The organism is Pseudactinotalea sp. Z1739 (assembly GCF_049725055.1).
Classification (GTDB): Bacteria; Actinomycetota; Actinomycetes; order Actinomycetales; family Beutenbergiaceae; genus CALKWS01.
The window spans coordinates 56,266-171,043 of the sequence record NZ_JBMPQA010000009.1; the positions used below are offsets into that span (position 1 = coordinate 56,266).

A 114,778-nucleotide genomic window follows, 5' to 3' on the forward strand; every position below is an offset into this window, starting at 1 on the left:
CTCCCGCACACCCTCGCTCATCAGCACCATCCCCTCATGCTAGACCGCCGCCGGCCCGCGGCGGCGCGACCGGTTCACCCGGCACGAAGTATCTATCCGCCGCCGCGTGCCGGTGCTCGACGCCCCGAGCGTCATCGGGCGATCCCTGCGACGATGGGGACATGACGAACCTGTTGATCGGCCTGCTCGGTCTCGCACTCGGGGCGCTGCTGTGCTTCCGCGGTGGCTCCCTGGCTCGAATCCTGCTGGCGCTGTGGGGGGCGTTCGTCGGATTCAGCCTCGGGGCATCCCTGGCCGCCGGCCTCACCGACCAGCCGCTACTCGGGGACGCCTGGGGGTGGATCGCGGCGATCGCGGCGGCGGTTCTGCTGGCGCTGGCGGCGTACTGGTTCTACGTGCTGGCCGTGCTGATCTGGCTGGGCTCGCTCGGGTTCGCACTCGGGACCGCGCTGGCGAACTCCCTGGGTGCCTCCGAGGTGGTGGCCATGGTGGTGGGCCTGATCGCCGGCCTGGTGCTGGCGCTGGTGGCGCTGGCCCTGCGCCTGCCCGCGATACTGCTGATCGTGCTGACGGCGCTGGCCGGCGCCGCACTCATCCTCGCCTCGGTGCTGATCCTGATCGGCGAGGCGCCCCCGGGACCGGAGCTGGCGGAGATCGCCTGGCCGGATCGCTGGTGGTGGACGGTGCTCTACATCGTGGTCGCCGTCGCCGGCATCGTGGTTCAGGGCCGCAGCCGCGTCCGGCGCGGTGGCCGCGCCCAGTGGCAGCACTCGGCACCGGCCGGCGGGGCCTGAGCCGGCGCCGTCTCACCCAGGGCAGTTCAGGCCGCGCCCCAGTGCCTCCAGATTCGCCCGCATCACCTCGACGTAGTCCGCGCCGGTACCGCGCTCCATCGGGTCCAGCACATCGACCTGCACACCCATCTCCTCCGCGAGTACCTCCACCACCCGGGGGCTGGCCCTCGCCTCGAAGAAGATGGTCAGCACGTCGGTGTCCGCGATCACGCCGGCGACCTCGCGCATCCGGGCCGGGGAGGGCTCCACCTCGGGATCCACCCCGGCGATGCCGACCTGCTCCAGGCCATAGCGGTCGGCCAAGTACCCGAACGCTTCGTGAGAGGTGACCAGCGTCGCTCCGGTGCACCCGGCCAGCACGGCGCCGAACTCCCCGTCCAGGTCCATCAGGTCTGCCTCCAGGGCCTGCGCCCGGGCCCGATAGCCTGCGGCACCCTTCGGGTCCAGGGCGGCGAGTTCGGTGGCCACTTCATGGCCCGCCGCGGCGAAGCGAAGCGGGTCCAACCAGAAGTGTGGGTCGTCCGGATCAACGTCTGGCGGTCCGGCGTCGGCGGGCAATTGCGCTCGCGCGACGGCTTCGACGTCGACAACATGCGCGGGATCGACCATGTCCACCGCCTCATCCGTCGCCGGCTGCAGCCCGGAGAGGTAGATCACCAGGTCAGCCGACTCCATCTCGCCGACCTGCACCGGTGACAACTCCAGGCTGTGCGGGTCGGCCCCATCGGCAGTCAGCGACGTCACGGTAACCTCCGGCCCCCCTATCTCGGTGCCGAGGAACTCCAACGGGGAGAATCCGGCCACGACGTGCATGCCCTCCGGTTCATCCGGCGGGGTGCAGCCTGCCAGGGCCAGCAGACCCGTTGCCGAAACGACGGCGAGCCCGCAGCCGGAGCGGGGCCGCGCCCGGGCGCCGGGGCGGCGCGCCCGGGCCGCAGACGCCGGCCGCGTGCCCTTGAAGGCGGCCACCGGACTCAATGGTCATGGTCCTCATCGTCGTGGGCGTGTTCGTGGTCGTGGTCGTCCTCATCGTGGGCGTGATCGTCCTGGTCGTGGTCGTTGTCGTGGTCGTCCTCATCGTGGGCGTGATCGTCCTCGGACACCTCGGCCATCAGATCGCCAGTGACGCCAATCAGGTCGTTCGGCGTCACGTCCAACTCTGCGGTGTTCCACACCTCGGCGGTGGGGATGTCCACGGCGTGAATCGTGTCCGTGCCCGGGTCGGTGACGAAGACCGAGCCGTCGAGTGCGGTCAAGCCCGGGCGCGGCTCCTGCCAGTCCTCGGGCACGCTCCACTCCTCGATCACCGGGATGGCGGTCACCACCTCACGCGTCTCGGGGTCGATCACGTGGATCTGACCGTCGGTGCCGAGCACCAGCGCCTCGCCGTCATCGCCGCGGGCCAGCGAGGTCCCGGAGTACGCCGCAGGAATGTCCACCAGGTGCACCTGGCCGGAGGCGGTGTCGATCAACGAGACCTGGGTGGGTTCGCTGTAGTTACCGAGCACTACCGCGGAATTCGGCGCACCGGACAACGTCCCGATCGAGCCGTCCTCATCCGGGCTGGTCGCTTTGGCGATCCGGCCGTCGGCATAGATCAGGGCGCCGTCGGCGCATCCGACCACGACGGTCTCGGCGGCGCTGACCGCCGAGCCGTGCAGGCCCGGGCACTCGTCGGAGGCGGCTATCTCGGCGTCGGCCGCGTCCAGCACCCGGATGCCGGTCCGGGCCTCGGTGTCGCCGCGGGAGACCACCAAGGTGCCATCACTCAGTTCCAGTGCGAGCCCGTGGTGCGGATCCTCGGCGGTGTAGTCCCGCACGTCACGGCTTTCGTCCCGCAGGTCGCCGGAATCGAAGACAGTCACCTGACCATCGGCGTCGTCGAACAGGGTGGTCCGGCCCTCGTTGACCACCACGTGCCCGGGTGCCTGAGCGGGGAAGATGGTCTCGGTCAGGACCGCATCGGAGGTGTAGTAGTGGGCGTGGTCGCCGTGCGGCTCGGCCCAGGTACCCAGGTCCAACACCTGGAAGCCGCCGCTGGTGGACACTAGTGCGTGCCGTCCGTCACCGGCGTCGGCGAGCCTGTTGAACCCGGCGAGCTCGATGTCGGAGACCACCTCCAGGGTGGCGGCGTCCAGCACCTGCACCCCGCCGTCGTAGGTGATCGCCAGCCGCGGAGTACGCGCAGCCACCTCGGCAACCTCCCGTTCCGTCGCTTCCTCGGTGTCCGTATCGACTGGCCGATCGGTCGCGGCGTGGCCTGGATCAGGGTCACTCTGACCACAGGCCGCAAGCAGTACCAGGGGTAGGGCCAACCCGAGCGCGGTCACCACCCCGGGGCGGGTACGGGCGCCCCCGTCGTCGGTGGAGGCGCGTGCGGCCAGGACCGGGGGGTGAGTGCTCCCGACGCGCAGCGGGCTCTTGCGGGGTTCCCGGACTCGTTCGTCCATGGAGTTCTCAGTTCTCATGCCGTGATGAGCGCGGGGCGCTCGTTCCTTCCGCTCGGAGATGAAGTGCGCCACTAAACATAATGGGACCCGTTCTCATTATCAATATGAATCGGCCGGGCAATTCGGCGGATCCCACTACTGCGCAGCGTCGTACTAGATGGCGTCGTACGTGCGCCGCGTAGTACCCTGGGACGATGGCGATGGGTGAGTTGGAGAGCGCGATCATGACGCAGTTGTGGGCCGCCGACGGCCCCTGCACCGTGCGCGAGGTACACGAGGCCCTGACCCCGGACCGACCACTCGCCTACACCACGGTGATGACCGTGCTGGACCGGCTCGCCAAGAAGGGCCTCCTCACCCAGGAGCGCCAGGGCCGGGCTTTCCGCTACTCCCCCAGCCGCACCCGGGAGCAGTTGACCGCAGACCTGATGCTGGACGCCCTCGGGGGCACGACCGAGCCGTCCCAGCGGGTCGCCGCCCTGCAGCAGTTCGTCGGGCGGGTCAGCCCACGCGAAGCCGAGGCGATCCGCGCGGCTCTGGACACCCAGCACTGAGGGCGGGCGCCGCTCCGCCGTCCAGGACCCCCTCGTGACCGGTATCGCCCTGCTGGTGCTGGCGCTCGTGCTGTCCTGGGTGCTCCCACCGATCCTGGTTCGCGCCCGATGGTTGCAGCAGGCGCCCCGGGCCGGGGTGACGCTGTGGCAGGCGGTGGCCCTGGCCGCGGTACTCGCCGCCGTAGGGGCGGTACTGGCGATCCCGGAGGAGGCCTGGCGCTCCTATCAGAACGCCGGCGGCACGCTCGGCCGCCCGGCGCTGTTCGTCGCCCTCGCGGTGGCGGGCGCCGGGGCAGGCGTCATCGTGGTGCGATTGGGCCTCACCTCGCTGCGGCTGGGGCTGGACACCCGTCGTCGCCGGGCCCGGCACCGCGAACTGCTGGATCTGCTGGCCACCCCGGACCCGCGCCGGGTACACGTGCTGGCCGGTGGTGTCCCGATGGCGTACTGCGTCCCCGGGCAGGACGCGAGGGTCGTGCTGACCGATGCCGCCATCGATCTGCTCGGCCCGGGCGAGGTGGAGGCGGTGATCGAGCACGAACGCGCCCACTTGCGCGCACGGCACGACCTGGTCCGGGAAGCCTTCACCGCCTTGCATGTGGCGTTCCCCACGGTGGTGCGCTCGGAGGTGGCCCGCCACGCCGTCGACCATCTGCTGGAGTTGCTCGCCGACGATGCCGCACTGGCCCGCGCGCCCCGGGCGCACCTGCGCGGTGCCCTGGAGACCCTGGCCGACACCACCGATGACCCCCGGATACAGGCGCGGTTGCAACGCCTTGCCGAGCCCGAGCCGAGCCTGTTCAGGCGCCGCGGGGCGGCCGCGCTCGCCTACCTGGCGGCCGTGGCCGTGCTGGTGGTACCCACCGCCGTGCTGGCTGGGCCGTGGTTGCTGCAGGCGGGCCGAGCATTGTCCAGTTTTTGACACAGCGGCGACCGCCACATTGCGATACCTGTAGCATCCTCTGCGGACGTCGCCGCCGCCTGAACGTGGCGCGCCCTGACGAAGAGGAGTTGTCGCCATGCCCGGACTGGACGAGAAGTTGCAGGACATCTACGCCGAGGTGCTCGCCCGCAACCCTGGTGAGACCGAGTTCCACCAAGCGGTCCGTGAGGTGCTGGGCAGCCTGGGTCCCGTGGTGAGCAAGCACCCCGAGTACGCCAACGGCACCACCGCGGTGCTGCGCCGCATGTGTGAGCCGGAGCGGCAGATAATCTTCCGGGTTCCCTGGGTGGACGACTCAGGCACCGTGCAGATCGACCGTGGCTACCGGGTGGAGTTCAGTTCCGCGCTGGGCCCCTACAAGGGCGGCCTGCGGTTCCACCCCAGCGTGAACGTGGGGATCGTGAAGTTCCTGGGCTTCGAGCAGATCTTCAAGAACTCCCTGACCGGGCTGCCGATCGGTGGTGGCAAAGGCGGGTCCAACTTCGACCCGAAAGGCCGCTCCGACGCCGAGGTGATGCGGTTCTGTCAGTCCTTCATGACCGAGCTCTATCGCCACATCGGTGAGTACACCGATGTGCCCGCAGGTGACGCCGGGGTCGGTAAGCGCGAACTCGGCTACCTGTTCGGCCAGTACAAGCGCATCACGAACCGGTACGAGTCCGGCACGCTCACCGGTAAGGGCATGACCTGGGGTGGGTCGCAGGTCCGCACCGAGGCGACCGGATACGGCACCGTCTTCTTCGTCAACGAGATGCTGCGCGCCGGCGGGGAGACCTTCGAGGGCAAGAAGGTGGTCGTCTCCGGCTCCGGCAATGTGGCGCTGTACGCGATCGAGAAGGTGCATCAGCTCGGTGGCACCGTCGTGGCCTGCTCGGACTCCTCCGGCTACGTGGTGGACGAGGACGGCATCGACTTCGAGTTGCTCCGCGAGATCAAGGACGTCCGTCGCGGGCGGGTCTCCGACTACGTCGAGGCCAAGGGTGGTCGAGCCCGCTTCGTCCCGGGCCGCTCGGTCTGGGAGGTGCCCTGCCAGATCGCCCTGCCCAGCGCGACGCAGAACGAACTGAACGGCCAGGACGCCGCCGCCCTGATCAAGGCCGGTGTGCAGATCGTCGCCGAGGGTGCGAACATGCCGTGCACCCCCGAAGCGGTGCGCGCGCTGCGCGATGCCGGGGTGAAGTTCGGGCCCGGTAAGGCAGCCAACGCCGGTGGGGTGGCCACCAGCGCGCTGGAGATGCAGCAGAACGCTTCCCGGGACTCCTGGTCCTTCGAGCACACCGAGGCCCGGCTGGAGGACATCATGCGCGGCATCCACGACCGCTGCGTGGCCACCGCCGAGGAATACGGCACCCCGGGCGATTACGTCGCCGGGGCGAACGTGGCCGGATTCATCCCGCTGGCCGACGCGATGCTCTCCCTCGGGGTCATCTGACCCGCCCCGCCCCCGCCGTCACCCCGCCGCCCCCGCCGCGGCCCACCACCCCCGTCGGGGGCGGCCCGCTACCGGCGTGCGGGGCCCGGGTCGGCGTCAGGTGCCGCCCCGCCATCGGAACCGGGCGTACCGGGGGCGTCCGCCGCGTCGGCAACGGCAGCACGACGCGCCTGCTCAGCGGCCCATTCACGGGCGGCCGGGCCCGTGCTGGAGACCAACGGGGCCGAGCCGGTGCGGCGCGCCAGCGGCCCTGTGGCGACCGGGCGCAGGGGCTCATAGGGCTCGCGCATGCGCGGTACGGAGGTGATGGCCTCGGGTTCGATCACCTCATCCTCGAGCTCCCCGGCCTCCCTGCGCCGCTCGTGCTCCTCCGGGGGGAGAACCTGGCGCCAACTACGGGTACGCATCGGCGGCAACTCCCCGGCGTCCTCACGCATCGCTCGATAGACGCTGTACATCTGGAACAACGCGAGGATGAAGAACGGGAAGCCGACCACGATCGTGGTGGTTTCCAATGCCTCCAGTCCGGCCCCGCCGGCGGTGACGGTGAGCAGGATGACCGCGATCATGGCGATCGAGATTCCCCAGAAGACACGCTGGCGCAGCGGTGCGTCCTCCTCGTGACCATTGGCCATCGTGTCGGTGATCAGCGCCGCGGAGTCCACCGAGGTGGTGAAGAAGATGACCACCAGGACGATCGAGATCGCCGAGGTCACCATCGCGAAGGGGAAATTCTCCAGGAACGCGAACAGCGCACCGGGGATGTCGCCATCGCCCACGACCCGGTCTACCAGACCGCCATCGCCGTTCATCTCGATGTCGATGGAACCGCTGCCGAAGATGCCGAACCAGATCACGCTGAAGGTCGCCGGTATCGCCAGCACCCCGAGGACGAATTCCCGCACCGTGCGGCCCCGGGAGATCCGGGCGATGAACAGGCCCACGAACGGGGCCCAGGTGATCGTCCAGGCCCAGTAGAACACCGTCCAACTGGACTGCCATCCGGTGTCGCCGAAGGTGTCGTTCCACAGCGCCAGCTCCGGCAGCATCGCGAGATAACTCCCGAACGCCTCGATCGTGCCCTTGGTCATGAACACCGTGGCGCCGGTGACGAACACGAAGAGCATCAGCCCGATGGCGGCGACGATGTTGATGTTGGAGAGGCGCTTGATGCCCTTCTCCAGCCCGGCGGCCAGCGAGACCAACGCGATGAGTGAGACCACCACGATCACGATGATCAGGGTCAGATCCGACTCGGGAATTCCGAACAGCTGGTTCAGGCCACCGTTGATCTGCAGGGTGCCCAGACCCACCGAGACGGCCAGACCGAAGACGGTGCCGACGATGGCCAGCACGTCGACCGCCTGGCCGATGCGGCCGTGGATCCGCTCCCCCAGGATCGGCTGCAGGATCGAGGACACCCGCGGGGGCAGGTTGCGCTTGTACAGGAAGTAGCAGAACGCCAGACCGGGCAGCGCGAAGATCGCCCAGGTGTGGTACGTGAAGTGGTAGAAGGTGAACGCGAGCGCTTCCTCGGCGGCCTGCACACTCCCGGGCTCGACACCCTGGCGGGGCGGATCGCCGAAGTGGGACACCGGTTCGGCCACACCCCAGAACATCAGGATGGTGCCGATCCCGGCGGCAAACAGCATCGCGAACCAGGATCGCCCGGAGTGCTCGGCGGGTTCGTCGTCGGGCCCCAACTTGATCCGCCCGAACCTGCTCATCGCGATGTAGATGAGGAAGACCAGGAAGCTGGTGACGCCCAGGACGTAGAACCAGCCCATGTTGTCCATCAACCACGTCGAGGCGGCCTCGGTGCCGCGTGCGACCGCATCGGTAAAGGCCAAGGTGCCGACAACGAACAGGATCACGATCGCGGCGGCGCCGAAGAAGATTCTCGGACTGGTGCGCAGACCGAGCAGTTCAGCAAACTTGTTCACGGAGTCCCACTTTCTCCTTGGATCTACGGTGATCAGCTCAGTAGGTGCCTCGGATCCCCCTTCTCCGCCCGGCCTCGGTGCCCTTGGCGGTGCGGCTCAGCCTGTCTCTTCGCGTGAGAACGTTAGCGTTTCTCCCCGGGCTCCGCCCATCCAGACGTCCTGACAGGCCGCCGCAAACTCCTCCAGACCGGACACGATCGTGCCGAACACATTGCCCGGAACCCACCCCTGATCACCGTTGATCAGCAGATTGTTCCGCCCGTAGAACACCGCCAGGTCCACGATGGACCCCGTCTCGCGGTGCTGCTCGGCGCCTTCATAGCCGTAGGCAGGATTGCCCAGGTCGTCTCCGGTGAAGGTGAACCAGCACAGGTCCCCGGGTATCGGGGTGATGGTGGTGTTCTCCGCCCCGGGCTCCGATCCCGGGTGCGGGATCAAGGTGTAGATCTCGTTGCGGGCGTACTTGCCGTGGTACACCTGCCCACCGGCCGGCAGCGCCTGCAAGACCGCCGCGCACGTGCGGGGTGCGGCTTCGGTGAGCAACCGGGCCCGGGCGCTGACCCCCCGGGAGGTCAGGGTGATGCGCAGGTGCTGGGTCATCGTTCCTCCATGGCCATCGGTGGCCGGCGGGTGTGCCAGTCAGTGTGGTCCGTGAAGGCCTGTCCCGCGCGCAGGACCAACCCGTCGGCGTGGCGCGGCCCCACGATCTGCAACCCGATCGGGCGACCGTCGCCGGTGAACCCGCACGGCAGGCTCAGCGCCGGCTGACCGGTCATGTTGAACGGGTAGGTGTAGGGGGTCCAGGAGGTCCACCACCGCCGGCCCCAACCGCGGGGCACCTCCAGACCCGCCTCGAAGGCAGCGATCGGCATCGTGGGGGTGAGCAGCAGGTCATAGGTGGTGTGGAAGGCTCCCATCCTGCGGCCCAGATCCATCCGCACCGCGGTGGCATCGAGGTAGGCCGAGGCGTCCACCTGCCCGAACTGGGAGATGCCCGCGCACAATTCGGGGTCCACCCGCTCCCAGTCGCCCTCGCCGGTCCAGAACGTCTCGACCACTTTGGCCGCCCCGGGGAACCACAGCGTGTGGAAGGCGGAGACCGGGTCGTGAAAGATCGGCGCTACCTCCTCCACGTTCGCTCCCGCCGCAGCGAAGACCTCCACCGCCGTGCGCACCGCCGCCTCCACCTGCGGGTCGTTCTCGCCGTACCCCAGATCAGGTGAGAAGGCGATACGCAGGTTCACTACGCCGTCGTGCAGTCCGGCGGTGAAGGACGACGACGGAGCCTCCAGGGAGAACCAGTCCCGGTGGTCCGGGGCTGATACCAGGTCGAGCAGGACGGCCGCATCGGCCACGGTGCGCGTCATCGGGCCTGGGTGGGCCAGGGTGCCGTAGGGACTGGCTGGGTAGGCCGGGATGCGGCCGTAGGTGGGTTTGAGGGCCACCGTCCCGGTGAAGGAGGCGGGGATGCGCACAGATCCGCCGGCATCGGTGCCGATCGACCACGCGCCCATCCCCAGGCCCACCGCGGCCGCGGCACCGCCGGAGGAGCCACCGGCGGTCAACCCGGGGTTCCAGGGGTTGGTGGTCGGGACATAGGAGGGGGAATGGGTCACCCCCTTCCACCCGAACTCCGGGGTGGTGTTCTTGCCCAGGAACACCGCCCCACCCTCGCGCAGCCGCTGCACGGCCGGCGAGTCTTGATCGGCCGGGGGCAGGTGGGCGCACAGCGCCGAGCCCCGCCGGGTCGGCCAGCCCCGGACCAGCAGGATGTCCTTGATCGTGGTGGGGACGCCATCGGCAGGTCCCCTGGGCTCCCCCGCGTCCCACCGCTGGGTGGAGGCGGTGGCGGCGGCCAGTGCCCCCTCGGCATCGGTGAGCACCATCGCGTGCACGTGGGGGTCGAGGCGTTCGATCTGGGCCAGTGCCGCCTCAGTGGCCTGCACCGGGGTGAAGTCCCCGGAGCGGTAGCCGGCCACGAGCGTGGCGGCGTCCGCCATCGCCAACTCGCTGCTCATTGCCCGGCTCCTTCGCCCTCGTTCACGCTTCTGCGGCCCTGCCCGGACCCCGGCTACCGGACGAATCCGGCGGACTTGTCCACCACGTTGACCGGGTCCTGACCAGCCAACCAGCGCTCGGCGTTGTCGAGGAACTGGGCGGCGAGTTCATCGCGCCAGCCCACCACGTCCCCGGACATGTGCGCCGAGATCCGCACCCCCGGTGCGTCCCAGAGCGGGTGCTCGGCCGGGAGCGGCTCGGTGCCGAACACATCCAGGCTGGCACCGTCCAGGGGCCCCTGACACACCACGGTCAGCAGATCGTCCTCCACCACGCTCGCTCCGCGCCCGATGTTGATGAAGTGGGCGCCGGGGCGCATGGCGGCGAAGACCGGTGCGTCGAACAGCCCGGTCGTGGCGCGGGTCAGGGGGGCGGCATTGATCACGTAGTCGGCCCAGCCCACATAGGCGGGCAGGTCCGCGCTGGCGTGGATTCCGGCGAAGTCGGCGTCACCGGCCCTGGCGGTGCGGCCCGCCCCGTGCACGGTCATGCCGACAGCACCGAGCAACCGGGCGCAGGCGCGGCCGATCGCCCCGGTCCCCACCACCAGCGCGTTCTTGCCCGCCACCCGGGTCGTCTCGCGGTGCACCCAGGTGCGCTCGGCCTGGAACTGCGCACTCTCGTGCAGGAGTTTGGCGTGGGCCAGCACGCTGGCCAGGACGAACTCGGCGATCGGCTGGTCGAACACCCCCCGAGCATTGGTGACCATCACGTCGGACTCGCGCAGCTCGTCGAACAGCAGGGTGTCGACGCCGGCTGCGGCCACGTGGATCCAGTCCAGGTCACCGCACCGGTCCCACACGTCGCGCACCGCGGTGGAGAAGAAGTCCCACAGGAACAGCGCCTGAGCTCCCTGAACCGCCTCACCGAGGGAGTCCGCGTCGGCGTAGCGCACCTGCGCGCGCCCCTCCAGAGCCTTCAAACCCGGCGGGCGCGAGCCTTCGGAATCGAGCAGCACGGCGATCGCCGGGACGGAACCAGACACACCGGGACGTTATAAGCCTTCCTGTCTGATTGTCAACAATCTAGGGTGCAACTATGGAACTGGTGCAGGATCAACCGGCGGCGGCCCTGACGCCGCTGGATCAGCGCGGCGTGGGGGTGATCGCGCCCTACGACTTCGCCCTCGACCGCGAGTTGTGGGAGTGGATTCCGCCGCAGGTCAGCCTGCACCTGACGCGCACCCCCTACCAGCGGGTGCAGGTGAACCTGACCCAGGCCGAGTTGATCGGGGCCCCGGAGGTGATCGCGCGCTGCGCGCAGGACCTGCACACGATCAATCCCGAGGTGATGGCCTACGCCTGCACCTCGGGCAGTTTCGTCGGCGGACTGGCCGGGGAGGCAGGAATCGTCTCGGCGCTGCGGGGCGGCGGTTTCGACCACGCGGTCACCACCTCCGGGGCGCTGCTGCAGGCGCTGGCGGTGCTCGATGCCCAGGTGGTGGCGGTGGCCACACCGTACGATGAGCCGATCGCCGCCCGCCTTGCGGCCTTCCTGCACCAGGCCGGCATCGCCGTCAGCGGGCTGCACAGCCTGGGCCTGAGCGGGCGGATCTGGACCGTGCCGTACCAACGCACCGCCGATTTGATCCGCCGTGCCGCCCGCGCACCCCACGCCGTGCTGGCTCCGCCGCAGGCGGTGGTGGTCTCGTGCACCAATCTGCCCACCCGCCCGCTGATCGCCCCGTTGGAGGCCGAGTTGGGTATCCCGGTGATCACCGCCAACCAGGCGACGATCTGGGCCGCGCTACGCGCGATCGGGGTGAGCGCGGTCGGGGCGGGCCAGCACCTACTGAGCCATCGGCCCACCACCCCGGCTGTGCCGTCATGGCCCGCTACCCCGGCTGTGCCGGCGCCGACCCATGCGGAGGTGAGGAATGACTGACCTGGAAGTTCCCGGCTACACCCTGCCCGACACCCCCGAGCCATACGACGCCCGGCCCTTCGCCGTCAGCGAGTACATCAACCGGCTGGAGCGGGTCCAGCACGCGATGTCATCCCGAGGGCTGAACGCCCTGATGGTGGCCGACCCGGCGAACCTGTACTACCTCACCGGATACAACGCCTGGTCCTTCTACACCCCCCAATGCCTGGTGGTGCCCGCCGAGGGCAGCCCGCACCTGTTCGCCCGGGCCATGGACGCCCAAGGGGCACACTGGACGGCCTACCTGGAACGCACCCATATCCACGGCTACCCCGAGCACTACGTGCAGCGGGCCGACATCCACCCCATGGACTGGATCACCGAGCAGGCCCGCAACCTCGGCCTGTTCGAGGACGTCCCCGGGGCCGTGATCGCGGTGGAGATGGATGCCCACTACTTCTCCCCCCGAGGTTTCTTCGCCCTGCACTCCCGCCTGGTGCACGCCGCCATCGTCGACAGCGTCGAACTGGTCAACTGGGTGCGGGCCGTCAAGTCGCCGGCCGAGCAGGAGAAGATGCGCGTGGCGGGCCAGATCGCCAGCACGGTGATGCAGGTGGCCATGGACGCCATCGAGGTGGGCCGGCGGCAATGTGATGTGGTGGCCGAGATCCAGCACGCGCAGGCCCTCGGCTCCCACCACCTGGGCGGGGATTACCCCGCGATCGTGCCGATGCTGCCCACCGGGCAGTCGGCCGGGACGCCGCACCTGACGTGGTCGGACGCCCCGCTGGTGCGCGGTGAGCCGACCACGATCGAGATCGCCGGGGTGCACCGCCGGTACCACGCCCCGCTGGCCCGCACCGTGGCGCTGGGCAGGCCCCATGCCGAACTCGCACGCTGCGCCGATGCGGTCACCGAGGGACTGCACGCCGCCCTGGAGGTGATGGGTCCGGGCGCCACCGGCCGGGAGGTGCACGCCGCATTCGCCGACTCCATCGCGCGGCGCGGGTTCTACAAGGAATCTCGGATCGGCTACTCCATCGGCGTGGGTTACCCGCCGGACTGGGGCGAGCGGACCATCAGCCTGCGCGCCGAGGAACAGACCGTGCTGGCCCCCGGGATGTGCTTCCACATCATCATGGGGATGTGGATGGAGGGGTGGGGCTATGAGATGAGCGAGTCGGTGATGGTCACCGCCGATGGAGCCGAGCAATTGACCGACTTCCCCCAAGGGCTGACGGTCAAGACATGAATGTCGTCACGAAGGAGTAGCACAGGCATGAACACCGCGAACCGCACCCTGCCCCTGGCCGCACGCGCCGATTCTCTGGTGGGTTCGGTGATCGACTCCTCCACATCGCTGCTGGCCGCCCAGACCCATGACGTGGTCCGTTTCGCGATGGGCAGCCCGGCTGCCGAGGCGATCCCGACCGAAGCCCTGGCCGCGATCGGGGTGGAGGCGATCGGGGCGGGACGGGCCGACGCCTTCGACTACGCCGCCACCGAGGGCGACCCGGCGTTGCGCGAGGCGCTGCTGGCGATGCTGCAGGGCACCTCCGATGCCACGACCAGCGACCGGCTGACCATCACCGCGGGAGGGATGCAGGGTCTGGACCTGGCCTGCAAGATCTTCGTCGACCCCGGTGACCTGGTGGTGGTGGAGTCCCCGACCTACACCAACGGCTCCGCGACCGCGCTGTCCTACCAGGCCGAACTGCTGGAGGCGCCGGTCGACACCGAGGGCCTGATCGTCTCCCGGATGGCGGAGATGGTCGAAGCCACCGGGCGCACCCCGAAGGCGATCTATACCGTGCCCACCTTCCAGAACCCCTCGGGTACCACGATGACCTTGGAGCGGCGCCACGAACTGCTGGAACTGGCACGCTCCTGGGGTTCGATGATCATCGACGACGACCCCTACGGACTGCTGCGCTTCTCCGGTGCCGCCGTACCCACCCTGCACGAACTGGCCGACGGTGATCCGCTGGTGTTCTCGGTGCGCACCTTCTCCAAGATGGTCGCCCCTGGGCTGCGTGTGGGCTGGGTGGACGCCGCCCCCTCGCTGCAGCAACTGATCATCAACGCCAAGCAGGCGATGGACACCTGCACCAACCTGCCTGCGCAACGTCTGCTCGCCGGGTTCCTCACCAGCGGCGGACTGGAGGAGCACCTGCAGACCCAACGAGCGGAGTACCGGCGCCGAAAGCAGGCGATGCAAGAGGCACTGCAGGAGCACTTCGGCGACAGCGCCCGGTGGACCGACCCCGACGGCGGCTTCTTCCTGTGGGTCACCTTCGATGAGTCGGTGGACACCGAGGCCCTGTTCGAGATCGCCTTGGCGGAGGGGGTTGCCTACATCCCCGGCAACGCCTTCTCCCCCTCCAAACGGTTCCCGAACGCGCTGCGGCTGTGCTTCGCCTCCACCAACCCAGACCGTACCCGCGAGGGCGTGGCCCGCCTGGCCGCTGCGGTGCGGCTCCTGCAGGGCCGGTCCTGATGGCCGACGACGACGCAGCGGCGGTGCTGGAAGCGATCGCACCGGAGGCGGTGGCCGACCTGGCAGCGGAGTTGATCACCGCCGCCGGGCAGGGCGAGATGGGCACCGAGGAAGTGACCGCTCGGGTCCTGTCCGAACACGCGCGCGACCTGGGCCTGGATGCCAGCAGCACGGTGGTGGCACCACAGCGGCCGAACGTGCGGATCATCACCCCCGACGCCGGTGCTGAACCCGGACTGTTGCTGCTCGGGCACACCGACGTGGTCCCGGCCGGCACCGGATGGCGCACCGACCCGTATCAACCGGTGGTCCGGGATGGGCGTCTGTACGGGCGCGGAGCGGCGGACATGCTCGGCGGGCTGGCCGCGGCCCTGGTGGCGATGGGCGCCCTGGCCCGATCCGGTGTGCGCCTGCGCGGGCCGGTGGAACTGGCCGCGGTGGTCGATGAGGAGGAGCTCGGGATCGGGATCCGGGACTTCATCACCGACCCGGCACACCTGACCCACGCCGGGTGCGTGGTGGCCGAGCCCACCGATCTGCAGACCATCGTGGCCGCCCGTGGCGCCAGTTATATCGAGATCGACGTGCACGGCCAGGCGGCTCACGCCGGAAACCCAGCCGACGGACGCAACGCGATCTACGGGGCGGCTGCGATCATCGCCGACCTGGAGGCCTGGCACGCCGAACTGGCTGCCGACGCGCACCCGTTGGCGGGGGCGGCCACCTGGAACGTGGGCGTGGTCACCGGCGGTGTGGGCGGGTCGATGGTGCCCGACCACTGCCGGATCAGCGCCGACCGGCGCCTGCTGCCCGATGAGGATCCCGAGCAGGTGCTCGCCGAGGTGCGCGAGCGGATCGCGGGCCTGGGTCTGGACCGGCGTGGGCTGGCAGTGGATGTGCTGATGCCGATGAACATGCCCGGATTCGAGACCGACCCGGCGAGCGCGCTGGTGCGGGCCGCCACCGCCGCGGTACCCGCCGCCGGTGGGCCGGACCTGCCGGTGGGTGGCTGGACGGCGGCGTGCGACGGCGGGTTCCTGGCACGCGATGCCGGTATACCGGTGGTGGTGCTCGGGCCCGGCTCGGTCACCGAGCAGGCGCATCGGCCGAACGAGTCCGTGGCGCTGGAGGACCTGACCACCGCCGCCGGGGCCTATGCGCTGATGGCCCTGAACCTGCTCACCTAACCGCCCCCTCCCCAGCCAGCGCCCCCACCCGGCTCGCTCCCTCTCCAGCCAGCGCCCCCACCCGGCTCGCTCCCTCCCGCTCCACCGCTCCAATCAACCAATTGGACGATGACGGCGAGCCCGGGACCCGACCCACCGCTGCAAGCGACCGATTGGACGGTTGCGGCGGGGAGGATGGCCGGTCGCGGCGGGGAGGATGGCCGGTCGCGGCGGGGAGGATGGCCGGTCGCGGCGGGGAGGATGGCCGGTCGCGGCGGGGAGGATGGTGGGCCAGGGCCCGAGCAGCGGTAGGATTGTTGACAATCGACAGACGTGGAGGGTCTGATGCTCACGATCGGACTGCTGTACCCCGGCGACAGCGCCGCCGACGATTACACCCACTTGACCGAACCACTGGACGCCCATGGGGTCCAGTTGCTGGTGGAGGAAACCTCGGTGGGCGTCGACGCTCACGAGGTCGAGGCGCTCCTGGACCTGGGCTCGAGTGAACGCCTCCTGGAGGGCGCCGCCCGGATCCGGGGCCGCGTCGATGCGCTGATGTGGGCCTGCACGTCGGGAAGTTTCGTGTTCGGTTGGGACGGCGCCCACGCCCAAGTCGCCGAGATCGCCGAGCGCACCGGCCGGCCGGCCTCGTCGACGTCGCTGGCTTTCGTGCGCGCCTGTCGGGCCCTCTCCCTGCAGCGGGTGGCGGTGGCGGCCTCCTACCCCCAGGATGTGGCGCAGCACTTCACCGACTTCCTCCGCGCCGGCGGGATCGAGGTGGTCGGGATGTCCAGCCACGGTATTCATACCGCTGCGCAAGTCGGCACCCTCGGGCGCGACGACGTCGGTGCGATCGTCGCCGGAGCCGGCGTTACCGGTGCGGAGGCCATCCTGGTTCCGGACACCGCGATGCACTCCCTGGGCTGGTTGCCGGACCTGGAGCACGTGGCCGGTATCCCGGTTCTGACCGCGAACCAGGTGACCGTCTTCGACGGTCTCGGTCTACTCGGCCTGCGCCCACGATTGGAGGGCTTCGGTGCCCTGTTCGAACGGGCCACCGGCACCGGCACCGGCACCGGCACACATGCCACCACTGGCACCCAGGGGGCGTCCTGATGGCCACGGTCCAGGGAATCCGTCCACTGGATCCGGTGGTGCAGCAATCCACACCCAGCCTGATCGCCTCCCGGGTGCGCGAGGCGATCGCGGAGGGCCAGATCCCCCCGGGCAGTCAACTGCACGAGTCGGCGCTGGCCGCCCAGTTGGGAGTCAGCCGTGGCCCGCTCCGCGAAGGGCTGCAGCGCCTGACCCAGGAGGGACTGCTGGTGTCCCATCGCAACCGCGGGCTGTTCCTGATCGAGTTGTCCCCGGAGAACATCCGGGACATGTACCTGGCCCGGGAGGGGATCGAACGCACCGCCGCGGCACACGTGCACCGGTTGGATCCGGACCCGGTGCGCTCCGAACTGCTGGTGGCGGTGGAACAGATGCGCCGCGCCGCCGGCAGTGGTGACGTCGTCGCCGTCTCCGACGCCGATGTGCGATTCCACGAGGCGATGGTGGCCGGCGCCCGGAGTCCGCGGCTGCAGCGCGCGCACGAGACCGTGCTCACCGAGACCCGCATGTGCATCCGGGCCCTGGAGCCGACCTACGCCGACCCGCGAACGAGGGTAGAGGAGCACCGGTCGATCGCGGAGTCATTCGTGCCCGGCGGCGCCGATCACACCGATGAACTCATCGTGGCGCACATGGCCGACGCGCTGGAGCGCCTCATCGCCCAGCAGCACTGACCACCCGGGCACTCCCGGCGCCCACCTCGTGAACCTCCCGGTGACCTCGTCACCCGAACTGACGATGTCGGCGGCCAGTCGACGGCGTCAGCGGGGTACGAGCCGGGGACGAGGGTGGGTGGGATCAGATGCCACGGCCGGGGGTAAGGATGCCGTTGGGGTCGAACACGGCTTTGATGCCGGCCTGCATCTCACGCGAGACCGGCTCGACCTGCCAGGCCAGCGCGTGCCGCTTGAGCGAACCGATCCCGTGCTCCCCGCTGACGGTGCCACCCAGTTCCAACGCGAAGCGGGTGATGTCATCGATGACGGCCTGGGCGGCGGCGTACTCGTCCTCCCCCGCCCCGGCCTCGACGGTGGGGTGCAGGTTGCCGTCCCCGGCGTGCGCCACGATCGAGACGCGCCGGCCGTGCTCGGCCCCGATCCGCTTGACCCCGGTGACCATCTGCGCCAGCGCCGCTACCGGCACGCCGACGTCGGAGGAGACCCGCATCCCGCGGGCTACCAGCGCCGGGTGCGAGCGCCGCCTGGCCTCCAGCAACTCCTCGTCGGCGAAGATCCCGCCCTCGGTTCCGCCATGCTCGGTGCAGATCCTCAGGATCGTCTCGGCCTGCTCCTGGGCGTCGATGCCCACGGTCTGCCCGATCAGCAACGCCGCCTCCGGCCGCGGCAGGCCACTGGGCTGATAGTCCTCGATAATCTCCACGCCGAGCGCATCGATCATCTCCAGCACCTCCGGGCGAGCCGGGCTGGACACGATCGCCATCACCGCCCGGCCGGCGTCGGTGATGTCATCGAAACTGATCCGGAACATCCGCGGTTGCCCCGGCGGCACCGCCTTGAGTCGCACGGTGGCCGCCGTGATCACGCCCAGCGTGCCCTCCGATCCGACGAACAGGCTGGTCAGGTCATATCCGGTGGCGTCCTTGGTGGTTCGCCGCCCGGTCCGCAGCACCCGGCCATCAGCCAACACCACCTCCAGTGCCGCGACAGAGTCACCCAGCACCCCGTGGGCCACCCCGCGCAGACCCCCGGCGTTGCTGGCGATGTTGCCGGCCACGGTGGAGGTGCGCGAACTCGCCGGGTCCGGCGGGAAGAACAGACCCCGCTCCCGGGCGGCCGCATCCAGGTCCGCGGTAATCACGCCGGCCTGCACATCGGCCAGCCGGTTGCCCATGTCGATATCGACGATCTTGTTCATCGCCTCCAAGGACACGACCAGCCCGCCGGGGTAGGCCACCGCTCCCCCGGACAACCCGGTTCCGCCTCCGCGCACCGAGACCCGCACCGAGTGCTCATTCGCCCAGGCCAGCGCGGCGCTCACGTCGGCGGTGTCAGCGGCCAGGACGACGGCGTGTGCCGGCCCTTCCGGGGCGGCCCGGGAGGCGTCACGACAGTACGGCGCGATCTGCTCAGGATCGGTGAGCAGGCGGTCACCCAACTGGTGACGCAACGCCGCCAGATCCGGTGAGGCCACGGGGGGCAGTGGCTCGGGGGACGTCGACATCAGGAGTGCTCCAGGGCGGTGGTGGTGCCCGGTTACTCTGCGGGCGGTGACCATTCTGTCATCGGGCATGCCTGCGACCTACCGTCCGCCGGCCGCCCGGACGCAATGGGCGAAGAACTGGTCAGTCCGACAGTGCGATACCGACGTACTTGGTCTCCAGGAACTCCTCGATCCCGATGGTGCCACCCTCGCGGCCCAGACCGGACTCCTTGATCCCGCCGAAGGGCGCCGCCGGGTTGGACACCACGCCCTGGTTCAGGCCCACCATGCCCGACTCCAGTCTCTCGGCCATCCGCAGCCCGCGGTTCAGGTTCGTGGTGTAGACGTAGGAGACCAGGCCGTACTGGGTGTCGTTCGCCGCGGCCAGCGCCTCCTCTTCGGTGTCGAAGGGCGTCAGCGGGGCCACCGGCCCGAAGATCTCCTCAGTTCCCATGCGTGCGTCCATGGGCACGTCGGACAGCACCGTCGGGGGATAGAAGTAGCCCTCACCCTCGGCCTGCTGCCCGCCGGTGAGCACCGTGGCTCCCCGGTCGACGGCGTCGGTCACCAACTCGGTGACCTTGTCCCGGGCGGCCTGGTCGATCAGCGGGCCCACGTTCACCCCGTCCTGGGTTCCGGGCCCGACGGTCAAGGAGGCCATCTTCTCGGTCAGCCTGGCCGAGAAGTCCGCCATGATGCCGCGCTGGACGTAGATCCGGTTGGCAGCGGTGCAGGCCTCGCCCATGTTGCGCATCTTGGCCAGGAAGGCGCCCTCGACGGCGGCGTCCAGGTCGGCGTCGTCGAACACGATGAACGGAGCGTTGCCGCCCAGTTCCATCGAGGTACGCAGCACCTTGTCCGCGCTCTGCTCCAGCAACTTCTTGCCCACCCCGGTGGATCCGGTGAAGGAGAGCTTACGGGCCAGGCCCGAGCGGATTAGCGGCTCCATCACTCCCCCGGAATCGCTGGTGGTGATGGTGTTCACCACGCCGTCGGGCAGGCCGACCTCGCGCAGGATGTCGACCAGCGCGAGCATCGACAACGGCGTCTGGGCGGCCGGTTTGATCACCGAGGTACAGCCGGCCGCGATCGCCGGGGCGAGCTTGCGGGTGCCCATCGCCATCGGGAAGTTCCACGGGGTGATGAGGATGCACGGGCCCACCGGCTGCTTCATGATCATGAACCGGGCTCCGCCGGCCGGGGCGGTCTGGTAGCCCCCGGAGATCCGCAGCGCATCGCCGGCGGAGTGCCGGAGGAACTCTGCGGCGTAGGTGATCTCGCCCTTGGCCTCGGCCAGTGGCTTGCCCATCTCCAGGGTCATCAGCAGCGCCAGGTCATCGATGCGCTCGTGCAGCAGGGTGAAGGCGTCCATGAGGATCTCGTGGCGGCGCTTGGGCGGCAGGGCGGCGAAGGCCGGCTGGGCCGCGACGGCGGCGTCGAGAGCGCGGCGGCCGTCGGCCGGGTCGGCGTCGGCTACCTGGGTCAGCACCTGACCGGTGGCGGGGTCCACCACATCGAACTGGGCCTGGTTCGTAGCCGGACCCCACTGCCCGTTGATGAACAGACCGGTGGGGGTCCCCGCGGGGAGTTGGTGAGTCATGCTGGATCCCTTTCGCAGGTGGGGGTACGGGCAATCTATCTCGGCAATCCATCCGCGACTACCGCAAGCGGCCGCTCAACACCTATCCCGCCACGACCCGCGGGAGTGCGAAGGCGTGCTGCTCCGGTTCGTGGGACGATGCGGTAGCACTGAACTGCCACACCGTGGTAGCAATGGACCAACAGATTGTCGACAATCCTACACGGGAGCTGACCATGGCTGAACTGTCCCCCCACCTGAAGCAAGCCACCGGCGTCGTCGCCGCCCGGGGACAGGGTGCGCTGCTCTGGGATGAGGATGACCGGCGCTACCTGGACTTCACCGCCGGCATCGGCGTGACCGGCACCGGTCACAGCCACTCCAAGGTGGTGGCCGCCGCACAGGAACAGGTCGCCAAGATCATCCACGCCCAGTACACAACCGTGATGCACCGCCCGCTGCTGGACCTGACCGAGCGGCTCTCGGAGGTGCTACCCAGCGGTCTGGACTCGCTGTTCTTCGCCAACTCCGGCTCCGAGGCGGTCGAGGCGGCGCTGCGCCTGGTGCGCCAGGCCACCGGGCGCCCGAACATCATCGCCTTCCACGGGGGTTTCCACGGACGTACCGTCGCGGCGGCCTCGTTGACCACTTCCGGCACCCGGTTCCGCTCCGGGTTCGCCCCGTTGATGGCCGGGGTGCACATCTCCCCCTTCCCCGACCCCACGCACTACGGCTGGAGCGAGGCCGAGGCCACCACGTTCGCCCTGAACCAGCTCGATTACACGCTGCAGACCATGAGCGCCCCGGCTGACACCGCCGCGTTCATCGTCGAGCCGGTGCTGGGCGAGGGCGGGTACGTGCCCGGCAACGCCGAGTTCTTCGCGGGCCTGCGTGAGCGCGCCGATCGGCACGGGATCCTGCTGATCGTCGACGAGATCCAGACCGGCTGGGGCCGCACCGGGGAGTTCTGGGGTGCAGACCACTTCGGCCTGCGTCCCGATGTCATCACCACCGCCAAGGGCATTGCCTCCGGTTTCCCGCTCTCGGCGATCGCCGCCTCGGAGGAGTTGATGGGCAAGGCCTGGGCCGGCTCGCAGGGCGGCACCTACGGCGCCAACGCCGTGGCCTGCGCCGCAGCGCTGGCGACGCTGGACGTCATCACCGAGGAGAACCTGGTGGCCAACGCCCGCGAGCGGGGCGCGCAACTGCGGGGCGCGCTGGAGCAGGTAGCGGCCGAACACAGCGCGATCACCGACGTGCGCGGTCTCGGCCTGATGCTGGGCAATGAGTTCCGGGACGCCGACGGCCGCCCGGACGGGGCCACCGCCGCCAGGGCCCAGCAAGCGGCCGCCGAACGTGGGCTGCTGCTGCTGACCTGCGGTCCCTGGGGCCAGGTGGTGCGCTTCATCCCGGCGCTCGTCGTCACCGAGGATCAGGTCGAGGAAGCCGGGCAGATCTGGGCCGAGGTGGTGCAGGCAGTACTCTGAGGGGCGGTGACAGCACAGAGCAGACCGTCCAGAGCGAGGTTCGATGGCTAGGGCCCGTTTCCCCCGGCACGTCTATGCCTCCGGCGACGAGCCAGACCCGCGCTTCTCCCTGGCCAACGAACGCACGTTCCTGGCCTGGGTCCGCACCGCCCTGGCCTTCCTGGCCGGCGCGGTAGCCCTGGAGGCCCTGGCCACCCCGCTCAACTCCACCGTGCGTGCCATCGCCGCCCTGGCGCTGGTGGCCACCGCCCTGATCGTGGTGCTGCAGGCCTGGATCGGGTGGGTGCGCATCGAGCGCGCGCTGCGGCAGGACCGCCCGCTGCCCTCACCGTTGACCACCCTGCCGGTCACCATCGGGTTGGTCGCGGTCACGGTGCTGGTGGGTGCGGGCCTGCTACTCGGCGGGTCGGGATGACCTGGGACCGGGGCCTGCAGTTCGAACGTACCGATCTGGCCTGGCGCCGCACCGTCCTCGCCGTGACAGCCGGGCTGGCCCTGGCCGGCCGATACCTGGCCGCCGGCAACGCGGTGCTGGGGATCGCGCTGCCGGCGGCGGCCCTGGTCTGCGGCGTCGGGATGCTGTGGCTCTTCACTGCGCGGATCCGGCAGGCCGAGCGGGTGGTGCGAGCCATCACGATCGGCGCACCCACCATCGAGCGGATGCCCGGTGGTGGACTGATCGCGGCGGTGGCACTGATGACGGGGGCGGCGATCCTGGCCGGCGTCGTCTTCGTGTCCACCGCGGCGCTAGGCACCTGACCACCCCTGCCGGAACCCGTGCCGGCGATCCGGGCACCGCCCGCCGATCGCACGAACGGCTGCGGGCCCGGAACACGACCAACCGACCTCACCCGGTGGGCAGGGCCTCCTGTGCGTAGGCCTGCGCGAACTGTGCCGTAGGCGGAATCGGCTGGATCACATCCACGAGCACCCCGCCGGGGGCCTCGACGATGAAGTGTCGCTGCCCGAAGCCCTCATCCCGCAGCGCGAGGACCGGCGTCAGCCCATGTTCCACCGTCAGGGCGTGGTGGAGCGGGTGGACATCCTCCACCTCGATGTTGAGGATGAGGCCGCGTACGGGTGCACCGAACCCGGCCGGCACCGTGGGATGGTCGCACTGCAGGATCGCCAGCTCGTACTCCCCCAGGCGCAGGCTGACGTACCAGTCCGCCTCGAAGGTGCTCTCGAATCCGAGCACCTCGCGGTAGAACCGCGCGGCCGCGGCCACGTCGTCGGACATCAGGACCGGGTAGACGCTGGTGACAGACATCGCACTCTCCTTTACGTACACTGTGTTTGTAAGCATGACCAGGATACATACACCGAGTAGGTAAAGGAAGAGCGATGGCACGTGCTTCTGCCGCGGTAGCCGCGGAGACCGCCCGGACCCTCCTGCGGGTCGCTACCGAGTCATTCGCCTCCGAGGGCTACGCCGCGGTATCCCTGGAGGACGTGGCCCGATCGGCAGGGGTCACCCGAGGCGCGGTGTACCACCACTACCGGAGCAAGGCGGGGCTCTTCGGCGCGGTGGCCGCTGCCCTGCAGGCCGATGTCGCCGCGGCGGTGGTCGCCGCCGCCGAGCAGTCCGGAACCGAGCCCGGCGCTCAGCTGCGCGCCGGCAGCCACGCCTTCCTGGACGCGATCACCGCAGCCCCCGTGGGGCAGATCCTGCTCATCGACGCTCCCGCCGTAATGGGCTGGGCCCAATGGCGCGCCCTGGATGCCGAGCACTCCGGCGCCCATCTGCGCGAGGTGCTGCACAGCGTCGGTGTGGCTCCGGAACTCCTGGATGCCACAGCGGCACAACTGTCCGGGGCGATGAACGAGGCCGCGCTCTGGCTCGCCCAGCACCCCGGCGACGATGCTGCCCGCGCGGCGGCCGGGCGGGTGCTGGACCGGCTCCTGGAGGCGGCAACGCCCTGAGCGCCGCTCACCCGCCGGGGGCATCCCGGCCGGCCGGTTCCTCGGAGATCTCACCGCTGGGCTTGTCATCGCCCGAACTCATCACCGCTCCGGAGCCCACGTCCACCGCGACGTCCGTGCTGCCACTTTCGAACTCGGGCAGCACGGTCTGCCCGGGATCGTCATAGGGCGCACTGAGCAGGGTGGCCGTGGCCCAGCCTCGGGTGAGCAGGTCGTGGTCGGAGCCGGGCTCCTCCCGGGCGCTGACACCGGAGTAGGTCAGCATCACGTAACCCTTGCCCTTCTCCCGCACACTGGCCTGCACGGCACCGAAACTGGCCAGGGGCGCGGGTTTGAGTCCGCGCAACTGGCCGGCCGGGATATCGGGCACGTTGACGTTGAGCACCCGCTCATCGGCCGGCTGACGGAGCAACCAGTCGAACGCGTGCTCACTCACCAGCCGCGCCGTGTCCCAGTGCTGTGGGTCCCCGGAGGCGATCGAGACGGCCAGTGCTCCGATCCCCTGCGTCGCCGCCGACAGTGCGGCACCCACGGTGCCGGAGTGCAGGGTGGCCCGCCCGGTGTTCGCGCCGAGGTTGACGCCGGAGAGCACCAGATCGGGGCGCTCACCGAACGCGCCATAGGCGGCCACGAACGTGATCAGCGCGGGCGCGGCCTTGACCCCGAATGCGGTGACCTCCTCCGGTAGTCCGGGCGGGCGCCCCTCAACCAGCACCAGCGCGCCGTCGACCTCCTGTGCGGTCAGGGCCGCGCTGGCACCGGAGTACTGCCGGTGCGGGGCAGCCACGACGACGTCGCACCCAGCCGCGAGGGCGACCTCGGCCAGCACGGTCAGGCCGGGAGAGGCGATGCCGTCGTCGTTGGTGATGAGGACCCGCATCAGCCGCTGCTCCCGCCGTCGTTCCCGCGCTCACTGCCGCCGGCATCGGTGCCGTCCGCACTCCGGCCGCCCGCGCCGGCGACCTCCTCGATGCCGATGTGGTCGGCGAACCGCTCGACCTGTTCGCGCCTGCCGGTGCCCAGCCCCCGACGGGTCACGTTCAGGGCCCCCGCCGCGGCACCAAGCCGGGCGGCTTCAGCCACCCCGGCTCCGCGCCCGAGCGCCACCGCAACCCCGGCCGTCATGGAGTCGCCCCCGCCGTGGTGGTCCAGTGGGGTGACGACCGGTCCCACGAGTAGTCGCGCGGAGTCGGCGGTGACCAGCAGCGGCGGCTCCCCGGCCCGGGAGATCAACATCGCCTCCACCCCGCCGGAGACCAGTTCCCGGCCGGCCTCCTCCAGGGTGGCCAGATCGTCATGGTCAGCCAGGCCTGCGGCCTGGATCTCCTCGTGGCTCATCTTCAGCAGCGTGGGACACTCCGCCGCGGCCGCCTTCGCCGTGTTCCCGGACAGGTCGGCCACCACCGGGATCCCCGCGCTGCGCACGTCCCGCACGATCCGGGCGAAGAACTCCGCCGGCAGGACCCGCTCCGGTTCGGCCCCGGTCACCACCAACGCGTCACACTCCAGCGCCTCGACCAGCACGGTGCCGTACAAGTCGTCCATCTCGTGCCGGGTGAGCGGTCCGGGAACCATGTGCGCCAGGGTCACCCGCTGCCCTGCCCGCCGGTCGTGCACATAGGCGCCGTTGCCCGCGTTGTACGGCACCGCCCGGATCCGCAGATTCTCCTCCGCGAGCATCGGGCTCAGCACCGCCCCGACCTCGCCACCGAAGGGGCCGCACACGGTCACCCCGGCGCCCAGCGATGAAGCCATACGGGCCACCCACAAACCCTGTCCGCCCGGATGTAGATGCACATTCCCTGCCGCCTCGGTGTCCTCGTCGGAGGACTCGATCTCCACCATCAGGAGCGGGGTGGCCGCCAGCACGCACAGGCGGGGGCTCCGGTGGGGTTGGTCCGGGTCTGCCATAGCGCGAGCCTAGAACCGGACAGGACAGCCCGCAGCATGGCGGTGCACACTAGGTGGATGGTGCCCCCGACGAGCCCCGAGCACCGCCCGCCCGCGCCGGTGCGGATCCTGGGTGGGCGGGCCGGCAGTGTTGCGGCAGCACGGGCCATGCAGCACTACCTCAGCGAACTCAGCGAGCGCTTGGGCACCGACGAGGACCCCGACCTCACCCATGCCGACGATCCAGCCGATGTGACGCCGCCGCGAGGGGACTTCGTGCTGGTCCGCGAGGTCGGCACCGCCACCGTGGTGGGTTTCGGGGCGGTCTACGTGCTCGAGCCCGGGGTGGTGGAGATCAAGCGGATGTGGCTCAAACCCGACGTGCGCGGGCGCGGCCTGGGCACGTTCCTCCTCAAGGAACTGGAGAACCGGGCGCGCGCGCTCGGAGCGCGGCGGGTGCTGCTTGCCGTGAACGAGTCACTGGTGGAGGCGTGCGGCCTGTACACCTCCACCGGCTACGAGCCCGTGGATCCGTTCGAGGACAATCCCTACGCCACGCACTTCTTCGGCAAGCAGTTGGTGCGTACCTGAGCGCAACGCCGCCTCACCAGTCGTGCACGGTGCCGTCAGCGAGCCGGTTGTAGGGCAGGTAGGCCTGCTCGTAGGGGTATTTGCCCGCCTCATCGGCGTCCAGTTCGACGCCCAGGCCCACAGCGTCCCCGGGGTGCAGCAGCCCGTCGGTGAAGGTGAAGGACTGGTCGAACACCTCGTTCGTGCGGGCCCCGTGCTGCATGTACTCCTGGATTCCGAAGTTGTGGATCGCCAGGCCCAGGTGCAGTGCCGCGGCCATTCCCACCGGAGAGACGTCGGTGGGCCCGTGCATCCCTGACTTGATCTGGTACTGCGCGGCGTAATCCAGCACCTTTCTCAGGTGGGAGATCCCGCCGGTGTGGGTGACCGAACTGCGTACGTAATCGATGAGTTGTTCCCGCACGATCTGCTGGTAGTCCCAGACGGTGTTGAAGATCTCCCCGATCGCCAGGGGTGTGGTGGTGTGCCGGCGCACCAGCCGCAACGCCTCTTGGTTCTCCGCCGGGGTGACGTCCTCGAGCCAGAACAGGTCATAGGGCTCCAGGGACTTGCCCAGGCGCGCCGCCTGGATCGGGCTGAGCCGGTGGTGAGCATCGTGCAGCAGCGGGAGCTCGGGGCCGAACTCGTTGCGGACGGCCTCGAAAACCGTCGGGATGTGGCGCAGGTAGCTGCCGGTGTCCCAGTCCTCCTCATGGGGCAGCGCACCGCGCTGGGCCGGTTCGTACTCGTGCGTCCCACCCTCGGAGTAGGTGGCGTCCGAGGCAATGCCGTAGATCGACTTCAAGCCCGGCACCCCGCTCTGCACCCGGATGGCCTTGAAGCCCTGCTCCTGGTGCTCGCGGATGCTGTCGAAGAGCGCCTCGAGCGTGCCGCCCGAGGCATGTCCGTAGGCGAGCAGCCCGCGCCGGGAGGTCCCGCCGAGCAGTTCGTACAGCGGCATCGAGGCAGCCTTGGCCTTGATGTCCCAGAGCGCGACGTCGACCGCGGCGATCGCGGCCATAGTCACCGGACCGCGGCGCCAGTAGGCGCTGCGGTAGAGGAACTGCCAGGTGTCCTCGATCGCCCCGGCATCGCGGCCGATCAGCAGCGGCACCACGTGGTCGCGCAGGTAGGACACCACCGAGAGCTCGCGGCCGTTCAGCGTGGCATCACCCAGGCCGGTGAGCCCTTCGTCGGTGGTGATCTTCAAGGTGACGAAGTTGCGGTCCGGGCTGGTGACGATGACGTCGGCCTGTTCGATGATCATGAGCCCAGACAAACACCGCGTAACCAGGACAGACAACCGGTTGCCGAAGGTTGTTCCCGCCGGCCTCGCCGCGACTGGACCACCCGACCGGCGAGGTGCGGTCGCGTCACCGGCCTTCCCTGTACCTGTGCCCCTTAGGCTGAGGTCATCGGCGTCCAGCCTGCGAGGCTGGGTCGCTGGAGACCTGTGCGTCACCTGTCAGGAGGAGTAGAGATGCCCGAGGCCGGCCCATGAGCATCACGTCATGGCTGGCGATCGATGGTGGGCAGTCCCAGATCCGGTTGCGCCTCTCCGGTGGCGCCCAGGCGCACGCCGACGGCGTGCAGCACCGTCCCGGCGGCAATGTTCCGGGGATGCTCGCCTCGATCCGGCAGGGGCTGGCGCGGCTGGGCAGCCCGCGCGTCCAGGTGGCCGCGCTGGGGATGAGTGGGCTCTTCCAGGAGGATCAGTCGCTCCGGGAGCTGGCCCGCGGTGTGGCTGCGGCCAGCGGCGCCACCCGGGTGCTGCTGGTCGGGGATGACGTCACCGGGCACGCCGGTGCCCTGCGGGGAGCGCCCGGTGTGGTCGCCGCGATCGGCACCGGAACCGCCGTCATCGGGTTGACCCCGGGCGGTGAGTTCAACGTGGTGGACGGTCGTGGCTACCTGCTCGGCGATGAGGGGTCGGGTTTCCAACTCGGCCGGCGCGGGCTGCGGGCCGTGCTGGAGCACGCCGAGGGCCTGCACCCGCCCACGACCCTGACGAAGGCGGCCATCGCCCGGTACGGCCCGGTGGACCAGATCGCACACCGCATCTATCGCTCCGAGGCACCGGTCGCCGCTGTGGCCGCCTTCGCCGCTGACGTCATCTCCGCTGCCGATGCCGGCGAGCCGACCGCGACAGGGCTGGTGCGGACCTCGATGACCTCGCTGGCCCGCTCCATCGCCGCGGCGGCTGCCGGGTTCGGTACCGGTCCGGTCCCGGTCGTGGTGGTCGGTGGCCTGATGCGTTCACGCCAGGTGCTCACCCCTGTGCTGGCCAACGCTCTGGCCCAGGTGCTGCCGGACGCGCACCTGCAGGATCCGGCCGGCACCGCGCTCGACGGGGCGGCCTGGCTGGCCGGCGGCGATGCCGGGCCCTATGCACCGAGGGTGCACGCCTACGGTACGACGAGCCGGCCGACGACGACGCCTCCTGCCGTCGAGCCGCACGACGATCTCTCCTCACAACCCTTCCCGGGAGGCCGGCGTGAGTAGCCGCGCGATACCCGTTCCGGCCGGCGGCCTGGTGGTCTCCTGCCAGGCTCCCGAGGCCAGTCCGATCGGGCAGGCACCGGTGATGGCCGCGATGGCCCGGGCCGCCGAGGCCGGCGGAGCCGTGGGGCTCCGCGCGAACGGGGCCGCTGATGTGGCCGCGATCGCCGCCGTCACCGACCTGCCCATCATCGGCATCACCAAGGCCGGGCGGCGGACAGGGGTCTACATCACCCCGACCTTCACCGGTGCCGAGCAGGTGGTGCGCGCCGGGGCCGCGATGGTGGCGGTGGACGGCACCGCACGCGCGCGCCCTGCGGGACCGACCCTGGCGGAGTTGATCGAGGCGATCCATGCCCGGTTGGGCGTGCCCGTGATGGCCGACTGTGACTCGATGCCGAGCGCCGAGCACGCCGCCGGGGCCGGGGCCGACCTGCTGGCCACCACGCTGGCCGGATATACCGGCGCTCGTGCGGCCACCGCGACCGCAACGGCACGGCCCGAGCCCGCCGGCCCCGACCTCGACCTGCTCGCCGCCATGTGCGCCGGGTTCGACCTGCCCGTCGTCGCCGAAGGGCGCTACCGCACCCCCGCCCATGTGAACGCGGCCTTCGATGCCGGCGCCCACGCCGTCGTCGTCGGGACCGCGATCACCGACCCGTTCACCCTGACCCGTTCCTTCGCCGCCGCCACCCCGCGCGGCGGTGCCGCCTAACCCCGGGAGACCTTCCGTGACCGTGATCAACCAGACCATCGCCGCCTCCGCCATCATGTCCGCCGTGACCCGGGTGCTGACCACCCAGACCGCCAACATCCGCGCGGCCGCGGAGGTGTACGTGCGGGCGCTCGACGCCGGCGGCATCATCCAGGCGTTCGGCACCGGGCACTCCCGGGGATTCGCGATGGAGGTGGCCGGCCGGGCCGGTGGGTTGGTCCCGGCCAATCAACTCAACGTCAAGGACGTGGTGATGTACGGCGATACCGACCCGGCCGACATCATGACCCCCGATGCCGAGCGCAGGCCCGAGACCGCCCACGCAGTGCTGGACCTGGCCGAACTGCACCAGGCCGACGCCTTCATCATCGCCTCGAACTCCGGCGGCAACGGGGCGACGGTGGAGATGGCGGTGGAGGCCCGCCGGCGCGGGCACCAGGTGATTGCGGTGACCAGCATGGACCACACCACCCAGATCACCTCCCGGCACCCCTCGGGCCGGCGGCTGTTCGAGGTGGCCGATGTGGTGATCGACAACGGGTCGGTGTTCGGCGATGCCGAGGTGGAGATCCCGGGTGTCGGGGCGGCCGTCCCCTCCAGCGCCGTCACCGCCAACATGATCGCGGAGATGATCGCCGCCGAGGTCTGCGGCATCATGCTCGATCGCGGCGACACGCCGCCGATCCTGGTGTCGGCGAACGTACCCGGCGGGGATGAGCACAACGACGCCATCCGCGCCCGCTACGGCACCCGGCTGCGCGTCGGCGAGCCCTGAGCCGGCCTCGCCACCATCCCGGGCGGTTCGCGGGGCGGGAGCGGGCTAGGGCCGGGCGGCCGCGTCGATCCGCTGGATGTGGGAACGGGCGTGCTCCACCGCGGGCTCGAGATCATCGAACAGGTGGCTGCGGTGCCGCAACGCGCTGAACACCTGCAGCCGGCGCATCAGGTTCAGGTGCTCCGGGCGCACACCCTTGATCAACACCGTGACGCCGCGCTTCTCCAACTCCGAGACCACCGCGGCCAGGGAGTGCGCACCGGTGGCATCGACCAGATGCAACTGGGACAGCCGCAGGATCACCACGTCGATCCCCTCGTGCTCGCCGACCCGTTCCATGATCCGTTCCACCGCTCCGAAGAACAGGGCACCGTCGATGCGGAACACCGCGATCCGCTCATCGCCGGGTCGGACCTTCCCGGCGATCGTCTCCCGGTGCACCCCGCTGGCCCGGCTCAGGCCCCGGAGCACGAAGAACGCCGCCACCGCCAGCCCGATCAGGATCGCCACCACCAGGTCGAAGGACACCGTGATGAGGGCGGTGATGGTGAACACCAACGCGTCGGAGCGGGTGGTGGCGAACATGGTGCGCACCACCCGCACCGAGATCATCCGCGCGGCGGTCACCATCAGCACACCGGAGAGCGCGGCCAGTGGCACCTGGGACACCACCCGGGAGGCCAGGTACACCACGGCCAGCAGCGCCAGGGCGTGCACCACCGCGGAGACCCGGGTTCGGGCTCCTGAGCGCACATTCACCGCGGTGCGCGCGATCGCCGCGGTAGCGGGCATGCCCCCGAACAAGCCCGAGGCCACCGAGGCCAGGCCCTGCCCCACCAGTTCCCGGTCGGCATCGAACGGGCCGACCTCGGACATCGAGTGGGCAACCCGGCCCGAGAGCAACGACTCGATCGCTGCCAGCGCGGCCACCGCCAGGGCAGGCCCGGCCAGCGTCTGCAGGATGTCCAGGTTCACCGCCGGCAGCGTGGGTGCGGTCAGGCCGTCGGGCAGGGCGCCGATGGTCTCCAGCGGCACCGCGGCGACGACGGCGATCACGGTCACCAGCACGATCCCCAGGAAGGAGCCGGGCACCTGCGGCAGCCACCGACCGGTGGCGACCATGATGGCCGCCACGGTGACCACCGCACCCAGGGTCAGGAAGGTGCTGGGCCAGGTGGCCGCGCCGAACGCCTGGGCAGCCGCGACCACGGCGTTGGTGGAGCCGACCGCATCGGCGGCCCGACGGCGGCAGGGATCTGCTGGGCGAAGATGATGACGCCGATCCCCATGGTGAACCCCTCCACCACGGGCCAGGGGATGTAACTGATGGTGCGGCCCAGCCGTAGGAATCCGGCGAGGAGCACCACGAGGCCGGCCATCACGCTGGTGACCACCAGGGCACCGGGTCCGTGGTCGACCACGATCGGCAGCAGCACCACCACCATCGCCCCTGTGGGGCCCGAGACCTGGATGTGGGAGCCACCGAAGATCGCGGCCACCAGTCCGGCCACGATCGCGGTGATCAGTCCGGCCTCCGCGCCCGCACCGGAACTCACCCCGAAGGCCAGGGCCAGGGGCAGCGCGACGATGCCGACCGTCAGCCCCGCCATCACGTCGCGTTTCCACGTCCTGCCCAGTCCGGTGTAGTCCTGACGGCTCGGGAACAAGGAGCGCCAGGTGCTCACTCAGCCTCCACCGCATCGGTCGGCCAGACCTGGGCCGTCCCTGCCGGCTTCCGGGGCGGAGCCTGGGGCCGCGGCGCCGGTGGCGCCGGTGCGGTGGCCTGTTCGAGTTGGGCGGCGTTGGTCTGCAGGACGTCGGCGAGCAGCAACCGGGCCACCGTGAGCAGTTCGGCGGCTCGCGCGGAGGCGAGCCGGTAGTAGACGTGTGAGCCCCGCCGCTGGGAGGTCACCAAGCGGTGCCGACGCAGCACGGACAGGTGCTGGGACAGGTGCGAGGCCTCCAGGTCCATGTCGGTGAGCATCTGCGCCACCGACACCTCGGGGTCGGCGGAGAGGAGTTCGAGGATCCGGATCCGGAACGGGTGCGCCAAGCCCTTGAACAGGTCGGCTTTGATCTCATACAGCGGCTGATCCCGTACCGCGAACCCCACACGTGCCTCCAGGATGATGACTTGACTATTCCATCATATCGGTCCTGTCAAACGGATCGAGGGGCTCGCGTTACGGCTCCAGGCGGTCCCCGTTGACCTACAGTCGACCGCGTGCCGACTCCCACCCTCCGCGAGCGACTGGAGCGCGGGCAGGTGTGGATCTATCTCGGCTTCGCCCTGCTCGGTCTCGGAACTGGCAGCCGGTGGCCCCAGGCCGGCCTCGCGCTGGAGATCGCGGTCTGGCCGGCGCTGGCCCTGCTGCTCTATGCCACCTTCACCCAGGTGCCGCTGCGCTCCATGGCAGCGGCATTCGCCGATGGTCGATTTCTCGGTTCTGCGCTGGCCGGCAACTTCCTGATCATGCCGGCCCTGGTATGGCTCGTGCTGCAGTTCACCCCCGCCGACGACGCGCTGCGGCTGGGACTGCTCCTGGTACTGCTGGTGCCGTGCACCGACTGGTTCATCACGTTCACGCAGTTGGGTCGCGGTGACACTCCGGCCGCGATCGCGCTGACGCCGGTGAATCTCCTTCTGCAGTTCCTCCTCCTACCTGCCTACCTGTGGCTGATGGCCGGTACCCGGATCAGCGCCGCACTGGACATCGCCGACCTGTGGCCGGCGCTGCTCGTGGTGCTCGGACCGCTGCTGGCTGCGGTGCTGACCGAGCCGGCGCTGCGCCGGCGCCGTGATGGTGAGCAGATCCGGAACATCCTGGGACACATCCCGGTGCCCCTGCTGGGATCGGTCATCTTCGCCGTCGCCGCGGCCCACACCGATGCCGCGCTCGGGGCCGCCCACCTGGTGCCGGTCGTCGTCACCGTCGCCGCGGTCTTCCTCGCCGGCGCACTGGTGGTGGCCAGGATCAACACCCTTCTCGTCGGTCTGGCTCCGGCGAGGGGTCGCACGTTGGCCTTCACCCTGGCCACCCGGAACTCGTTCCTGGTGCTACCGGTGGCGCTGGCGCTTCCGCCCGGGTGGGAGGTGGTGGCGCTGGTGATCGTGATCCAGGCGCTGGTGGAACTGTTCGGCATGATCGCCTGCCTGTGGCTGGTGCCCCGGCTGTTCCCCGACCGCTGACCCGGTCCGCTACCCGAACACCGCCACGCCGAGTCGATCCCGCAGGGCCACCACGGCTTCACGCAGTTCGGCCCCGCCCTCCACCCGGTAGGACAGCGGGATGCGGGCCAGCCACTCCGCGGCGTACATGTACGGGTCGCTGGTGGTCCCGCTCAGCAGGCACCCCTCGGCATGGTCATCGAGTCGGCCCATCGCCGGATGCGCCCACTGCTTCACTTCGTCCTGCGTATGGTGGAAGACCACCCGCGTCTCGAACGGCCAGCCCAGGCCGAGATTCTCTTCCAGTTCGGCCACGGGGTCCAGGTCCTGGCGCGGTTCGAACGTGAACGTGCCGGGCTGCACCTTCAAGATCCGGTCCACCCGGTAGGTGCGCACCGCGCGCACGTGGTGGGCGAAGCAGAGCAGGTACCAGCGCCCGAAGCGCACCACCACCGACCAGGGGTCCACGTCGGCGTCCCACTCCCGGTCCGGGTTGCTGCGGTAGGTGATCCGGGTGCGCTGGTGCGCTGCAGCAGCGGCGATCAGCGCACTGGCGATGGCCGGGTCAGCCTGGGCCTGATAGGGATCCGGTGCAGCCGCGGCATGGGCACGCATCTCCCCGGCCTGGCGGCCGATCGCCGGGGGTAGCGCCCGGATCACCTTGCCCAGCGCCTGGCCCACCGCGTCGTCGTCATCGGTGGCGGTGGGGTGGCTGTCCAGCACCGCCATCACCAGCGCGAGCGCCTCGAGTTCGGTGAACGTCACCGGCGGCAGCCGGGTGCCGCGGCCCAGCCGGTAGCCGCCGTAGCGGCCGCGGGTCGCTTCCACCGGGATCCCGGCCTCGCGCAGGATGCCGATGTAGCGCCGGGCGGCGCGTTCGCTGACATCCAGCCGCTGGGCCAACTCCTCGGCGGTCACCCCCGGGCGGGCGTGCAGGATTTCCAACGCGCGCAACGCACGGGCGGTGGGGCTCAGGTCGGTCATCGGACCACGGTAGTACCGCATCTAAGGAAGGCGGAAGTAGATCGTCCGGAATGGCTTCTACGGTGGTAAGCAACGAAGGAGGAGTCATGGAACAACTCACCAATGCCGCACTCGGCTTGCACGTGGTGCGCACCCCGACCGACCCACCGGAGTGGGACCTGATCCGGCCGCAGAGCGCGTCGGCCCGCCATTCCGGACGTCGCCGCAGGCGCGGCACCCGCTCGGCATGAGCGGGGCCCGGTTGTGACCGATCTCACCGACCGGGACCTGGCCGGCGCCAACCTGGAGCGGGTGAATCTGCGCGAGGCCCACCTGACCAGGGTCCGGTTCACCGACGCCCGGATGCGCTCGGTCGACTTCTCCGGCGCGGACATCCGCGGGTCGCTATTCGCCGGGACCCGGGTGCGCGGTGCCGAGCTGGTCGACGTCACGATCGATGGTGAACTGCGCAACGTCGTGATCAACGGCGTCGACGTCGGCCCCCTCATCGAGGCGGAACTCGACCGGCGCGAGCCCGAGCGCTCCCTCCTGCGGGCCAGCACTCCGGAGGAGTTCGGCCGGGCCTGGACCACCCTGGAGCGCCTGTGGCAGGGCACCATCGAACGCGCACGCACCTTCGATGAGGAGATCCTGCATCGCAGCGTCAATGAGGAGTGGTCCTTCATCCAGACCCTGCGCCACCTGAACTTCGCCAACGCCGCCTGGGTGGATCGGATGATCCTGGGCGAGCTCTCCCCCTGGCACCCGCTTGACCTGCCCTGGGACGAAGCGCCCGGCTGGGACGGAATCCCGTGGGACCGCCAGGCCCGTCCGACCCTGGACGAGGTGCTGGCGGTCCGGGACCAGCGCACCGCCTCGGTGCGCCGGGTGATCGAGGACCTGACCCCGGAGCAGTTGGAGGCGACGGTGACCCGCACCGAACCGGGCTGGCCGCAGGCGGAGGACTTCCCGGTCAGGACCTGCCTGTGGATCGTGCTGGTCGAGCAGTGGGAGCACCGGCGGTACGCCGAACGTGACCTGGATATTCTGGCGAACGAGGAGGGATGAGCATGGACATCGTGTTGATCGCCGGGCTGTGGCTGGACGCGAGGGCGTGGGACGAGGTGGCCGGCGAACTTCGACGACTCGGCCACCGCCCGCACCCGGTGGCGCTCCCGGGGCAGACCAGCGGCTCCGCCGGGCAGCAGGCCACGCTCGCCGACCAGGTCGAGGCAGTGCTGCAGGCGGTGGACGCCGCATCCGGTCAGGTGCTGGTGGTGGGGCACTCGGCCGCGTGCACCCTGGCCTGGATCGCGGCCGATGCCAGGCCGGAGAAGGTCGCCACGGTCGCGTTGATCGGCGGCTTCCCGGCCGCTGACGGCGGCACCTACGCCGACTTCTTCGAACCCACCAACGGGCAGGTTCCCTTCCCCGGCTGGGAAGCCTTCGAGGGCCCCGACTCCGCCGACCTGGACCAGGCTGCCAAGGACCGCTTCAGCGCAGCGGCGATCCCGGTTCCGGGCACGGTGACCAAGGGGGTGGTGCACCTGCGCGATGAGCGCCGCTATGCCGTGCCGGTGGTGCTGGTGTGCCCGGAGTACAGCGCCGAGGACGCCGAGGCGTGGCTGAAGGCCGGTGAGATGCCCGAACTGACCAAGGCCGAGCAGGTCGCCTTCGTCGACATCGACTCCGGGCACTGGCCGATGCTGACCCGGCCCGGAGAACTCGCGCAGATCCTCTCGACCCTGGCCGGGTAGGTCCCTAGGCGCGCGGTAGCGTGATCGCGTTGGCCACCGCGCGCCGCCGGAGGCGTTCCAGTAGCAGTATCCCTGCCGCGACCAGGGCACCTCCGGCGGGAATCGCCACCGCGGGGGCCAGATCCAGCCTCGGACCGGGTACGAGCGCCGTGAGGACGCCGATTCCGGCGATGAGTGCCGCCAGCACCACCCCGCTGACCACCGGCCGGGTCACCATCACCCGGAGCAGGTCACACCGGACGACCGCCCACGCCACGGCCACGAGAACCAGGAGCACGATCCCCATCGGGGCCAGCGGCAGCTCACCTCCACCGAAGGCCTGCACCACGGCGCCCAGGAGCATGCTGACCCCGGCGTACAACAGGAGGGACGGTAGCCAGACGCCCACCCACTGGGACCCACGCAGCCCGTCGGTGTCGGGCAGGTCGAGTGCGGCCGCATAGGTCGCGGGATCACCGAATACCTCATGGATGTCACCGCCGTGCTCAGCCATGTGGGAGTCGACCTCGGCCATGGCGGCACCGATGTCCGCGCCGCTGACATCGCGGAGCCGCAGCTCGGTCATCGCCCGGGCCGCCCAGTCGCGGTCGACGTGGGGAATCCGGTCATACAGTTCATCGATCGAGGTGCTCATGCCGGCGCCCCTTCCTCGGCGAGCAACGTGGTGGTGATCTCGGCGAACCGGTGCCAGCGCTCGGCATCGGTCTGCAGTCGCTGCGCGCCGGTCTCGGTCAGGACATAGACCTTCCGAGCCGGGCCGTTCGCGCCGGCAACCCAGTCGGTGCTGACCAGCCCGTCCCGTTCGAACCGGCCGAGCAGCGGGTAGAGCGTGCCTCCCCCGATGCTGCCCAGGCCGGCTTCCTCCAAGTGCTGGGTGATCGCGTAGCCGTGCAGTGGTGCGTGCCGCGCGATCACCTCTAGCGCGCACAGCGGTAGCGGGCCGCGAAGCCACTGCGCGGGCCACTCCTGGGTCGACGGGGTCGCCATTCCGCTAACGTAAAGCAACCTAGGTCGCTATGCAAGTTAGATGGCGTTGCTCATCACCTTGCCGGCGTCCGCGATCGAACCCTCAGTCCTCGATCGTTGACGGCGGCAGGCCGAGCGCCTCGATCGCGGGCCCGATCTGCGCGGGCACCTCCGTGGCCAGCAACCGATCCAGTTCGACCAGCCGCTGCGGTGAACGCACGCCCACCACCGTGGAGGCGATGTGGGGGTTGCGGGCCGAGAACGCCAGCGCGGCCGCCGCGCTGGGCACCCCGTGCGCGGTGCAGACCTGCTGGAGCCTCTCCAGCCAGGCCAACAGGGCCGACGGCGCAGCCTGGTAGGCGTAGGTCGCCCCCTCCCGCGGGCCACCGGCGAGCAGCCCGCCCCCGTAGGGAGCGGCGTTCAGGACCGTCATGCCCGCGGTGGCCGCCTCGCTGATCAGGTCCGCTGCCGAGCGGTCCACGAGGGTGTAGCGGTTATGGGTGAGCAGCACGTCGAAGGCGCCGGTACGCACGAACTCGGTGAGCATCGAGGTGGGTCCGGCGGCCACGCCGATCGCACCGATCGCGCCCTGCTCACGCAGTTCCACCAGACCCTGTACCGCACCCCCGGTGCCCATCGCCTCGGCGAAGGTGATCGTGTACGGGTCGTGCAACTGATACAGCGGCAGGGTGTCCAGCCCGAGCCTGGTGGTGGACTCCTCGAAGGAGCGCATCACCCGATCCCGGTCGAAGACGCCGGTACCGGGCTCTGCGTCAGCCTTGGAGACGATCTGCTTGCCCGCCGGCACGCCACCGGCCTCGGCGATCGCCTTCCCCAGGATGAGTTCGCTGCGGCCCCCGCCGTAGGCGTTGGAGGTGTCGATGAGCGTGTGCTCACTGCCCAGCAACGCCACGGCAGCACGCACCTGCGCGGCCTCGGATTCGGCGTCGTCCGGTTGCCCCAGCCCGGAGGTGCCCAGCGTGATGGCGGACGGAGTGGCCAGGGTCGGAATGTCGGGGGGCACCGGTGCAGACCTTTCGTCGTGGGAGTACGGGCACCGGCCAGTCTGCCAGCCCGACCCCGAACGCTGCCGTCATCAGACGGGCGCGACAAAATAGTACAGTCACTGCTGTATAGTCATCGGGTGCTGACTATTGCCGACCATCTCGACGTCATGAACCGGGTGGGCCGGGCCATGGCGGACCCGACCCGGTCCCGGATCCTCATGACGCTTCTGGACGCGCCGAGCTACCCGGCCGCGCTGGCCCGAGATCTCCGGCTGACCCGCTCGAACGTGTCCAACCACCTCACCTGCCTGCGCGACTGCGGCATCGTCGTCGCCGAACCGGAGGGCCGCCGGACACGGTATGAGATCGCCGATCCACACCTGGCCCGCGCCCTGACCGTCCTGATCGAGGTGACGCTGGCCGTCGATGAGGACGCGCCGTGTATGGATTCCGCCTGCCCCGTCCCCGACTGCTGCGCCGCGAGGACCTCATGACCGCTGCGGTCACCGCAGCGCGCCGCACCACCCTCCATCGCCGCGTGCGCTTCATCGTCGCCTTCACCATCACCTACAACGTCCTGGAAGCCATCGTCGCGATCTGGGCCGGCGCCCTCGCCTCCTCCACCGCCCTCATCGGCTTCGGGCTCGACTCGGTCATCGAGGTCCTGTCCGCGGTTGCGGTCGCGTGGCAGTTCACCCGCGAGAACCCCGAACGCTGGGAGAAACCAACCGTGCGCGCCATCGGCATCGCCTTCTTCGCCCTGGCCGCCTACGTGATCACCGACTCGGTGCTCTCCCTGACCGGAACCCCGGACGTCGATTCCTCCCCGTTGGGTATCGGCATCGCGGCTCTGAGCCTGATCGTGATGCCGGCGCTGGCCTGGCTGGAGCACCGAACCGGCCGTGAACTGCAGTCCAAGAGTGTGATGGCCGATGCCAGGCAGCTGGTGCTCTGCGTCTACCTGTCCGGCACGGTGTTGATCGGACTGCTGCTCAACACCCTGTTCGGCTGGGCTTGGGCCGACTCCGTCGCGGCCTTGGTGGTCGCCTTCCTGGCGATCCGTGAGGGCCTCGAGGCGTGGCGCGGGGGTATGGAGTCACCCTTCGAGGTCCTGGAGGAGATGAACCGCGACGAACCGGCAAGCGAGCCCCGCCGACAACGCGACTGAGGAGAGTGCCGTCGAAATACCGGATCGCGGCGTCCAACGTCTCTCGTGGGGGCTCATCGGCGCCGCGATGGTGCTGGCCGTAGGGGCTGCGACCGCGGCCGCTTGGTGGCCGGCGCGCTCAGCCGCTCGGATACCGATCGTCGCCGCACTCACCGGCCGGCCCCCGCGACCCCGGCATTCGGGTCGGTCCGCGGCGTGGGGCGTCCCTCCCTTCGCGATCGGCCTCGCCCTCCTCGCCACCGCCGGCACCGGGATCGAGTCGTTCGCCGACGTCGGGCTGATCGTCCTCGGCGCTTTGTCGTTCATCCTCGGCGTGCTCCTCCTTGCCCCGGTACGGGCCATCCGGGCCGCTGCCCGCTGGGCGGAGAGAACCGCGGTGCCGGTCCGGCTGGCACTACGGGACCTCACCCGGTACCGCGCGAGGTCCGGGGCCGCCCTCGCCGCCATCAGTCTCACCCTCGGGATCGCCGCCGCTACCATGCTGACCTCAAGCGTGGCCCTTTCCCACTCCAACGCTGAAGTCGCCGCCACTGTGGAAGGTACTGACCAGGGAGGGTCCGGTCGCGATCGGGCAGTCAGATCCGGTCGCGGCCGTCGAGGCGGCGAATGGAGAGTACCGTCGCAATGGCTGCCTGGGCTGCTTCGGCTCCCTTGTCCTCTCGCGAGTCGGGCAGCCCCGCCCGGTCCAGGGCCTGCGCCTCGTCGTCGGTGGTGAGCAGTCCGAAGCCGACTGGCACACCGGTTCGTACCGTGACGTCAGTGAGGCCGTTCGTCGCGGCTTGACAGACGTAGTCGAAGTGCGGGGTCTCCCCTCTGATCACGACGCCGAGCGCGACGACTGCGTCCGCGCCGGCCCGAGCTGCGGCAGCAGCAGCCACCGGGAGTTCGAACGAACCGGGAACCCGCAGGAGAGTCGCGACAGCACCGGCCTCGTGCGTGGCGCGGAGAGCTCCGGCGATGAGGCCCTCCATGACGGTGGCGTGCCACTGCGCGGCGACCACCGTGACCGTGAGGCCTGCACCGTCGGGTGTGACGGTAGGCGCTCCCGGACCGCTCATGACAGGTCCTCCGTGGCGTCCGTTCCGCGTTCGGCGGGGCGGGGAGTGGCTGCGCCCCCCATGCGGTCGTCCAGACTCGGCAGATGATGGTTCATGGCCGTCCTCTTGGTTTCCAGGTAGCGATGGTTATGGGGCGTGTGACCCACGTCGAGCCCGAGCGCGGCGCTGACCTCGATACCGGCGTCGGTCATGCCGGTGACCTTGGCCGGGTTGTTTGTGAGCAGCCGGATCCTGCGCATCGTGAGGTCGGTGAGGATCGCCGCGGCCGCGCCGTACTCGCGCGCCTCGGCGGGATGGCCCAGCCTGAGGTTCGCCTCGATGGTGTCGGCCCCGGCATCCTGCAGTGCGTACGCCGCGATCTTCGGGAGCAGCCCGATGCCGCGGCCCTCGTGACCGCCGAGGTAGATCACCGCGCCGCCTTCCTTGGCGACCCGGGCCATGGCGGTGCGCAGTTGCTCCCCGCAATCACACCGCGCGGATCCGAGCGCGTCCCCGGTGCGACACTCCGAGTGCAGGCGAACCAGTGGGTCCGGGCGCGCGGCGGTGCCGCTGTCGTGAATCGGGCCGGGCGCGGTGAGGGCTAGGTGCTCATCCCCGGTGCGCAGGTCCGCATAGGCGTGAACGTCGAATACGCCGTGCGGGGTGGGCAGGCGGGCGGTCCCGCGGGCGCGGACCCGGTTCGAGGTGTGTGCCGGTGCCGGAACCGCAGGCCGACCCTCGGCACTCCGGTAGGCGATGAGGTCTGCGATCGTGAGTAGGGCGAGGCCGTGGCGCCGCGCCAGAACCGCCGCCCGGGCACGGTTGGTCATCGTGCCGTCGTCCTCGACGAGTTCGGCGATGGCTGCCACGTCACCGACGCCGGCGAGGCGGCACAGGTCAACAGCGGCCTCCGTGTGTCCGGGCCGCTCCAGGACGCCGCCGGGTAGGGCGCGCAGCGGGAGGACGTGACCGGGCCGGATGAGGTCGGCTGGACCGGCGGTCGGGTCGGCGAGCACTCGCAGGGTCGTTGCGCGATCCGCCGCTGAGATGCCGGTGCCCACGCCGCCGGCGGCATCGACGGACACGGTGTACGCCGTGCCGCGTGGATCCTGGGTGCGGCGCACCATGACCGGCAGCTCCAGGTGGTCGGCCCGGTGCTCGGGAAGCGGGGCGCACAGGTAGCCCGAGGTGTGCCGGATGGTCCAGGCAACCCATGTGGTGGTGGCCGTCGCCGCGGGGAGGACGACGTCGACCTCGTCCTCCCGGTCCCGGTCGTCGGCCACGAGAACGGGGCGCCCCTCGCGCAGGCACGCCAGAGCGGCGTCGACGCGTTCCCGGTGCGCTGAAACCGCGCCACCCGAGGGCACCGATCGCGCAGGAACCTTCGCGACACTCACACGTCAGCCCTCACCGAGAGTAGGCGTGCGACGTACTTGGCGACGACGTCGACCTCGAGGTTGACCCTGTCCCCCCGAGCCAGCGTACCGAGGGTTGTCCGCTCCAGAGTTGTGGGGACGAGCGCGACTCCGAAGGCCTCGTCGCCGGCCCACGTCACCGTGAGCGATACCCCGTCGACGGTGATGGATCCCTTCTCGGCCACATACCGGGCGAGGGCGACGGGCATCCCGAGGTCGACCTCGTCCCATCGGGGGCCGGGTCTGCGCTGCAGGACCGTGCCGACGCCATCGACGTGCCCCTGGACGACGTGGCCGCCCAGCCGAGCATCCACGCGAACTGCGCGTTCGAGGTTGACCGGGTCGCCGGGCGCCAGCGAACCGAGGGTCGTCCGGCGCAGCGACTCGGGCGTGACGTCGGCGGTGAAGCCGCGCTCGTCCAGTTCGGTGACAGTCAGGCATGTCCCGGAGACCGCGATGGAGTCGCCGGTGCGCAGGTCCTCGAGGACGGTGGTCGCGGTGACAGCGAGAACGGCGGCGCCGTCAAGATCGGTCCGGTCGTCAACGGTTGCGACCTCCTCGACAAGTCCGGTGAACATCGGAGAACTCCTCAGGCTCGGCGGGTGACGACGAGGATGTCCTCACCCAGGTGTTGTGCGTCGGTCGTGTGCCGGCGGTGCGCGTCAGCGAGGGTTGACACACCGAGGTCGGGGACGGCGGCCGGGCCCGCTCCGAGCAGGACCGGCGCGACGTAGCTGTGCAGTTCGTCCACCACGCCGGCGCGCACGGCGGCCCCGAGGAGGGTCGGGCCGCCCTCGATCAGGACGCGGCGGGCGCCGACATCCCAGAGCCGCGCGAGGACCGAGGGGATGTCGCGTGTCGTGAGGTGGAGCCAGTCCCCCGGGCCGTGGCGGATCGCGGCTGAGGCGGGCACGGAACGATGGCCGACGGCCACCCGCAGCGGCTGGTGGTCTGCCAGCGTGCCGCCGGCCCGGCGTGCGGTGAGCGCGGGGTCGTCGGCGATGACGGTGCCTGTGCCCACGACGATGGCGTCCACGTCACCGCGCACCGCGTGGGCATGGTCGCGGGCGACTGGTCCGGTGATCCACTTCGAGGTGCCGTCCACCGCCGCGACCCGGCCGTCCAGGCTGGCCGCCATCTTGCCCAGGACCCACGGCGTCCGACGCTCCACGGCGGTGACCCAGGCCTCGGTGAGTGCTTCGGCACCGCGGACGACGTCGTCGGGCACCTCCGCCTCCCGTGCGGTGCGAACCTGCAACCCCTGCGACCGGAGCCACTGTGCGCCACCGGCGGCGACCGGATCGGGGTCGCGGACTGCATACACGACCCGGGCGATCCCGGCTGAGAGCAGCGCCTGCGAACAGGGCGCGGTGCGTCCGCTGTGGTGACAGGGCTCCAGGGTGATGACGGCGGTCGCACCCCGGAGCGTGGAACGGTCAGCCGCCGCCATGGCTGCGGCCTCTGCGTGTTCGGTTCCGGCACCGTGGTGCCAACCCTCAGCGAGGACGGCGCCGGAGGAACCGATGATGACGCACCCCACGCGGGGGTTGCCACCGCGCTGCGGTCCCCGCCGAGCGAGCACGAGCGCGCGCTGGAGCGCCCGGTTGATAGCGTCGTCCGACACCTGGTCTCCTCTTGCCTCGGTGTGAGCCGGGGTGCCTGAGGACGCACGATGCCACTGGCGCCGTCGTCGTTCGACGGCGGCGCCAACAGTGCTGCCTCCCATCCGGACTCTCACCGTCGGTCCCGGAGTTCCACCAGGTCAACCGCTTGTCATCAGACGCGCGGGTCGCGGACTGTCACCGCCGGCTCGGAATTTCACCGACCCCGGAGCACGTGTTGCTTGGACGGCAGCATGGCACACTTCCCAGGGACAGCCAAACCGCCGTGTGCCGCGGCGCCGGCGTCATCAACCAGGTGGCAGCGCCCGGGCGGCGGACCGGGCCGCGCGCGGCAACGCCTCGAGGATGACGTCCACAGCGTTGTCGTCGTGTGCTGCGGTGAGGAACCACGCCTCGTACACGCTCGGCGGCAGGGCCACCCCCGCCTGGAGCATCGCCTGGAAGAATGCCGGATAGCGCCACGACTCCTGCGCCGTGGCACCGGCGTAGTCGTGGACGCCACCGGTCGCGGCGTCCGGACCGAAGAACACGGAGAAGAGGTTCCCGGCCCGGTTGACCACATGCGGCACACCCGCCGCGGAGAGGGCCTGCCCGGCAGCCTGCGCGATGACGCCCGCCACGCGGTCGACGTGCGCGTAGACGCTCGCGTCGGCGAGCCGGAGCGTCGCGAGCCCGGCCGCGGTTGCCAGCGGGTTCCCGGACAGGGTCCCGGCCTGGTAGACGGGCCCGGTCGGGGCGAGGAGTTCCATGAGTTCTGCACGACCCCCAACCGCGGCCAGCGGCATCCCGCCGCCGACGACCTTGCCGAACGTCATGAGGTCCGCGGCCCAGGACTCCTCGGCACCCTCGAGCCCCCACCAGCCCGCCGGACCGACGCGGAATCCGGTCAACACCTCGTCGAGAACGAGGAGCGCACCGTGCTGCGCGGTGAGACGCCGCAGGGCCGCATTGAACCCGGCAGCGGGTGCGACAACGCCCATATTGGCCGGTGCGGCCTCGGTGATCACGCAGGCGACCTCCTCGCCACGCTCGGCGAACACCGCTTCGATCGCGCCGATGTCGTTGTACGGCACCACGATCGTCTGTGCGGCGCTTGCCGCCGGGACCCCGGCGGAACCGGGTAGGCCGAAGGTCGCCACGCCCGAGCCGGCCTCGGCGAGCAGGGAGTCGACGTGACCGTGGTAGCAACCGGCGAACTTGACGACGAGGTCACGGCCCGTGGCGCCCCGCGCGAGGCGCACCGCCGTCATCGTGGCCTCGGTTCCGGTGGAGACCAGGCGCACCCGCTGCGCCGGGGGCACCCGTTCGCGGATGGTCTCGGCCAGTTCGATCTCACCGAGCGTGGGCGCACCGAAGGACAGCCCGTCAGCCGCGGCATCCTGGACGGCAGCGACAACCTCGGGGTGCGCGTGACCGAGCAGTGCCGGCCCCCACGAGGCCACAAGGTCGACGTAGGTGCGTCCTTCGACGTCGGTGATGCGAGCACCGGAAGCCGCAGCGATGAAGCGGGGGTTGCCGCCAACGGAGCCGTAGGCGCGGACCGGGGAGTCCACGCCCCCGGGGATGACGCCGAGCGCCCGGGTGAACAGATCATCGTTCGTGGTCATTTCTCTCCTTGCTGTCCGGTGAGCCAGCCCGCCACCTCGGTGGCCCAGTAGGTGGCGATGATGCCGGCTCCCGCGCGGCGGATGGAGGTCAGCGTCTCGAGGATGGTGCGGCCCCGGTCCAGCCAGCCGTTCGCCGCGGCCGCCTCGACCATCGCCAGTTCGCCCGACACCTGGTAGGCGGCCACCGGGATGTCGACGGCCGAGGCGACGTCGGACAGAACGTCGAGGTAGCCGAGCGCCGGCTTGACCATGACGACGTCAGCGCCCTGCGCGAGGTCCAGAAGCGCCTCGCGCGTACCCTCGGTGCGGTTCGCGACGTCCATCTGGTAGGTGCGGCGATCGCCACGGAGCCGGGAGTCCACCGCCTCACGGAAGGGCCCGTAGAAGGCGGAAGCATACTTCGCCGAGTACGCGAGGATGGCGGCGCCGGTGGCACCGGCCTCGTCCAGCGCGGCACGGCAGGCGGCCACCTGGCCGTCCATCATGCCGGACAGACCCAGAACATGTGCGCCGGCTTCGTGCTGGGCGAGCGACATCTCGGCGTACCGCTGAAGCGTCGCATCGTTATCGACCGAGCCGTCCGCCGCCAGCACACCACAGTGACCGTGGTCGGTGAACTCGTCGAGGCACAGATCGGAGATGATGACGACGTCCGCGCCGACCTCCTCCCGCAGCATCGCCAGACCACGGTTGGCGATCCCGTCCGGGTCAGTAGCGCCCGATCCGTCGGCGTCGCGGACGGCGGGTACCCCGAACAGCATGATGCCGCCGACACCTGCAGCGGCGGCCTCGTGTGCCGCAGCGCGCAGTGAGTCCGCGGTGTGTTGGACGACCCCCGGCATCGAGGAGATCGGACGCGGCTCCCTCGCGTCCTCGGCGAGGAAGACGGGCAGCACCAGGTCGGAGGGCGAGAGGCGGTGCTCGGCGACGAGTCGGCGCAACGGGGCGCTGGCACGCAGGCGCCGCGGGCGGTCGGCGAGCGGAGGCATGGGGGACATCAGTGGTCGGCTCCTGGGTCGGGGTGGCAGTGACGGAGTGACTGGGCGGCGGCAGCGATGAGGCCTGCCGGGGTCGCCTCGGGCGCGACGCCGCCGACCCGTAACCCGGCCTGCTCGGCGGCGCGCCGGGTGGGGTCGCCTATGACGGCGATGGCGGTGGAGGAGGGCGGCGGACCGAGAAGCGCCACGAGGGCGCGAACCGTTGAGCCCGCGGTGAGGAGGATCACGTCCGGCCACGGCTCGGTCAGCCGTGCCCGCGCGGCGGCGTCGAGGTCCGCGCCCCGGGTGGTGTAGACGTCCTGGCGGTCGACGTCCCAACCCCGCTCGCGCAGTCCCCGGACCAGTTCCGGCGCGGCGAGGGCGGAGCACGGCAGGATCACGCGACCGCCGCCGCCGGGACGGGGGAAGCCGGCCAGGAGCGTCCTGGCCGACTCCGGGGCGGTGGCACACAGGTGGGGCGGGTGCCCGATGCCGGCGAGCGCAGCCGCGGTGGCGGGGCCGACGACGGCCAGTCGGGTGCCGGCCGCAACGGCACGGCGAAGGCGCTCCCCGAGCGGCGTGCCGGTCCGGGCCGCGTAGTCCGCGAGCACCGAAACCGTGCGAGCAGAGGTGAGCACCAGCCACGCAGCACCGCCGAGTGCGAGGGCACGCTCCATCACGGTGTCGTGGGCCGGCACGGTCTCGGTGAGTGCGACGGTCACGGGCACAGCCCCGGCCTCCCGGACCGCGCGCGCGATCGGGTCCTCGGCGCCGGCCCGCGGGACGAGCACTCGCAGGCCCGAGAGCGGCGAGCCCGGAGCCGGGGAGTCACTGCTGACCGACGCCTCGGTCACGGGGTTGCCCTGGTGAGTTCGCCGGCACCCTGCCCGATGAGTTCGGTGCCGAGTTCGTGGCCGAGCTCGCGAACGCTCGCCAGCACATCGTCACGCCGGCCCGTGAGGTCCACCGACGTCGTCCCGCACGAGCGCAGCACCCGACTACCGTCGATCGCCGCCGCAACCGCCTCGAGCCTGAGCGTCTCGCCGTCCAGGGTCGCGAGCGCACCGACGGGGGCGGCGCAGCCGGCCTCCAGACTGGCGAGGAGTTGGCGCTCGGCGGTGACCTCGATCAGGGTCGGCAGATGGTCCAGGGCCGCAAGGGCCCGACCCAGCGGCTCAGGCACCTCGGCGCGGGTCTCGATGGCGAGCGCACCCTGACCGGGAGCCGGCAGCATCACGACCGGGTCGAGGACGTCGGTCGCGCGGCCGGCGAGCCCGATGCGCGCGAGGCCGGCGAGCGCGAGCACGACGGCGTCGAGATCGTTCTCGGTGCGAGCAAGCCGGGTTGGGACGTTGCCGCGGATGTCGACGACGTCCAGGTCCGGGCGGGCGGCGCGCAGCTGGGCGGCTCGGCGGGGGGACCCGGTTCCGACACGGGCGCCTCGCGGCAGTGTGTCGAGGGTGCGACCCTCCCGTGCGCACAGCGCGTCCCGGGCATCCGCACGAACCGGGACGGCGGCGATCCGTAACCCCGGGGCAGGCGCCGTGGGGAGGTCCTTGAGCGAGTGGACGACGACGTCGACCGTCCCCGCACCCAGCGCCGCGCGCAGTGCTCCGGCAAAGACGCCGGCACCACCGAGCGAGGCGAGGGACTCGGTGCGGACGTCTCCCTCGGTGCGCACGATGCGCAGTTCGAAGGGCCCGGCGCCGGCGGCAACGAGGTCGTCCGCGACGCCTCCGGCCTGGGTCCGGGCGAGGTCGGAGCCCCGGGTGCCCAGCACCCAGGGACTCGAGTCGGAGGTGGCGCTCACAGTGCCACTGTCTCATCGGCAGGCCGTGCAGCCGCACGAGGGGCGGGCGCGCTGGCCGGGCCGCCCAGCATCGGGGCGAGCGACCGCGACCGCGTCACGACGGCGGGCAATCCCGTCCCCGCGACGAGCCCGCCGGCAAGGTGAAGGCCACGCCCGGCCATCGTCCGGGACAGGTCGAGCACCGCATCTCGAACGTGCGGATCAGCCGGAACGAGCGCTCCGGCGTGGCGGACCACCGTGCTGTCGCGCACCTGGTCGGCCCGAAGATCGGTGCCGAGCAGGCGGGCGGCGTCCGTGACGGTGTCGACGGAATCGGGGGGTGGTTCCTGCCCCGGCCGGCCGTAGGAGAGTCGGATCACATGCCGCCCTGGCCCGGCGGCCCGGGCGGCCCAGTCCCACTTCGCGGTGACGTGGGTCAGCGCTTTGGCCCCGGGCACCCCCTCTGCGGCAATGACTCCGCTACCGCGGGGGGCGTCGTCGAGTTCTGGAGCGTCGAGGAGTAGCGTGATGTGGGTCGTCGGCTGACCCGTCGTCGTCCGCAACGCGTGGGTGTCGACGTGCGGCTGGAGGAGCGCGAGGGTGGCGGCCCCGGACGTCGCCACGACGACGTCGTGCGCCTCCGGGACGTCCGTGCCGCCGGCGACCACGACCCGCCAGCGCCCGCGGGAACCGGACTCGATCGCGGCGACCGGGGCGCGTGTGAGCAAGGTGGCGCCGTGGGCGCGTGCGGCCTCCGCGAGGGCCTCGGCGAGGAGGTGCATGCCTCCGGTGACGGACGCGACGGCGGGCCCCTCGGGCAGGGTCGCGGCGACGGCGGCGGCAAGCGACCCGGTGCGCCGTAGCGCGTCGCGAAGGCCCGGCATGACACTGTCGACCGGTAGCACCGACGGATCGGCGCCGTGGATCGCCGAGACCAGAGGTCGTACGAGGCGTTCGAGCAGCCCCTCGCCCATCCGAACGGTGATGAGCGTCGCGAGGTCGCGGGCGTCGGAGCCGGGGGTCGGGCCCAGATCGGCGTCCAGCGCCGCGCGTCGCGCCGCGGCCTCACCGATGGCGGCGACGACGTCGGGGGAGCTCGGGTCCGCGGGGATGCCGAGCATGGCGCGGGCCGGGGCGCGGAAGGCGCCCTGTGCCGGGGTGACCAGCCACGAACCGTGCGCGGGCAGCTCCGTGGGCAGCCCGAGTTCGGCGCACAGCTCGGCCACCGCGGGCCGCCGTACCGCGAACGCCTCCGGCCCGCGGTTGACGATCACGCCGCCGACGTCGAGCGGACGCACGAGCCCACCGAGATGGTCGGAGGCCTCGACCAACGTGACCCGGCGTCCGCTGCGGGCCAGCTCCCACGCCGCCGTGAGGCCGCCGATACCGCCGCCGACGACGACGACGTCCACTGCATCCCTCATCGCGCGTGCGCGAGTTCGACGATACGGGTGAGGACGCCGGGATCCGTCTCGGGAGGAACACCGTGGCCGAGGTTGAGCACATGCGCAGCGGCCGATCGCCCCCGGTCGATCACATCCTCCACGTGCCGCTGGAGCACGTCCCACGGTGCGGCGAGCAGTGCCGGGTCGATATTGCCCTGCACGACGGTGCCGGGACCGAGCCGCCGGACAGCCTCGTCGAGGCCGATCCGGTGGTCCACCCCGACGACCTCAGCACCGGTGTCGCGCATGAGAGTGAGGATCTCCGAGGTGCCGGTCCCGAAGTGAACCCGCGGCACCAGGCCCTCGACAGCGGACAGGACGCGGGCGGAGTAGGGCGCGACCCGCTCGCTGTAATCGATGACCGAAAGCGAACCGGCCCACGAGTCGAAGAGTTGGACCGCGCGTGCCCCGGCATCGATCTGGGCGAGGAGGAACTCCGCGGTGCGGTCCGCCGCCCAGGTCATCAACCGGGCCCATGCGGCCGGGTCTGCGTGCATCATCGTTCGGGCGGCGAGGTGATCCCGTGAGGGCCGCCCTTCGACGAGGTAGGCCGCCAGGGTGAACGGGGCACCACCGAAACCGATGAGCGGGACCGGTTCACTCCCACCGTCGAGCTCGCGCACGGCGATGCCGACGCCCTCGCGAATCGCCGTCATGTCGCCGCCGGGTAGTGCGGTGAGGCGGTCGACGTCGGCGGCCGTGCGCACTGGCGAGCCGATGACCGGGCCCACACCCCGGACGATCTCGACATCAACACCCGCCAGTCGCAGGGGGATGACGATGTCGGAGAAGAAGATCGCGGCATCCACGCCGTGCCGCCGCACCGGCTGGCAGGTGATCTCCGCCGACAACTCCGGCCGGAGACAGGACTCGAGCATCTCGGTTCCCTCCCGGACCTTCCAGTACTCCGGCAGGGACCGGCCGGCCTGACGCATGAACCACACGGGCAGTCGTTCCGGCCGGACCCCGGAGTAGGCGGACAGCAGGGCGGAGGGGGTCGACGAGAGATCATCAGATGAATTCACTCAAGCATTGTGTCAAACCTTGCGGGGTTAGTTAACCTGCCAGAATGCCGCTCGCCATCCTCGCCGCCAACCACCACGACGTACCCCTGCCAGAACTCGAGAGACTCTCGGTCGGTGCCGAAGCCGCCGGGGCTCGCCTGGCCGCCCATCCCGCGGTCGAAGGTGTGCTCGTTCTCTCGACCTGCAACAGGGTCGAGATCTACCTCGAGCCGGCGGGGGCCGAGACCGACGCGATCGAGGCTGCCCGCCAGGCACTCGCCGAGACATCCGGGACATCGCGCGCACACGTCGCCGCCCGCACGTCCCACGCCGTCGGCCAGGAGGTCGTCAGGCACGTCTTCGAGGTGGCGGCGGGCCTGGACTCCATGGTCGTCGGTGAGCGGGAGATCGCCGGTCAACTTCGCCGCGCCCTGCAGTCCGCCCGCGCGGACGGGACGACGTCACCGACGCTCGAGGACGTCTTCCAGCGCGCCTCCCGCGCATCGCGCCGCATCGCCGTGTCCACCGACCTGGCCGCCGCCGGCCGATCGGTTGTGTCCGTTGCCCTCGACCTCGCCTCGGCACGCACGTCGCGTGCGGGTTGTCCGCGGGAGGTTCCCTCCTGGAGCGACGCGGACGGACCGCGGGTGCCCGCCGGCACCTGGGCCGGAGCGCGCGCCGTCGTCGTCGGCACCGGCGCCTACGCCGGTGCGACCGTCGTCGCCCTGCGCAAGCGGTCGTGCGCCGACATCAGCGTCTGGTCCTCCTCCGACCGGGCCGAGGGGTTCGCCGCGAAGAACGCCGTCGTGCCCCTGGCCGCCGACGGTCTGGTCGCGGCACTCGCGACCGCCGACCTCGTCATCTGCTGCCGTGGCACGGGCACCCCGGTCATCGACGTCGAAACCGCCTCCGAGGCCCTGGCGATGAGGTCGCCCGCGAGGACTCCCCTCGTTCTGGTGGATCTGGCCCTCCGTCGCGACGTCGCCGCCGGTGTGGCCGACCTTCCGGGTCTGGTGCTGCTGGACCTGAACACCGTACGCAGCCACGCACCGGCAGCGACCGACGGCCAGGTCCACCGCGCCCAGGAGATCCTCGCCGAGGAGGTCGAGGAGTTCTTCGGACGAAGGGCGGAGAGGGCCATGGACGATGTCGTCGTCGCCATGCGTGAGCACGTCGGTGGTGCGCTCGAGGCAGAGCTTGCCCGGCTACCGATGTCCGGTGTGGTGGACGCCGGCCAGGCGACGCAAGCCCTACGCCGGCTGGCCGCCAAACTCCTCCATGACCCCACTGTCGCCGCACGCGCGGCGGGCCGGGAGGGCCGCAGTCAACAGTTCATCGAGGCGCTGGCCCTCGTCACCGGCGTGCAGGTACAGCGCGAGGACCCACTACCCCGTGACCGTCCGCGCCGCACGACGGCCCACGACACGTGCGCCGCCGGGACCGTGCCGAGCCCGCGCGCCCTGGTGTCCCCGAGTTGACCGTCCGCCCCGATGTCGGCCGGCACGACCCTCCGGCACGGTCCTGGTCTCGCCGCAGCCGGACGCGACGGTACCGCCTTGCCCTTCAGTCAGTGTGGCTTCAGGTGGCGGCGTTGAAGTCCGCGTTGATCTTCAGGTCGTCGATCTCGCAGTCGTCGGTCTCGCAGAACGCCTCACCGATGGCGTCGATGGTCTCCATGTCGCCGTCGTAGATCGCATCGAGGAAGGCCGGGATGAGTTTCTTCGTGGCCGCCTCGTACTCCTCCCGGGTGATCTGGGTGTAGGGCATCTGCGGGTAGGTGAAGTTGCCCTGCGGCAGGAACGAGGCGGTCTTGAGCCGGCCGGCGTAGTCGGTCAGGATGTCCCCGATCTGGTCGCCCTCGGACTCGGGGTCGAATGACAGGGTCACCGAGACGGAGTTGTCCGACCAGTACTTCTGCGCCAGCGCGGCCAACTCGGCCTTCTCCCGCAGTGATACGTCCTTCTCGGAGCGGCGGGCTGCTGACTTGACCGGGAAGAAGATCACCGTGGTGCCGGTCGGGTCCTCGCTGGCCGGCTCCACCCGGTACCCGGCGGCCTGGAACAGGGTGACCAGCGGGTCCTCGTTGCGGAACCGGATCGCCCGGTCGAAGTAGGTCCCGCCCGGGGCCCAGTGCACCCCCGGGGAGACCCCGGCCACGATGGACACGGTCCCGCTGGGCTTGACGGTGGTGGTGCGGATGGACTCGCGCACGGCGAGCTTCTCGGACAACTCCGCGTCCCAGGACCGGACCGCCCGGTAACCCTCATCCATCCACTCGACCAGCACCTCGGTGCTGTGGTTGTCCACAAAGTCGGCGATGCCCGACATCGAGGTGCCCACCCGCCGGTTGCGCTGCATCACCGCGTTGGTGCGCTCCCAGTGGGTGGACAGCAGCGTGACGATCTTGCCGTAGAGGAAGGCGATCCTGAGGGTGGCCAGGAAGTCCTCCTTGGACTCCGCGCGGGAGGGGAAGGACTCCACCAGGGTGCAGCACTCGAAGGACTCCAGGGGCTGCTCGGCGCAGGGGTTGTAGCCCATCACCCGGTGGTCCTTGTGGTCGGCGGGGTCGGCCAGGCGCCCGTAGGCGCGGGTGGTGTCCAGCCAGATCACCCCGGGCTCACCGTTGCGGGAGATCGCCTCGGTGACGCCGGACAGGTCATCGCCGGAGTTGACCACCACGGAGTTGTTGCTCATCCAGGCCCAGCCAGGTGCCTGCGCGTCGTAGGAGTTGCGCTCGGGGAAGACCTCGGGGTTTTTCAGGTTGAGGAAGTCCGGGTCGTCCAGTTCCCCGAGCAGGATCTCGGCGGAGCGGCGCACGTTGCCGGCCACCACGCACACACCGATCAGGTTGCCGATGTCGGCGATGTCCCGGGTGGTCAGGGCCTGGCCGCCGCGGCCGTGCAGCACGCCCCGGATCGCGGTGTGCAGCCGGTGCAGCGGCGCCGGTCCCGCGGCGGTGCCGCCGAAGGTCCTGATCGGTGCGCCCTTGGGGCGGATCTGGGCGTAGTCCATCGCCGGGAGCTCGGTGCCCTTGAGGTAGGCGTCGATCACCATCGCGGTGGAGTCCACCCAGCCCTCGCGGGTGTCGGGGATGGTGAACACCGGGGTGCCGGCCTCCACCACCGGGCGCAGTGCGCGTCCGTCGGCGTCGATCTCCAGGCCGGTGGCCGAGTCGTGCACCGTGGGGTCTGCGATGGTGAAGCCCTTCTTGGCCCCGCGGGTGTCGAAGCCCACCCCGACCCCGAGCATCGAGGCCTCCATGAGGAACGTGAACGGCGCCGAGGGGTCCTGCTCGGTCATGTCCTCGGTGGACACGAACGCGCAGTTCTGCAGCGGAGCCGAGTTGCCCACCTCGTTGACCAGCGGGGTTCCCATCACCCACAGGCCCCGGCCCGGCGGGGTCCACTTGAGCTGGAACAGCCGCTCGTAGGCGTCCTGGGCCATCTCCTGCGCCTCCGCCTCGTCCCAGGGCAGGCGCTGGGAGGTGTAGTGGTCCTTGAGGATGGAGAACATGCCCTCGACCACCCGGCTGCACACCTCGTGCCAGCGTTCCTTGGTGCCGTCCTCCCGCTGGCGCGAGTAGGTACGCAGAAAGGTGATCTCACCCAGGGAGTTGCCGGCGGCGTCGGCATAGCCCCACGGCACCTGCCGGGTGGCGTAGGAGTCGACGAACGTGGACGGGAGCTGGAAGGAGAACATCAGGTGAGTTGCTTTCTTCGGTGTGGCTGGGACGCGGCTGGGGCGTGAACGACATCAATGTAATTCGCTGGATGACCAACACTACACCTAGTAGTCAGGGTTCGGAACGACCACCAGATCTTGTGTCCGGCGTGTCGGCGTGTTCTCCGTCGGCGTGTCGCACCACAGCGGCCGGAGCGGGTGCGAACCCGACCTGGCTGGCCCCCCGGCGCAGGGTGGCCAGCACCAGCGGACCGATCACCACGATGCCCACCACCGTGGTGATCGCGCGCCCGATCTCCCACACCAGTGAGGTGGTCACCGCATAGACGAGGAACCGCTGGATGTTCTCCCCCGCCGCCGCGCCGGGGACGAAGGAGAGTTCGGTGCCCAGGCCGAGCTGGAAGGGCCAGAAGGAGAAGTTCATCGCCAACCCGTACCCGACCGAGGCGATCACGGCGTACCCGGCGAGCATGGCGACCTCCCACCGTCCGCGCACCCCGCGGGGCAACAGACCCGCACCCATCGCCACCCAGGAGGCGGCCAGCATCTGGTAGGGCAACCAGGGCCCGACCCCGCCGGTGAGCAGCGCCGAGGCAAACAGCGTGGTGGAGCCCAGCGCGAACCCGAACCCGGGGCCCAGCACCCGCCCACCGAGCACCAACGGAAGGAAGACGGTCTCGATCCCGGCGGTGCCGCCGGCCAGGGGTCGTAGCACCACCCCCACGGCCGAGAGCAGGCCCAGCAGCGCGACCGCCTTCACCCCGATCCCCCCGTCGGCCAGCGCCACCAGCAGCACCACCAGCACCAGGCTCAGCACCAGACCGAGCGCGATCGGGACATGATCGACCTGGATGAATCCCTCGGTCATCACCAACGGCCAGCCGAAGATGACCAGGCCGACCGCGGTGGCGGCGGCCAGGACCACGAGGGTCCGGGGCCGCAGGGGCACAGCCGGGGCAGCGTCCGGACCCCGGCTCATGCCCGCGCCTCCAGTGCCCGGCGCACCTCGGCCACGGTCAGGTAGCCCAGCGGGTGCAGGATCTTCGCGGTCTGAGGCGCCAGGGTGGGCGAGGCGACCAGGATCTCCCGCGCCGGGCCATCGGCCACCACCTGTCCCTGCGCCAACGTCACCACCCGGTGGGCGCAGCGGGCCACGAACTCCACGTCGTGACTGGTCAGGACGACGCCGTGGCCGGCCCGGGCACGAGCGGTGAGCACCCGTGCCAGCGCTTCCTTGGCGCCGTAGTCCAGCCCGCGGGTCGGTTCGTCCAGAAGCAGCACCGGCGGGTCGGCGGCCAGTTGGACCGCGAGCGCCAGCGCCAGCCGTCCGCCCTCGGACAGGTCCGCGGGGTTCGTGGCCCGGTCCAGGCCGGGAGCGATCCGGTCGAGCAGGTCCGCGGCGGTACCGTCGGCCGCCCCGGCATCGGTGTCGGCTGCGGCGCATTCGGCGGCCACCGACTGGTGGTAGAGCAGGTGTGCCGGCGTCTGGGGCACCAGGGCCACGTGGCGGCGGGCCCGGGCCGGGGACAACGCTGCCGGGTCCGGTGTTCCCGCTGCGCGGAGCAGGTTCACCCGCCCGCCCGAGCGTGATCCGGTGCCCTGCAGGGCCCAGAGCAGGGAGGACTTGCCGGAGCCGTTGCGACCCATGACCGCCAGGACCTCACCGGCATGCAGGGTCAGGTCGAGGTCGTGCACCGCGGTGACGCCTCCGTAGGTGACGCTCAGGCCGCGCGCGCTCAGCAGCCCATGCCCGGGTGCACCGCCGGTTCCCGGTCCGCCTGCGTCGTCGTCGGTGGTCCTTGCCGGCCGCCGCGACCGGGGCGAGCCGGTGCTGCCGGGTTCCCGCGCGCCGTCGCCGTCCGGCGGCCCCAGCCGTGTGCGCAACGGCCCGGCACGCCGGCGCGCGTCCCGCACCGACAGCGGCACCGGGTCCCACCCCGCGAGGCGGCCCAGCTCCACCACCGGAGGCGCACTGTGACTGGCGGCCAGGACCGTCCCGGGGTCGCCGTAGGTGACCGTGCCATCGGGATGGACCTCGAGCACGGAGTCGGCGAACTGAATCACCCGCTCCAACCGGTGTTCGGCCAGCAGCACGGTCACGCCCAGGTCGTGCACCAACCGGGTCAGGGCCGCCAGCACGTCCTCGGCCGCGCCGGGGTCCAGCGCGGAGGTCGGCTCGTCGAGCACGAGGATCCGCGGTTGGGCCGTCATCACCGCGCCGATGGCCACCCGCTGCTGCTCCCCGCCGGACAACTCGGTCAGCGCCCGGTCCCGCAGCTGGGCCAGCGCGAGCAGGTCCAGGACCTCCTCGACCCGCTTGCGCATCACCGGGCGGGGCAGTCCGAGTTGTTCCAGGGCGAAGGCCAGTTCCTCCTCGACGGTATCGGTGACGAAGCCCAGCAGCGGGTCCTGGGTGACGACCCCGACCAGATCGGCCAGGTCGCGCGGAAGGTGTGTTTCGGTGTCCCGCCCGTCCACGAGTACCCGGCCGGTCAGCACGCCCCCGGTGAAGTGGGGCACGCGGGCGCAGGCGGCACCGAGCAGGCTGGACTTTCCCGCCCCGGTCGCACCGGTGACCAGGCACAGTTCCCCCTCGGGGATCGCCAGGTGCACATCGCGCAGCACCGGGGCGGTCGATCCCGGGTAGACCAGGCTGACCGATTCGAAGCGGATCATCGCCCACCCCGTCCCAGCAGCGCCGGCACCACCAGGAGGAGCGCTGCGGCGATGAGGCCGAGCGGAAGGCCCAGCCACGGCAGCGGGTCCGGGTGCGCCCGGTCACCGGCCAGAACGACGGCGAGGGCGGCCGACGCGCTACAGGCCACCACCGCGGTCTCCCGGATCCGCCACGGAGCCGCCCGGTACCGGGTGCGCCGGACCCGGCGGGAGGCGTGGGCGGTGGTCAGCACGCCCAGCACGGCCGCACCCGCCAGCACCGGCAGACCCAGCCAACCCGGCATCGTGGCGTCGAGCAGCCCGTAGGTGCCCACGCCGGCGAGCAGGACTGCCACCAGCAGGGCCAGGTTCAGCCCGGCCGAGGCCCGGGTGCGGGTGCGCGCGTAGCCACGGGAGTCCATCGAGGCGGCCAGGGCGATCGCGCGATCCATCGCGTCGGCCAGCACCGGCCGCACGTAGCCCAGCACCACCCGGGGGCCGGAGCCCTCCACGCCCCGTAGCCGCCGGGCCCGCCGGACGGTGCGGGCCGAGGCGATGAGCTGGGGGGTGACCGTGACCGCGATGACCACCGCGGTGGACAGGTCGTGCAGCGCGCCGGGCAGGTGGCGCAGTACGTGCTTGGGGTTGGCCAGGGCGTTGGCGGCGCCGAAGCACACGATGATCGCGGCCAGGGCGATCGCCCCGGAGAACGCGTGCACCAGCCCGCGGGACTCGATCGGACCGAGCAGCGAGATGCCGCCGGCCCACTCCGGCAGCGGCAGTGCCGGCAGGGGCACCAGCACCGGCCCGCCGGTGCGGATGCCGAACAGCACATAGAAGCCCGACCGCAGCACGATGACCGCCGCGGCGATGATCAGGTACAGCCGGAAGATGCGGGTCCAGGGCGCCGCCGACCTGCGCCACAGCACCACCGCCACCACCGCACCGGTGAGCAGCAGGACCCCCACCGGATCGCCCGTGCGGGTCAGCGCGATCACCGCCGCCCCGGCCCAGGCCCACCAGGCCAGCGGGTGCAGTTCCGGGACCCGGGGGCGCACCAGCGGGGTGGGAGGGGCCGGGGCCACGGCGGTCATCGGCTCAGGGCCGCCGGCGGTACAGCCAGACGGCGGTCACGATCGCGAGCACGAGCACGGCGAGCGCCAGCACCACCCAGATGGTGGTGCCGGCCCAGGCCGTGCCGTCGTCGGTGGTGTCGTCGGTGGTGTCGTCGTCGGCCGCACCATCGTCCGCGGCGGCTTCGTCCGACCCCGGTGCAGCGTCGTCGTCCTCCCCGCCGTCCGCACCGTCGTCCGCGGGGGCGCCGGCCCCTGAGGCGCTCTCCTCGAGTGCGTCCTGCGGTGTGATCTGGGGCCCGGCGGTCCCGTCGTGGTAGCGCCAGCCGTCGATGTCCCCGGGTGCGGGATCGGTGCCATCGGCACCGGCGGTGTGCGCGACCCACTCCCCCGATGTACCGGTCCAGTAGGACCAGAAGGAGCCGTCGAAATCCTCCGGGCACGGGTCGGGCATCGCGTCGATCGCGCAGACCATCCCCGGTGTCGAGTCGGTGGCGGTGAAGCCGGCACCCTCCAGCGCCTCGCGACCGTTAGCGGGGTCCCCCGGGGCGAAGCCGACCTCGATCGTCCCGCCCAGGTCGGTGAAGTCCACCACCACGGTGACCCCGTCCGCACCGGGCGCGGCGTCGGCGGCCGCCGGGGCATCGAGTGCGGCCGGTGCGAGCACGAGGACGGCGGCGGCGGTGAGCGCGAGCGCGAGCCTGCGCCGGGGGCGGGTGCGTAGGGAGGACATCGGACGCCTTTCTGGCGGTCACGGCAGGGTCCTCGGCCCGCCGGGTGCGCGTGCACCGCCGGCGCCTACGGACTCCCCTCCGCAGACCACGACGGACAGAGCCACTTCTTCCGGCCCAACCCAGGTGTTCCGACTGATCGGGATGTCCCGATTCACGGTTGCGGGTCAGTGCCGGAGTCACACCGGCTTCCCCTCGGCAGGGCCTGGTCCGACCATAGCCGCTTCACGCCGCCTGCGGAACGCCGGCACCAGCACCGGGTGGGCTCCGGCACGCCCCATCCGCCCGGGCGTCCCGTTCGGCCCCGGCAGCGCGAGGCCTTCCTGGCAGAGCCTGGTGGTGCCATGCTGAGGACATGGCGACGAAGATCTACACCAAGCGTGGCGATGACGGCTCCACCGGACGATTCCTGGGCGGGCGGGTGTCCAAGGCCGATCTGGTCGTGGAGACCAGCGGTGACGTCGATGAGGCGATCGCCGTGCTCGGGGTTGCCCGCGCCGGCTGCGAGGACGAGTCCATGGCCGGACTCATCCTGCACCTGCAGCGTGAGCTGTTCGTGCTCGGGGCCGATGTGGCCACCCACCCGGAGCGGCGTGACCGGCTCGAGGAGGGCGTGTCCTTGGTGACCGAGGCCATGGTCACAGCCCTGGAGGAGATCATCGACGAGCGCCTCACCGTGCGCCCGCTCGAGCCGGTCTTCCTGGTCCCGGGCACGACGACGACGTCGGCTCACCTGGACGTGGCGCGCACCGTGGTGCGCCGGGCCGAGCGGCACGCGGTCGCAGCGCTGGGGTCCGGGGCGGTCGTCGCCGAACCGGTGCTGCGCTACCTGAACCGGCTCTCCGACCTGCTGTACGTGCTCGCCCGGGACGCCAGCGGACCCGCATCCGAACCGGCCAGCCGGGGCTGAGGCGGGTACTCCCGGCGGCGGGCGGCTCCGGGAGGACTCCGTCATGAGCACCCGGCCACCAGCGGGTCCGGTGGATCCGCACCGGTCCCCCTGGGTGGCCCCGCCCCGGTCCGGGTGGCCCGCCCGATCCGGGTGGCCCCGCCCCGGTAGTGCTGATGTTCGAGCGACGGTCCGTGCTCAGGTCAGCACCACCGTGACCTCCTCGTTCCCGGACTCCAGCACCACCTCGGCCGTCGCGCCACCGGCTTCCACCTCGTAACGCCCGGCGAAGCCGCTGAGTTCCACCCGGCCCTGATCATCGGTGCGACCGGTGGTCGGCGTGAGCCACCAGTCCTCGCGGACCAGGGTCCGCAGCGCGTGGTAGGCGGGTTTGGGTGAGCCGTCGGCCCGGAGCAGGCCGGCCGGGGCCCCCAGCCAGGCATCCCCGCCGTCACCGATGCCCCAGTAGGTGACCGAGTCGACCGCGGGGTGGGCGACGAGCGCGGTGTAGTGGGCCACGATGTCGGCGGCCTGGCGCTCCTCGCCCTCGGGCGTGCTGGGCCAGTCGGGGACCCGGTGATCGTTGAGGTCCTCGATGTGCTCGGGCATGAGATCACCGGAGACCAGGGTGGTTTCGGTCCAGTGCAGCGGCAGGCCGAACCTGGCGAACCGGTCGCAGGTCTCGGTCAGGTACTCCTGGCCACGGAAACCCTGATGCATGTGGGACTGCAAGCCGATGGCGTCGATCTGGATCCCGGCCTCGAGGACCTGCTCGATCAGATGCTCGTACTCGGGTCCGAGGTCGAAGTCGTTGAGCACCAGGTGCGGGCGCACTCCGGCGCTGCGCGCCTCCTCCACGGCCAGGCGCACCATCTCCACCCGCCCTTTCTGCGCGCACAACCGCGAGATCGCGTTCGGCACACCATCGGGTTCATTGGTGAACCTGGGCATGATCACGACCTCGTTGATCGCGTCCCAGGAGTCGATCAGCCCCGCGAAGTGACCGACCTCCCGCCGGATCCGGCCCCGCAGCAGCTCCTCGGCCTCGGCCAGGGACAACTGATCCACCCATGGGGCCTTGACCGTGTGCCAGACCAGGGGGTGCCCCTTCAGACGGACCTCCCGCTCGGCGAACCACCGGGCCGCGCGCAGCAACGCCTCGCGCCGGGTGTGGCCCCGCTGTGGTTCGTACCGCCCCCAGTAGAAGGGCAACGTCGCGGTGTCGAAGAGATTGAGCCAGAGGTCCTGGTAGGGAGGGTCCGCATCGGCCACCTCGAAGGCGGCGCAGCCGAACCCGAATGCGTGCTGCCGTTGCTGGAGCCGGACCTCGCGCCGGGTGAGGGGGGTGCCGTCCGCTTCGGTGAGGCGAAGCATCGTGGTGGTTCTGCGGTGGTCCACGGAGACGGCGGCGCTGTCTCGTTGGTCGAGGGACATCGGGTTTCCTTTCGATGGCATGGCGGACGGGGCGAGCGTGGCCGGCAGGAGGGCATGGCGGACGGGGCGGGCGTGGCGGGCGGGGGGGCGTGGCGGACGGGGGCGGACGGTGACGGGCGGTGGCGGACGGCCCGTGCACCGGACCGGGTGCCGCTGGTGGACCGCCTCTCAGCCCTTGATCGAGCCGAGCATGATGCCGGAGACGAAATAGCGCTGCACGAACGGGTAGACGCACACGATCGGGATGATCGTCAGGATCATCGTCACCGCCTGGATGTTGGCCGAGATCGCCGCGGTGGTACTGCCCGCCATTGCCGCCCCCTCACTCGTTGCCGAGGATGCTCCCGCGATGAGGTTACGCAGGAACAAGGTCACCGGGAACAGGTCCTGCCGGTCCAGGTAGAGGAAGGCGGCGAACCAGTCGTTCCAGAGCGCCACCGAGTAGAACAGCGTCATCGTGGCCAGGACCGCCTTGGACAGCGGAAGCACGATACGGGTGAAGATCCCGAACCAGCCCAGCCCATCGATCTGTGCGGCCTCGTCGAGTTCGGTGGGTTGGTTCTCGAAGAAGGACTTCATCACCAGCAGGTTGAACACCGAGATGGCACCGGGGATCACCATCGCCCACATGGTGTTCTTCATCCCCAGCGCCGTGATGAGCACGTAGTTGGGGATGATGCCCCCGTTGAAGAACATCGTGAAGATCGTGAGTCCGATCAGGAAGTTCCGGCCGCGCAGGTGCTTCTTGGAGAGCACGTAGGCGAACACGGTCGTCAACGCCATCGCGATGGTGGTGCCCACCACGGTGTACACCACCGTGTTGCGGTAGGAGTTCCAGAACAGGTCGTTCTGAGCCACCGCCCGGTAGGTGTCGGTGTTGAATCCGACCGGCCAGAAACTCACCATCCCGGCGTTGACCGCACCGGCACTGGAGAAGGACTGTGCGAGCACGGTGATGAACGGGTACAGCATCAGCATGGAGATCAGGATCAGCACACCGTTGTTGGCCCAGGTGAAGATCCGGTACGCACGGGTGTCGCTGGGACCGACCGGCTTTCCGGACCCGCTCGGTGTGGCTGTGATCGCGCGCTGGGTCACCACAGGCTTGCTCCTACCAGTCGACGGGATATGAGGTTCGCGCTGACGACCATGACCAAGCCGATGATCGCCTGGAACAGCCCGATCGCAGCGGCATAACTGAAATTGCTGGAGACCAGGCCGACGCGGTAGAGATAGGTGGAGATGACGTCGGCAGTGGAATAGGTCAACGGGTTGTAGAGCAGGAGCACCTTCTCGAACCCGACGTTGAGGAACGTGCCGATGTTGAGGATCAGCAGGGTGACCATCATCGGGCGGATCCCGGGCAGGGTCACGTGCCAGGTCTGCCGGAGCCGGTTCGCCCCGTCGATCCGCGCCGCTTCGTACAGGGAGGAATCGACCGTGGTCAGCGCGGCCAGGTACAGGATCGTGCCCCACCCCACGGTCTGCCAGACCTCGGAGCCGACGTAGATGGTGCGGAACCACTCCGCCCGTTGCAGGAACGGGATGGCCTCACCGCCGAACGCCTCGATCACCTGGTTCACGGTGCCCTGCACGGAGAGCAGCTGCATCACCATGCCCACCACGATCACCACCGAGAGGAAGTGCGGCAGGTAGGAGATCGACTGGATCACCCGTTTGAAGGTGCGCTTGCGAACCTCGTTGAGCATCAGCGCCAGCACGATCGGCAGCGGGAAGCACACCACCAGCGTGAGCAGCCCGAGGATCGCGGTGTTGGCGAAGACGTTCCAGAAGTTGGGATCGGCGATGAACATGCGTACGTACTGCAGGCCCACCCACTCGTCCCCGAGGATGCTGCCCCCGGGCCGGAACCGGCGGAAGGCGATGGCGTTGCCCACCATCGGCATGTACCGGAAGATCAGCAGGAAGATCACGGGCACCAGGGCCATGGCGTACAGCACCCAGTCGCGCCGGAGTGCCTTGCGCCAGGGCACCTTCGTGGACTTCTTCGTCGGCGCCAGCCAGGACCGTGGTCCGCGCCGGGGACGCCACGAGCGTTCCTGTCCCACCGGTGCTCCGTCGCCCACCAGCACCTCGCCGCCGGGTGCCGGGCCGGCTGTGCGAACTGAACTCATCTGTTAGTCCTTCACCAGAGTTGACCGAGCTCGATGGGCCGGCGGCGTGGTGCCGCCGGCCCACCGGCAAACGGTGCGTGTCAGCCCCCGTTCTCGGCGTTCTCGCGGGCCTCGTTGACCAGGTCCTCGTAACTGGAGAGCCCCTGGGACTCCAACTGGCCCAGGAACGCGTCCCACTCGGACAGGTCGCGCTGGCCGATGATGAACGCCAGGGTCGCGGTGTCCACGGTGTCCTTCAAGGGGGTACCCCACAGCGCGGCCTGCTCCAGCTGCGCCTCGGTCAGCGGGGCGTTCGGGAACGGGTCGCGTGGGGTGCGGGTGGACAGCACCGTGTCGATGTAGTCCACGAACTCCGGGGCGTTGTAGGACTCCTTCAGCGCCCGGGACTCGGTCGAGCCGGCGAGCACGTCGTTGCTGAAGCCGAGGTCGCCGATGTCGGTCTCGGCGCCGACGTTGATGTTGAAGGACTCCAAGGAGTACTCGGGGTTCAGCGTGATGGTGCCGTCGTCGTCCTTGGTGTAGTGCTCACCCTCGACGCCCCACTGCAGCATCTCGCGGGCCTCGGGGTTGTAGTACAGCCAGTCGACGAAGTGCAACAGGTCGCAGAAGTTCTCATCCTCGGCCGCGTGTGAGGACAGCATGAACCCGTTCCAGAAGTTGCGCGGCTCCACGACTTGCCCGGCGGGGCCGCCGGGCGGGGCGACCTGGGTGAGTTCGTAGTCGGTGACGCCGGCCGCATCGAGGGCTTGGGCGAACTCCTGCACGGTGCCGGAGGCACCCGAGGCAGCGAACACCTGCTCCGATGCGAACTTCTCCGTGACCGTGCCCATGCCGTCGTTGGCGTCGGTCAGCGACTCGGTGTCCAGCAGCCCGTCGTCGGCCAGGCCGTGGAAGTAGGTGACCATCTCCCGGTATCCGTCGGTGGTGGGAGCGTAGACGAACTCATCGGCGTCCTCGTCGAACCACATCCCGGTGCCGAACCCCCAGCCCGCTACGGTCCCGAAGGCGTGCGAGGCGTAGTTCCACATCGAGTGGCCCTCGAATCCGTCAGCGAGGGGCTGGCTGTCCGGGTAGGCCTCCTTGATCAGTTCCAGACCCTCGCGCAGGTCCTCCCAGGTCTCCGGTGCCGGGGCGCCCACCTCGTCGAAGATGTCCTGGCGGATGATGAGGGTGAAGACCGGGACGGAGACCTCCTGCAGCCCCGGCGTCATGTAGTACCTGCCGTCGGCCTGGCGCAGGTTCTCCACCATGTCTTCCAGTTCCCACTCCTGCACGTACTTGGTGAAGTTGGGCATGTAGTCGGAGTAGTCGCTCAACGGGACCACGGCACCGGAGGCCGCGTACTGGCGCTCGTCGCCGGTGTAGATGAGTGGGATGATCTGCGGCGCGTCACCGGCGCTGATCAACAGGCTGCGCCGCTCCTCGGCGTCACTGAAGGACATGTTGGTCAGTTCCAGCGTCACGTTCGTGCGCTCGGCGATCTCATCGAAGAGGATCCAGTCGTCGGTGATCGGGTTCTCCGGCCAGTCGGTCCACAGCATGGAGAAGGTGACCGGCTCGGCGGCACTCCATTGCTCGTCGGCAACGCTCTCCGAGGAGCACTGAAGTCCGCCCGCGGCGGCCCCGGTGCCCTCGGCACCCTCTCCGCTTCCCGGATCGGACGTGGCGTCGCCGTTCCCACCGCCGCACGCGGCCAGCCCGAGAACCGCGGCCAGGGTTGCGGCGCCGACTGCACTCACGCGCTTGCGCCGAAACGATGTTGCCTCTGATGACATCTGTCTCCCTCTCCTTCGAGTCAGGACCGCGGACAAGGGCCCGGGGGCCTGGTATGGAATGCCGGATCGGGCAAGCCTCGATCCGGCGGTCTCCGGCACCTGCGCCGGTGACGTTCTGTACGGCGTCGATTCTGCGCGCGTTCGGTAGCCCTCTCTCGCATCGTTGGGATCGCACGTGATTAATCGATCAAGCACGTAGAGTGTGGCATGAGGGGGCGCCGCCGTCAATGCGCCTCGAAAAATCTGCGACAATCGGCGCTCGGAGGTTCACCATGGTCACCATGAGCGATATCGCTCAGCGCACCGGCGTTACGGTGGCGACCGTCTCGAACGCGTTGACCAACCGCGGCCGGGTGTCCCCCGAGACCCGCGCCAGGATCCACCTGGTCGCCGAGGAACTCGGGTACCAGGTCAACCTGACCGCTCGCCATCTCCGGGTCGGGCGGTCGAACGCGATCGCCTTCATCGCGCCGAGTTTCCATGACTACTTCAGTGACATCGCTGATGAGTTGGCCATCCACGTCGAGGCCACCGGCCGGCATCTGGTGCTGGAACGCACCAGCGCGCGCACCGAGAGCGAGCTGGAAGCGGTCGCCCTGCCCCGGCTGCGGATGTTCGACGGCGTGGTGCTGTCCACCGTCGGCCTCAGCCATGAGGACATCGAGAAGGCCCGGCACCGGGTTCCACTGGTGCTGCTCGGTGAGCGGACGATGCCGAGGTCGGTCGATCACATCCGGCTCGCCAACGAGGACGGCGCCCGGCTGGCCACCGCACACATGCTCGCCAACGGCGCGCGCCGCGTCATCGTGCTGGGCGGTTCGGCGCAGGAGGACGCCGGGATCTCCTCCTCCCGGCGGGCCGGTTGGGAGGCCGCCCATGCCGAGGCCGGTCTCGCCGTCGACCCCCGGTTGATCGTGCCGTTGGGCGACTACACGATGCACGACGCCCGGGAGGCGATGCGCGGCGTGCTCGGTGAGGGCCTGGCCTTCGACGCGGTCTTCGCCGTCACGGACATGCTCGCGCTCGGGGCGATGTCGGCGCTTTGGGAGCACGGCGTGAGCATTCCCGACCGTGCACAGGTGGCCGGCTTCGACAACCTCGCGATCTCGGACTACCTACATCCGGGCCTGACCAGCATCGACGCCAACCACGAGTTCGTCACCGGTGAGGCGATGCGCCTCCTGGAGCAGCGCATCGCCGGGGACGAGGTGCCCGCGGAACACATCGTCAGCCCGGTCTCCCTGGTGGTGCGTGGCTCCACCCGGTGACGGCCCTGTTGCGGTCGCAGGACCCGGGCCGGTGGCTACCCGGCGCGGCGGTCAGCCCAGCCCTGTTGGGGGCGTGCCCGCACCCAGGAGCCGCCGGTAGACCCGCTCCCAGCCTTGCGCGGTGGCCCGCCAGGTGCGCCTCAGCGCCAGTTCGCGACCGTGTTGTCCCAGCGCGGCAGCGCGGTCCGGATCGGTGAGCATCCCTGCGATCGCGTCGGCCCAGTGCTGCGGGTCGCGGCTGGGCACGATCAGGCCGGTGACGCCGTCGTGGACCGCCTCGCGCAGCCCCCCGGCGCCGGAGGCGATCACCGGGACCCCGCAGGCCGAGGCCTCCAGCGCGGTGAGCCCGTAGCTCTCGGAGTGCGAGGGCACCAGCACCGCGCGAGCGGTGGCGAAGCAGCGTGCGAGCCGGGCCCGGGCGACCGCGCCGTTGAACTGCAACCGGGTCGCCACGCCGAGCTCGGCGGCGAGGGCCCGCAACTCCTCGTCATAGCCGGGGTAGGCGCCCGAGGGGGCTCCGAGCACGTGCAGGTCCGGTCGGATCTGCGCAGGCAGCAGTGCCAGGGCGCGGATCGCCAGGTCCACGCCCTTGAGCGGCTCGAGGCGGGCCGCCAGCACCAGTGTGGAGCGAGGCTCGCCCTCGATGGGGTGGAACAGATCCACATCCACCCCCGGCGGCACCACGAACACCCGCTCGCCGCCGGCGCCCAGGCGGCCGGTGACCGTGGCGGCCTCGGCGTGGCTGACCGCGAGCACGGCGTCGCTGGTCTTTGCGAGGTGACGTTCACCGTCGATCCTCCCGGGACCCTCCGGTGGTTCACCCTCACCGAGCGGACGCCCGTTGGGCGCGGCGATGGAGTGGTAGGTCTGCACGTGCGGGCGGCCATGGTCGACGGCGAGGGGCTGGGCGGCCATCCCGGAGAACCAGTGGTGGGAGTGCACGATGTCCCAGTCGCTCCACTGCGCGGCCAGCGCCGCACCGAAGGGGGCGATGAAGTCCTCGTGCTCACGTTTGCCGGCCGGGGCGGGCGGGCCGGCGCTGAGGTGATGGACCACCACGCCGCTGGGTAGCTCGAGGCGGTCCGGGAGATCCGCGGCGGCCCGTCGGGTGAAGATCTCCACCTGGTGTCCCAGGCCCGCGAGCGCGTCGGCGCTGTGCCGCAGCATCACGTTCATGCCCCCGGCGTCGCCGGACCCGACGTCGGCCAACGGCGAGGTGTGCAGGCTGATCAGCGCAAGCCGCAGCGCTCCGGACGGCATGTGTTCAGATTATGCCTGCCACCACGGCTTCGGCCCAATCGGGGCGGTTCCACAGACCTCCGGTCTGCCTCGCGGGTCCACGTGGGAGCAGAACGAGAAGGCCGGATCCACGTGGATCCGGCCTTCTCGAGGGGTGGAGGTGGCGGGAATTGAACCCGCGTCCGACAGTGAAGACCCAGGGCTTCTCCGAGTGCAGTCTGCTATCGATTTTCTCGGCCCCAGCGCTCACGCAGACAAGTCGCTGACAGGCCCAGTCACCTGAGTGTCCCAGTAGCCCCGGTGACGAGGACTACCAGCAGTGGCTCTCTAGTCGACGCCAGGATCCGGGACGAGAGCTAGCCCGGGCTGACGGACTTCAGGACTCGCTCAGGCGGCGAGTGCGAAGTCGGTGCGCTTGGAATCAGCACCTATTGGTTTGCAAGGAGCGTTGACGAGATGACCTTGCATCCTCGACTCGCTTCCCCTGGAACGACAACCGTCGTCGAAACCGATCACCCCCTGTGGAATTGTTCTGCACCGACCAGTGCGCAAGCGCGGGCCAGCGGCACCAGTCTAGAGGGATAACCACGCCGGCGGCGAACCTATTCCCGCGCAGCGCGGGCCCCTGGCGGGACTACCAACCCCCGCCGCCACCGCCGCCGACGCCGCCACCGGCGAACCCACCTCCGCCGGAGAAGGCGGAACCTCCGGTGCCGGCGGAGACCACGGCCGCGTCGGCGGCCGAGGAGAAGGAGGCCATCGACGCACCGAGGGCACCGGCCCAGGACGCCGAGCCCAGAGCCGGCCCGGAGTACCAATCCGGCTCGGGCACCTGCCCGCCGCTGCGGGCGACGTCCTCGAACACCTTTGCCCAGCGCTCGGTCACCTCGAAGGCGATCGCGAAGGGCAGGTAGCGGGAGAAGATGTCCTCCCCCTCCTCGAACCGCAACTGGTTCGCCTCCGCGGTCTCCAGGTACTTCTTGAAGCCCAGCGACTGCACCAGCACCGCGGTTCCGGACGCCGTGCGCGCGGGGGCGTAGGAGGCGGCTACGGCCACCGCGACCGCGGTGGCGATGACCGGGAGCCCCAGCACGCCCAGTCCGAGGGTGAAGGCCAGGACGAGGCCGAGCACGACTCCGGCGACGAAGAGGCCGATGGCGGCCAACCACCAGCGCGTGCGCACCTGGGCCGGGGAGGTGCGGAACCAGCCGCGCTCGGTCACCTCCGCGTACAGGTCCTGCTGCAACTGCGAGCGCATCGCGGAGAACTCCCCGGCGATCTCCCGCAACTCCACCGTGCGCTCCTGGCCGGGGAAGAGGGTCGCGAGTACGTCGCGCTCGTAGTCGAGCAGATCCGGATGGTCCAACTCGGGGGCACGCTCGGGGCGGATGAGGCGCCACTGCTGGGCCTCGTCGTCGCCGGTGTACTCCTCGATCCGGAAGTATCCACGCACGGCCAGGTCCACGATGGTGGCGGTCACATCGTGGGGATCGGCGACCTCATCGGCCAGGGTGCCCATCTCCCCCGGGCGCACCCCTGCCGGCGGCTGGAACTGCACCGCGATCGGGCCGCCGCGGCGCGGACCCACGGCCTCGTCGTCGGGCTCGGTTGCGGTTACGCCGGGGGCAGTCGCGGCAGCCCCGGCAGCCCCGGCAGCCCCGGCAGCCCCGGCAGCCCCGGCAGCCCCGGCAGCATCGTGATGGCGGGCACCGTCATCACGGGTACCGCCATCGCCGCCATCGTCACCCAGGCGGGCGGTGCCACCGGTGCGTGCCGGGGTGAGGCCGGGCGTCACGCCCAGGTACTGCTCATCGCGTCCGCGCCCGCGTGCCACGAGCACCACGAGGCCGACGCCGAACAGAGTGGCCCCGGCCGCACCCAGCCCGGTGGCCCGGGTCAGTCCGATCGTGTTGGCGAAGGTGTGCCGGGTGGTCAGGATCGGCTGGGCGCCGCCGAAGGTGTCGGCGGGAAACTGCACCGCCACCGACATCGGCTGACCGGGATGCAACAGTCCCTGATGCAGTTCGGCACCCTCGGAGCCGACCACCGTGGCCGAGCACTCCACGTCCGCGCCAGGGTCCCCGGCCCAGCAGGCTGCCTCCTCGGGCGCTTCGGCGGCGGACACGGTGATGCGGATCTGCGCGAGTGGCACCTCGAAGTCCTGGCCGATCACCTGCCAGTAGATCTCGTCCTGCCCCTGGTCCCCCACCCCGGAGACCGCGATCCCCTCCACCCGATAGGTCATTGTGTAGCGCTGCAGGCCGGTGATCTCGACGTCCTCATCACCGATGTAGACCGCGACGGCGTTGTCGGCGTCCTCCACCCGCACGTCAGCGGGAGCCCCCGAGGGCGAGGTGGCCTCGAAGCCGGAGTACTCCAGCACCCGGTAGTGGTCCGGGTCGTCGTCGATGGGTTGGCGGTCCACGAAGGTCAGATAGGGACCGTGGGCCTCCTCGGCACCGAAGTCGAACTCGAGATCGACCTGCACCTGCGCCACGCCGTCGGCATCGAACTGGGCATCGATCTCGTAGCGCGTGATGGACCACTCGTCCTCGGCGGCGTGGGCCGGCGGCGCGAACAGAGCCGGGAGGGCAAGCACGGCGGCGCCCAGCAGGGCGAGGATCCACACGCGCGCCGGACCACGGCCGGCCGGACGTGACAGAGCAGCCGGCGTCACGGCGTCGGGCACGTCAGCGGCTCTGCCGCAGACTCATCGCACGCTCGGCCTCGCGGGCATCCTGCTTCTCCCGGAGCGCGTGCCTCTTGTCCCACTCGCGCTTTCCGCGGGCCAGGGCGATCTCGACCTTGGCCCGGCCGCGCAGGAAGTAGAGCCTCAAGGGCACGATGGTGTGGCCCTTCTCCCGGGTCTTGGCGGCCAGTTTGTCGATCTGCTCACGGTGCAGCAGCAATTTCCGGCGACGGCGGGGGGCGTGGTTGGTCCAGGTGCCTTGGGCGTACTCGGAGATGTGCACGCCCTCCAGCCAGGCCTCGCCACGGTCGACGTTGACCCATCCGTCGGTGAGCGAGGCCCGTCCGGCACGCAGCGCCTTGACCTCGGTGCCGGTCAGGGCGATGCCCGCTTCGAAGGTCTCGTCGATGTGGAAGTCATGCCGCGCGCGGCGGTTGCTGGCGATGAGGGTGCGCTCGTTCGCAGGGTCCTTCGCCTTCTTCTTGGCGCCCTTGTTCTTGCTGCTCATCGCTGCCTCACCTCCGCCCGCTTCTCCGGCTTGGTCAGGCTAGTCCACCCACCGGCGCCGTGCGAAACCCATAACCGGCCCGCAGCCGGCCTGCCGCCCGCCTGCCGCCCGCGCAGCCCGCGCAGCCCGCGCAGCGCGCCCATCCCGGCCGCGCCGCCGCCGGCCGCCCAAGGCCAGCCGCCGCTCCTGCCGCGTCCCCCGCCGTCGAGGGCGAGCCCGCGCGCCGAGGGCGAGCCACACAGCACTCGCCCTGGGCTGCGAGGATCGCTCTCGGCCCAGGCCCGCGACGCGGCGGGCGGGGCGCGGCGGGCGCGGTGGGGTGGGGCGGGCCTCCAGGGTCAGCGCAACATCGACATCGGGTTGATGGTGGAGCCGTTACGCCAGATCTCGTAGTGCACGTGGCAGCCGGTCACGGCCCCGGTGAGCCCGGTGTATCCGATGACCTGCCCCTGGGAGACCCGCTGGCCCTGGCTGACGGCGAAGCGGGACAGGTGGTTCGTCACGGTCACGTAGGAGTTCCCGCCGATCACCCCATGGTTGATCATCACCTGGTTGCCGTGGGTGCCGTTGCCGCGCGCGGGCCGCACCGCCACCACGGTGCCGGCGGCAGTCGCGCGCTGAGCCTCACCGCAGTGCGAACGCAGGTCCACGCCTCGGTGGAAGAAGCGCCCGCCGGTGATCGGGTAGATGCGGTAGCCGTAGCTGGACGTCACGTGCCACGTGCCGGTCACGGGGCGGATGAAGATCTGGTTCGAGGAGCCCCCGGACGAACCACCGGAACTGGAGGAACCACCCGAACTGGATGAACCACCGGAGCTGGACGAACCGCCCGAGGAGCCACCAGAGCCGGAACCGCCCCCGGACGAACCCGAACTGCGGCTGGATTGTTGCTGCTGGCGCTCCCGCTCGGCCCGTTCACGCTCCTGACGCTCCCGCTCCTGACGCTCTCGCTCGATCCGTCGCTGCCGCTCCCGCTCGGCGGCCTCCGCCGCCTGGATCTCAGCGATCTCGGAGGCCAGGGCCTCGTTCTCAGCCTCCAGGTTGGCCTGCTCGGACTCGAACTGCTCGGACAGATCTTCCAGTTCGGCCGCACGGGCCTCCTGGTCGGCCTTCAGCCCTTCGATCTCCACCACCAGGTCCTGGGCCTCCTGGCGGGCGACGTCGGCGGCGGCCACGGCCTCCTGGGCCTCCACGTGCAGGTCGTCGATCCGGGCTTCCACCGCCTCCAGCCGGACCTGACGGTTGCGGTTCACGGCCGAGAGGTTCTCCAGGTCCACCAGTGCCTGGTTCTGGGTACGCATCGCCGAGTTCATCACCGAGTACTGGTTGGCGAACTCTGAGGGGCTGGAGGCATCGAGTACCACAGTGATCGCGCTGATCCCCGGCCCGCCGCGGTAGGTGGACCGGGCTACCTCCCCCATCGCTGATTCGGTGCCGACGATCTCCTCCTCGCCGGTGGCGATCTCCGCACTCAGATCCGCCTGTTGGGCCTGGGCCACCTCAAGGCGGCCCTGGACCGAGTCCCGGTGCCGCTCTGCTGCGGCCAGTTCCTCGTTGGCCTGCACCAGTTCGGCTTCGGCGATGGGCAGACGGCGGTTGATCGAGTCCAGTTCCAGGTAGGTCTCGGCCAGATCCACGTTTGTGCCCTCCAGGGCGGAGGTGACTTCTTCGTGCTCGCGCTGGTTCTCCTGTTGCTGCTGCTCCAGTTCCGATCGGGAGTCGCGCAGTTCGCCGAGCCGGTCCGCCTGGGCAGGCACGGCGAAGGCCAGCGCCCCCACCACCACCGCCAGCCACAGGGCCAGCATCCGGGCGGAGATCCCCCGCACCCGGGTGGGCCACTCCGCTACCCGGGCGCGGAACGCCGTCCACGGGCTCGAGGCACTCGGGCCTGCGGCACCCGGGCTCGAAGCACTCGGACTCGAGGTATCCGGTTTCGAGGTCTTCGGACCGGGAGAACTCAACTGCGCAGACATCTCACACCTTCGTGTATCGGCTCAGGCTGACCAGCGAACTGACAGCGGCAAGGAGAATCCCGATCCCGACCAGCAACGGCGCGATCGTCCACACATCCCCTGTGCCCACGAAGTTCACCCAGACGAACGACTCGGCCAACCACCCCTCGATCAGGTAGTTCGCGGCCAGCCACAACCCGCTGATCGCCAGCGCTGCCCCAGCCAGCGCGGCGATGGCTCCTTCGAGCATGAAGGGCAACTGGATGAAGAAGTTCGATGCGCCCACCAGGCGCATGATCGAGGTCTCCTTGGACCTGCTCATCGCCGAGAGCCGGATCGTGGTGGTGATCAGCAGCACCGCGGTCAGCGTCATGACCCCGGCAAGCCCGGCGGCCAGGGCGGTGACCCGGTTCAGGACCAGGAACAGCGGCTCAAGGATGGCGCGCTGGTCCACCACCGACTCCACCCCGGGCCGGCCCGAGACCTCATCGGCCACCACCTGGTACTGCTCCGGGTCGTGCAGGGACACCCGGTAGGACATCTGCATCTGGTCCGCGGAGACGCGGCTGGCCCAGTCCTGCTCACCGAACTGATCCTGGAAGGCCTCGTGGGCCTCCTCCTTGGTCTCGGTGTACACCTCCTGCACGTACGGGCTCAACGCCTCCGACTCCAACACACCGAGGACCTCGGAGGCCTGCTCATCGGACACCTCGCCGGAGGCGCAGGTGGGCACCGAGGAGGACTCCGGGCACAGGAACACCGAGACCTCCACGGCGTCGTACCAGTCGTCCTTCATGTTGGCGATCTGCATCTGCACCAGCACGGCCGCGCCCACGAAGGTCAGTGACACGAAGGTCACCAGCATCACCGACACGGCCATCGCCAGGTTCGCGCGCAGGCCCTGGAAACACTGGGAGAGAACGAATCGGAGTCTCATTTAACGCTCCGCCCCGTAGACGCCTCTGGCCTGGTCGCGCACCATCTGCCCATCGACCAGTTCCACGACTCGTTTGCGCATCTGGTCCACGATCTCGTCGTCGTGGGTGGCCATCACGATCGTGGTACCGGTGCGGTTGATCCGGTCCAGCAGCCGCATGATCCCCACCGAGGTGGAAGGGTCCAGGTTCCCGGTGGGCTCGTCGGCCAGCAGGATCGCCGGCCGGTTCACGAACGCCCGCGCGATCGCCACCCGCTGCTGCTCCCCGCCGGACAACTCGGCCGGCAGGCGTCGTTCCTTGCCGGCCAGGCCGACCAGTTCGAGGGTTTCGGGCACAGTGGACATCACGTGGTGACGGGGTTTACCGATCACCTGCAGCGCGAGCGCCACGTTCTCGAACACGGTCTTGGACTGCAGCAACCGGAAGTCCTGGAAGACCGTGCCGATGGTCCGGCGCAGGTGCGGGACCTTCCATTGGGAGATCTTGGACAGGTCCCTGCCTGCCACGAATACCTTGCCGCTGGTGGGGCGTTCCTCGCGCAGCACCAGGCGCAGGAACGTCGACTTACCCGAACCGGAGGCACCCACGAGGAACAGGAACTCCCCGCGCTCGACCTCCAGTTCGATTCGGTCCAGTGCAGGCCGAGCCCCGCGGGCGTAGACCTTGGAGACCTTCTGGAAACGGATCACGAGGGCAATTCCGGCCAGTCTCGACAGTAGGGCAAACCGGGGGAAGCGTTATACCTGGCCATTGGCATCATAGGAAGGGCCCGCGCCACATCGACGGATGACACGCCGGGTGTGCCCCAGCAATGCCCCACTCCGGGCCGTAGATGCCCTCCGATCAGCGAAAACGCCCGACGACGTGAGGCACCTCACCCGCCACCGTCGCCGACGTGGTCGCCCAAGCCCGCGCCCACGCCCACTCCCACTCCCCACGCCGGCTCAAGCCCCAACTCACGGCGAAGTCAGCATTAGTCGGCTGAGGCAACCAGTTGAGCCGAACAATGCTGGCTTCGACGGGGCCGGGGCCGGGGACCTGGGCCTTCCGGCAACCCGGGGGGCCCGGGGGCCCGGGGCCGGGGGTTCGGGTGGCTCAGGCGTTGGCGGCGGAGGCCGCGGCGGCGGTTTGGGTGTTCTTGCGCCAGCGGATGCCGGCGTCGATGAAACCGTCGATGTCGCCGTCGAACACCGAGGACGGGTTGCCGGCCTCGTGCTCGGTGCGCAGATCCTTGACCATCTGGTACGGCTGCAGCACGTAGGAGCGCATCTGATCCCCCCAGGAGGCCTTGACGTCCCCGGCCATCGCCTTCTGGGCGGCGTTCTCCTCCTGCTGGCGCTGCAGCAACAGTCGGGACTGCAGCACCCGCAGCGCCGCGGCCCGGTTCTGGATCTGGGACTTCTCGTTCTGCATCGACACCACGATTCCGGTGGGGATGTGGGTCATCCGGACCGCGGAGTCGGTGGTGTTCACGCTCTGGCCACCGGGGCCGGAGGAGCGGTAGACGTCCACCTTGATCTCGTTCTCGGGGATGTCGATGTGGTCGGTCTTCTCGATCAGTGGAATCACTTCGACCGCCGCGAAGGAGGTCTGCCGTCGGCCCTGGTTGTCGAAGGGGGAGATCCGGACCAGCCGGTGGGTGCCGGCTTCCACCGACAAGGTGCCGTAGGCATAGGGAACCTTCACCTCGAAGGTGGCCGACTTCAGCCCCGCCTCCTCGGCGTAGGAGGTGTCCAGCACCGCAGTGGGATAACCCTTGCGTTCGGCCCAGCGCAGGTACATGCGCATGAGCATCTCGGCGAAGTCGGCCGCGTCCACACCGCCGGCCCCGGCGCGGATGGTGATGACCGCTTCGCGCTGGTCGTACTCCCCCGACAACAGTGTGCGGATCTCGAGTTCGGACAGCGTGTCTCTGATCGCGGTCAGTTCGGCCTCGGCCTCGGCGAGGGTGTCGGCGTCGGCCTCCTCCTCGGCCAGTTCCACCAAAGCCCCCAGATCGTCGATCCGGGTCTCCAGCCTGTTCATCCGCTCCAGTTCCCCCTGGGCGTAGGAGAGTTGACTGGTCACGGCCTGGGCCTTGTCCTGGTCGTCCCACAGGTCCGGCGCCGTGGCCTGCTCGGACAAGTCGGCGATCCGGGCGCGCAGGGCGTCCGGATCGCTCACCGCCTCGATCGAGGCGAGCGTAGAGCGTAGGTCGGCGATCTCGCTGGGAAAGTCAGTGGCCACACCTCGAGGTTACGCGATCAGCACCCCCGCGGCACCCACCCCACCGCAGGTTCACCCCGGCGGAAGCGGCCGGCGGGTCCGGCCGTGCGGCTACTTCGACCGTGCCGCTAGTTCGGCCAGGATCCGCTCGTCCACTGCTTGCCGTGCGCTCAGGTGCGCGCGCCGGTCGTAGTCGAACCGGGAGTAACTGAGTTCACCACCTTCGTCCACGTAACTCGCCGCCGTGTCGTGATCGGTGAGGTCGCGCAGCAACTGCAGGGCCCGATGGTCATCCATCCCCTGGGTGAGCACCCGGTACCGCACCGACGGCCAAGCCGTCCCGTCCGGCGCCGGGTACACGATGGAGGCGTCCCCACCGGGGAACGCCCCGCCCGCGCAGGTGTCGGCGAACGGATCGAGGGAACCGAGCGAGAACTGGGTGTTCCAGAAGTTGAAGCCCCAGTGCAGGAAACCGGGCGCCCGGTTCACGAACAACTGCCGGCCGAGGACGCGGTTGCGCACCGAGGGCATCGCGATGAACCGGTTGGCCACGTCGGTGTGCTGGGAGACGCAGTAGTAGACGAAGGGATTCATCCCCGCGGCGCGGAACGGTTCCACCGCATCGGTGGCCACGATCGGGATGGCGACGGCATCGACGAAGTCAAAATCGCTGAGGGCGTCGGCCACGTCCGCACCGGCGAGCAGGTCGTGGACCACCTCCCGGGCCGCGAGGTAACTGTCGCGGTCTGCCGGGTGCGGCTCATCGCTGATGTGCCACAGCACTGATCCCTCCGACCACTCCTGGTCCAGGTAGGCGCGCAGCGCCGGCAGCAGTTGCTCCAGCAGATCTCGGTACTGCGGGTCGGTGGCCGGCACGTGCCAGCCGAAACGGTGCTCCCGACCACTGGGGGTGTCCACGTAGATCGCCGGAGTCGCCTTCGCCCCCCACTGGGTGAACAGATGCGCGATCTCGACGGTGGTGATGCCGTGCTTGCGACACAACGCCAGCCACCGACCCAGACGGGAGAAGTCGAAGGCGTACCCGTTGCCCTCGTCGGCGATACCCACGAGTTGCACCGGAGTCCGGGTGCCACCCACGGCCGTGTCCAGGGGCGGCGTCCAGGTCGGGGTGAGCAGGGAGGTCGCCCGCATCCGTGCGGCGGCGCCGATGAACGCGTCCAGGCGCTCCCAGTGCTCCGCACTGAAGGCCTCGACCCCGTAGTAGTCGGCCAGGCAATCAGCATGGAGCCAATGGGTGTTGATGATGTCCAGGCCGGGCAGGTCCACCGGGTGCACCTGCACGGGCACATCGACCTGGTACAGCACCTGGGAGTCGGACTCCCGCACGATCCGCACTCCCACGGTGCGCGAACCGGCGTTCTCGGCCTCGTCGATGCGGACGTCGAACCAGAGGGCACCCCACGACGCGGCCAACGGCCGCACCAGGGCACCATCCGGAAGTGGCTTGAGCAGGTCCGGGTACAACCCCGGCGCGTCTCGCAGGTAGCCGGCGTCATGTCCGTCGAAGGCCGCCAACGTCACCGGGACCAGTTCGACCGTGCTCACAACGGTGAACGGCGCGGACGCCTCGTCCACCTCGACCCGGATGCGGTCCCCGCCCCCACTGCCATGGGCGGGGGGAAGGTAGGCCACCTGGAACGAGAGGGTCTCCCCGAGGAACCCGCTGAGTTCGTCCTGCGCGGCCGCCGGTGGCACGTCGTCGGGGAACACCTTGGTCAGCGCATCGGCGCATACGAAGGTCCAGTCCGGCCTGGGATAGGGGTGGGTGCGCTGGATCGGCCCAGTCATCGTCGCCTCGGTCATATCTTCCACGATACGGGCTCGCAGAGTGCTACTGGGACCACCGGGTCCCGAGCGGCACCACTCGCCGCGAGCCCCGGCTTCAGCGCAGCCGGCGCCCCAGCACGCGGCTGTAGGCGTCCAGACCGCCGCGCACCACCTGGCTCACCCGGGTGTCCCCGGGCCCCCCGAGCAGGCGTGCCACCGAGACCGGCAGGTTGGACCCACCGACCGTGCGCAGGTGGGAGAACCGGTCGAACCCGAATTTGCCGTGATGGTGGCCGATGCCGGAGGCGCCCACCCCACCGAACGGGGTGCCCGGCACCACATTGGTGAGTGCGAAGTCGTTGCGGGCCACTCCCCCGGAACGGGTGCGGGCTACGAAGGTGCGGAAGTCGCCGTCGTCCGGGCCGAACCACGTCGACACCAAGGGCGCCGGCCGCTCGGCAAGGTCGTCCAGCACCCGGCCCAGGTCCCGGTAGGGCTGAACCTGCAGTACCGGACCGAAGACCTCTTCGGTGTCGATGCGCATCTTCTCGGTCACGTTCAGCACCACGGTGGGTGAGATCAGCCGGGCCGCGCGCATCGCGTCGGTGCCCTCGGCGTCGGACCGCACCGACCCGATCACCTGGGCGCCGTGGTTCTCGGCGTCGGCCAGCAGGTCCTCGATCCGCTCGTGGGCCTCCTCGTTGATGATCGTGGTGACCTCACCCCGCTCGAACAACTCCGGCAGGTCCCGGCCCCAGGTGTTGAACACCTCCTGCACGAACGTCCGGGTGGCCTCCTCCGGCACGTACACCCGCTCGGGACACAGGCAGGTCTGTCCGCCGTTGATCAGGCGGGAGCGGGCCACCCGCTCGGCGGCGCGGCGCAGTCGCTTGCGGTCGGCGGCGGTGTGCTCGGAGATCACCACCGGGTTCTTCCCGCCCAGTTCCAGCGTGACCGGGGTCAGGTTCGCCGCAGCCGCAGCCATCACCTGCGAACCGGTGGCCGCCGAACCGGTGAACAGCAGGTGGTCCAGGTCCAGAGCGGCGAAGTCCTTGGAGACCTGGACGTCCCCGGTGAGCACCGCGACCTCCTCGACGTCGAAGGCGTCATGGATGGCGTTGGCGAACACCTCGGCGGTCTGGGGCACCTCCTCCGACATCTTGATCATCACCCGGTTGCCGGCCGCCAGCGCACTGACCGCGGGAACCGCGGAGAAGTTGATCGGGTAGTTCCACACCCCCATCACGCCCACCACGCCCAACGGGGAGGGCTGGATCCAGGCGGGCATCCCGGCCAGGCGCAGCGCGGCCGAGCCCACCCGACTGCCGGCCGGGCGCCGGCGCATCCACCGCCCCAGGCCCGAGCGCAGCGTCTCGGCCTCCATGGCGAAGGCGGCGACGTCGGCCACCAGCGACAGAATCGGGGGCCGGTTGCCGAAGTCGGCCGAGATCGCCTCGGCGAGTTCGTCGGAGTGGGAGACCACAGCGCGGGCGAACCGGTCGATCCGCTCTCGCCGGGTGGCCGCATCGGGGGGACCGTCACGGTGGAAGGCCTTGCGCTGCAGGCGTAGCACCTCCGACATCGGGTGAGAGGTGGTGGTGGCGCTCATCGTCCCAGCCTGCCTCTTTCGGCGGCGAAGTGCCAACGGCGCCCGGCGGACCGACGGTGCCCGACGCGCCGACGGGGTGCTCGGCGGGCAGACCGAGCTCGGCGGGCGGACGGGTGCTTGACGCGACGGACAAGGCCCGGCGGGCAGGTAGGCCCACCGGGCGGGCCATGCCTCGGCGAGGAATACTGGGGGCCGATTGTGTCCAGCAAGGAAAGGGAGCATCATGGACCTGACCGGCAAGAAGATCATCGTGACCGGAGGCGCCCGCGGCATGGGTGCGGCCACCGTGGCCGCCTACGTGGAGGCGGGCGCAACCGTCGTGGCGATGGACGTGCTCGACGACGAGGGCCGCGCAGTGACCGAGGCCGCCACCCAGACCGGGCCCGGCTCGGCGAGTTACCGGAACCTCGATGTGTCGAACAAGGGCAGGGTGGACACCGTGTTCGCCGAGGCGGTCGAGCAGATGGGCGGGCTGGACGTCCTGGCGCACCCGGCCGCGATCCAGCGTTCCGCCGCCGCTGAGGACACCCCGGTGGCGGACTGGGACCTGATGTTCGCCGTCAACGTGCGCGGGACCATGCTGACCAACGCCGCCGCGCACCGGCACATGAAGGGCGCCGGCGGATCGATCATCAACTTCGGGTCGATCTCGGGCCTGCGTGCGGAGATCTCGGCCCCCGCCTATTCCGCGTCGAAGGGCGCAGTGCACTCCTGGACCCGCACCGCCGCCGGATCGTGGGGCAAGGACAACATCCGGGTGAACGCCATCCTGCCCGCGATCGCCACCCCGATGTACGACGAGGCGATCGCCCGGCTGGATCATGACGGGCGCACCGCGCACTATTGGCAGAACGAGGAGGCCATCGCCCTGGGGCAGAAGTACGGCGATCCCAAGGAGGACCTCGGGCCGGTGATGGTGTTCCTGGCCTCCGACGGTTCCCGGTTCATCACGGGCCAGTTAATCCCGGTCGACGGCGGTCAGGCGTCCGTGCGCTGAGTTGCGGCCCGCAGGGGCCTTGCGATGTGGTCGGGCACTCCCACAACGGACGACGACGACGCAGCGCGATCGCTGGCGACGCACCTGTCGTTGGGCTACTCCGGCCCGCCCCGGTGTCCAGCAGCCCTCGAGCAGGCCCGAGGTGGCGACCAGGGAGGTGCTCACTGACATGCTTCATGCAGGCCTTACCCCTGCATGAAGCCATGAGAGGCGTGGCCTCTGCGCTCACGGGTCACCGGATCTGCCAGCCCGGGAGGCGCGCGTCGGGAGCAGCTTTCCCAAGCCCGGTGGATTCGATGCGAGCCCAGCCGTTCAATCGGCCAGACCTGCGCATTGGCCTGTGGCCGTCCCTCGTACGGTGTTGTCCCCACCTGTTGGAGTCTCGGCATTGCCAGAGCACGCCAGTCGGCCGCTGATGTGGTTACCCTGAACCCGGACCTGCCCGATTGAGTCGGTGATCTGCACCGGGCCGGAGATCTCGTTATCTCGTATCTGAACGTCCACCGCACCAGATCCCCGCACCGGCCCAGAGATCGTGGAGTCCGCCATCACCAATGAAGTCCCCGCGAAGACCGTGGTCGGGCCGCTCACCTCAGCATCGATGATGCATGTAGTGCCGTCCGTGACCTGCAGCGGTCCACGGTGGGTGCCCGAAATCGTTTCATCACAGACCGGGTCGCTCGGCCCTTCCGCCAGATCGAACCGAAACAGATTCGCCCCTCGGGTGTAATACAGACTCCCGTTACGGTCGACCGCAAGGTTCTGCACCGAGCCGTCGGCCAGTACCGTGATGTTCCAGTCCACCGGATCGATCTCGAACAACGCACCACCAGTGACACCGAACAGCCGCTCATCGCTCCAGACGAGGTCACGGCCCACCCAGTAGGCACCGGGTTGCCCAACGTCCATGATCTCCTCGACGCGGAGGACCTCGCGTTCCTCGACATCGTAGGTGAACAACCACCCGGCGGTTAACCCCCAGAGTAGCCCCTCGTCGTCGAAGGCCAATCCAGCGACGTACTGCTGGCCCGGCACGGGAACTTCGGCGTGCACGACCTCTTGGGTCTCCGGGTCGAAGATGAACAGTTCGCCGTCCTCGGCAGTGGGGTCGATGCCCAACCCGCCGTGGATCGAAGTCCCTCCGTAGATCAGCCCATCGCGTTCGGTCAGAGCTATCACACTCTGGTCCTCGACCACGTTCCGGTGCGTGTCCACTCGGTCCGCCTCCACGTCCCACAGACTCAGCGCGCCACCAAGTTCACCCGACACCGGCACGGTGCCAATTGCCACGCGCGCCTCGTCGATCGAGGTGATCGCGACAGGTCGGTCCTGCTGCTCGCCGATCCGCGTGGGCCCGGAGGGGTTGCCCGGCGCATCCCACGACGCGATGGTGTCATAGGCGTACATCCCCGCGTTCGGGTAGACCCCAAGAACGAGGTCATCTCCGTGCACGCCCATGCCCTCAACTTGGCTGATGCCCGGCAGCAGTTGGGTCTGGCCGTTATCCGCATCGACGTGGGCCATCCCCGGCGGAGACAGATACCCACCGGCGTAGACGTCTCCGTCCGGCCCGGTGCCGAGTGATCGCAACTCAACCGGGGCGCCGGCAACATCAGCCGAGACCTGTGTGTTCGTCCCGGTCACCGGGTCATAGAGGTACATCTCTCCGCCGAAGTGGGACGACACCAGGGTGCGGCCGGGGAACTCCTCGGTGCCCAACTCCAGCCATTCGGTCCCGCGGTTCGAGAACGACACGCCTTCTCGTCGCTCGTACTCTCTTGCTGCGGTGTCGTAGGCGATCACAGCGCCTGTCCCATCGAAGTACACCACACCGTCATCGTCAGGTGGTGAGACCTGAAACGCCGTGGACTCAGAAATCTCATCGAGCAGCGCCCAGTCATCGTGTGGGTCATACACCAGCGTCACTCCGACTGGAGTGACCCGCGCGAACACCAACCCCCCTTGATAACTGACGTTGTACACCTCAGCCTCGCCCTGGTACGCCTCAGGCAACTCGATCTCCAGCACATCGCCCGTCTCCCGGTCGATCTCGACCAAATGCGCGCTGGGCGACGTGCCTGCGTAAATGTGCGTCTCACCTACCGCCACATCACGCACATAATCAACGCCATCAACCAGTCGCCCATAGTCGGTGAACTCCCCCGTGGCAGGGTCATAACCGAACACCTTGCCATTCGGGTAGGTCCCGCCGGCGACATAGCCATCCTCGCCAATGTCGAGCCCCCAATGATGTGTCTCAGACTCGATCGCCCGACCCACCGCCTCGATCGTCTCTGAGCCAGGGACGTACCGGTACAAGGTGCCATTGCGTTGCGAACCGATGTACACATCCCCGTTGGGGGCCGCCTGTGAGCCCCAAGACGCTACCACGCCGTCGAGTTCCTGGCTGAACTGGCGCTCTCCGGTGCGCACGTCCACCACCGAAGCCACCGCCGGATCACTGTTGGCCACATAGACGGCTTCCGGCGTCCCCTCTGGCGCTGTGGTGAAGGCCACCATGGGCGAGGTAACACCCTCGATCGGGGTACCAAGAGCAACCTCCTCACCCGGCGTGAAGTCTGCGAGGGCGGGTAGCGAGCCTGCCATCACGACCGCCAAGACTGAGGCTGTGATCCCCACCCGTATCCGTCTCGTTTCAGCCTGCTTTACAGCCCTCGTGGATCCCGCGGAATTCATGCACCGTCACCTCATTGTCTCGTTGTGCAACTGGCCCACCAACCATCCCGACTCGCGGGAAAGTGTTGCGCGATCAGCCCGGCACCTCCTGGCAACCGCGATGCGTGAGCGCGAAAACTCTCGCATGCAATCGGTTGCGGGTCAAGAGCTCCCGGACGAGGTATCGCTTCGATCCGTGTCGCCTGCTCGAGACAGGAACGGCTGCGGCGGCAATGGTTACGCCGATCAACAAAGCCCAACGCTGCGCTCGAATTACTATGAGGACGCGGGGGCGAAGGGCACTGATTGCGCATGCCCTGGCATCCTCATCCAAGGACGCCATATCAAGATCATCGATGACTTCCACGCCGACGCCTATTCCCGGCAGTGCTCCTGGATGCCCAGCCATCGCGGCTCTCCGCACACGCCTGCACGACTACGACAGCCAGCCGCAATGTCTTCCAGCACCACTCGCTGCAGGCCCCGGCACGATGGTGACCGACAGGCCCTGGACGGCGCTTAGGAACGTGACGCAACCCTTGCCTATGCGCGGTGGACCTCGATGCCCGCCACACGGGTGGCGATGACCTTGGTGCCGACGAGGTCCACCGTGTCGGCGCCGCCGGTCACCCGCTTGGAGAGCCCGAGCAAGGCGGCCGGGTTGGTGGTGACCATGGCCGACAGTTCGTCGTGGCTGAAGGGCAGATTCTGCTGGGCCCAGTTCAGACCGGCGCGCAGCGAGTGACCCGACCCGGCCAGCAGGTTCGTCCCGGTCAGGGTCAGGCGCCCATCGTCGCCTACGGTCACCGAGCCTCCGACTGGGGTCTCGTACTGACCCGCTGGCATCCCGGCCAGGGCGGCGGAGTCGGACGTGAACACGGTGCGCGCAACCGACTTCGCCCGGATCATCGCCGTCAAGGTATCGGCAGGCAGGTGGTGGCCATCGGGGATGAACATGGCGGACAGTCGGTCCTGCGCCAGTTGCGCCCAGATGTGGTTCGGGTGGCGTGGCAGCACCGGGTAGGTGCCATTCCCCAGGTGAGTGCTAAGTGTGGCGCCGGCCTCGACCGCATCGCAGATGTGTTCCTGCTCGGGTGCGCAGTGCCCGATCGAGATCCGCACACCCCTGCGCACGGCGCCCTTGATGTACTCGACGGTGCCAGGACGCTCCGGGGCGAGTGTCACGATCCGGACCAGGCCCTCGGCCGCCGTCTGCCAGCGATCCAGTTCGCCCAGGTCCGGGTTACGCAACTGAGCGGCATCGTGTGCACCTCGTGGGCCGTCGTCGGCCGCTAGCGACGGACCCTCCACATGCACCCCCGGGATGCTGTGCGCGATCAACGGATCGCTGCGCCGGGCACCGGCGATCTGAGCCAGGCTGTGGGCGATCTTGTCCTCGCTGGCGGTGATGACCGTTGGCAGGTAGGTGGTGACGCCCTGCTCCCACAGACTCCGTGTGAGCGCGGCGACAGTCTCGGGCGTGACGTCGTCGGCGTTGACGTCATAACCCCCATAGCCGTTGACCTGCAGGTCGATCAGGCCGGGCGTTCGGTGCGATCGGTCCACGTGGTCAGTGTGCCCCACCGTGGTCAGCGCGACTCACCTCGTTCAGCGGGGAAGTCGCCTGGAAGTTTGCTCGCCGCACCCTCGTCAAGGAACATGAACATCCGCTCGTGGGTGCGCAGTGCGGTCGCAGGCACCCGGGCGGTCACCTCGCCGGTCAGCGAGGAGGAGACTGCGTGGGCCTTGGCTCCTCCGAGGACAGTGCAGACCAGAGCCGCGCCGCGCATGATCGCCGGCACCGTCATGCTCAGAGCGTGGGTCGGGACTTCATCGAGGCTGGTGAACAACCCCTCGTCGACCTGCTGCTTGCGCGACGTGTGGGTCAGTTCCACCTCACGGATGGCTCGGGGGTCATCGAAACTGGTGTCACCGGGCTCGTTGAACGCCAGATGACCGTTCACGCCGATGCCCAGGCACACCAGGTCGATCGGTCTGTCATGCAGGATCTGGGTGTACCGGTCGATCTCCGCCTGGGCCGTGCCGTGAGTGCGGATCCGGTCCAGCCCGCCGTGGGCCTGCTCGGGCAGCCGGTCGGCGAGCCATTGACCGAATGCGGCCTGGTGGTGGGGGTCGATGCCGCGGTACTCATCCAGATGCAGTGAGGTGACCTTGGTCCAGTCGATCCCCTCCGCGGAGGTCAGAGTGCGGATCATGGCGTCCTGCGAGGGGGCACTGGCGAACACCACCCGCGCCTGTCCGCGCTCTGCCAGGGTATCGCGCAGCACCTGTGCTGCGACCTCGCCGGCGCGGCGGCCGGCTTCGGCGGCGTCGGCTGAGATGGTCACGGTGCCCGCAGCGGGCACGACATCATTGGCGGACATGATTCTCCGTCTACTACGATTAGATGCAAGCGGTTGCACGAACCGTATCCAACGAATGTCGCCAAACGCAACCAACGGCGCGCCGCAGACCCCGCCACCTCGCATTGGTGGGGCGTCACGCCCGGGGAGGACACTGAATGGTTTCTGGCCAAGCACGCAGCCACCTGGAGTCCGTGGTGCTCCCGTTCTGGATCGACCGCGGCATCGACGAGCGGATCGGCGGGTTCTTCACCTGTTTCGACAACCGCGGCCGGCAAATGGTCTCCACGGACAAGTTCACCTGGTCACAGGGTCGGTTCGTGTGGGCACTCGCCAGGGCAGCCGACCTCGCCCAGCGGGGGCTGCTCAGCATCGACGCCGCGCAATCCATCCAGTGGGCCGAGCGCGGCGCTGAGTTCTTGCTCGAGCACGCGGTGCTGGCCGACCACACCACCCGGTTCGTCGTGGGCCGCGAGGGCGGCGTGCCCGAGGTGGATGCCCAACCAGAGCACAGCATCTACGCCGACTGGTTCGTGGTGATGGGCCTGGCCGAGTTGGCGCGCGTGAGCCGTGAGCGCCGATGGCTCGATGCGGCGATACCGATTCTGCAACGGGCGCGTGCCGATCATCTGGCCGGCACAGCACCCACCCCTCCCTATGCGGTTCCGAAGGGTCACAGCGCTTACGGTCCGAAGATGATCCTGGCCAACACACTGTTGGTCGTTGCCCAGGCAGCCACGGAGTTGGACCGGCACCACCACACGCGCGACCAGTTGGCCCAGTCGCTCACGGACGTGCTCTGGCACCGCGAAGCTGATGGCACGTTCAGTGAGATGCCCGGGCCGGACGCCGCCAGCCTGGTGCACCGGCACCGGGTGCCCGGCCACGCGATCGAGGGGCTGTGGGTGATGCTGGAGGCGCTGGATCTTCTTGCCGACGATCGGGACCGCGCCCCGTTGCTGGAGTCGGTCTCCACGCTCTGCGCCCTGGGCTGGGACCCTGACCATGGTGGCCTGCTGCGGTACACCGACAGTACGGGGCCTGCGCAACCCACCGGCAGCACCAGTGGCACCGCGTACGAGGAACTCGTGCAGTCGACATGGTCGAGCAAACTGTGGTGGGTGCACTCCGAAGCGGCCGCCACCACAGCGATCGCGCACCACCGTTACGGAGACGAGCGCTCCGGAGCGTGGTTCGAACTCATCTGGGACTACACCCTGCGCACCTTTCCCGGTGGTGTCGACGGGGCGGAGTGGATCCAGATCCGCGACCGTGCCGGCCAGCCGTTGGACCGGGTGGTTGCCCTACCGGTGAAGGACCCGTTCCACATCACCCGCAACCTGATGCAGATCGTGGATCTGCAGGTGCCGTCGAAGCGCTAATCAGTTCGGTGCCGGACCCACGGTGCCCCGGATGGCCAGTTCACCGCGCAGCGTGACATCTTTGACCGTCTCCCCGGCAATGAGCCGGTGAAGCAATTCCACGGCCTCGAACCCGAGGTCGGCGAACGGCGCCGTGATGGTGGACAGTCCCGGGGTCATGGTTTGGGCTAGCAGCACATCGTCGCAACCCACGATGCTGCGATCCCGCGGCACCTGCTCGCCCAGGTCGTTCAGCCCGGCGATCACTCCCGCAGCCATCTGGTCATCGAAGGCGAACACCGCGGTCGCTCCGGAAGCGACGACTTCCTGGGCCGAGGCCCGACCGTCTAGGAACCGAGCCTCCAGCGGGCCGATCTCGACCAACTCGACCGACTCCTCTGCTGACCAGGACCGGATCGCCTCGGTACGCCGCATCGCTGCCCACGAGCCGCCCGGTCCGCGCAGCAACGCAAATCGCCGATGCCCCAGTTCTTGTAGATGCCGGGCGGCTTCCTGGAGCGCCCGAGAGTTATCTACCACCACCGTCGGCACCCCCCGAACCGAGCGGTTGACCACCACGCTCGGCACCCCGCGAAGCAGTTCTTTCACCCGGGTGCCGGGCAGCCGCGGGGAGGCAATGATGAGGCCGTCGACCTGTGGGCGAATGCGGCGCACCAGATCCTCCTCGGCGCTCGCGCTGCCCTTGGAGTCGGTCAGGACGACATCCGCGTCGTACCGGGCCGAGGCGTGTTGCACTGCCCGCACCAACGGCGGAAAGAAGGGGTTGGTGATGTCGGGGACCATGAGCCCGTACAAGCCGGTGCGCCCTGTGGCGAGCCCGCGAGCGGCCCGGTTCGGTGCGTAGCCCAACTCCTGGGCCGTTCTGAGAATCTGCTCGCGAACGCTGGGCTTGACCAAGTCCGGCCTGGAGAAGGCTCGAGAGACAGTCGATGCCGAGACGCCCAGTTCGTTGGCGATCGAGTAAATCGTCACGCGCTTCATGCGCACCTTTCCACGGCATCGAGCCGATCGTTGATGCTAACGCGTGATGCGCTAGGTAACCCGACGATAGGCGGGGACTCCCCCGATGTCACTCAGTTTGAGCAGGGTTTCGCCCCACCCGTGCCGGCTGATCGCCCACGCCGGCGTTCTCGGCACTCACGCACCCGCATTTCCGGCGTTCGTTCCACGCAGAACCCAGCGCGGACCTGCATGGCGCTGCAATGGGACCGCTTGCACCTCAGTCTTGACAAGCCCCTCACAGGTACTTAGGTTACCGGAAAAGGCTTTCTCACCCTTGTGGCGGCAAACTCGAAAGGAGGGGAGCGGTGCACCTGCCGGAACGTTGCACGTGTGGCAATGCACCGGCAGGCAGTTTCTGCGGACCACTGGTGTCGCTGCATCCACCTCATCACCCCGTGCTACTGCGCCCGCCGCTGGGGCGGCTGCCCGGAAGGCCGCAGAACCAGGCTTGATAGGGAGTCGCGGAGATGTCGCAACCCGCTGAGCAGACCCGCACGCTCACGAGACCAAACCGTTACCCCACCGCGCCGGCAATGCGTTGACAGCCTTGGAAGGGCCTCATTAACCTGACTGAAACCGCTTGCAAGGCCTGGTGCTGAGACCGATTGCAAGAAAGCGATATCTACCGCTCCCGCTTCACCCAATGATGGAGGATCACATGAAGCGCTCAAAGTTCGTCTCCGCAACAGCAGCCGTGGGAGGTGCAGCCCTGCTCCTTGCCGCTTGCGGCAACGGCGATTCCGACGCTGGTGGCGGAGTACCTGACGATCCCGAGGAAGTCTCAGGCAGCATCACGGTCTGGACCTACCCGCTAGCCACGGTGGACTCCCTCGGCTGGTGGGAGCCCCACGTAGACGCCTTCAACGAGCAGTACCCCGACGTTGAGGTTGAGGTCGTGATGCAAGCCTTCCAGAACCGTGAGGAAGCCTTGGTGACGGCGATCGCGGGGAACAATGCCCCGGATGTGGTCTACTTCAACCCCGACTTCATTCCGCAGTACGCCGAGGAGGACCTACTGCTGCCTCTGGATGATCTGCGCGATGACTGGGATACCGCCTTCATCGACTCCTCCTTGCAGGCCATGACCTGGGACGACACGCTATACGGCGCGCCGCTGTTGATGCAGATCATGACCACCTATTGCAACACCGAGGTCATGGACGAAGCCGGCGTCGAGACCTGCCCGACCACGTGGGATGAGTTCCGCGACGTCGCACCGCAGTTCCAGGACGCCGGCTACTACGCTTCCGAATACTCCGGTACCAGCACGCTGAACCACACGTACTACAAGTTCTTGTGGCAGGCCGGCGGCGAGGTACTCAACGAGGACTTGACCGCAGCAGCGTTCAACAGCCCCGAGGGCCTCGAGGCGCTGGAATTCATCAAGGAGATGGTCGACGAGGGCTGGGTTCCCGACGAGCCGTTGAGCGTCAGCGCAACCTTCGAACAGAGCCAAGCCGGCCAGGGCAACGTGGGCTACATCATGGGCGCGAACCTCGGCGAACACCGGACGACGATCGATTCGGACAACATGGACGTTGTTGCCCCGATGACCAACGTGGAGCAGGTCGCCTCCGGCTCGGTGGGAGCGTGGTCCATCTTCAACACCACCGACTCCCCCGAAGCCGCGCAGGCGTTCGTGCACTTCCTGTCCGACCAGGAGTTCATCGAGGAGTTCATTGCTGACTCCGGGTTCCTGCCGCCGCGCGAGGACGTAGATACCGATGAGATCTTCGCTGACGACCCGCAGACCGCCGAGGGCGCCCAGTATCTCGACACGGTCCGCTCCGGCGTGATGCACCCGCAGGCCCGGGAGATCATTGACACCATCCGCCCGCACATCCAGTCGGTGCTCCTTGAGGGAACCGAACCGCAGGATGCGCTCGACGCCGCCGAGCAGGAGGTCAACGACCTGCTGGAGCGGGCCGGCTGACAACCAATCCGTAGCGCGTGGTTCGGAGCCGGCCCCTGGTTGGCTCCGAGCCACGTGGTACTGAGGTGAAAGGCATTCCTGGTATGACAGCAGTCGTCACCCCTGTGGATCAGCGGCCAACCACCGATCCACCGCAGCGCAAGCGAACCCCCCTGTGGCGGTCAAAAGGTGCCATGGTGGCCTATGTCTTCATCCTGCCTTATGTTCTCTTCTTCACAATCTTCAGGATTGCCCCTGCCCTCTATGGCACGGTACTGAGTTTCGGGGACTACGGCCTCTCCGGCACCTTCACCCTGCAGGGGCTGGACAATTACCGACGACTGTTCGCCGACTCGCTCTTCTGGAACGCCCTGCGGGTCACTGGTATCTACGCGGCGATCGCCATCCCCCTCACGGTGGCGATCTCACTCGCGATGGCCCAGTTGTGTAACCGCTTGCTACGCGGAATGTCCTTCTTCCGGTCCATCTACTTCCTGCCAGTGGTGACCTCCCCGGTGTTGGCCGGGATCGTGTTCATCTGGATCTTCAGCGCCGGCGGTCCGATCAACTCCGGGTTGAGCATCCTCGGACTCGACGTCGGCAGTTGGTTGCAGAGCAGCGTCCTGGTGCTGCCCGCGCTGGCCCTGGTCAGCGCCTGGCTGAACTTCGGCTACAACATGCTGATCCTGCTCGCTGGGATGTTGGCGATCCCGGGTGACTACTACGAGGCTGCCGAACTCGACGGAGCATCCTCGTGGCAACGCTTCCGGAAGATCACCCTGCCGTTGCTCAAACCTGCATTGTTCTTCGTCTTGATCCTGGAGACGGTGAAGTCCTTCCAGGCTTTCGACACGATCTACGTGATGACCGGTGGTGGACCGGTCCGCGCCAGCTACACGCTGACCTACATGATCTTCGACCAGGGATTCGGCTACTTCGACTTCGGGTACGCCAGTGCTGTCGGTGTGGTGTTGCTGATCATCACCTTGATCTTCTCTCTCATCCAGCGGCGCATCCTCGGGAGGGACAACTGATGGCTGGAACGACGACTGCACCAGTCCTCGACATCGCCGGTGCTTCCAAGAAACTACGGCGTAAGCCCACGAGTCGCGGCACATACGTGGCGTTGGTGCTGGCCGCCCTGATCACCCTCTTCCCCTTCTACGCGATGGTGATCATCTCCCTGCAGCCCGGGGTGGCAATCAACATCCCGGATTCGCTGTTCCCTTCGTCTGTGTCGCTGGACTCGTATCGTGATGCATTGAACAGCCAGAACATTCCGCAGTGGGCGTGGAACTCAGCGGTCTATTCGGTCGTTTCCGTCGTTTTGGTGCTGTTGTTCGCGTCAATGGCCGGATACGCGTTTGCCAAGAAGCGGTTCATGGGCCGCGAAGTAATCTTCTGGGTATTCATCGCGATGTTGATGATCCCCTACCACCTCACGATCATCCCGCAATACATCATTGTCGGACAACTTGGCGGGCTGAACACGATGTGGGGGATGATCGCCCCTACCGTCGCCAATGCCCAGGCGATGTTCCTCATGCGCCAGTTCATCAAGGACGTGCCAGATGAAATCATCGACGCCGCGCGCATCGACGGCGCCGGGGAGTTCCGTATCTACTGGTCGGTGGTCCTGCCGCAGACGAAACCCATCTTGGCGACGCTGGGCACCTTCGTCTTCCTATGGCACTGGAACGACTTCCTCTGGCCGCTGGTGTCGCAGCAGTCTCCGAGCAACTACGTCCTCACCGTCGGACTGAACACGCTGCAGGAACAGCAAGTTCCGCTGGCTACCCTCATGGCCTCGGCAGTCGTGACCTTCATCCCGGCGCTGCTGGTCTTCATCTTCCTGCAGCGCTACTTCGTGCGGGGCGTGATGACGTCCGGCATCAAGTAAACCGGTCCGGAATGGAAGCGCTCGGCAACGATCAACTGCGCGAGTGGTGGCTGGATCACCTGGGCGCGCGCCCGGATCCGCAGGGGTACTGGCAGATCTCCGACCCCTCCGCGCACCCCGACATCGGCACACCCGGGAAGTTCCGGACGTTGTCGCTAAATTCCTACGGCAGCGCACTGGACGCCGAACTCTTCCAGCCCGAGGGCGGTCTCGCCAAGACAGTCGTCATCGTGCCCTTCTACGATGCTGCCTCGGTGTTCGGCTTGGAATCGGCGCGCACCCGGATCAGCGGAAAGGTCCCGCAGCACCCGCTGGGTCCAGCCTTGGCGCGGGCGAGACTGTCGGTGCTCGCCGTGCCGTGGTGGTTCGAGACCGACGCGGCCGACGACGACGCGGCAGCTGCCGCGACGAGCCTCGCCGAGCGCTATGGTCCCGCGGCTGCCCGGCACGCCCGGACGCTGCCGATGACCGCCTTGGGACGCAGCATCGGTGACCTCATGCTTGCCGTACGCGCCGTACTCCAGGAGGGCCTGGCCGACCCCGACCGGTTGGGCGTGTTCGGCCATTCGTTGGGCGGCAAACTGTCGCTGCATCTTGGTGCCCTCGACCCGCACGTGAACGCGGTCGCCTGCCACGAACCGGGCCTCGGCTTCGCCTTCTCCAACTGGAGCGACCCCTGGTACCTGGGATCGAAAATCCCCGCCGACCGCGATCAGGACGAGATCGTCGAACTTGTTGCACCTCGCCCCCTGCTCCTGGTCGGCGGGGGTGACTCCGATGGCGAGCACAACCGCCACCTCATCGACGGCGTGACCCACTTGTGGGGCGACGTCGTGGTACCTCAGTGGCTGCACCACAACGGTGGTCATCCGATGCCGGCCCATGTGCTGGCGGCGTGCACGGCATGGCTACACGAGAGCCTCACTCACCCCTAAGGACACCTCCCCCGGCGCGCAGCCCTGGGCGCAAGCCGCGGCCGTTGTGGACTACTCGGCGCTAGCCCGCTGGCGCGCCGAGGCCCGGCCGCACCCTTGAGGAACAGCCGGGCGTCGACGTTACCCGTGGCGTCTGGCTCAGAAGTCGGCGCATTGGCCCGTGGCGGGCCCGTCGATGTCGTTGACCGCTCCTTCGTCGATCGGAACTGCGGCGTTGTCCTGGCAGACCAGTGGGCCGCGGATCAGGTTGCCGCTGATGATCGCCGGTTCGGGGTGCTCACCCCCAGTCAGTTCCATCGCGCCGTGGATCTCACTGTCGGAGATCCTGACTTCTCCAGTGACGTCCTGAATAGTAACCGCGCCTCGCAGGTCACTGCCGACGACCTGCACCTGAGCGGCACCGGAAACGTCCACCGGCCCACGGACATGGGAGTCGGACATGATCACCGCCGCTTCGGCAGCGATCTGCATACCCCCGTTTATAGTCGCGTCCTCGAGGCAAACAGTGCCACTATCGATGACCAACCCACCATCGTGGGTGCCGCTGATCGCTTCCTCACAGACGGGTTCCGCCCCGTCGATGACCATGCTGTACACGTTGGTCTGGTCGGTAAAGTACAGCGTCCCGTCCTCGGTGATCGCCGAGTACCGGATCCCCGTAGGCCCAAAGGTCCTGAACTCACCGTCGGCGGGGTCGAAGGTGTACAAACGGCCACCGGCGTTGCCATACATCATGGCGTTCCCGGGGTGAAGGTTCATCTCACTGATCCGTCCCCAGATATTCGAGCCGGACAGCCCTGTTGCGACACTTCCGACGAACTCGTGTCCGTGCGGGTCGTACTCCAACAGCGCGCCAGTATCGGCCATCGCCCAGAGTTGGCCGTCGGCGTCGAAGGCGAGGCTGTGGAGGTACTCGGCCCCGTCAACAGGTGTTGAGGTCAGCAGTTCCCGTTCTTCCACGTCCCACACGAACAGTTCAGCGGGGCCATCGGCCGGGTCGCTGTCCAGACCACCGTGCACTCCGGTCCCGCCGTAGACGAGCCCGTCACGGTAGGCCAAGGCGGTGACGCTGTGATCTGGTACAACGTCCTCGTGTATCTGCTGCTCACCGCCGTCGGGGTCGAACAGCACCAAGGCTCCTCCGAGCTCACCGTAGTTCGGCACGGTTCCGGCTGCCGCCAAGTTGCCGGCAGCGATGAGGGCGGAGGTGCGATCCTGTCCTGCCGTGCGGCCGACAGTGAAGAGATGTGCAGGGTTGGTACCCCAGTCCCACTCCGAGAACGCGTCCCCGGTGTAGTAGGAAGCGCCGGGATAGGCTCCGACGACGAGGGAGTCACCCACCGTCGCGAGTGCGTCGGCCTGCCCGGGTCCGTTGAGGGCCTCTAGATCACCGGTGGCGTGATCGACACGAGCCATCACCCCGGAACTGAGGTAGGCACCGGTGTAGGCGTTACCGTCTGGGCCAATATCCATCGACTGGATAGTGGCGGGCGCTCCTTGGATATCGGAATCGATCACCTCACCGTGCTGGTCGTCCAGGTTGAACACCCAAAGCGCCCCGTCCTCGCGGATGCCCAGGAGCGAGGTCCCAGGATAGTCGGGCATATCCAACTCCAGCAGATGCAGGGAGCGAGTATCGGTCAGTTCGCCGCTCAACTCCGACTCGCCCCATCCGATGGAGAAGTCGGAACGGGAGTCGATGTCGAAGCCGCGCACTTCGGAGCCGTCGATGTAATAGAACGCACCCTCATGGTTGTCCTCGGTCCAGGTGCCCAGGCTGTCGACGTCGGTGCAGCACCATTCCCCGGCTTCCAGGTCATAGGCCGCCATACTCGAGTCCCCACCGGGCGAGTACCCCACGAATACGAGATCCTCGTGGCGAACCATGCGGTTGATGAAGTCGGCGTTATCGGTGATGTCGGCGGGGACGTCCAAACGGGAGATCTCGCCGGTGTCGACGTCTACCTCGTTCAACGTGGGGTTGGTGCCCGTACCGACCCAGAGGTTACCGCCAACCTCCTCGAAGCCCCAGGCGTAGGAGGACTGCTCATCGACTGTTCCATAGTCATGGATGTCGCCGCTGTCCAGGTCATAGGAGTAGACCTTGGCATCCGGGTAGGTGGAGCCGTAGAGCGTTCCATCATGGACTAGCAGCGAACGCAGCATCTCCTCGTCGACCACCCTGGTGGCCAATTCTACGAGATCACCGGTGTGCGGATCGTAACTCCACAGCGTGCCGTCATTCGGGGAGCGCACACTGAGGTAAACCATGTCGTCGCTCTCGTCGATGGCGATCGCGGACGCCATGGCGTGGTCGGGGAACTCGTGGCGGTCCAGCGCCTCCCCCGTGCCCAGGTGGACCATGCTCAGGCTCACCGGGTTCCCGTCGTTGAACAGGAATCCCACGGGAGTTCCGTCGTCGAGGACGGTGGCGTCAGCCAGCCGCACGTTCGGGGTATGCATCGCTACGCCGTGGTCGGTGATGTCCAGTGGGGCCTGGTGTGTCAACTCGACCTGGTCGGCGTAGAAACTGGAGACCGAGTTCTGGAGTGAATAGACGAGGATCCCGGCGCTGACGGCCTCCTCCGGTGCGGTGCCGCTCAGGGAAACCCGGACCCACTCCTCTGCTGGCAGGTTTCGGAAATGATCACTGCTCTGGGCTACCTGCTCACCGTCTGCATCGTAGAAGTACAAGTACATCGAAGGAGTGCCGTATTCGACCCAGACGTGGTAGGACGCCTCATACTCCTCCCCGCCGGTGATGTCGATCGGGTCACTGAGCAGGCCGTACGCAACATCGTCCTCGGGGCTATCCATCCAGAAACTGTGCTCGCCGTCGTAGGCAACGTCGTCAACCACGGTGCCTTCGCCGTCTCCAGCGGCACCGAACCGCATTTCCCATCCTGGGATGTCACCGTCGAGCACCGGGTCTTCGAAACTGTGATTCGTGACCTGGAGTTCCTCGCCCGGGAGCCCTTGAGTAGGAGCAAGTGCCCCAGCAGACGCCACGGGCACTGCGAGCAGCACCGCGGCACCGAGCGCGATGGCCGCACGTGATCTGACCTTGGTTCGTTGGCTTCTCGGCTGCATCGCCGTTGTCACTTCCGTTCTTGAAGGATCTTTCGGTTGAAGCGTCACTCCGCTGCGCGCGGGCCGGGCGATGGTCACTCGACCAACTCCGCGCACTGGCCGCCGGTCGGCCCGGTCACGGTGTTCTGTCCGCCCTGGGGCGTTTGCGCGTTCTCCGTGCAGGAAAGCGGACCCGAGATCTCATTGCCCTCCAACGCCACGGTGCCGGTGCTGTCCTGAATACTGACCGGGCCGTTGAAGGCCGAGTCCTCGAGAACGACGTCGTCAGCGCCGGAGGCGTTGAGCGGCCCTTCCAGCGATGAGTTCTCCATGTACACCGAGGCACCGTCATCCACTGTGAGTGGTCCTCGCAGCGTGGCATCAACGATGCACGTGGTGTCCTCGTCCAACGTCAACGGACCGTTGTGCGCGCCTGTGATGGTTTCATCACAGGCAGGCGCCGTAGCGTTGAGTGCGTAGACATTGGTGCTGCCGGCGAAGTAGATCTGGCCGGTTCCGTCCACTGCGGACTCTCGCACACCGCCGTCGACGATCGTCTCGACCTCGTAGTCATCCGGGTTGATCCGGAACAGTGACGACCCGGCGTTGCCGTACACCCAGCCGTCGTGCTCGTAGAGCGACGTGGTCCTGCCCCAGTTGTTGCCCGTGGCCAGTCCTGTCTCGACACGGTCGAGCACTTCACCGGTTTCTGGGTCGGCAGTGAAGACCAAGCCTGTATTGGTCAATGCCCAGACCAGCCCCGAGGAGTCGACAGTGACTTGGTTGATGATGCTGACGTCCTCATCGATGACCTCACTGGAGATCAATGCGGCGCTGTCGACATCCCACAGGAAGAACTCCGCTGCATCGGCCACCGGCGAACTGTCGATACCCCCGTGGATCGAGGTTCCCCCGTACAGCACACCGTCGTGGTGGGCCAGCGACACGATCGACTGACCTTCGACGACGTCGCGATGGAAATCGTAGTCGCCGGTGCGCGGGTCCACGACCGTTAGTGCACCGCCAACCTGGCCGTAGTCGGGCACGCTTCCCACCGCGATCTGCTCGTCCATGGAGGCCATGGCGAAGATGCGGTCCTGGTAGTACGGGGAGCCGCGGTCCAGGTGCAGCACTTCTTGTGCCTGCCCCCACTGCCAACCACCGGCGACAGGGCCGATGTGCACACCTGCACCCGGGTAGGAACTGACCACGAGTTGATCGTCGTGGGTGATGATCGCATCACCTTGTTTGGGCCCGCGGATGTGGTCGATCTCCCCGGTCTGCGGATCGATCCGGCTCATCGCACCGCTGCTGAGGTAGGCACCCATGTAGACCGCCCCGTCGGGGCCCACACCCATCGAGTGTGCCCCGGCCGGGGACCCCAGCACATCAGCATGGACCAATTCACCCTCCTGGGACTCCACGTGGTAATGCCACACCTGACCATCGGTGTTGATTCCGGTCACGATCGGCCCGTCCTCGCCGTCGACTGCGGTCAGGGCGTAGGTGCCCACAGCCTCGGACATCTCCTGCCACAGCCAGGAATCTTCGAACCCGGTGGAGAACGCGGTCTCGCTCTCTACATCGAATCCGGTCACCACATCATCGACCAGGAAGTACACCTTGCCGTCGATCACGTCGGAAACCGGCGTATCGAAAGTCCCCTCGATGACCTCATCGAGCCACCGCTCCTCCTCCAGGTGATATACGGCCATGTCATACCCGCCGCGCGGGGACAACCGCACGAACACATGGTCATCGCGGTGTTCCAGACCGATGAACCAGTCGGCGTTGTCCATGACGTGCTCTGGAGGGAACATCTCGGTGGTCTCCCCGGTGTCGGGGTCCAGACGGAACAGATGCGGCACCGGGCCGGTGCCGGCCCAAACTTCGCCATCGACCAGGCCCAGGGAGAACACGTAGGCGGCATCATCGGTCAGGCTGCCGTAATCGCGCAGTTCACCGGTGTTGGTGTCATACGCCATCACCATGGCATCGGGGTAGGTGCCGAAATACAGCACGCCCTCCTCATCGATCGCCCCGTCGTACAGCACCCGCTGACCTTGCAGATCGACATCCAGATTCGTGATCTCCTCGGACTCCGGATCGAACTGGAACAGCCCCGCATAGGAACCGGTGCGAGCAGTGAAGTACACCTGCCCATCATCAGCCTGGGTCAAGAACCCACCGAGTTCGTAATCCTCCAGCGCCTGGGCATACGACCGCTCCCCGGTAGCAGGATCCACCACGCTGAAGGTGGCCGGCTCACCGTTCGACAGCGCATACACCACCTCGGTCCCATCACTGTCCAAACCGAACTCACCGCTACGGACGTTCGTGCTGAAGATGGCCGGCCCCACCTCCTCGACCTCGAAGTCCGGATGATCAGCCGGCTCCGCCCCCGGTGGGTCGGCTTGGGCCACCCCACCCATCAACGTAGCCAACAGGCCAACCGCCGTCCCGGCTGCAACCAGCCGACGCCGCCTCGGGCCCGGGACCGGAAGGATCGATTTCGTCATTGAGCCTCCTACCTCATTACGCCCGGCTGCCATCGCACGAGCCACCACACAGAGCCCTACGCCCTGAACGCCAGGGACCCACCCACCAAGCCGACTTCCATCCGAACCCGGACCCGGAGCCCAACCCACGCGGCCCGCTCCAACGGTGCGACCACTGACAATGGTCCAGCACCATTCCATGCAATCGCTTGCAGGTCAAGCCCCGCCTCACCGAACCGGCGGGTCGCCGGTCCCTGGCCGAGGCAGGTTGCCGGCCTGCGCGCGGTTCTCTGATCGGTCTCCGAATGGTTGACAGTCCGTCGCGACCATCGGTAGGTTCCCAACTGCAAGCGATTGCAAATGGGCAGGTCCAGCCGTCGACGATGTCATCGGCACGATCTGCTTCACCACGGCGGTGAACGCGGAATGGAGAATCCATGCGACGACGCATCCTGGCATCCGTGGCGGCTATTGCCGCCCTGGGGCTCTTGGCACCGGCGGCAGGCGCCGATGTGGCCGGCCCCGATCAACTCCCCGATGAGACCAGCGAAAACCTGGTGGCCAACCACAGTTTCGAGGAACGCGACGATGAGGGTTGGCCGTCGCACTGGCATCCTATGTGGGCTACCTCGGTCGAGGCGTTCTGGGCCGATGACACCCGGGCCAGCGATGGGTCGTGGAGCATGCGGGTGTTGGATGAGAGCACCGAACGCGGGTATGCGCTGCGCTCGGACTCTATCGACGTCCAGGAGGGCGAACCCTATGAACTGGCCCTGGACGTGTACGTCAACTCCGGCACACTCCAGCCGTCGGTCATCTTCCTCGACGACGACGGGGAGCGCCTCTCACTAGAATACGAACACGTGTCTCCCACGCCTGGCTCGTGGGCGCGGTACTACGTTGACATCACAGCCCCCGAAGGTGCCGCCCAGGGGCAGGTGCTGATCGACACCACCATTGGCGGGGTTTCCGATGGCTGGGTGGACAATGTCTCCTTCCGGCCCAGCGAGAGCGATGACGCCGCCGGGGTCGAAGAGCCCCTGGGCGAGCCGATCCTAGGCGTGACCAATGCCGGGGCCGGATTCACCCAGGACGCGAACGGGCGCAACATCGGCCTCGTCGTAGCCGGAGGCTCACCTTCGCAGTTCAGCGCGGTCGACATTCTCACAGGTGAACTCCTGACCACCGAGGTGGTCGAGGGCAGCACTCTCACCTGGGCCTACGCCACCGCGCCCGATCGCAGAGTGTACGTCGCCACCTCCTCCGGACAGGTCTACGTCTTCGACCCCGATGACCTGAGTTTCGAGCAGTTCGCCGCACAACCCCTGGGAGAGACGTACTTCTGGGACGCCGACACCGACGAGGACGGGACCGTCTACTTCGGGACCTACCCAGGTGGAAAGGTGCTCTCCTACGACCCCGCATCGGATGAATGGCAGGACTTTGGCCAGCAGGTTGAAGACAACTCATACGTGCGCAGCATCGCCGTGGGCGATGGTGAGATCTTCGCCGGTGGTGGAACTACTCCGGCCTTGACCAGGCTCGACATCGCGACCGGTGATGCGACCGAGGTGGCGTTGCCAGCGGGCTACAGCGACCAAGAGTTTGCCTACGACGTCGACCTGGCACAGGACAAGCTTCTCGTCAGGATCACGCCCTCGAACGACATTCTGGTTTACGACCTGCAGACCGAGGAGTGGATCGACACCATCGAGAACGGTGTCGGCTTCGCCGCCTCACCTCCCGTGACGACGACTGACTCAGGGGTGGAGCGCGTCGAAGTGCTCATCCCGTTCGTCGGTGGCGGCATGATCGCTTACGACTTGCAGACACAGGAACGGCGCGACATCTCGATGGATCTCGGCGGCGCATCAACTCGGGGCTGGGGGATCCAAGAGGTCGACCTGGACGGGTTCCCTGGTGAGTCCCTCGTGACCGCCACCAGTAGCGCCGAATTCCACATCTGGAACCCTGAGACCGGAGAGACCAGTAGCGCAGCCACTGATGCTGTAGGCACTCCATTCCAGATCCGTTCCCTCGCCACGGGCCCGGATGGGGATGTGTGGGTGGGCGGCTACGCATCTCCCCCCGGTGTCAGCAGGGTCGATGCCGATACCGGCGAACATGAGCAACTGCCGATGTCCGGTCAGGTCGAGGGAATGATCGCCCACAACGACTACCTCGTGATCGGCACCTATCCCGGTGCGCGACTGCGCACGTATGACACCGGTGAGGCCTGGGACTTCGGCGCTAATCCGGATGACGGGGTCGCGATCGGCCACGGACAGGACAGGCCGGTTGGTTATGCCTCGTCCGGCGAGGAGGTCGTGGTCGGGTCGGTACCGGACTATGGCCAACTCGGTGGCGGACTTTCCATCCTTAGCCCGGATACCGGTGACTTTGAGGTCATCGACGAGCCGATCGAGGACCAGAGTGTGCTCAATCTGGCCTATCGGGACGGAATGTTCTACGGCGGAACCGGCATCTGGGGTGGCCTGGGTGTTGATCCGACGACCTCGGAGGGACGGTTGTTCACGGTCGACCCCCAGAGTCATGAAGTCATCGACTACGGGGTCCCCGTACCGGGCGAGCAGAACATTTCCGGCCTGACGTTCGACGACGAGGGCTACTTGTGGGGCATGACCGCCAACACGATCTTCCAAGTCGACGTTGCCACGATGGAGGTGGTACGCAGCCAGCGCTACTTCAACACCGACGACTCCGCAGCGTACTGGACCACGAGAGACCTGTTCTGGAACGCCGGCACCCTGGTGGGCGTCACCGCTGGAAGACTCTTCGAACTCGACCCGGAAACCTGGCGGCTCACGACCCTGCAGACCGGCCTGCAGAACCTGGCGATCGACCGGAACGGGAGCTACTACTACAACCGCGGTGGGTCGCTGTACCGGTGGGTGCCCGACGACGGCGGTGGCACTCCGGGTACGCCGGTGCAGCAGGTGCAGGTCATCCAGACCGATCTGGCCGCCTACATCGAAGCCGGCGACATTGCCGGACCGGTCGCCCATCAACTGTCCAACGCCTTGGACCAGGCTGTGAACCACCTGGAGGGTGGCCGCCCCGACCCTGCCGCGCAGGCGCTGGAGCGGGTCACCCAGCATCTAGAGAACCCGAAGGAACCTGACACCGTCAGCGAGCAGGCTCAAACCGACCTGCTCGCCCAGGTCCGGTCGGTGCTGGATCAGGTGGGGTGATCGATCGGGATACAAGGGCTTGACCGCATGAAGCGTGGTGGCGCGAGCCGGAGCGGTGCGCGCCACCACGCGCAGATCCGATTCCGATGACAGGAGATCGCATGTCATGGCAAGACAGCACCACGCACCGAAACCTGCGCCCCATGCGCCGCGGGCTGGTCGCCACCGCCGGCACAGCACTGGCCGTAGGCCTGGCGTTCACGCCAGCCGCCGCCACCCCCGGTTCAACTGAGCCCAGCACCTCAGGTGGGCAGACCACCGACCTGGGGGTGGCGATGCACTCGGTCAACGTGCGGCTGTCCGGAGTCGGCGAACTCGCCGACGGCACACCGGTGGGCTATCTGTTCTCCGACGGTGAGCCGGTCAGTTTCAACATGGTCGACCTGCGTGATGGGGAACTGCTGGACCGGCACTACATGGACCCGTACTCCGTGGCCTCAGCGATCGATGCTGCCGAGGACGGCACGGTGCATCTCAGCGTCCGTGGACCTAACGACGGCACCTTGTGGCGCTATGCGCCCGACACCGGGGAACTGACCGAACTCGCCTCTGGTGTCGCCGGTGAGCAGATGCTACGCACCCTCGACTCCCACGGTTCCACCCTGTACGGGGCGACCTATCCGAACGCGAACCTCTTCGCCCTGGACCGGGACACCGATGAGATCACCGAGTTCGGGCGCACCATCCCCGAGGGAGACTATGCCTGGGGGCTGCATGCCGACGACGATGAGGTGTGGGTCGGGGGCGGCACGCCCGCGCAACTCATCTCGATCGACCCCGCCGGAGGAGAGACCACGACGATCGATCTTCCCGAGCCGGTAGCCCAAAGCGGCGAGTTCATTCAGCGCGTCGAGCGCTACGAGGACCTCCGGCTCGTGTCCCACCGCGTCGTGAATGGCGCCACCGCCCACGTTCACGACGGTGAGGAGTGGATCGACTCCCTGCCTGTTGCCGGGATGTGGCACTACACCACTGAGACCGCTGACGGTGCGTTCTACTACCTCGACAGCGATGACGTCGCCTGGGGTTACGACATCGATGAGCGTGAACCGTTCGACATCGGACTGCAGGACTCTGCGATCGCCGAGGAGATCGGGCAGACCAGCCAGGTCTTCCTGGCCGACCTCGGCCTGGCGGAGTTCCCTGGCAGCACCCTGATCGGTGTACGCGCCGACGGTCACATCTGGCGTTACAACCTGGAGACCGGACACGGCGATGTCGTGACCTCCCAAGCCGAAGGCGCACCGGTGACGATCATGTCCCTCGCCCCTGGAGGCGATGGCAAGGTCTACGTCGGTGCCTACCTGAGCCCGGGCGTCATGGCCAGCATCGACCCCGGGACCAATACCGTCACCCAGTTGGACGGACCGGAGCAGGCGGACTCGATCACCGCCCATGACGATCTCACGGTCATCGGGACCTACCCGAACGCCGAGTTCTACACCGCCGAGGCCGACGAGACCTGGGAGTGGGGCACGAACCCCCGCCATGTCCTCACCCTCGGTCGGGACGCGACCGGCCAGGACCGCCCGCGGCACATGATCAGCGCGGGCGACATGGTCGCTGCCGGCACGATCCCCAATTACGGCGAGTTGGGCGGAGCACTCACTTTGTTCGACCCGGTCACCGGAGAGTCCGAGACCCACCGTGCCGTAGTCGAGGACCAGAGCGTCACCGACCTCGCTTACGCCGACGGCGTTGTCTACGGCGGGACGTCGATCCACGGTGGACTGGACTCGACACCCACGCAGGAGACTGCAGAGATCTTCGCTTGGGACGTGCAGGACGGCCTGATCTCCTCGAGCGTGGTTCCCGGTGCCGAAGTCGTGCACAGCATCGAGTTCGACGGCGATGGCCGCCTGTGGGCCATGACGGACGCCGGGGATCTCGTTGAGTACGACACCGTGGAACACGAGATCACCAGCGTGATCGACTCGGGGATCCCGCACTCCAACATCTGGGGAACTGCGGGTGCCCTCACTCACAACCCCGCAGACGGGCACATGTACGGCAATGCCGGTGGCAGGCTCTTCGAGTTCGACCCTGCTCAGGGTCAGGTGGAAGTGCTCGTCTCCTCCGGCGTCCAACGCTCCACAGTTGCCGATTCCGATGTGTTCTACGCCAACGAGACCAACGTCTTCCGCTATCACCTCACAGCGGATGAACCGGTGTGCGATGAGACCATCGAAGGCACGCACCGCGGACCACTGCAACTACGGGATGGCACCACCTGCATCACCGATGCTGACCTTGCAGGCCCGATCACCGTGGCCGAGGGTGCCTCTCTGGTCCTGACAGACTCCACCACTCGGGGGCCGCTGCGCAGCACCGGAGCAGTTGACGTGCACATTCGGGGCAACGAGATCTCCGGCGGGGTGCAGATCACCGGCTCCACCGGTGAGGTCCGACTGGAAGGCAACCAGATCGCCGGGCCGCTGAACTGTTCCGGAAACGACGAGACGCCCGTGGGCGGCCAGAATCAGGTGCAGGGGCCGGCCTCCGGTCAGTGCGCGAGCGTGTCGGACTGACACCTGACTGGGTCGGAGCGGGGCTGAGCCGAGCAGGTCGGCTCAGCCCCGATGGGCTGCGGGGTCCTTGACACCCGCAGCAACTCCTACCCCCGTGGGGCCGAACCTCTAACGCGAGGCCGTGCCGGTGGCGCTTGAGGCCGAAGCGGCGCCGGGATGGCAGTGTCTACTGCGGCCCGGGTATCCAGCGGCTCGGGTATCCCGTGACCGTTTCCAGCGCCCGCGCACACCGAGTTGGAGATGCGGGTGTCCGGCGCCCGGCGGTGTGGGAAAGTCGAGGCCATGACGCACAAGATCGTGGTGATAGGAGCAGACGCTGCCGGTATGGCCGCGGCGCACCAGGCGTTGCGAGCGGCCCGGCGAACCGGCCGCGAGGTCTCGATCGTGGCCTACGAGGCCACATCGCACACCTCTTACAGCGCATGCGGCCTGCCCTACCTGGTGGCCGGGCAGGTGGACTCCCAAGAAGCGCTGGTCGCGCGGACCGCAGAGCAGCACCGCGCCGCCGGGATCGACCTGCGGATGGGCACGCGGGTGACCGCCGTGGACCTCGATGCGCGGACCCTGACGGCGCAGGGCCACCACGGGGTTGAGGAGACCGGCTACGACGATCTCGTCATCGCCACGGGCGCTGCACCGGTCGTGCCGGACTGGGCTCAGGATGAGGACGGCGACCCGCTGCCGGGGACGGGCGCGGTGTCCACGCTCGACGATGGCCGGGAGTGGTTGGACCGGATGGCGGCGGGCGGTGACGTGATCGTTGCCGGCGGTGGCTACATCGGCCTGGAGATGGTCGAGGCAGCGCTGGCGCGCGGACACCGGTGCACGCTCCTGACTCGCGGTCGGTTCATGCACACTCTCGACTCGGAGATGCGCCAACGGCTCGTCGAGACCATGCGCAAGGCAGGGGTGGACGTCCGCGAGGGGGCCGAGGTGACCGGACTGGACGTTGAGGCCGGCCGCGTCACCGGAGCGCGGACCGCCGACGGGCAGCATGTACCGGGCGAACTGGTGGTGCTTGCGATGGGCCTGTCTCCTCGAACCGAACTGGTCTCCGGGCAGGTGCCGCTGGGCCGTCGGGGTGGGCTGCTGCCCGACTCTCGGGGCCGCGTCGACCCTGCGCGCGGGGTGTGGGCTGCCGGCGACTGCTGCGAGGTGCACCACCGGCTACTGGACGAACCCCACTTCTTGCCGCTGGGCACGCACGCCAACAAGTTGGGTCGGGCGATGGGTGACAATCTCGCTGACCCTGACAGCCGGCTCACCTTCGACGGGGCCCTCGGCACAGCGATTACCCGCTTCGTCGGCGGTGACCAGTACCTCGAGATTGCGATGACGGGCCTGACCGAGGAAGTTGCGGGCGAGGCGGGGCTGGACGTCCTCGCGGCCACGCTCGAGGGCAACACGGCGTCGGGCTACATGCCGGAGGCCGAGCCGATCGCGATCAAGGTGGTGGCGGAACGCAGCACGCGGCGGTTGCTCGGCGCCCAGATCATGGGCGGCCACGGGGCGGGCAAACGCATCGATGCGGCAGCCGCCACGCTTTGGCTGGGTGGCACCGTCGACGATCTGGCGTGGATGGACCTGGCCTACGCGCCCCCCTTCGCCACTGCGTGGGAAGTGCTCTCAGTCGCTGCCCGGCGCGTTGCAGAGCGGCTCTGACCAACGCCACGCGTGCGGCTGATCTGTCATGGCCGCCACGTGGTCGAGCGACGGGCGACCTCGAAGACCGCCTCAACCTCGCGTGCGTTGAAGCGTGCCGGTAGACCCGCCAGGTACCGGCTGATGCGCCTGCGCGGCACGACGGCGACGCGGCCGTCCTCGGGCTGCCGCTTCACGGTCAGGCCCCGCTGCGCGCCTACAACGGCAACGACTCCGACGGCATCGACAGGGAACCCGACTTGCTCGCTCAGCAGCCGTGCCGCTCGCCGCGCCTCGTGGCGGCTGTTGCGAATGTAGGGCACACGTTGCCCGTTGACCATGAACGTGTTGCCGCCAACCCAGACCGAGTCGTGCGGATGGTACTTCGTGTTCACTGTGAACACGCCGGTCGGGCCGATCACGACATGGTCGATGTCCGAGCCGCGCTCCCCGACAGGCACGGCGTGAAGGACACGCCACTGCCCGCCGAGCAAGGAGAGTTGCTCGGCCACGGCTTGTTCGCCGTCGGCGCCGATACGCCACGCCCTCTCCTGCGTCCTCGCTCCCACGAAGCGGGCAAGCCAATGCCGCACGCTACCCTGCGCCTCGCGCTCGGCTAGAGCGCGCTCTCGGGCTGCGGCTCCGGGCTGGTTGGCGCTTAGGTCCCATACCGGTGGCGGTGCCGAGTACTGGGCTGACACGACGGGCGCCGCACTTGCCGGATATGGGTCCCAGGTGGGCGTTGACGACGACGGGGCGGGCGCAGGCGGATAGGGCTCCCGCCGCACGGGCTTGAAGTTCGGCACCGCGACTGGTGCGCTCCGCCCGTGGGGCTCTGCGAGCGCCGCCTTCAGCAACGGCAGATTGGCCAACGTATCGGCGTGACATCTGCCCGTCTTGAGGTCGAGGTAACCGAGGGCTGCGCCGTCCGGCGTTGCGACGTACAGGCGGTCATGGCCATAGCGAGCCCACCGCCGGACGATCCACTTCGTCATGTCCACTTCCCCCACCAGCGACCGTGCGGCGGGATGGCGACCCGTGCGTTCCGCGGCGTCATCATCGGCATTGCACGAACAAGATGCACATTTCGTCATCCGTAGATTACTGCGCCAACCGGGTCGCGAAGGCTGTTTCGGCAGTTTGAGGTGCAACTGCTGGACAACGAGATCGCATCCACTCACGCCCCGTACAGTCCCGAAGCCGCCCGGGTGAACCGCACCTGTCCGTCCCGCACCGTCACCAGGTCGTGTGAGCGGGCGGCCAACTCCTCGTTCGCGCCAGGAGCGTACTGCCTGCTGTTGTACTCCAGGTGCGGCCAGGTCACCTGCAGCGCGCTCGCCAGGCCGATGGAGTGCTCCAGTGCCGCACCCGTAGTGGTCAGGTCCTGGATGACGATGTCCAAGCCCCGCGAGCGGGCGACGGCGTAGGTCACTATCGCGTGGCTCTGCCCCTTGGATGCCTTGATGACTACGCCCGACCACCCCTGGGCCACCAGTTCATCGAGTTGGCTCAGCCGGGAGTAGCCCTCATCCATCAGCACCGGGGCACGCCTAGCGAGTGCCTTCATCTGGTCGGGATCGAGGTCGACGTCGCGCGGGAAGGGTTGCTCCAGATAGGTGATCGCGGCAGCAGCGCGGGGCGAGTGGGCACTGAGTTCATCGAGCATCTGCTCCAGTTCGGCCACGCTGTCGTAGGCCTCGTTGGGGTCGATGGACAGGCTCACATCGTCCCGGGAAGCACTACCGACGCGGTAGACCGCGGCGATCCGCTCAGCATCGGCCGACGGTGACCCCTGCAGTTTCAGTTTCAGATCCTTGATGCCCTCAGCCTCCATCCAGGAGGTGAGGCTGCGCGCGCCGGGCTCGGCCTCGGCCTCGGTCAGCGGGTCCCCCACTCCGAGGACATGCTGCACCGGGATGGTGCCCCGCGGCTCGCCGAGGTGTTCCCCCGGGTAGGTGCCGGTCAGCCCTGCCCAACCCAGGTCCTCGTTCATGTGCTCCTCGGTGTACATCTCATAGACGGACCGTCCGGCCGCTCGGGCCCAGGCGTCGTGAACCGCGTTGTCGACCGCGGCCAGGGCCAGCAGTCCGCCCAAACGCGGCACCGGGGGCGATCCGGCCAAGCGTGCGGCCAGCGCCAACGTCTCATCCAGGCGGTCATAGATCGGGCGCCAGATGTCGAAGGGGTCGCCGCTCACTCCCTCCAGTACCTGGTCGGCGAAGGTATGCACCAGCCCTCGCAGTACTTGGTCGCGTGCCGCGATGTCGGGATCGGGCCGGGGCCATGCCCAGGGCACCGAGAGCATGCTGGCCCCCAGTCCGGTTGCTGTGCTCCCATCCCGCGCCAGGACGTCCAGGTGCACCACCGCGGCGGTGAAGTGGGTCATCGGTCGCCCGGAGATGACGAACGGCGGATCGAGCGCAACATCGATGAACTCCACCCGGGCGTTCACCGCTCCGATGTCGCTGGCGCGGGCCTGCCCCATCAGGAGAGCCGATCGTAGATCTCGGCGGTCACCTCGTGCTCGAGGTCGTCGCCGCGCAGGAACCGTTCGATCTCGGCAACCACGGTGGCTCCCTGGGCGAACCGGGCCTCCACAGTCCCGCCGGCCACATGGGGTGTGAGCAGCACGTTGGGCAGTCCGAACAAGGGGCTATCAGAGGGCAGCGGCTCGGCATCGAAGACGTCCAGGCCCGCATTGATCCGTCCGGACGTAAGCTCTGCGATCAGGGCCGCCTCATCAGTGATGGCCGAGCGTGCGGTGTTAATGAAGGTGGCACCATCGCGCAACAGCCGGAGGGTCTCGGCGCCGATCAGGCCGCGGGTCTGGGGAGTGACCGGGGCGTGCGCCGCGACCACATCGCTGGTGGCGAACAACTTGTCCAGGTCTACCAACTGCACGCCCAGGGCCTGTGCGTCCTCGACGGAGACATAGGGGTCATAGGCACTGATGCGCTGCACTCCCAGGCCTCGGAGCATACGGACGTAGTGGCGTCCGGTGCGGCTCAGCCCCACGATGCCGATGTGCTGGGCCTGGATGCTCCTGCCCAGCATGCCGGTGCCACCGGCGACCCAGTCGCGGGTGGTCTGCAGGCCGCGGTCATGGGTGTGCAGGTTCCGCAGCAGCGCGAGGGTCAAGGTCAGCGCCATCTCGGCGACCGGAAGCGCCATCGCCGCGGCCCCGCCCTGGGCCACGCGCAGCCCGCTCTCCAACACGGACTTGGGGAACAGTCCTCGGATGGTGCCGGCGGTGTGCACGGCCAGGCGCAGCCGGGACCCGTGTACCAGTGCTGGGTCGAAGGGCTCGGTGCTCCAGGAGGTGACCAGCACGTCGGTGGTGTCAGCCAACTCCCCGGGCAGCGCCATCTTGCCCTCGCCCTCGGCGAACCTCACCGTCCCGAGCCGTTTGAGCGCGTCCGTGGTGGCCGTGTCGAAGAGCTTGGCGTACTCGTCGGGTCGGATGGCGACGTAAATATGCGGATCGTTGGGCATGGCTCCACTTCCGGCGGTCCTGGGACAGATGCCAGCCTATCGCAGAAGGTGCAATCGCTTGCAGTGTGTGCAATAGCCCCGAAGGGAGGGACGCTTGCACTCCAGTGCCAGATGTCCCGGAGGGGCGGGGACGATCGCAGGAGGAAGAACCGTGCGGGCTCGCCACGGCGGGGCCGGACTGTGGCTCGCAACCAGGGTGAAGCAGCCATCCCTGCCAACCCGCAGATCGCACTCGGCCTCCTTGACGTGCAAGCGCTTGCAGACAACACTGGGCTTCGTACCTCTTCCCCCTGTTAAGGACAAGGTCATGCGCGTCGGCTTCGTCGGCACCGAGAACTCCCACGTCAAGCACTTCATCCGTTTCCTCAACCTCGAAGACCGTCACCCCGGTCACCGCGCTGTAGCCCTGGCCGGTGGCCGCAGCGAGCACAACATCGAACTGGCCGAGTACGGCGGTCTGGACGTCATCGTCGAGGACCCGGCCGACCTGCTCGGCCACGTCGATGCCGCCATCGTGTGCAACCGGGACGGTGGCCTGCACCGCGGCGCGGCCGAACCGCTGCTTCGCGCCGGGCTACCGGTGCTGGTGGACAAGCCGCTGGCCACCACGATCGAGGATGCTGCAGCGCTGCTGAACGTTGCACAGGACAGCGGCAGCACCCTGGTTTCGGCTTCGGCGCTGCGGTTCGTACCGGAGATCTCCCAGTTCACCACCGACCACGCCGAGCATGGCCCGCTGCGCCACGTGCACGTCGTCGGCCCGGCCGACCCGGACAGTGAGTACGCCGGGCTGTTCTTCTACGGCATCCACCACGTCGAGACCGCGCTGCAGATCCTGGGCAACCCGGTGCTGCGACCCGGCGACCTGAGCGTGCAGGCCCGGCGCGAAGGTGACACCGTCTGGGCCACGACCACCATCGGTGGCGCCGCCGTGACCTTCACGTTCGTGGTGCCGCAGGACGATGGCCGCGTGCCCTTCCACGCCACCGCCATCCACACCCGCGGCGTGATCGCCAGCGAACTCAGTTTGGGGCCGGACTACAACGCCCCGGCGTTGGACTCGTTCATCGAGGCAGCACAGGCAGGCAAGCCCGCGTTGAGCGCCGAACAACTCCTGTCCCCTGTCGTCGTCCTGACCGCTATCAACGAGGCCCTGGAGGGCGCCCGATGAGCACCGGATCCGACCACCTCACCATCGGCGTGATCGGCCTGGGCATCATCGGCCGCCAGCACGTGGAACGATTCACCGCTGCCGATACCCCGGTGCGCCTCGCCGGTGTCTATGACACCAACGAAGCCCTGGTCCAGCAGTTCGCCCGGACCCACGACGTGCCGGGGGTTAGCAGCGTGGAGGAACTCCTCGCCCTGGAGGACATGGATGCAGTGGTGATAGCGGTCCCGTCGGGTCTGCACCGCGACCTGACCATCACCGCGCTGCAAGCCGGCAAGCACGTGCTGTTGGAGAAGCCGATCGACATCTCCGTGGCGGCTTCCGATGAGATCCTGCAGGCCGCCCGCGCCTCGGGCACGGTGCTCTCGGTGGTCAGCCAGCGCCGGTTCGCCCCGGCCAACCAGTACATCAAACAACTCATCGACGACGGCGGGCTGGGACGCATCACCTCGGCGGCCATCGAGGTCCCGCTGTGGCGCACTCAGGAGTACTACGACTCCGCCGGTTGGCGCGGCACCTGGGCGATGGATGGCGGCGGGGCTCTGATGAACCAGGGGGTGCACCTGGTGGACCTGGCGCTGTGGCTGCTGGGAGACGTTGAGGAGGTCTACGCCCACACCGGGCTGCTCGCCCACGAGCGGATCGAGGTCGAGGACACCGTGACCATCACCGCCCGGTTGAAGAGCGGAGCGTTCATGACGTTCCTGGCCACGACTGCAGCCCACTCACCGCCGCAGATCCGGGTCAACATCATGGGTGATCGAGGCTCGATCGTGACGGTCAAGGAGGAGATCACGCACTACGAGACCGTCGACGGCGCCCAGAAGCCCGACCTGGAAGTGCTACCGCTGGAGGAGAGCGAACTGTCGGAGACCGAGCACCTGCAGCACCGCCAATTGCTGGACTTCGTCCAAGCGGTTCGCAATGACGCAACCGCGCTGGTCACCCCGGAGCAGGCCCGCAACGCCGTGGCCTTCATCGAGGCGGTGTACGAATCCGGGCGCACCGGTCAGCCAGTCCGCCCGGCGCCGCTACCAGAGTAGCTGGACGACGGCGACACATCGGCCTGGGAGTCATCTCCCCACGCGTCAAGCCAGCAGGTAATCGACCCTTGACGTGGCACCACACACATTCATAGGGTGCACGCCAGCAAAGGTTTTCTCACGTCGATCGCTCCCCAAAGGTGAAGGAGATTGATGATGCAGGCCAGCACCAACCGCCACGACGCTTGGCACGCGGGACGTTCCGTCGGACCATACGCGCTGAGCCGTCGAGGCTTCTTCGGCGGGGCACTCGCCCTAGGGCTGGGCCTCGCGGCCGCGGCCCCTACCTGGGCTGGGCCCTCAGGGCGAACGGCCTCGACGAGCGCCGCCAGTGGCGTGAACCTGCTGCCGAACGGGGGTTTCGAGGACGTTGCTGACGGGATGCCAACAGAGTGGCAACTGTTCAGCCCGGACTCGGCCCCGCACATCGCCTCCTCCCAGCAACACGTGCGGAGCGGTGAGTGGAGCGTGCAACTGGATGACCCAGGCGCCTCGCAGACAGCGGGACTGCGCAGCGCGCTCGTCGAAGTTGACGCCGGTCAAACCTACGAGGCGTCGGTCTTCATTTACTCGGACTCCGGCGAACCGAGCCTGTACCTGGAGTTCTGGGACAGCCAGGAGAACAGAATCTCCTCGCAATTCCATATCAGCAGGCTCGTCGGCAGTTGGCAACGGGTCGACCTTCGCGGGACCGCACCGCAAGACGCCACCCATGCCAGCCTGCTGGTCTATTCGTCAGCCTCGAACGTCGGCACGAGTTACTTCGACGACGCCGCGATCCACGAGGTGACAGCCTTGGGGGTGGAGCGATTCGGTCCCGCCATGCTCACTGCAGCGGTACGGGGTGCGGTCGTCCTGGACGACAGCGTCTTCATCAGTTCCCGGTTCAACACGCCGGACGAGCGGCTGCGCCTCGGCGAGTTCGACGTCAGCAGTGGTGCAGAGCGAGCCGTGATCGATCTCGACATCGACAGTTCCGGAGGACACGCGCTTGCAACCGACGGGCGGTACATCTATGTCGGTCCAGCGGGAAACGAGCACATCTGGCGCTTCGATCCCCTGACGCAGGAGGCCCGAGCCTGGGCACACGCCGGCTCGGCCAACACCTGGTACTACGACATGAGGGTGGATGGCGACCATCTCTACATCAGCACCTACCCCGACTGCATGGTCAAGCGCGTCAGCCTCTCCGACGCCTCAGTGGACACCTACGGCCGCGTCTCGGATTCGCTGTACGCGACCGCGGTCGCGGTTGATGAGGAGTACGTCTATGGCGGCTCGGCTTCACCTGGGCGCCTGCTCCGGTGGCCCAAGGAGGGCGGAGAGCCCTTCGACCTGAGCCCGCACCTGAGCGAGTCTCCGGTGGGCATCCTGGGGTTGGCGTTCAGCGCCGGACACCTGTATGTCGCGAGCGGACGCCAGTTGATCTCGGTGCGCTCCGACGGTTCCGAACGGGTGGTTCGGGAGGTGTCGGCGGAGGATCGCTATATCGACCAACTGAGCGTCGCCGCCGACGGTACGGTCTACGCGCTGGCCAGGATGACGACGAACCATTACCGGGTCACGCCAACTGGCCTGGAGAACGTCGGCCAACCCGCTGACAACATGGAAAACCAGATGCTCCAGGCGATGCCGGACGGACACCTCGTGGGGGTAAGCGGGCTCGGGCATATCTGGAACCTCCAACCGGAGGGTGGCGCCGAGGTGTGGCACACAGCCACACGGGGCTTCGGGTATCCCGAGGTCGCCCAGTCCATGTTCCTGGGCAGTGATGGCCAGGTGTGGGTCGGCGGTCACTATGCGATGACGGTGCATCATCCATCGACGGGCGAGAGTTGGCGGTTCGACGTCGATGGGGAGCCCAAGGCCCTCGCCGAAGGCCCGAACGGCACCATCTATGCCGGCCTCTACCCCAGTGGCACTATCGCGGCCATCGAGCCGGACAGCCGCGAGATCACGGTGCTGGGCACTTTGGGGAACGCGCAGATGCGTACGCGGGCCCTGCACACCGACCCGGATCGAGGGCAATTGCTCGTCGCCTCCGGGCCCTCCGGGGGGCTGCACACCGGGGCCCTGACGTTCGTCGACCTGGAGTCCGGTGAGTTCGACGTCCGTCGCGACTACCTCCCCGAGCAGGCGGTCATGGCAATAGCGGTCGACGGCACCACGGCCTACATCGTCGGTGATACGTACGGGGAGTCGACTCCGGGCCCGATCCGGTCGGCAGCACAGGTGGCAGCGGTGGATCTCGACACCCGCGAGTTGCTGTGGCGTGAAGAACTGCGCAGCGAGTGGCTCTCCTACGAGGACGTGATGGTCAGCGACGGCGTGCTCTACCTGATGGGCCGGCGGCCGCAGGGCCTCTGGTTCGCATACGACCTTGCCGCGCGGGAGGTCGTGATGGAAGGCGACCTCGGAGGCTACGGAGCATTCGGTTCGGCGGAGGGGCGGGTGTTCACCTGGGTGCACTGGGCGGATGAAATCCGCGAACTTCCCTCCGGACGGAGCGAGGATGGACGCCTCTTGCACCACGAGGTCCCCGGTGGCTGGTACAACAATCCCGAGTTCAACCTCACCCGGGGCGGCATGAACACGTGGGGAATGCACGGCACCGACCTGGCTCTCTTCGAGTTGGGAGCAGAACTCCCTCCGCTGGAAATCGACGAGGTCCGGGACCTGGTCGAGGATGCAAGCGAGGATGGTCGCCTGCGCAACCCGTTGCAGTCCCAGATGGTGAACACCCTTCGCGAGGCCGCCCAGCATCAGGAGAACGGCCGCGCAACTCGGGCGGGTCAGTCCATCCAGCGCGCACTAGACCGGTTGCGCGCCGAGCAGCACGCCGACGCGATCGATCCCTCGCTTCGCGAGGAACTCATCGAACACCTGGAGGAGCTTATCTGACCCTTCATCACCGGCACCGCCGCTCCACCGGCACCGCCGACCTCCCCGTCGTCGACAGGCCCTGCGTGACATAGGCGGTAGTGACAGCCCGCCACCACCTCGCAGAAGACCTTTGCTCGTGGTCTCTTTGAGCGTGCTCGACGCACACCAGCCGACCACAGTCACGTTGTCCCACCACCTTCAGAGAGGCAGGTTCATGACCACCACATCGCGCCCATGCGACCTCAGCAGACGTGGATTCCTGTTCGGAACCACGGCGATCGGCTTGGCCGCCACCGGGACGCTGCTGGCTCCCGGAGCAGCGGCAGCGAACCGGCACGAGGGCCTGCAGCCGGTCGTATACGACAGCGCTGCCCTCACCGGTGCCAGCCGCGGCTCCGCGCTACTCGATGGGGTGGTCTACATCGCCTCTCGGCACAACGTGGATGACGGCACGATCCGCCTTGGGGGATTCGACCCGTTCACCGGAGAGACCGTGAGCGTCGATGACCTGGACCTCGGGTCCACGTCGGGCAACAATATGCTCACCGCAGACGACCAGTACGTCTACATCGGGCCGGCCGGCAGTTCTCACGTTTGGCGCTTCGACCCGGAGTCGCGAACTGCGCAACCGTTCGCCGAGATCGGGCCCGCCAACACCTGGACCTACCGCCTCCGCGTCGACGGGGACCACCTGTGGGTTGGGACCTACCCGACCGGCCGCCTGTTCCGGGTGGATCGGACTACTGGTGACGTCGTGGACTTCGGCAGGGTCGGTGACTCGCAGTACACCACTGCAATCGCCGTCGATGAGGAGTACGTCTACGCTGCTACCGCCGCCCCGGGCGACATGCGCGTCTACACCAGGGATGCACCCGGCGTGGTGGCACATGACCTGACGCCCTATTTGGTGGACTCCCCCGTTGGCGTTCTCGACGTGGCTGCCAGCGGCGGGTTGGTCTACGTCTCCTGTGGCCGCTTCATCATCTCCATGCGACACGACGGCTCCGAGCGGGTGGTGCGCCCCATCGCCGAGGAAGACCGGTACATCGACCAACTTACCGTGACTCCCGACGGCAGGGTCCTGGCGCTGGCGCGCCTGACCACGAACTACTACGAGGTCACCGACAGCGGTTTGGACCTACTCGGGGCACCCTTGGCGGAC

98 protein-coding genes, 1 other RNA gene and 2 riboswitches (2 of these 101 running past the window's edge) are annotated in these 114,778 nt (G+C 68.8%); of the genes, 41 read left to right on the forward strand and 58 right to left on the reverse strand.

The features are described from left to right. On the reverse strand, positions 1–30 hold the start of the coding sequence (locus tag ACO0LV_RS12665) for a TetR/AcrR family transcriptional regulator (protein ID WP_424788268.1). The gene continues 579 nt to the left of window position 1, outside the view; 30 of the gene's 609 nt are visible here — the first part of the coding sequence; the start codon lies at positions 28–30; its stop codon lies beyond the left edge, outside the window. Positions 31–161: 131 nt separating this feature from the next. Between ACO0LV_RS12665 and ACO0LV_RS12670 the strand changes: the two genes are divergently transcribed. Continuing rightward, complete coding sequence (locus ACO0LV_RS12670) at positions 162–794, forward strand: DUF4203 domain-containing protein (RefSeq protein WP_424788269.1); 633 nt, start codon at positions 162–164, stop codon at positions 792–794. Between the two features lie 12 nt (positions 795–806). Here ACO0LV_RS12670 and ACO0LV_RS12675 read toward each other — a convergent pair whose 3' ends face one another. Together ACO0LV_RS12675 and ACO0LV_RS12680 are read right to left on the reverse strand one after the other, a co-directional pair. Further along, entirely contained in the window at positions 807–1,763 is a 957-nt protein-coding gene (locus tag ACO0LV_RS12675) for a metal ABC transporter substrate-binding protein (protein ID WP_424788270.1), read from the reverse strand. A 5-nt stretch (positions 1,764–1,768) separates the two neighbouring features. Further along, positions 1,769–3,244, reverse strand: coding sequence for a hypothetical protein (locus ACO0LV_RS12680; RefSeq protein ID WP_424788271.1), 1,476 nt, complete (start codon positions 3,242–3,244; stop codon positions 1,769–1,771). A gap of 194 nt (positions 3,245–3,438) precedes the next feature. Here ACO0LV_RS12680 and ACO0LV_RS12685 point away from each other — a divergent pair, with 194 nt between their 5' ends. The 3 genes from ACO0LV_RS12685 (at position 3,439) to gdhA (ending at position 6,173) form a co-directional block, all read left to right on the forward strand. Then, positions 3,439–3,798 (forward strand): BlaI/MecI/CopY family transcriptional regulator, encoded by a 360-nt coding sequence (locus ACO0LV_RS12685; protein WP_424788272.1) that lies wholly within the window; start codon positions 3,439–3,441, stop codon positions 3,796–3,798. Between the two features lie 34 nt (positions 3,799–3,832). Further along, a complete protein-coding gene (locus ACO0LV_RS12690) occupies positions 3,833–4,720 on the forward strand; it encodes a M48 family metalloprotease (RefSeq protein ID WP_424788273.1) in 888 nt (295 codons plus the stop codon). A gap of 97 nt (positions 4,721–4,817) precedes the next feature. Beyond that, entirely contained in the window at positions 4,818–6,173 is a 1,356-nt protein-coding gene (gene gdhA / locus ACO0LV_RS12695; RefSeq protein ID WP_424788274.1) for an NADP-specific glutamate dehydrogenase, read from the forward strand. Positions 6,174–6,241: 68 nt separating this feature from the next. Here the strand turns inward: gdhA and ACO0LV_RS12700 are convergent, their stop codons facing one another. The 4 genes from ACO0LV_RS12700 to ACO0LV_RS12715 all read right to left on the reverse strand — a co-directional run bounded on the left by ACO0LV_RS12700 (position 6,242) and on the right by ACO0LV_RS12715 (position 11,159). Then, positions 6,242–8,116, reverse strand: coding sequence for a BCCT family transporter (locus tag ACO0LV_RS12700; RefSeq protein WP_424788275.1), 1,875 nt, complete (start codon positions 8,114–8,116; stop codon positions 6,242–6,244). Positions 8,117–8,212: 96 nt separating this feature from the next. After that, a complete protein-coding gene (locus ACO0LV_RS12705) occupies positions 8,213–8,716 on the reverse strand; it encodes a DUF3830 family protein (protein ID WP_424788276.1) in 504 nt (167 codons plus the stop codon). Continuing rightward, positions 8,713–10,134, reverse strand: coding sequence for an amidase (locus tag ACO0LV_RS12710; protein WP_424788277.1), 1,422 nt, complete (start codon positions 10,132–10,134; stop codon positions 8,713–8,715). The genes ACO0LV_RS12705 and ACO0LV_RS12710 overlap by 4 nt, the downstream gene beginning before the upstream one ends. A gap of 53 nt (positions 10,135–10,187) precedes the next feature. Beyond that, complete coding sequence (locus tag ACO0LV_RS12715; protein WP_424788278.1) at positions 10,188–11,159, reverse strand: D-2-hydroxyacid dehydrogenase; 972 nt, start codon at positions 11,157–11,159, stop codon at positions 10,188–10,190. 53 nt (positions 11,160–11,212) lie between these two features. Between ACO0LV_RS12715 and ACO0LV_RS12720 the strand changes: the two genes are divergently transcribed. From ACO0LV_RS12720 to ACO0LV_RS12745, 6 genes are all read left to right on the forward strand, one after another. Then, positions 11,213–12,058: a maleate cis-trans isomerase family protein gene (locus ACO0LV_RS12720; protein ID WP_424788279.1), complete on the forward strand. Its 846-nt coding sequence runs from the start codon at positions 11,213–11,215 to the stop codon at positions 12,056–12,058. Continuing rightward, positions 12,051–13,289, forward strand: coding sequence for a M24 family metallopeptidase (locus ACO0LV_RS12725; protein WP_424788280.1), 1,239 nt, complete (start codon positions 12,051–12,053; stop codon positions 13,287–13,289). Before ACO0LV_RS12720 ends, ACO0LV_RS12725 begins: the two co-directional genes overlap by 8 nt. A 27-nt stretch (positions 13,290–13,316) precedes the next feature. Continuing rightward, positions 13,317–14,534, forward strand: a complete 1,218-nt coding sequence (locus ACO0LV_RS12730; RefSeq protein ID WP_424788281.1) for a PLP-dependent aminotransferase family protein — start codon at positions 13,317–13,319, stop codon at positions 14,532–14,534. Next, the gene (locus tag ACO0LV_RS12735; RefSeq protein WP_424788282.1) at positions 14,534–15,721 is read left to right on the forward strand and encodes a M20 family metallopeptidase; all 1,188 of its coding nucleotides are present in this window, start codon (positions 14,534–14,536) and stop codon (positions 15,719–15,721) included. The genes ACO0LV_RS12730 and ACO0LV_RS12735 overlap by 1 nt, the downstream gene beginning before the upstream one ends. A gap of 324 nt (positions 15,722–16,045) precedes the next feature. Further along, a complete protein-coding gene (locus ACO0LV_RS12740) occupies positions 16,046–16,819 on the forward strand; it encodes a maleate cis-trans isomerase family protein (RefSeq protein ID WP_424788283.1) in 774 nt (257 codons plus the stop codon). Continuing rightward, positions 16,819–17,493 carry a GntR family transcriptional regulator gene (locus tag ACO0LV_RS12745; protein ID WP_424788284.1) on the forward strand — a complete coding sequence of 225 codons (675 nt, stop codon included), beginning with the start codon at positions 16,819–16,821 and terminating at the stop codon, positions 17,491–17,493. Before ACO0LV_RS12740 ends, ACO0LV_RS12745 begins: the two co-directional genes overlap by 1 nt. A gap of 124 nt (positions 17,494–17,617) precedes the next feature. On the opposite strand, the gene ACO0LV_RS12750 is transcribed toward ACO0LV_RS12745, so the two are convergent. Both ACO0LV_RS12750 and ACO0LV_RS12755 read right to left on the reverse strand, forming a co-directional pair. Then, positions 17,618–19,000, reverse strand: coding sequence for an FAD-binding oxidoreductase (locus ACO0LV_RS12750; RefSeq protein ID WP_424788285.1), 1,383 nt, complete (start codon positions 18,998–19,000; stop codon positions 17,618–17,620). 121 nt (positions 19,001–19,121) lie between these two features. Beyond that, a complete protein-coding gene (locus tag ACO0LV_RS12755) occupies positions 19,122–20,579 on the reverse strand; it encodes an NAD-dependent succinate-semialdehyde dehydrogenase (RefSeq protein ID WP_424788286.1) in 1,458 nt (485 codons plus the stop codon). Positions 20,580–20,794: 215 nt separating this feature from the next. Between ACO0LV_RS12755 and ACO0LV_RS12760 the strand changes: the two genes are divergently transcribed. The 3 genes from ACO0LV_RS12760 to ACO0LV_RS12770 are packed head-to-tail and all read left to right on the forward strand — an operon-like array spanning position 20,795 to position 22,804. Further along, a complete protein-coding gene (locus ACO0LV_RS12760; RefSeq protein ID WP_424788287.1) occupies positions 20,795–22,045 on the forward strand; it encodes an aspartate aminotransferase family protein in 1,251 nt (416 codons plus the stop codon). Positions 22,046–22,088: 43 nt separating this feature from the next. Beyond that, positions 22,089–22,460, forward strand: coding sequence for a YidH family protein (locus tag ACO0LV_RS12765; protein ID WP_424788288.1), 372 nt, complete (start codon positions 22,089–22,091; stop codon positions 22,458–22,460). Next, positions 22,457–22,804 carry a DUF202 domain-containing protein gene (locus ACO0LV_RS12770; RefSeq protein ID WP_424788289.1) on the forward strand — a complete coding sequence of 116 codons (348 nt, stop codon included), beginning with the start codon at positions 22,457–22,459 and terminating at the stop codon, positions 22,802–22,804. Before ACO0LV_RS12765 ends, ACO0LV_RS12770 begins: the two co-directional genes overlap by 4 nt. A gap of 88 nt (positions 22,805–22,892) precedes the next feature. Here the strand turns inward: ACO0LV_RS12770 and ACO0LV_RS12775 are convergent, their stop codons facing one another. Beyond that, positions 22,893–23,315: a VOC family protein gene (locus ACO0LV_RS12775; RefSeq protein ID WP_424788290.1), complete on the reverse strand. Its 423-nt coding sequence runs from the start codon at positions 23,313–23,315 to the stop codon at positions 22,893–22,895. A gap of 74 nt (positions 23,316–23,389) precedes the next feature. Between ACO0LV_RS12775 and ACO0LV_RS12780 the strand changes: the two genes are divergently transcribed. Next, positions 23,390–23,968, forward strand: a complete 579-nt coding sequence (locus ACO0LV_RS12780) for a helix-turn-helix domain-containing protein (protein ID WP_424788291.1) — start codon at positions 23,390–23,392, stop codon at positions 23,966–23,968. A 7-nt stretch (positions 23,969–23,975) separates the two neighbouring features. On the opposite strand, the gene surE is transcribed toward ACO0LV_RS12780, so the two are convergent. Continuing rightward, positions 23,976–24,848: a 5'/3'-nucleotidase SurE gene (gene surE, locus ACO0LV_RS12785; RefSeq protein ID WP_424788292.1), complete on the reverse strand. Its 873-nt coding sequence runs from the start codon at positions 24,846–24,848 to the stop codon at positions 23,976–23,978. After that, positions 24,848–25,879, reverse strand: coding sequence for a PfkB family carbohydrate kinase (locus ACO0LV_RS12790; RefSeq protein ID WP_424788293.1), 1,032 nt, complete (start codon positions 25,877–25,879; stop codon positions 24,848–24,850). The genes surE and ACO0LV_RS12790 overlap by 1 nt, the downstream gene beginning before the upstream one ends. Positions 25,880–25,936: 57 nt before the next feature. On the opposite strand from ACO0LV_RS12790, the gene ACO0LV_RS12795 reads away from it, so the two are divergent. Continuing rightward, on the forward strand, positions 25,937–26,449 hold the full coding sequence (locus tag ACO0LV_RS12795; protein ID WP_424788294.1) for a GNAT family N-acetyltransferase: 513 nt from the start codon (positions 25,937–25,939) through the stop codon (positions 26,447–26,449). Between the two features lie 13 nt (positions 26,450–26,462). On the opposite strand, the gene manD is transcribed toward ACO0LV_RS12795, so the two are convergent. Next, complete coding sequence (manD, locus tag ACO0LV_RS12800) at positions 26,463–27,695, reverse strand: D-mannonate dehydratase ManD (protein ID WP_424788295.1); 1,233 nt, start codon at positions 27,693–27,695, stop codon at positions 26,463–26,465. 230 nt (positions 27,696–27,925) lie between these two features. On the opposite strand from manD, the gene ACO0LV_RS12805 reads away from it, so the two are divergent. Genes ACO0LV_RS12805 through ACO0LV_RS12815 form a run of 3 tightly spaced genes read left to right on the forward strand, consistent with a single transcriptional unit; the run spans position 27,926 to position 30,417 of the window. After that, entirely contained in the window at positions 27,926–28,930 is a 1,005-nt protein-coding gene (locus tag ACO0LV_RS12805; protein ID WP_424788296.1) for an N-acetylglucosamine kinase, read from the forward strand. Further along, positions 28,923–29,642: an N-acetylmannosamine-6-phosphate 2-epimerase gene (locus ACO0LV_RS12810; RefSeq protein ID WP_424788297.1), complete on the forward strand. Its 720-nt coding sequence runs from the start codon at positions 28,923–28,925 to the stop codon at positions 29,640–29,642. Before ACO0LV_RS12805 ends, ACO0LV_RS12810 begins: the two co-directional genes overlap by 8 nt. A 16-nt stretch (positions 29,643–29,658) precedes the next feature. Further along, a complete protein-coding gene (locus ACO0LV_RS12815) occupies positions 29,659–30,417 on the forward strand; it encodes a sugar isomerase domain-containing protein (protein WP_424788298.1) in 759 nt (252 codons plus the stop codon). A 45-nt stretch (positions 30,418–30,462) separates the two neighbouring features. Here ACO0LV_RS12815 and ACO0LV_RS12820 read toward each other — a convergent pair whose 3' ends face one another. The 3 genes from ACO0LV_RS12820 to ACO0LV_RS12830 are packed head-to-tail and all read right to left on the reverse strand — an operon-like array spanning position 30,463 to position 32,530. Then, positions 30,463–31,626, reverse strand: a complete 1,164-nt coding sequence (locus tag ACO0LV_RS12820) for a SulP family inorganic anion transporter (RefSeq protein ID WP_424788299.1) — start codon at positions 31,624–31,626, stop codon at positions 30,463–30,465. Then, positions 31,572–32,102: a SulP family inorganic anion transporter gene (locus ACO0LV_RS12825; RefSeq protein WP_424788300.1), complete on the reverse strand. Its 531-nt coding sequence runs from the start codon at positions 32,100–32,102 to the stop codon at positions 31,572–31,574. Before ACO0LV_RS12825 ends, ACO0LV_RS12820 begins: the two co-directional genes overlap by 55 nt. Beyond that, positions 32,099–32,530: an ArsR/SmtB family transcription factor gene (locus tag ACO0LV_RS12830; RefSeq protein ID WP_424788301.1), complete on the reverse strand. Its 432-nt coding sequence runs from the start codon at positions 32,528–32,530 to the stop codon at positions 32,099–32,101. Before ACO0LV_RS12830 ends, ACO0LV_RS12825 begins: the two co-directional genes overlap by 4 nt. Positions 32,531–32,641: 111 nt before the next feature. On the opposite strand from ACO0LV_RS12830, the gene ACO0LV_RS12835 reads away from it, so the two are divergent. Further along, positions 32,642–33,607: an arsenic resistance protein gene (locus tag ACO0LV_RS12835; protein WP_424788302.1), complete on the forward strand. Its 966-nt coding sequence runs from the start codon at positions 32,642–32,644 to the stop codon at positions 33,605–33,607. Between the two features lie 9 nt (positions 33,608–33,616). Here the strand turns inward: ACO0LV_RS12835 and ACO0LV_RS12840 are convergent, their stop codons facing one another. After that, positions 33,617–34,570: a helix-turn-helix transcriptional regulator gene (locus ACO0LV_RS12840; protein WP_424788303.1), complete on the reverse strand. Its 954-nt coding sequence runs from the start codon at positions 34,568–34,570 to the stop codon at positions 33,617–33,619. A gap of 86 nt (positions 34,571–34,656) precedes the next feature. Here ACO0LV_RS12840 and ACO0LV_RS12845 point away from each other — a divergent pair, with 86 nt between their 5' ends. Genes ACO0LV_RS12845 through ACO0LV_RS12855 form a run of 3 tightly spaced genes read left to right on the forward strand, consistent with a single transcriptional unit; the run spans position 34,657 to position 36,306 of the window. Further along, positions 34,657–34,800 (forward strand): hypothetical protein, encoded by a 144-nt coding sequence (locus ACO0LV_RS12845; RefSeq protein WP_424788304.1) that lies wholly within the window; start codon positions 34,657–34,659, stop codon positions 34,798–34,800. Positions 34,801–34,813: 13 nt separating this feature from the next. After that, positions 34,814–35,617, forward strand: coding sequence for a DinB family protein (locus ACO0LV_RS12850; protein WP_424788305.1), 804 nt, complete (start codon positions 34,814–34,816; stop codon positions 35,615–35,617). Next, entirely contained in the window at positions 35,614–36,306 is a 693-nt protein-coding gene (locus ACO0LV_RS12855) for an alpha/beta fold hydrolase (RefSeq protein ID WP_424788306.1), read from the forward strand. The genes ACO0LV_RS12850 and ACO0LV_RS12855 overlap by 4 nt, the downstream gene beginning before the upstream one ends. Positions 36,307–36,310: 4 nt before the next feature. Here the strand turns inward: ACO0LV_RS12855 and ACO0LV_RS12860 are convergent, their stop codons facing one another. The 3 genes from ACO0LV_RS12860 to ACO0LV_RS12870 all read right to left on the reverse strand — a co-directional run bounded on the left by ACO0LV_RS12860 (position 36,311) and on the right by ACO0LV_RS12870 (position 38,296). Then, the gene (locus ACO0LV_RS12860; protein ID WP_424788307.1) at positions 36,311–36,940 is read right to left on the reverse strand and encodes a hypothetical protein; all 630 of its coding nucleotides are present in this window, start codon (positions 36,938–36,940) and stop codon (positions 36,311–36,313) included. Then, positions 36,937–37,293, reverse strand: coding sequence for a PadR family transcriptional regulator (locus ACO0LV_RS12865; protein ID WP_424788308.1), 357 nt, complete (start codon positions 37,291–37,293; stop codon positions 36,937–36,939). Before ACO0LV_RS12865 ends, ACO0LV_RS12860 begins: the two co-directional genes overlap by 4 nt. Before the next feature lie 82 nt (positions 37,294–37,375). Further along, entirely contained in the window at positions 37,376–38,296 is a 921-nt protein-coding gene (locus ACO0LV_RS12870) for an aldo/keto reductase (RefSeq protein WP_424788309.1), read from the reverse strand. A gap of 120 nt (positions 38,297–38,416) precedes the next feature. Here ACO0LV_RS12870 and cmtR point away from each other — a divergent pair, with 120 nt between their 5' ends. Together cmtR and ACO0LV_RS12880 are read left to right on the forward strand one after the other, a co-directional pair. Further along, positions 38,417–38,773, forward strand: a complete 357-nt coding sequence (gene cmtR / locus ACO0LV_RS12875; RefSeq protein ID WP_424788310.1) for a Cd(II)/Pb(II)-sensing metalloregulatory transcriptional regulator CmtR — start codon at positions 38,417–38,419, stop codon at positions 38,771–38,773. Beyond that, positions 38,770–39,447, forward strand: a complete 678-nt coding sequence (locus ACO0LV_RS12880) for a cation diffusion facilitator family transporter (RefSeq protein ID WP_424788311.1) — start codon at positions 38,770–38,772, stop codon at positions 39,445–39,447. Before cmtR ends, ACO0LV_RS12880 begins: the two co-directional genes overlap by 4 nt. Positions 39,448–40,022: 575 nt before the next feature. Here ACO0LV_RS12880 and ribH read toward each other — a convergent pair. The 10 genes from ribH to hemE all read right to left on the reverse strand — a co-directional run bounded on the left by ribH (position 40,023) and on the right by hemE (position 50,364). Then, entirely contained in the window at positions 40,023–40,505 is a 483-nt protein-coding gene (gene ribH, locus ACO0LV_RS12885) for a 6,7-dimethyl-8-ribityllumazine synthase (protein WP_424788312.1), read from the reverse strand. Next, positions 40,502–41,851 (reverse strand): 3,4-dihydroxy-2-butanone-4-phosphate synthase, encoded by a 1,350-nt coding sequence (gene ribB, locus ACO0LV_RS12890; RefSeq protein WP_424788370.1) that lies wholly within the window; start codon positions 41,849–41,851, stop codon positions 40,502–40,504. The genes ribH and ribB overlap by 4 nt, the downstream gene beginning before the upstream one ends. A 26-nt stretch (positions 41,852–41,877) precedes the next feature. Then, positions 41,878–42,477 carry a riboflavin synthase gene (locus ACO0LV_RS12895; protein WP_424788313.1) on the reverse strand — a complete coding sequence of 200 codons (600 nt, stop codon included), beginning with the start codon at positions 42,475–42,477 and terminating at the stop codon, positions 41,878–41,880. A gap of 11 nt (positions 42,478–42,488) precedes the next feature. Then, positions 42,489–43,523, reverse strand: a complete 1,035-nt coding sequence (gene ribD / locus ACO0LV_RS12900) for a bifunctional diaminohydroxyphosphoribosylaminopyrimidine deaminase/5-amino-6-(5-phosphoribosylamino)uracil reductase RibD (protein ID WP_424788314.1) — start codon at positions 43,521–43,523, stop codon at positions 42,489–42,491. 86 nt (positions 43,524–43,609) lie between these two features. Next, positions 43,610–43,737: riboswitch (FMN riboswitch) on the reverse strand. Between the two features lie 71 nt (positions 43,738–43,808). Then, on the reverse strand, positions 43,809–45,128 hold the full coding sequence (gene hemL / locus ACO0LV_RS12905; RefSeq protein WP_424788315.1) for a glutamate-1-semialdehyde 2,1-aminomutase: 1,320 nt from the start codon (positions 45,126–45,128) through the stop codon (positions 43,809–43,811). Then, positions 45,125–46,126, reverse strand: a complete 1,002-nt coding sequence (gene hemB, locus ACO0LV_RS12910) for a porphobilinogen synthase (RefSeq protein ID WP_424788316.1) — start codon at positions 46,124–46,126, stop codon at positions 45,125–45,127. Before hemB ends, hemL begins: the two co-directional genes overlap by 4 nt. Further along, the gene (locus tag ACO0LV_RS12915; RefSeq protein ID WP_424788317.1) at positions 46,126–46,959 is read right to left on the reverse strand and encodes a uroporphyrinogen-III synthase; all 834 of its coding nucleotides are present in this window, start codon (positions 46,957–46,959) and stop codon (positions 46,126–46,128) included. Before ACO0LV_RS12915 ends, hemB begins: the two co-directional genes overlap by 1 nt. After that, positions 46,956–47,915, reverse strand: a complete 960-nt coding sequence (hemC, locus tag ACO0LV_RS12920; RefSeq protein WP_424788318.1) for a hydroxymethylbilane synthase — start codon at positions 47,913–47,915, stop codon at positions 46,956–46,958. Before hemC ends, ACO0LV_RS12915 begins: the two co-directional genes overlap by 4 nt. Then, the gene (locus ACO0LV_RS12925) at positions 47,912–49,318 is read right to left on the reverse strand and encodes a protoporphyrinogen/coproporphyrinogen oxidase (protein WP_424788319.1); all 1,407 of its coding nucleotides are present in this window, start codon (positions 49,316–49,318) and stop codon (positions 47,912–47,914) included. The genes hemC and ACO0LV_RS12925 overlap by 4 nt, the downstream gene beginning before the upstream one ends. Continuing rightward, on the reverse strand, positions 49,315–50,364 hold the full coding sequence (gene hemE, locus ACO0LV_RS12930; RefSeq protein ID WP_424788320.1) for a uroporphyrinogen decarboxylase: 1,050 nt from the start codon (positions 50,362–50,364) through the stop codon (positions 49,315–49,317). The genes ACO0LV_RS12925 and hemE overlap by 4 nt, the downstream gene beginning before the upstream one ends. A 44-nt stretch (positions 50,365–50,408) precedes the next feature. Between hemE and ACO0LV_RS12935 the strand changes: the two genes are divergently transcribed. Then, positions 50,409–51,821, forward strand: coding sequence for a glutamyl-tRNA reductase (locus ACO0LV_RS12935; RefSeq protein WP_424788321.1), 1,413 nt, complete (start codon positions 50,409–50,411; stop codon positions 51,819–51,821). A gap of 100 nt (positions 51,822–51,921) precedes the next feature. Here the strand turns inward: ACO0LV_RS12935 and nrdJ are convergent, their stop codons facing one another. The 5 genes from nrdJ to ACO0LV_RS12960 form a co-directional block, all read right to left on the reverse strand. Continuing rightward, positions 51,922–54,042: a ribonucleoside-triphosphate reductase, adenosylcobalamin-dependent gene (nrdJ, locus tag ACO0LV_RS12940; protein ID WP_424788322.1), complete on the reverse strand. Its 2,121-nt coding sequence runs from the start codon at positions 54,040–54,042 to the stop codon at positions 51,922–51,924. A 94-nt stretch (positions 54,043–54,136) separates the two neighbouring features. Then, positions 54,137–55,003: an ECF transporter S component gene (locus ACO0LV_RS12945; protein ID WP_424788323.1), complete on the reverse strand. Its 867-nt coding sequence runs from the start codon at positions 55,001–55,003 to the stop codon at positions 54,137–54,139. Continuing rightward, a complete protein-coding gene (locus ACO0LV_RS12950; RefSeq protein WP_424788324.1) occupies positions 55,000–56,700 on the reverse strand; it encodes an ABC transporter ATP-binding protein in 1,701 nt (566 codons plus the stop codon). Before ACO0LV_RS12950 ends, ACO0LV_RS12945 begins: the two co-directional genes overlap by 4 nt. Further along, positions 56,697–57,773: a CbiQ family ECF transporter T component gene (locus ACO0LV_RS12955; RefSeq protein WP_424788325.1), complete on the reverse strand. Its 1,077-nt coding sequence runs from the start codon at positions 57,771–57,773 to the stop codon at positions 56,697–56,699. The genes ACO0LV_RS12950 and ACO0LV_RS12955 overlap by 4 nt, the downstream gene beginning before the upstream one ends. A 4-nt stretch (positions 57,774–57,777) precedes the next feature. Continuing rightward, positions 57,778–58,485, reverse strand: a complete 708-nt coding sequence (locus tag ACO0LV_RS12960) for a hypothetical protein (protein ID WP_424788326.1) — start codon at positions 58,483–58,485, stop codon at positions 57,778–57,780. A 123-nt stretch (positions 58,486–58,608) separates the two neighbouring features. After that, positions 58,609–58,677: riboswitch (cobalamin riboswitch) on the reverse strand. A 161-nt stretch (positions 58,678–58,838) separates the two neighbouring features. Here ACO0LV_RS12960 and ACO0LV_RS12965 point away from each other — a divergent pair. After that, a complete protein-coding gene (locus ACO0LV_RS12965; RefSeq protein ID WP_424788327.1) occupies positions 58,839–59,393 on the forward strand; it encodes a cob(I)yrinic acid a,c-diamide adenosyltransferase in 555 nt (184 codons plus the stop codon). Positions 59,394–59,570: 177 nt separating this feature from the next. Here ACO0LV_RS12965 and ACO0LV_RS12970 read toward each other — a convergent pair whose 3' ends face one another. The 4 genes from ACO0LV_RS12970 to ACO0LV_RS12985 all read right to left on the reverse strand — a co-directional run bounded on the left by ACO0LV_RS12970 (position 59,571) and on the right by ACO0LV_RS12985 (position 64,680). Further along, positions 59,571–60,806 carry an endo-1,4-beta-xylanase gene (locus ACO0LV_RS12970; RefSeq protein WP_424788328.1) on the reverse strand — a complete coding sequence of 412 codons (1,236 nt, stop codon included), beginning with the start codon at positions 60,804–60,806 and terminating at the stop codon, positions 59,571–59,573. A 168-nt stretch (positions 60,807–60,974) separates the two neighbouring features. Next, entirely contained in the window at positions 60,975–61,904 is a 930-nt protein-coding gene (locus ACO0LV_RS12975) for a carbohydrate ABC transporter permease (RefSeq protein WP_424788371.1), read from the reverse strand. After that, positions 61,901–62,941, reverse strand: coding sequence for an ABC transporter permease (locus ACO0LV_RS12980; RefSeq protein ID WP_424788329.1), 1,041 nt, complete (start codon positions 62,939–62,941; stop codon positions 61,901–61,903). Before ACO0LV_RS12980 ends, ACO0LV_RS12975 begins: the two co-directional genes overlap by 4 nt. Positions 62,942–63,021: 80 nt before the next feature. Further along, entirely contained in the window at positions 63,022–64,680 is a 1,659-nt protein-coding gene (locus ACO0LV_RS12985; RefSeq protein ID WP_424788330.1) for an extracellular solute-binding protein, read from the reverse strand. Positions 64,681–64,997: 317 nt separating this feature from the next. Between ACO0LV_RS12985 and ACO0LV_RS12990 the strand changes: the two genes are divergently transcribed. After that, the gene (locus ACO0LV_RS12990; RefSeq protein ID WP_424788331.1) at positions 64,998–65,984 is read left to right on the forward strand and encodes a LacI family DNA-binding transcriptional regulator; all 987 of its coding nucleotides are present in this window, start codon (positions 64,998–65,000) and stop codon (positions 65,982–65,984) included. A 51-nt stretch (positions 65,985–66,035) separates the two neighbouring features. Here the strand turns inward: ACO0LV_RS12990 and ACO0LV_RS12995 are convergent, their stop codons facing one another. The 10 genes from ACO0LV_RS12995 to ACO0LV_RS13040 form a co-directional block, all read right to left on the reverse strand. After that, complete coding sequence (locus ACO0LV_RS12995) at positions 66,036–67,244, reverse strand: glycosyltransferase (protein WP_424788332.1); 1,209 nt, start codon at positions 67,242–67,244, stop codon at positions 66,036–66,038. A gap of 131 nt (positions 67,245–67,375) precedes the next feature. Next, positions 67,376–67,743, reverse strand: a transfer-messenger RNA (tmRNA) gene (gene ssrA / locus ACO0LV_RS13000). 114 nt (positions 67,744–67,857) lie between these two features. Then, positions 67,858–69,852 carry a DUF2207 domain-containing protein gene (locus ACO0LV_RS13005; RefSeq protein ID WP_424788333.1) on the reverse strand — a complete coding sequence of 665 codons (1,995 nt, stop codon included), beginning with the start codon at positions 69,850–69,852 and terminating at the stop codon, positions 67,858–67,860. 61 nt (positions 69,853–69,913) lie between these two features. After that, complete coding sequence (smpB, locus tag ACO0LV_RS13010) at positions 69,914–70,420, reverse strand: SsrA-binding protein SmpB (protein ID WP_424788334.1); 507 nt, start codon at positions 70,418–70,420, stop codon at positions 69,914–69,916. 338 nt (positions 70,421–70,758) lie between these two features. Continuing rightward, positions 70,759–72,393 (reverse strand): peptidoglycan DD-metalloendopeptidase family protein, encoded by a 1,635-nt coding sequence (locus ACO0LV_RS13015; protein WP_424788335.1) that lies wholly within the window; start codon positions 72,391–72,393, stop codon positions 70,759–70,761. A 1-nt stretch (position 72,394) separates the two neighbouring features. Continuing rightward, positions 72,395–73,309 (reverse strand): permease-like cell division protein FtsX, encoded by a 915-nt coding sequence (gene ftsX / locus ACO0LV_RS13020; protein ID WP_424788336.1) that lies wholly within the window; start codon positions 73,307–73,309, stop codon positions 72,395–72,397. Beyond that, positions 73,310–73,999, reverse strand: coding sequence for a cell division ATP-binding protein FtsE (ftsE, locus tag ACO0LV_RS13025; protein WP_424788337.1), 690 nt, complete (start codon positions 73,997–73,999; stop codon positions 73,310–73,312). A gap of 406 nt (positions 74,000–74,405) precedes the next feature. Further along, a complete protein-coding gene (gene prfB / locus ACO0LV_RS13030) occupies positions 74,406–75,536 on the reverse strand; it encodes a peptide chain release factor 2 (protein ID WP_424788338.1) in 1,131 nt (376 codons plus the stop codon). 90 nt (positions 75,537–75,626) lie between these two features. Next, entirely contained in the window at positions 75,627–77,339 is a 1,713-nt protein-coding gene (locus ACO0LV_RS13035; RefSeq protein ID WP_424788339.1) for a DUF4091 domain-containing protein, read from the reverse strand. A gap of 79 nt (positions 77,340–77,418) precedes the next feature. Further along, positions 77,419–78,912, reverse strand: coding sequence for an aldehyde dehydrogenase family protein (locus ACO0LV_RS13040; protein WP_424788340.1), 1,494 nt, complete (start codon positions 78,910–78,912; stop codon positions 77,419–77,421). A 223-nt stretch (positions 78,913–79,135) separates the two neighbouring features. Between ACO0LV_RS13040 and ACO0LV_RS13045 the strand changes: the two genes are divergently transcribed. Then, entirely contained in the window at positions 79,136–79,909 is a 774-nt protein-coding gene (locus ACO0LV_RS13045; RefSeq protein ID WP_424788341.1) for an SDR family NAD(P)-dependent oxidoreductase, read from the forward strand. A 312-nt stretch (positions 79,910–80,221) separates the two neighbouring features. On the opposite strand, the gene ACO0LV_RS13050 is transcribed toward ACO0LV_RS13045, so the two are convergent. The 3 genes from ACO0LV_RS13050 to ACO0LV_RS13060 all read right to left on the reverse strand — a co-directional run bounded on the left by ACO0LV_RS13050 (position 80,222) and on the right by ACO0LV_RS13060 (position 84,969). Further along, on the reverse strand, positions 80,222–82,429 hold the full coding sequence (locus ACO0LV_RS13050; RefSeq protein WP_424788342.1) for a hypothetical protein: 2,208 nt from the start codon (positions 82,427–82,429) through the stop codon (positions 80,222–80,224). A 699-nt stretch (positions 82,430–83,128) separates the two neighbouring features. Next, positions 83,129–84,151: an N-acetylglucosamine-6-phosphate deacetylase gene (locus tag ACO0LV_RS13055; RefSeq protein ID WP_424788343.1), complete on the reverse strand. Its 1,023-nt coding sequence runs from the start codon at positions 84,149–84,151 to the stop codon at positions 83,129–83,131. A gap of 23 nt (positions 84,152–84,174) precedes the next feature. Then, positions 84,175–84,969, reverse strand: coding sequence for a 6-phosphogluconolactonase (locus ACO0LV_RS13060; protein WP_424788344.1), 795 nt, complete (start codon positions 84,967–84,969; stop codon positions 84,175–84,177). A 137-nt stretch (positions 84,970–85,106) separates the two neighbouring features. Between ACO0LV_RS13060 and ACO0LV_RS13065 the strand changes: the two genes are divergently transcribed. Beyond that, positions 85,107–86,330, forward strand: a complete 1,224-nt coding sequence (locus tag ACO0LV_RS13065) for an AGE family epimerase/isomerase (protein ID WP_424788345.1) — start codon at positions 85,107–85,109, stop codon at positions 86,328–86,330. On the opposite strand, the gene ACO0LV_RS13070 is transcribed toward ACO0LV_RS13065, so the two are convergent. Beyond that, the gene (locus tag ACO0LV_RS13070) at positions 86,331–87,311 is read right to left on the reverse strand and encodes a LacI family DNA-binding transcriptional regulator (protein WP_424788346.1); all 981 of its coding nucleotides are present in this window, start codon (positions 87,309–87,311) and stop codon (positions 86,331–86,333) included. Positions 87,312–87,990: 679 nt separating this feature from the next. Here ACO0LV_RS13070 and ACO0LV_RS13075 point away from each other — a divergent pair. The 4 genes from ACO0LV_RS13075 to ACO0LV_RS13090 all read left to right on the forward strand — a co-directional run bounded on the left by ACO0LV_RS13075 (position 87,991) and on the right by ACO0LV_RS13090 (position 92,079). Continuing rightward, positions 87,991–89,265, forward strand: coding sequence for an ABC transporter substrate-binding protein (locus ACO0LV_RS13075; protein ID WP_424788347.1), 1,275 nt, complete (start codon positions 87,991–87,993; stop codon positions 89,263–89,265). A gap of 173 nt (positions 89,266–89,438) precedes the next feature. After that, the gene (locus tag ACO0LV_RS13080; RefSeq protein ID WP_424788348.1) at positions 89,439–90,278 is read left to right on the forward strand and encodes a carbohydrate ABC transporter permease; all 840 of its coding nucleotides are present in this window, start codon (positions 89,439–89,441) and stop codon (positions 90,276–90,278) included. After that, positions 90,278–91,144, forward strand: a complete 867-nt coding sequence (locus ACO0LV_RS13085) for a carbohydrate ABC transporter permease (RefSeq protein ID WP_424788349.1) — start codon at positions 90,278–90,280, stop codon at positions 91,142–91,144. The genes ACO0LV_RS13080 and ACO0LV_RS13085 overlap by 1 nt, the downstream gene beginning before the upstream one ends. An 11-nt stretch (positions 91,145–91,155) precedes the next feature. Further along, entirely contained in the window at positions 91,156–92,079 is a 924-nt protein-coding gene (locus ACO0LV_RS13090) for a prolyl oligopeptidase family serine peptidase (RefSeq protein WP_424788350.1), read from the forward strand. A 138-nt stretch (positions 92,080–92,217) separates the two neighbouring features. Here ACO0LV_RS13090 and ACO0LV_RS13095 read toward each other — a convergent pair whose 3' ends face one another. Further along, on the reverse strand, positions 92,218–94,896 hold the full coding sequence (locus ACO0LV_RS13095) for a hypothetical protein (protein ID WP_424788351.1): 2,679 nt from the start codon (positions 94,894–94,896) through the stop codon (positions 92,218–92,220). Between the two features lie 9 nt (positions 94,897–94,905). Here ACO0LV_RS13095 and ACO0LV_RS13100 point away from each other — a divergent pair, with 9 nt between their 5' ends. Continuing rightward, a complete protein-coding gene (locus ACO0LV_RS13100) occupies positions 94,906–95,136 on the forward strand; it encodes a hypothetical protein (protein WP_424788352.1) in 231 nt (76 codons plus the stop codon). Positions 95,137–95,243: 107 nt separating this feature from the next. Here ACO0LV_RS13100 and ACO0LV_RS13105 read toward each other — a convergent pair whose 3' ends face one another. Further along, positions 95,244–97,667, reverse strand: coding sequence for a hypothetical protein (locus ACO0LV_RS13105; RefSeq protein ID WP_424788353.1), 2,424 nt, complete (start codon positions 97,665–97,667; stop codon positions 95,244–95,246). A 416-nt stretch (positions 97,668–98,083) separates the two neighbouring features. On the opposite strand from ACO0LV_RS13105, the gene ACO0LV_RS13110 reads away from it, so the two are divergent. The 3 genes from ACO0LV_RS13110 (at position 98,084) to ACO0LV_RS13120 (ending at position 105,048) form a co-directional block, all read left to right on the forward strand. Further along, on the forward strand, positions 98,084–100,858 hold the full coding sequence (locus ACO0LV_RS13110; protein ID WP_424788354.1) for an FIMAH domain-containing protein: 2,775 nt from the start codon (positions 98,084–98,086) through the stop codon (positions 100,856–100,858). 101 nt (positions 100,859–100,959) lie between these two features. Further along, positions 100,960–103,386 (forward strand): hypothetical protein, encoded by a 2,427-nt coding sequence (locus ACO0LV_RS13115; protein ID WP_424788355.1) that lies wholly within the window; start codon positions 100,960–100,962, stop codon positions 103,384–103,386. Between the two features lie 282 nt (positions 103,387–103,668). After that, positions 103,669–105,048 (forward strand): FAD-dependent oxidoreductase, encoded by a 1,380-nt coding sequence (locus ACO0LV_RS13120; protein ID WP_424788356.1) that lies wholly within the window; start codon positions 103,669–103,671, stop codon positions 105,046–105,048. A gap of 26 nt (positions 105,049–105,074) precedes the next feature. On the opposite strand, the gene ACO0LV_RS13125 is transcribed toward ACO0LV_RS13120, so the two are convergent. The 3 genes from ACO0LV_RS13125 to ACO0LV_RS13135 all read right to left on the reverse strand — a co-directional run bounded on the left by ACO0LV_RS13125 (position 105,075) and on the right by ACO0LV_RS13135 (position 108,519). After that, entirely contained in the window at positions 105,075–106,022 is a 948-nt protein-coding gene (locus tag ACO0LV_RS13125) for a nuclease-related domain-containing protein (protein WP_424788357.1), read from the reverse strand. A gap of 182 nt (positions 106,023–106,204) precedes the next feature. Then, entirely contained in the window at positions 106,205–107,512 is a 1,308-nt protein-coding gene (locus ACO0LV_RS13130) for an enolase C-terminal domain-like protein (RefSeq protein WP_424788358.1), read from the reverse strand. Beyond that, positions 107,512–108,519, reverse strand: a complete 1,008-nt coding sequence (locus ACO0LV_RS13135; protein ID WP_424788359.1) for a hydroxyacid dehydrogenase — start codon at positions 108,517–108,519, stop codon at positions 107,512–107,514. Before ACO0LV_RS13135 ends, ACO0LV_RS13130 begins: the two co-directional genes overlap by 1 nt. A gap of 307 nt (positions 108,520–108,826) precedes the next feature. Here ACO0LV_RS13135 and ACO0LV_RS13140 point away from each other — a divergent pair, with 307 nt between their 5' ends. The 4 genes from ACO0LV_RS13140 to ACO0LV_RS13155 form a co-directional block, all read left to right on the forward strand. Continuing rightward, positions 108,827–109,690, forward strand: coding sequence for a Gfo/Idh/MocA family protein (locus ACO0LV_RS13140; RefSeq protein WP_424788360.1), 864 nt, complete (start codon positions 108,827–108,829; stop codon positions 109,688–109,690). Then, positions 109,687–110,733: a Gfo/Idh/MocA family protein gene (locus ACO0LV_RS13145; protein ID WP_424788361.1), complete on the forward strand. Its 1,047-nt coding sequence runs from the start codon at positions 109,687–109,689 to the stop codon at positions 110,731–110,733. The genes ACO0LV_RS13140 and ACO0LV_RS13145 overlap by 4 nt, the downstream gene beginning before the upstream one ends. Before the next feature lie 336 nt (positions 110,734–111,069). Beyond that, entirely contained in the window at positions 111,070–113,634 is a 2,565-nt protein-coding gene (locus ACO0LV_RS13150) for an FIMAH domain-containing protein (protein WP_424788362.1), read from the forward strand. A 196-nt stretch (positions 113,635–113,830) separates the two neighbouring features. After that, on the forward strand, positions 113,831–114,778 hold the beginning of the coding sequence (locus tag ACO0LV_RS13155) for a hypothetical protein (RefSeq protein WP_424788363.1). 1,080 nt of this gene lie beyond the right edge of the window; only the first 948 of its 2,028 coding nucleotides appear in the window; it begins with the start codon at positions 113,831–113,833; its stop codon lies beyond the right edge, outside the window.

Excerpts from the sequence above, each read along its gene's own strand:
- ACO0LV_RS12670 (WP_424788269.1), top strand. The coding sequence starts at position 162 with ATGACGAACCTGTTGATCGGCCTGCTCGGTCTCGCACTCGGGGCGCTG.
- ACO0LV_RS12680 (WP_424788271.1), bottom strand. The coding sequence starts at position 3,244 with ATGGACGAACGAGTCCGGGAACCCCGCAAGAGCCCGCTGCGCGTCGGG.
- ACO0LV_RS12685 (WP_424788272.1), top strand. The coding sequence starts at position 3,439 with ATGGCGATGGGTGAGTTGGAGAGCGCGATCATGACGCAGTTGTGGGCC.
- gdhA (WP_424788274.1), top strand. The coding sequence starts at position 4,818 with ATGCCCGGACTGGACGAGAAGTTGCAGGACATCTACGCCGAGGTGCTC.
- ACO0LV_RS12705 (WP_424788276.1), bottom strand. The coding sequence starts at position 8,716 with ATGACCCAGCACCTGCGCATCACCCTGACCTCCCGGGGGGTCAGCGCC.
- ACO0LV_RS12710 (WP_424788277.1), bottom strand. The coding sequence starts at position 10,134 with ATGAGCAGCGAGTTGGCGATGGCGGACGCCGCCACGCTCGTGGCCGGC.
- ACO0LV_RS12720 (WP_424788279.1), top strand. The coding sequence starts at position 11,213 with ATGGAACTGGTGCAGGATCAACCGGCGGCGGCCCTGACGCCGCTGGAT.
- ACO0LV_RS12725 (WP_424788280.1), top strand. The coding sequence starts at position 12,051 with ATGACTGACCTGGAAGTTCCCGGCTACACCCTGCCCGACACCCCCGAG.
- ACO0LV_RS12730 (WP_424788281.1), top strand. The coding sequence starts at position 13,317 with ATGAACACCGCGAACCGCACCCTGCCCCTGGCCGCACGCGCCGATTCT.
- ACO0LV_RS12735 (WP_424788282.1), top strand. The coding sequence starts at position 14,534 with ATGGCCGACGACGACGCAGCGGCGGTGCTGGAAGCGATCGCACCGGAG.
- ACO0LV_RS12740 (WP_424788283.1), top strand. The coding sequence starts at position 16,046 with ATGCTCACGATCGGACTGCTGTACCCCGGCGACAGCGCCGCCGACGAT.
- ACO0LV_RS12745 (WP_424788284.1), top strand. The coding sequence starts at position 16,819 with ATGGCCACGGTCCAGGGAATCCGTCCACTGGATCCGGTGGTGCAGCAA.
- ACO0LV_RS12750 (WP_424788285.1), bottom strand. The coding sequence starts at position 19,000 with ATGTCGACGTCCCCCGAGCCACTGCCCCCCGTGGCCTCACCGGATCTG.
- ACO0LV_RS12755 (WP_424788286.1), bottom strand. The coding sequence starts at position 20,579 with ATGACTCACCAACTCCCCGCGGGGACCCCCACCGGTCTGTTCATCAAC.
- ACO0LV_RS12760 (WP_424788287.1), top strand. The coding sequence starts at position 20,795 with ATGGCTGAACTGTCCCCCCACCTGAAGCAAGCCACCGGCGTCGTCGCC.
- ACO0LV_RS12765 (WP_424788288.1), top strand. The coding sequence starts at position 22,089 with ATGGCTAGGGCCCGTTTCCCCCGGCACGTCTATGCCTCCGGCGACGAG.
- ACO0LV_RS12770 (WP_424788289.1), top strand. The coding sequence starts at position 22,457 with ATGACCTGGGACCGGGGCCTGCAGTTCGAACGTACCGATCTGGCCTGG.
- ACO0LV_RS12775 (WP_424788290.1), bottom strand. The coding sequence starts at position 23,315 with ATGTCTGTCACCAGCGTCTACCCGGTCCTGATGTCCGACGACGTGGCC.
- ACO0LV_RS12780 (WP_424788291.1), top strand. The coding sequence starts at position 23,390 with ATGGCACGTGCTTCTGCCGCGGTAGCCGCGGAGACCGCCCGGACCCTC.
- surE (WP_424788292.1), bottom strand. The coding sequence starts at position 24,848 with ATGCGGGTCCTCATCACCAACGACGACGGCATCGCCTCTCCCGGCCTG.
- ACO0LV_RS12790 (WP_424788293.1), bottom strand. The coding sequence starts at position 25,879 with ATGGCAGACCCGGACCAACCCCACCGGAGCCCCCGCCTGTGCGTGCTG.
- ACO0LV_RS12795 (WP_424788294.1), top strand. The coding sequence starts at position 25,937 with ATGGTGCCCCCGACGAGCCCCGAGCACCGCCCGCCCGCGCCGGTGCGG.
- manD (WP_424788295.1), bottom strand. The coding sequence starts at position 27,695 with ATGATCATCGAACAGGCCGACGTCATCGTCACCAGCCCGGACCGCAAC.
- ACO0LV_RS12805 (WP_424788296.1), top strand. The coding sequence starts at position 27,926 with ATGAGCATCACGTCATGGCTGGCGATCGATGGTGGGCAGTCCCAGATC.
- ACO0LV_RS12840 (WP_424788303.1), bottom strand. The coding sequence starts at position 34,570 with ATGACCGACCTGAGCCCCACCGCCCGTGCGTTGCGCGCGTTGGAAATC.
- ACO0LV_RS12845 (WP_424788304.1), top strand. The coding sequence starts at position 34,657 with ATGGAACAACTCACCAATGCCGCACTCGGCTTGCACGTGGTGCGCACC.
- ACO0LV_RS12855 (WP_424788306.1), top strand. The coding sequence starts at position 35,614 with ATGAGCATGGACATCGTGTTGATCGCCGGGCTGTGGCTGGACGCGAGG.
- ACO0LV_RS12860 (WP_424788307.1), bottom strand. The coding sequence starts at position 36,940 with ATGAGCACCTCGATCGATGAACTGTATGACCGGATTCCCCACGTCGAC.
- ACO0LV_RS12865 (WP_424788308.1), bottom strand. The coding sequence starts at position 37,293 with ATGGCGACCCCGTCGACCCAGGAGTGGCCCGCGCAGTGGCTTCGCGGC.
- ACO0LV_RS12880 (WP_424788311.1), top strand. The coding sequence starts at position 38,770 with ATGACCGCTGCGGTCACCGCAGCGCGCCGCACCACCCTCCATCGCCGC.
- ribH (WP_424788312.1), bottom strand. The coding sequence starts at position 40,505 with ATGAGCGGTCCGGGAGCGCCTACCGTCACACCCGACGGTGCAGGCCTC.
- ACO0LV_RS12895 (WP_424788313.1), bottom strand. The coding sequence starts at position 42,477 with ATGTTCACCGGACTTGTCGAGGAGGTCGCAACCGTTGACGACCGGACC.
- hemL (WP_424788315.1), bottom strand. The coding sequence starts at position 45,128 with ATGACCACGAACGATGATCTGTTCACCCGGGCGCTCGGCGTCATCCCC.
- hemB (WP_424788316.1), bottom strand. The coding sequence starts at position 46,126 with ATGTCCCCCATGCCTCCGCTCGCCGACCGCCCGCGGCGCCTGCGTGCC.
- ACO0LV_RS12925 (WP_424788319.1), bottom strand. The coding sequence starts at position 49,318 with ATGAGGGATGCAGTGGACGTCGTCGTCGTCGGCGGCGGTATCGGCGGC.
- ACO0LV_RS12935 (WP_424788321.1), top strand. The coding sequence starts at position 50,409 with ATGCCGCTCGCCATCCTCGCCGCCAACCACCACGACGTACCCCTGCCA.
- nrdJ (WP_424788322.1), bottom strand. The coding sequence starts at position 54,042 with ATGTTCTCCTTCCAGCTCCCGTCCACGTTCGTCGACTCCTACGCCACC.
- ACO0LV_RS12945 (WP_424788323.1), bottom strand. The coding sequence starts at position 55,003 with ATGAGCCGGGGTCCGGACGCTGCCCCGGCTGTGCCCCTGCGGCCCCGG.
- ACO0LV_RS12950 (WP_424788324.1), bottom strand. The coding sequence starts at position 56,700 with ATGATCCGCTTCGAATCGGTCAGCCTGGTCTACCCGGGATCGACCGCC.
- ACO0LV_RS12955 (WP_424788325.1), bottom strand. The coding sequence starts at position 57,773 with ATGACCGCCGTGGCCCCGGCCCCTCCCACCCCGCTGGTGCGCCCCCGG.
- ACO0LV_RS12960 (WP_424788326.1), bottom strand. The coding sequence starts at position 58,485 with ATGTCCTCCCTACGCACCCGCCCCCGGCGCAGGCTCGCGCTCGCGCTC.
- ACO0LV_RS12965 (WP_424788327.1), top strand. The coding sequence starts at position 58,839 with ATGGCGACGAAGATCTACACCAAGCGTGGCGATGACGGCTCCACCGGA.
- ACO0LV_RS12970 (WP_424788328.1), bottom strand. The coding sequence starts at position 60,806 with ATGTCCCTCGACCAACGAGACAGCGCCGCCGTCTCCGTGGACCACCGC.
- ACO0LV_RS12980 (WP_424788329.1), bottom strand. The coding sequence starts at position 62,941 with ATGAGTTCAGTTCGCACAGCCGGCCCGGCACCCGGCGGCGAGGTGCTG.
- ACO0LV_RS12990 (WP_424788331.1), top strand. The coding sequence starts at position 64,998 with ATGAGCGATATCGCTCAGCGCACCGGCGTTACGGTGGCGACCGTCTCG.
- ACO0LV_RS12995 (WP_424788332.1), bottom strand. The coding sequence starts at position 67,244 with ATGCCGTCCGGAGCGCTGCGGCTTGCGCTGATCAGCCTGCACACCTCG.
- smpB (WP_424788334.1), bottom strand. The coding sequence starts at position 70,420 with ATGAGCAGCAAGAACAAGGGCGCCAAGAAGAAGGCGAAGGACCCTGCG.
- ACO0LV_RS13015 (WP_424788335.1), bottom strand. The coding sequence starts at position 72,393 with ATGTCTGCGCAGTTGAGTTCTCCCGGTCCGAAGACCTCGAAACCGGAT.
- ftsX (WP_424788336.1), bottom strand. The coding sequence starts at position 73,309 with ATGAGACTCCGATTCGTTCTCTCCCAGTGTTTCCAGGGCCTGCGCGCG.
- ACO0LV_RS13035 (WP_424788339.1), bottom strand. The coding sequence starts at position 77,339 with ATGACCGAGGCGACGATGACTGGGCCGATCCAGCGCACCCACCCCTAT.
- ACO0LV_RS13040 (WP_424788340.1), bottom strand. The coding sequence starts at position 78,912 with ATGAGCGCCACCACCACCTCTCACCCGATGTCGGAGGTGCTACGCCTG.
- ACO0LV_RS13045 (WP_424788341.1), top strand. The coding sequence starts at position 79,136 with ATGGACCTGACCGGCAAGAAGATCATCGTGACCGGAGGCGCCCGCGGC.
- ACO0LV_RS13050 (WP_424788342.1), bottom strand. The coding sequence starts at position 82,429 with ATGGTGGCCTTCACCACAGCGCCAGAGGGGACGCCGGAAGCCGTCTAT.
- ACO0LV_RS13060 (WP_424788344.1), bottom strand. The coding sequence starts at position 84,969 with ATGTCCGCCAATGATGTCGTGCCCGCTGCGGGCACCGTGACCATCTCA.
- ACO0LV_RS13065 (WP_424788345.1), top strand. The coding sequence starts at position 85,107 with ATGGTTTCTGGCCAAGCACGCAGCCACCTGGAGTCCGTGGTGCTCCCG.
- ACO0LV_RS13070 (WP_424788346.1), bottom strand. The coding sequence starts at position 87,311 with ATGAAGCGCGTGACGATTTACTCGATCGCCAACGAACTGGGCGTCTCG.
- ACO0LV_RS13075 (WP_424788347.1), top strand. The coding sequence starts at position 87,991 with ATGAAGCGCTCAAAGTTCGTCTCCGCAACAGCAGCCGTGGGAGGTGCA.
- ACO0LV_RS13080 (WP_424788348.1), top strand. The coding sequence starts at position 89,439 with ATGGTGGCCTATGTCTTCATCCTGCCTTATGTTCTCTTCTTCACAATC.
- ACO0LV_RS13085 (WP_424788349.1), top strand. The coding sequence starts at position 90,278 with ATGGCTGGAACGACGACTGCACCAGTCCTCGACATCGCCGGTGCTTCC.
- ACO0LV_RS13090 (WP_424788350.1), top strand. The coding sequence starts at position 91,156 with ATGGAAGCGCTCGGCAACGATCAACTGCGCGAGTGGTGGCTGGATCAC.
- ACO0LV_RS13095 (WP_424788351.1), bottom strand. The coding sequence starts at position 94,896 with ATGGATAGCCCCGAGGACGATGTTGCGTACGGCCTGCTCAGTGACCCG.
- ACO0LV_RS13105 (WP_424788353.1), bottom strand. The coding sequence starts at position 97,667 with ATGACGAAATCGATCCTTCCGGTCCCGGGCCCGAGGCGGCGTCGGCTG.
- ACO0LV_RS13110 (WP_424788354.1), top strand. The coding sequence starts at position 98,084 with ATGCGACGACGCATCCTGGCATCCGTGGCGGCTATTGCCGCCCTGGGG.
- ACO0LV_RS13115 (WP_424788355.1), top strand. The coding sequence starts at position 100,960 with ATGTCATGGCAAGACAGCACCACGCACCGAAACCTGCGCCCCATGCGC.
- ACO0LV_RS13120 (WP_424788356.1), top strand. The coding sequence starts at position 103,669 with ATGACGCACAAGATCGTGGTGATAGGAGCAGACGCTGCCGGTATGGCC.
- ACO0LV_RS13125 (WP_424788357.1), bottom strand. The coding sequence starts at position 106,022 with ATGACGAAGTGGATCGTCCGGCGGTGGGCTCGCTATGGCCATGACCGC.
- ACO0LV_RS13130 (WP_424788358.1), bottom strand. The coding sequence starts at position 107,512 with ATGGGGCAGGCCCGCGCCAGCGACATCGGAGCGGTGAACGCCCGGGTG.
- ACO0LV_RS13135 (WP_424788359.1), bottom strand. The coding sequence starts at position 108,519 with ATGCCCAACGATCCGCATATTTACGTCGCCATCCGACCCGACGAGTAC.
- ACO0LV_RS13140 (WP_424788360.1), top strand. The coding sequence starts at position 108,827 with ATGCGCGTCGGCTTCGTCGGCACCGAGAACTCCCACGTCAAGCACTTC.
- ACO0LV_RS13145 (WP_424788361.1), top strand. The coding sequence starts at position 109,687 with ATGAGCACCGGATCCGACCACCTCACCATCGGCGTGATCGGCCTGGGC.